At 66.9% G+C, this 109,237-nt stretch carries 116 protein-coding genes, 5 tRNA genes and 2 pseudogenes (2 of these 123 only partly in view); 55 read left to right on the top strand and 68 right to left on the bottom strand.

Annotated features, from left to right (window positions below):
• A protein-coding gene (locus tag ACNQVK_RS09575; RefSeq protein ID WP_418029325.1) for a phytoene desaturase family protein crosses the window boundary here: on the bottom strand, positions 1-862 show its 5' portion. It extends 695 nt beyond the left edge of the window; only the first 862 of its 1,557 coding nucleotides appear in the window; its start codon is at positions 860-862; the stop codon falls past the left edge of the window.
• 73 nt (positions 863-935) lie between these two features.
• Complete coding sequence (locus tag ACNQVK_RS09570) at positions 936-1,541, bottom strand: TetR/AcrR family transcriptional regulator (protein ID WP_418029324.1); 606 nt, start codon at positions 1,539-1,541, stop codon at positions 936-938.
• Between the two features lie 90 nt (positions 1,542-1,631).
• On the opposite strand from ACNQVK_RS09570, the gene ACNQVK_RS09565 reads away from it, so the two are divergent.
• The gene (locus tag ACNQVK_RS09565) at positions 1,632-2,108 is read left to right on the top strand and encodes a DUF2834 domain-containing protein (RefSeq protein ID WP_418029323.1); all 477 of its coding nucleotides are present in this window, start codon (positions 1,632-1,634) and stop codon (positions 2,106-2,108) included.
• Positions 2,109-2,123: 15 nt separating this feature from the next.
• Here ACNQVK_RS09565 and ACNQVK_RS09560 read toward each other — a convergent pair whose 3' ends face one another.
• The 8 genes from ACNQVK_RS09560 to ACNQVK_RS09525 form a co-directional block, all read right to left on the bottom strand.
• Complete coding sequence (locus ACNQVK_RS09560; protein WP_418029322.1) at positions 2,124-2,978, bottom strand: SDR family NAD(P)-dependent oxidoreductase; 855 nt, start codon at positions 2,976-2,978, stop codon at positions 2,124-2,126.
• Positions 2,975-3,895 (bottom strand): alpha/beta fold hydrolase, encoded by a 921-nt coding sequence (locus tag ACNQVK_RS09555; RefSeq protein WP_418029321.1) that lies wholly within the window; start codon positions 3,893-3,895, stop codon positions 2,975-2,977. Before ACNQVK_RS09555 ends, ACNQVK_RS09560 begins: the two co-directional genes overlap by 4 nt.
• A gap of 84 nt (positions 3,896-3,979) precedes the next feature.
• On the bottom strand, positions 3,980-4,579 hold the full coding sequence (locus ACNQVK_RS09550) for a TetR/AcrR family transcriptional regulator (RefSeq protein ID WP_418029320.1): 600 nt from the start codon (positions 4,577-4,579) through the stop codon (positions 3,980-3,982).
• Positions 4,580-4,603: 24 nt separating this feature from the next.
• Entirely contained in the window at positions 4,604-4,846 is a 243-nt protein-coding gene (locus ACNQVK_RS09545) for a hypothetical protein (RefSeq protein WP_170856285.1), read from the bottom strand.
• 22 nt (positions 4,847-4,868) lie between these two features.
• Complete coding sequence (locus tag ACNQVK_RS09540) at positions 4,869-5,438, bottom strand: YdcF family protein (RefSeq protein WP_418029318.1); 570 nt, start codon at positions 5,436-5,438, stop codon at positions 4,869-4,871.
• 53 nt (positions 5,439-5,491) lie between these two features.
• Complete coding sequence (locus tag ACNQVK_RS09535; protein WP_418029317.1) at positions 5,492-6,193, bottom strand: hypothetical protein; 702 nt, start codon at positions 6,191-6,193, stop codon at positions 5,492-5,494.
• 12 nt (positions 6,194-6,205) lie between these two features.
• The gene (locus ACNQVK_RS09530) at positions 6,206-7,747 is read right to left on the bottom strand and encodes a nicotinate phosphoribosyltransferase (protein ID WP_418029316.1); all 1,542 of its coding nucleotides are present in this window, start codon (positions 7,745-7,747) and stop codon (positions 6,206-6,208) included.
• On the bottom strand, positions 7,744-8,610 hold the full coding sequence (locus tag ACNQVK_RS09525) for a ribose-phosphate pyrophosphokinase (protein ID WP_418029315.1): 867 nt from the start codon (positions 8,608-8,610) through the stop codon (positions 7,744-7,746). The genes ACNQVK_RS09530 and ACNQVK_RS09525 overlap by 4 nt, the downstream gene beginning before the upstream one ends.
• A gap of 246 nt (positions 8,611-8,856) precedes the next feature.
• On the opposite strand from ACNQVK_RS09525, the gene ACNQVK_RS09520 reads away from it, so the two are divergent.
• The 4 genes from ACNQVK_RS09520 to ACNQVK_RS09505 are packed head-to-tail and all read left to right on the top strand — an operon-like array spanning position 8,857 to position 11,691.
• Positions 8,857-9,792 carry a TIGR04222 domain-containing membrane protein gene (locus ACNQVK_RS09520; RefSeq protein ID WP_418029314.1) on the top strand — a complete coding sequence of 312 codons (936 nt, stop codon included), beginning with the start codon at positions 8,857-8,859 and terminating at the stop codon, positions 9,790-9,792.
• The gene (locus ACNQVK_RS09515; RefSeq protein WP_418029313.1) at positions 9,789-10,655 is read left to right on the top strand and encodes a DUF692 domain-containing protein; all 867 of its coding nucleotides are present in this window, start codon (positions 9,789-9,791) and stop codon (positions 10,653-10,655) included. Before ACNQVK_RS09520 ends, ACNQVK_RS09515 begins: the two co-directional genes overlap by 4 nt.
• Positions 10,652-10,873, top strand: a complete 222-nt coding sequence (locus ACNQVK_RS09510; protein WP_418029312.1) for a hypothetical protein — start codon at positions 10,652-10,654, stop codon at positions 10,871-10,873. Before ACNQVK_RS09515 ends, ACNQVK_RS09510 begins: the two co-directional genes overlap by 4 nt.
• Complete coding sequence (locus ACNQVK_RS09505) at positions 10,870-11,691, top strand: L,D-transpeptidase (protein ID WP_418029310.1); 822 nt, start codon at positions 10,870-10,872, stop codon at positions 11,689-11,691. The genes ACNQVK_RS09510 and ACNQVK_RS09505 overlap by 4 nt, the downstream gene beginning before the upstream one ends.
• A 141-nt stretch (positions 11,692-11,832) precedes the next feature.
• Here the strand turns inward: ACNQVK_RS09505 and ACNQVK_RS09500 are convergent.
• The 3 genes from ACNQVK_RS09500 to ACNQVK_RS09490 form a co-directional block, all read right to left on the bottom strand.
• Positions 11,833-11,906, bottom strand: a tRNA-Phe gene (locus ACNQVK_RS09500).
• Between the two features lie 41 nt (positions 11,907-11,947).
• Positions 11,948-12,024: transfer RNA gene (locus ACNQVK_RS09495), tRNA-Asp, on the bottom strand.
• A gap of 46 nt (positions 12,025-12,070) precedes the next feature.
• Positions 12,071-12,143 (bottom strand) — tRNA-Glu (locus tag ACNQVK_RS09490).
• 133 nt (positions 12,144-12,276) lie between these two features.
• On the opposite strand from ACNQVK_RS09490, the gene ACNQVK_RS09485 reads away from it, so the two are divergent.
• Positions 12,277-12,352 (top strand) — tRNA-Lys (locus tag ACNQVK_RS09485).
• 56 nt (positions 12,353-12,408) lie between these two features.
• Here the strand turns inward: ACNQVK_RS09485 and ACNQVK_RS09480 are convergent.
• Positions 12,409-12,774, bottom strand: coding sequence for a group I truncated hemoglobin (locus tag ACNQVK_RS09480; RefSeq protein ID WP_418029309.1), 366 nt, complete (start codon positions 12,772-12,774; stop codon positions 12,409-12,411).
• Positions 12,775-13,001: 227 nt separating this feature from the next.
• Here ACNQVK_RS09480 and ACNQVK_RS09475 point away from each other — a divergent pair, with 227 nt between their 5' ends.
• A complete protein-coding gene (locus ACNQVK_RS09475) occupies positions 13,002-13,328 on the top strand; it encodes a DUF732 domain-containing protein (protein WP_409548434.1) in 327 nt (108 codons plus the stop codon).
• A gap of 5 nt (positions 13,329-13,333) precedes the next feature.
• Here ACNQVK_RS09475 and ACNQVK_RS09470 read toward each other — a convergent pair whose 3' ends face one another.
• Positions 13,334-14,344: an oxygenase MpaB family protein gene (locus ACNQVK_RS09470; RefSeq protein WP_418029308.1), complete on the bottom strand. Its 1,011-nt coding sequence runs from the start codon at positions 14,342-14,344 to the stop codon at positions 13,334-13,336.
• A gap of 80 nt (positions 14,345-14,424) precedes the next feature.
• On the opposite strand from ACNQVK_RS09470, the gene ACNQVK_RS09465 reads away from it, so the two are divergent.
• Positions 14,425-15,009, top strand: coding sequence for a TetR/AcrR family transcriptional regulator (locus ACNQVK_RS09465; RefSeq protein WP_418029307.1), 585 nt, complete (start codon positions 14,425-14,427; stop codon positions 15,007-15,009).
• A 16-nt stretch (positions 15,010-15,025) separates the two neighbouring features.
• On the opposite strand, the gene ACNQVK_RS09460 is transcribed toward ACNQVK_RS09465, so the two are convergent.
• The gene (locus tag ACNQVK_RS09460) at positions 15,026-15,466 is read right to left on the bottom strand and encodes a hypothetical protein (RefSeq protein ID WP_409548431.1); all 441 of its coding nucleotides are present in this window, start codon (positions 15,464-15,466) and stop codon (positions 15,026-15,028) included.
• A 180-nt stretch (positions 15,467-15,646) separates the two neighbouring features.
• Positions 15,647-16,102 (bottom strand): hypothetical protein, encoded by a 456-nt coding sequence (locus ACNQVK_RS09455; RefSeq protein WP_418029306.1) that lies wholly within the window; start codon positions 16,100-16,102, stop codon positions 15,647-15,649.
• 192 nt (positions 16,103-16,294) lie between these two features.
• Here ACNQVK_RS09455 and ACNQVK_RS09450 point away from each other — a divergent pair, with 192 nt between their 5' ends.
• The 4 genes from ACNQVK_RS09450 (at position 16,295) to phoU (ending at position 21,889) form a co-directional block, all read left to right on the top strand.
• On the top strand, positions 16,295-17,296 hold the full coding sequence (locus ACNQVK_RS09450; protein ID WP_044520435.1) for an acyl-ACP desaturase: 1,002 nt from the start codon (positions 16,295-16,297) through the stop codon (positions 17,294-17,296).
• Positions 17,293-18,459 carry a tRNA dihydrouridine synthase DusB gene (dusB, locus tag ACNQVK_RS09445; protein WP_418029304.1) on the top strand — a complete coding sequence of 389 codons (1,167 nt, stop codon included), beginning with the start codon at positions 17,293-17,295 and terminating at the stop codon, positions 18,457-18,459. The genes ACNQVK_RS09450 and dusB overlap by 4 nt, the downstream gene beginning before the upstream one ends.
• A 237-nt stretch (positions 18,460-18,696) precedes the next feature.
• Positions 18,697-21,135: an LCP family protein gene (locus tag ACNQVK_RS09440; protein WP_418029303.1), complete on the top strand. Its 2,439-nt coding sequence runs from the start codon at positions 18,697-18,699 to the stop codon at positions 21,133-21,135.
• 85 nt (positions 21,136-21,220) lie between these two features.
• Positions 21,221-21,889 carry a phosphate signaling complex protein PhoU gene (gene phoU / locus ACNQVK_RS09435; RefSeq protein ID WP_409548428.1) on the top strand — a complete coding sequence of 223 codons (669 nt, stop codon included), beginning with the start codon at positions 21,221-21,223 and terminating at the stop codon, positions 21,887-21,889.
• Here phoU and ACNQVK_RS09430 read toward each other — a convergent pair whose 3' ends face one another.
• Complete coding sequence (locus tag ACNQVK_RS09430; RefSeq protein WP_418029302.1) at positions 21,890-22,408, bottom strand: MarR family winged helix-turn-helix transcriptional regulator; 519 nt, start codon at positions 22,406-22,408, stop codon at positions 21,890-21,892.
• An 87-nt stretch (positions 22,409-22,495) separates the two neighbouring features.
• On the opposite strand from ACNQVK_RS09430, the gene ACNQVK_RS09425 reads away from it, so the two are divergent.
• Complete coding sequence (locus tag ACNQVK_RS09425) at positions 22,496-23,470, top strand: quinone oxidoreductase family protein (protein WP_418029301.1); 975 nt, start codon at positions 22,496-22,498, stop codon at positions 23,468-23,470.
• Between the two features lie 80 nt (positions 23,471-23,550).
• Here the strand turns inward: ACNQVK_RS09425 and pstB are convergent, their stop codons facing one another.
• The 6 genes from pstB to ACNQVK_RS09395 all read right to left on the bottom strand — a co-directional run bounded on the left by pstB (position 23,551) and on the right by ACNQVK_RS09395 (position 29,302).
• A complete protein-coding gene (gene pstB / locus ACNQVK_RS09420; RefSeq protein WP_418029300.1) occupies positions 23,551-24,327 on the bottom strand; it encodes a phosphate ABC transporter ATP-binding protein PstB in 777 nt (258 codons plus the stop codon).
• A 9-nt stretch (positions 24,328-24,336) separates the two neighbouring features.
• Positions 24,337-25,251 (bottom strand): phosphate ABC transporter permease PstA, encoded by a 915-nt coding sequence (gene pstA / locus ACNQVK_RS09415; RefSeq protein WP_418029299.1) that lies wholly within the window; start codon positions 25,249-25,251, stop codon positions 24,337-24,339.
• Positions 25,248-26,303 (bottom strand): phosphate ABC transporter permease subunit PstC, encoded by a 1,056-nt coding sequence (pstC, locus tag ACNQVK_RS09410; protein WP_418029298.1) that lies wholly within the window; start codon positions 26,301-26,303, stop codon positions 25,248-25,250. The genes pstA and pstC overlap by 4 nt, the downstream gene beginning before the upstream one ends.
• Before the next feature lie 8 nt (positions 26,304-26,311).
• Complete coding sequence (pstS, locus tag ACNQVK_RS09405) at positions 26,312-27,487, bottom strand: phosphate ABC transporter substrate-binding protein PstS (protein WP_418029297.1); 1,176 nt, start codon at positions 27,485-27,487, stop codon at positions 26,312-26,314.
• 121 nt (positions 27,488-27,608) lie between these two features.
• Complete coding sequence (mshD, locus tag ACNQVK_RS09400) at positions 27,609-28,511, bottom strand: mycothiol synthase (protein ID WP_418029296.1); 903 nt, start codon at positions 28,509-28,511, stop codon at positions 27,609-27,611.
• The gene (locus ACNQVK_RS09395) at positions 28,508-29,302 is read right to left on the bottom strand and encodes a winged helix-turn-helix transcriptional regulator (protein ID WP_418034074.1); all 795 of its coding nucleotides are present in this window, start codon (positions 29,300-29,302) and stop codon (positions 28,508-28,510) included. Before ACNQVK_RS09395 ends, mshD begins: the two co-directional genes overlap by 4 nt.
• A 160-nt stretch (positions 29,303-29,462) precedes the next feature.
• Between ACNQVK_RS09395 and lmeA the strand changes: the two genes are divergently transcribed.
• The 9 genes from lmeA to ACNQVK_RS09350 all read left to right on the top strand — a co-directional run bounded on the left by lmeA (position 29,463) and on the right by ACNQVK_RS09350 (position 34,478).
• Positions 29,463-30,278 (top strand): mannan chain length control protein LmeA, encoded by an 816-nt coding sequence (gene lmeA / locus ACNQVK_RS09390; RefSeq protein ID WP_418029295.1) that lies wholly within the window; start codon positions 29,463-29,465, stop codon positions 30,276-30,278.
• Positions 30,275-30,697 (top strand): thioredoxin family protein, encoded by a 423-nt coding sequence (locus tag ACNQVK_RS09385; RefSeq protein WP_418029294.1) that lies wholly within the window; start codon positions 30,275-30,277, stop codon positions 30,695-30,697. The genes lmeA and ACNQVK_RS09385 overlap by 4 nt, the downstream gene beginning before the upstream one ends.
• 29 nt (positions 30,698-30,726) lie before the next feature.
• Complete coding sequence (locus ACNQVK_RS09380) at positions 30,727-30,816, top strand: Ms5788A family Cys-rich leader peptide (RefSeq protein ID WP_350222965.1); 90 nt, start codon at positions 30,727-30,729, stop codon at positions 30,814-30,816.
• Between the two features lie 90 nt (positions 30,817-30,906).
• Positions 30,907-31,389, top strand: a complete 483-nt coding sequence (locus ACNQVK_RS09375) for a DUF4395 domain-containing protein (RefSeq protein ID WP_418029293.1) — start codon at positions 30,907-30,909, stop codon at positions 31,387-31,389.
• A 50-nt stretch (positions 31,390-31,439) separates the two neighbouring features.
• Positions 31,440-32,276, top strand: coding sequence for a sulfurtransferase (locus tag ACNQVK_RS09370; protein WP_418029292.1), 837 nt, complete (start codon positions 31,440-31,442; stop codon positions 32,274-32,276).
• Position 32,277: 1 nt separating this feature from the next.
• Positions 32,278-32,580: a DUF1416 domain-containing protein gene (locus ACNQVK_RS09365; protein WP_044520476.1), complete on the top strand. Its 303-nt coding sequence runs from the start codon at positions 32,278-32,280 to the stop codon at positions 32,578-32,580.
• Between the two features lie 286 nt (positions 32,581-32,866).
• On the top strand, positions 32,867-33,550 hold the full coding sequence (locus ACNQVK_RS09360) for an FABP family protein (protein ID WP_418029291.1): 684 nt from the start codon (positions 32,867-32,869) through the stop codon (positions 33,548-33,550).
• A complete protein-coding gene (locus ACNQVK_RS09355; protein WP_276129022.1) occupies positions 33,550-33,801 on the top strand; it encodes a hypothetical protein in 252 nt (83 codons plus the stop codon). Before ACNQVK_RS09360 ends, ACNQVK_RS09355 begins: the two co-directional genes overlap by 1 nt.
• Positions 33,802-34,022: 221 nt before the next feature.
• Positions 34,023-34,478 carry a hypothetical protein gene (locus ACNQVK_RS09350; RefSeq protein ID WP_418029290.1) on the top strand — a complete coding sequence of 152 codons (456 nt, stop codon included), beginning with the start codon at positions 34,023-34,025 and terminating at the stop codon, positions 34,476-34,478.
• 245 nt (positions 34,479-34,723) lie between these two features.
• Here ACNQVK_RS09350 and ACNQVK_RS09345 read toward each other — a convergent pair whose 3' ends face one another.
• Entirely contained in the window at positions 34,724-35,602 is an 879-nt protein-coding gene (locus ACNQVK_RS09345; RefSeq protein WP_418029289.1) for an aminodeoxychorismate lyase, read from the bottom strand.
• A gap of 67 nt (positions 35,603-35,669) precedes the next feature.
• Here ACNQVK_RS09345 and ACNQVK_RS09340 point away from each other — a divergent pair, with 67 nt between their 5' ends.
• Entirely contained in the window at positions 35,670-36,764 is a 1,095-nt protein-coding gene (locus tag ACNQVK_RS09340) for a YgfZ/GcvT domain-containing protein (protein ID WP_418029288.1), read from the top strand.
• Between the two features lie 264 nt (positions 36,765-37,028).
• The gene (locus ACNQVK_RS09335; RefSeq protein WP_082940115.1) at positions 37,029-37,202 is read left to right on the top strand and encodes a DUF3073 domain-containing protein; all 174 of its coding nucleotides are present in this window, start codon (positions 37,029-37,031) and stop codon (positions 37,200-37,202) included.
• A gap of 82 nt (positions 37,203-37,284) precedes the next feature.
• Here the strand turns inward: ACNQVK_RS09335 and purM are convergent, their stop codons facing one another.
• Together purM and purF are read right to left on the bottom strand one after the other, a co-directional pair.
• A complete protein-coding gene (gene purM / locus ACNQVK_RS09330; RefSeq protein WP_418029287.1) occupies positions 37,285-38,376 on the bottom strand; it encodes a phosphoribosylformylglycinamidine cyclo-ligase in 1,092 nt (363 codons plus the stop codon).
• Positions 38,377-38,460: 84 nt separating this feature from the next.
• Complete coding sequence (gene purF, locus ACNQVK_RS09325) at positions 38,461-39,993, bottom strand: amidophosphoribosyltransferase (RefSeq protein ID WP_409543370.1); 1,533 nt, start codon at positions 39,991-39,993, stop codon at positions 38,461-38,463.
• A 211-nt stretch (positions 39,994-40,204) separates the two neighbouring features.
• On the opposite strand from purF, the gene ACNQVK_RS09320 reads away from it, so the two are divergent.
• Complete coding sequence (locus ACNQVK_RS09320; RefSeq protein ID WP_418034072.1) at positions 40,205-41,557, top strand: DoxX family protein; 1,353 nt, start codon at positions 40,205-40,207, stop codon at positions 41,555-41,557.
• 25 nt (positions 41,558-41,582) lie between these two features.
• Here the strand turns inward: ACNQVK_RS09320 and ACNQVK_RS09315 are convergent, their stop codons facing one another.
• Entirely contained in the window at positions 41,583-41,972 is a 390-nt protein-coding gene (locus ACNQVK_RS09315; RefSeq protein ID WP_418029286.1) for a sterol carrier family protein, read from the bottom strand.
• A 51-nt stretch (positions 41,973-42,023) separates the two neighbouring features.
• Between ACNQVK_RS09315 and ACNQVK_RS09310 the strand changes: the two genes are divergently transcribed.
• Together ACNQVK_RS09310 and ACNQVK_RS09305 are read left to right on the top strand one after the other, a co-directional pair.
• A complete protein-coding gene (locus ACNQVK_RS09310) occupies positions 42,024-43,196 on the top strand; it encodes an MCE family protein (RefSeq protein WP_418034070.1) in 1,173 nt (390 codons plus the stop codon).
• Between the two features lie 85 nt (positions 43,197-43,281).
• Positions 43,282-44,550, top strand: coding sequence for a hypothetical protein (locus ACNQVK_RS09305; protein ID WP_418029285.1), 1,269 nt, complete (start codon positions 43,282-43,284; stop codon positions 44,548-44,550).
• On the opposite strand, the gene ACNQVK_RS09300 is transcribed toward ACNQVK_RS09305, so the two are convergent.
• The 5 genes from ACNQVK_RS09300 to ACNQVK_RS09280 form a co-directional block, all read right to left on the bottom strand.
• Positions 44,471-45,121: a CPBP family intramembrane glutamic endopeptidase gene (locus tag ACNQVK_RS09300; protein ID WP_418029284.1), complete on the bottom strand. Its 651-nt coding sequence runs from the start codon at positions 45,119-45,121 to the stop codon at positions 44,471-44,473. The two genes, ACNQVK_RS09305 and ACNQVK_RS09300, sit on opposite strands and share 80 nt — an antisense overlap.
• Positions 45,121-46,848 carry an alpha/beta hydrolase gene (locus ACNQVK_RS09295; protein ID WP_418029283.1) on the bottom strand — a complete coding sequence of 576 codons (1,728 nt, stop codon included), beginning with the start codon at positions 46,846-46,848 and terminating at the stop codon, positions 45,121-45,123. The genes ACNQVK_RS09300 and ACNQVK_RS09295 overlap by 1 nt, the downstream gene beginning before the upstream one ends.
• Positions 46,845-49,175, bottom strand: a complete 2,331-nt coding sequence (gene purL / locus ACNQVK_RS09290; RefSeq protein WP_418029282.1) for a phosphoribosylformylglycinamidine synthase subunit PurL — start codon at positions 49,173-49,175, stop codon at positions 46,845-46,847. The genes ACNQVK_RS09295 and purL overlap by 4 nt, the downstream gene beginning before the upstream one ends.
• 120 nt (positions 49,176-49,295) lie before the next feature.
• A complete protein-coding gene (locus ACNQVK_RS09285; protein WP_418029281.1) occupies positions 49,296-49,643 on the bottom strand; it encodes a VOC family protein in 348 nt (115 codons plus the stop codon).
• Between the two features lie 15 nt (positions 49,644-49,658).
• On the bottom strand, positions 49,659-50,921 hold the full coding sequence (locus ACNQVK_RS09280; RefSeq protein WP_418029280.1) for a M18 family aminopeptidase: 1,263 nt from the start codon (positions 50,919-50,921) through the stop codon (positions 49,659-49,661).
• Positions 50,922-50,971: 50 nt separating this feature from the next.
• Between ACNQVK_RS09280 and ACNQVK_RS09275 the strand changes: the two genes are divergently transcribed.
• Both ACNQVK_RS09275 and ACNQVK_RS09270 read left to right on the top strand, forming a co-directional pair.
• Positions 50,972-51,982, top strand: a complete 1,011-nt coding sequence (locus tag ACNQVK_RS09275; protein ID WP_418029279.1) for a Dyp-type peroxidase — start codon at positions 50,972-50,974, stop codon at positions 51,980-51,982.
• Positions 51,979-52,776: a family 1 encapsulin nanocompartment shell protein gene (locus ACNQVK_RS09270; RefSeq protein WP_044520506.1), complete on the top strand. Its 798-nt coding sequence runs from the start codon at positions 51,979-51,981 to the stop codon at positions 52,774-52,776. The genes ACNQVK_RS09275 and ACNQVK_RS09270 overlap by 4 nt, the downstream gene beginning before the upstream one ends.
• A 96-nt stretch (positions 52,777-52,872) precedes the next feature.
• On the opposite strand, the gene purQ is transcribed toward ACNQVK_RS09270, so the two are convergent.
• Genes purQ through ACNQVK_RS09255 form a run of 3 tightly spaced genes read right to left on the bottom strand, consistent with a single transcriptional unit; the run spans position 52,873 to position 54,429 of the window.
• Positions 52,873-53,547 (bottom strand): phosphoribosylformylglycinamidine synthase subunit PurQ, encoded by a 675-nt coding sequence (gene purQ, locus ACNQVK_RS09265; protein ID WP_044520507.1) that lies wholly within the window; start codon positions 53,545-53,547, stop codon positions 52,873-52,875.
• Positions 53,544-53,783: a phosphoribosylformylglycinamidine synthase subunit PurS gene (gene purS, locus ACNQVK_RS09260; protein WP_044521864.1), complete on the bottom strand. Its 240-nt coding sequence runs from the start codon at positions 53,781-53,783 to the stop codon at positions 53,544-53,546. The genes purQ and purS overlap by 4 nt, the downstream gene beginning before the upstream one ends.
• Before the next feature lie 10 nt (positions 53,784-53,793).
• Entirely contained in the window at positions 53,794-54,429 is a 636-nt protein-coding gene (locus ACNQVK_RS09255) for an ATPase (protein ID WP_418034068.1), read from the bottom strand.
• Between the two features lie 46 nt (positions 54,430-54,475).
• On the opposite strand from ACNQVK_RS09255, the gene ACNQVK_RS09250 reads away from it, so the two are divergent.
• Positions 54,476-55,114, top strand: coding sequence for an MBL fold metallo-hydrolase (locus ACNQVK_RS09250; protein WP_418029278.1), 639 nt, complete (start codon positions 54,476-54,478; stop codon positions 55,112-55,114).
• Between the two features lie 90 nt (positions 55,115-55,204).
• Here the strand turns inward: ACNQVK_RS09250 and ACNQVK_RS09245 are convergent.
• The 4 genes and pseudogenes from ACNQVK_RS09245 to ACNQVK_RS09230 form a co-directional block, all read right to left on the bottom strand.
• Positions 55,205-56,847: pseudogene (locus ACNQVK_RS09245) on the bottom strand (FAD-binding dehydrogenase).
• Between the two features lie 21 nt (positions 56,848-56,868).
• Positions 56,869-57,573 carry a DUF2334 domain-containing protein gene (locus ACNQVK_RS09240; RefSeq protein ID WP_418029277.1) on the bottom strand — a complete coding sequence of 235 codons (705 nt, stop codon included), beginning with the start codon at positions 57,571-57,573 and terminating at the stop codon, positions 56,869-56,871.
• A gap of 78 nt (positions 57,574-57,651) precedes the next feature.
• Complete coding sequence (locus tag ACNQVK_RS09235) at positions 57,652-58,140, bottom strand: glutathione peroxidase (protein WP_418029276.1); 489 nt, start codon at positions 58,138-58,140, stop codon at positions 57,652-57,654.
• Between the two features lie 19 nt (positions 58,141-58,159).
• A complete protein-coding gene (locus tag ACNQVK_RS09230; protein WP_418029275.1) occupies positions 58,160-58,705 on the bottom strand; it encodes a TetR/AcrR family transcriptional regulator in 546 nt (181 codons plus the stop codon).
• A gap of 84 nt (positions 58,706-58,789) precedes the next feature.
• Between ACNQVK_RS09230 and ACNQVK_RS09225 the strand changes: the two genes are divergently transcribed.
• Positions 58,790-59,236, top strand: a complete 447-nt coding sequence (locus tag ACNQVK_RS09225; protein ID WP_418029274.1) for a DoxX family protein — start codon at positions 58,790-58,792, stop codon at positions 59,234-59,236.
• On the opposite strand, the gene ACNQVK_RS09220 is transcribed toward ACNQVK_RS09225, so the two are convergent.
• Positions 59,165-61,312 carry a S9 family peptidase gene (locus ACNQVK_RS09220; protein WP_418029273.1) on the bottom strand — a complete coding sequence of 716 codons (2,148 nt, stop codon included), beginning with the start codon at positions 61,310-61,312 and terminating at the stop codon, positions 59,165-59,167. The genes ACNQVK_RS09225 and ACNQVK_RS09220 overlap by 72 nt on opposite strands.
• The gene (locus ACNQVK_RS09215; protein ID WP_418029272.1) at positions 61,309-62,196 is read right to left on the bottom strand and encodes a phosphoribosylaminoimidazolesuccinocarboxamide synthase; all 888 of its coding nucleotides are present in this window, start codon (positions 62,194-62,196) and stop codon (positions 61,309-61,311) included. The genes ACNQVK_RS09220 and ACNQVK_RS09215 overlap by 4 nt, the downstream gene beginning before the upstream one ends.
• A gap of 30 nt (positions 62,197-62,226) precedes the next feature.
• Between ACNQVK_RS09215 and ACNQVK_RS09210 the strand changes: the two genes are divergently transcribed.
• Positions 62,227-62,850, top strand: a complete 624-nt coding sequence (locus ACNQVK_RS09210; RefSeq protein ID WP_418029271.1) for a hypothetical protein — start codon at positions 62,227-62,229, stop codon at positions 62,848-62,850.
• 104 nt (positions 62,851-62,954) lie between these two features.
• Here ACNQVK_RS09210 and ACNQVK_RS09205 read toward each other — a convergent pair whose 3' ends face one another.
• The 3 genes from ACNQVK_RS09205 to purB are packed head-to-tail and all read right to left on the bottom strand — an operon-like array spanning position 62,955 to position 66,199.
• Positions 62,955-63,554 carry a DUF1707 SHOCT-like domain-containing protein gene (locus tag ACNQVK_RS09205; protein ID WP_418029270.1) on the bottom strand — a complete coding sequence of 200 codons (600 nt, stop codon included), beginning with the start codon at positions 63,552-63,554 and terminating at the stop codon, positions 62,955-62,957.
• Between the two features lie 9 nt (positions 63,555-63,563).
• Positions 63,564-64,784, bottom strand: coding sequence for a cytochrome P450 (locus tag ACNQVK_RS09200; RefSeq protein WP_418029269.1), 1,221 nt, complete (start codon positions 64,782-64,784; stop codon positions 63,564-63,566).
• Entirely contained in the window at positions 64,781-66,199 is a 1,419-nt protein-coding gene (gene purB, locus ACNQVK_RS09195; protein WP_276128998.1) for an adenylosuccinate lyase, read from the bottom strand. Before purB ends, ACNQVK_RS09200 begins: the two co-directional genes overlap by 4 nt.
• A 50-nt stretch (positions 66,200-66,249) precedes the next feature.
• Between purB and relZ the strand changes: the two genes are divergently transcribed.
• Positions 66,250-67,971: a bifunctional ribonuclease/(p)ppGpp synthase gene (gene relZ / locus ACNQVK_RS09190; protein ID WP_418029268.1), complete on the top strand. Its 1,722-nt coding sequence runs from the start codon at positions 66,250-66,252 to the stop codon at positions 67,969-67,971.
• Here the strand turns inward: relZ and ACNQVK_RS09185 are convergent.
• Complete coding sequence (locus ACNQVK_RS09185) at positions 67,968-69,422, bottom strand: APC family permease (protein ID WP_418029267.1); 1,455 nt, start codon at positions 69,420-69,422, stop codon at positions 67,968-67,970. The genes relZ and ACNQVK_RS09185 overlap by 4 nt on opposite strands.
• Before the next feature lie 10 nt (positions 69,423-69,432).
• Entirely contained in the window at positions 69,433-70,071 is a 639-nt protein-coding gene (locus ACNQVK_RS09180; protein ID WP_418029266.1) for a TetR/AcrR family transcriptional regulator, read from the bottom strand.
• A 125-nt stretch (positions 70,072-70,196) separates the two neighbouring features.
• Between ACNQVK_RS09180 and ACNQVK_RS09175 the strand changes: the two genes are divergently transcribed.
• Positions 70,197-71,030 (top strand): alpha/beta hydrolase, encoded by an 834-nt coding sequence (locus ACNQVK_RS09175; protein ID WP_418034066.1) that lies wholly within the window; start codon positions 70,197-70,199, stop codon positions 71,028-71,030.
• 33 nt (positions 71,031-71,063) lie between these two features.
• Here ACNQVK_RS09175 and purD read toward each other — a convergent pair whose 3' ends face one another.
• Entirely contained in the window at positions 71,064-72,332 is a 1,269-nt protein-coding gene (gene purD / locus ACNQVK_RS09170) for a phosphoribosylamine--glycine ligase (protein WP_418029265.1), read from the bottom strand.
• A 109-nt stretch (positions 72,333-72,441) separates the two neighbouring features.
• On the opposite strand from purD, the gene ACNQVK_RS09165 reads away from it, so the two are divergent.
• Both ACNQVK_RS09165 and ACNQVK_RS09160 read left to right on the top strand, forming a co-directional pair.
• The gene (locus ACNQVK_RS09165; protein WP_418034064.1) at positions 72,442-73,668 is read left to right on the top strand and encodes a cytochrome P450; all 1,227 of its coding nucleotides are present in this window, start codon (positions 72,442-72,444) and stop codon (positions 73,666-73,668) included.
• 38 nt (positions 73,669-73,706) lie between these two features.
• Positions 73,707-74,336 (top strand): TetR/AcrR family transcriptional regulator, encoded by a 630-nt coding sequence (locus ACNQVK_RS09160; protein WP_418029264.1) that lies wholly within the window; start codon positions 73,707-73,709, stop codon positions 74,334-74,336.
• A 15-nt stretch (positions 74,337-74,351) separates the two neighbouring features.
• Here the strand turns inward: ACNQVK_RS09160 and ACNQVK_RS09155 are convergent, their stop codons facing one another.
• The 6 genes from ACNQVK_RS09155 to ACNQVK_RS09130 form a co-directional block, all read right to left on the bottom strand.
• Positions 74,352-74,987 carry a M15 family metallopeptidase gene (locus tag ACNQVK_RS09155; protein WP_418034062.1) on the bottom strand — a complete coding sequence of 212 codons (636 nt, stop codon included), beginning with the start codon at positions 74,985-74,987 and terminating at the stop codon, positions 74,352-74,354.
• A gap of 708 nt (positions 74,988-75,695) precedes the next feature.
• Positions 75,696-76,922 carry a hypothetical protein gene (locus ACNQVK_RS09150; protein ID WP_418029263.1) on the bottom strand — a complete coding sequence of 409 codons (1,227 nt, stop codon included), beginning with the start codon at positions 76,920-76,922 and terminating at the stop codon, positions 75,696-75,698.
• On the bottom strand, positions 76,912-77,355 hold the full coding sequence (locus ACNQVK_RS09145) for a carboxymuconolactone decarboxylase family protein (RefSeq protein WP_418029262.1): 444 nt from the start codon (positions 77,353-77,355) through the stop codon (positions 76,912-76,914). Before ACNQVK_RS09145 ends, ACNQVK_RS09150 begins: the two co-directional genes overlap by 11 nt.
• 10 nt (positions 77,356-77,365) lie before the next feature.
• Entirely contained in the window at positions 77,366-78,211 is an 846-nt protein-coding gene (locus ACNQVK_RS09140; RefSeq protein WP_418029260.1) for an NAD(P)-dependent oxidoreductase, read from the bottom strand.
• Between the two features lie 31 nt (positions 78,212-78,242).
• On the bottom strand, positions 78,243-78,992 hold the full coding sequence (locus tag ACNQVK_RS09135; protein ID WP_418029259.1) for an SDR family oxidoreductase: 750 nt from the start codon (positions 78,990-78,992) through the stop codon (positions 78,243-78,245).
• A gap of 19 nt (positions 78,993-79,011) precedes the next feature.
• Positions 79,012-80,481 carry an aldehyde dehydrogenase gene (locus ACNQVK_RS09130; RefSeq protein WP_418029258.1) on the bottom strand — a complete coding sequence of 490 codons (1,470 nt, stop codon included), beginning with the start codon at positions 80,479-80,481 and terminating at the stop codon, positions 79,012-79,014.
• 188 nt (positions 80,482-80,669) lie between these two features.
• Here ACNQVK_RS09130 and ACNQVK_RS09125 point away from each other — a divergent pair, with 188 nt between their 5' ends.
• The 9 genes from ACNQVK_RS09125 to ACNQVK_RS09085 all read left to right on the top strand — a co-directional run bounded on the left by ACNQVK_RS09125 (position 80,670) and on the right by ACNQVK_RS09085 (position 88,043).
• Positions 80,670-81,281, top strand: coding sequence for a TetR family transcriptional regulator (locus tag ACNQVK_RS09125; RefSeq protein WP_276128984.1), 612 nt, complete (start codon positions 80,670-80,672; stop codon positions 81,279-81,281).
• Between the two features lie 16 nt (positions 81,282-81,297).
• Positions 81,298-82,500: a cytochrome P450 gene (locus ACNQVK_RS09120; protein ID WP_418029257.1), complete on the top strand. Its 1,203-nt coding sequence runs from the start codon at positions 81,298-81,300 to the stop codon at positions 82,498-82,500.
• Between the two features lie 11 nt (positions 82,501-82,511).
• Positions 82,512-83,339: an SDR family oxidoreductase gene (locus ACNQVK_RS09115; protein ID WP_418029256.1), complete on the top strand. Its 828-nt coding sequence runs from the start codon at positions 82,512-82,514 to the stop codon at positions 83,337-83,339.
• A 5-nt stretch (positions 83,340-83,344) separates the two neighbouring features.
• Positions 83,345-84,694 (top strand): cytochrome P450, encoded by a 1,350-nt coding sequence (locus ACNQVK_RS09110; protein ID WP_418034060.1) that lies wholly within the window; start codon positions 83,345-83,347, stop codon positions 84,692-84,694.
• 5 nt (positions 84,695-84,699) lie between these two features.
• Entirely contained in the window at positions 84,700-84,906 is a 207-nt protein-coding gene (locus ACNQVK_RS09105) for a ferredoxin (protein ID WP_044520550.1), read from the top strand.
• A 2-nt stretch (positions 84,907-84,908) separates the two neighbouring features.
• Entirely contained in the window at positions 84,909-85,448 is a 540-nt protein-coding gene (locus ACNQVK_RS09100) for a nuclear transport factor 2 family protein (RefSeq protein WP_418029255.1), read from the top strand.
• Positions 85,449-85,540: 92 nt separating this feature from the next.
• Complete coding sequence (locus tag ACNQVK_RS09095; protein WP_418029254.1) at positions 85,541-86,674, top strand: NDMA-dependent alcohol dehydrogenase; 1,134 nt, start codon at positions 85,541-85,543, stop codon at positions 86,672-86,674.
• 90 nt (positions 86,675-86,764) lie between these two features.
• Positions 86,765-87,190, top strand: a complete 426-nt coding sequence (locus ACNQVK_RS09090) for a nuclear transport factor 2 family protein (protein ID WP_418029253.1) — start codon at positions 86,765-86,767, stop codon at positions 87,188-87,190.
• A gap of 25 nt (positions 87,191-87,215) precedes the next feature.
• Positions 87,216-88,043: an SDR family NAD(P)-dependent oxidoreductase gene (locus tag ACNQVK_RS09085; protein ID WP_418034058.1), complete on the top strand. Its 828-nt coding sequence runs from the start codon at positions 87,216-87,218 to the stop codon at positions 88,041-88,043.
• A gap of 6 nt (positions 88,044-88,049) precedes the next feature.
• On the opposite strand, the gene ACNQVK_RS09080 is transcribed toward ACNQVK_RS09085, so the two are convergent.
• A complete protein-coding gene (locus tag ACNQVK_RS09080; RefSeq protein ID WP_418029252.1) occupies positions 88,050-89,018 on the bottom strand; it encodes an acyl-ACP desaturase in 969 nt (322 codons plus the stop codon).
• A 155-nt stretch (positions 89,019-89,173) separates the two neighbouring features.
• Here ACNQVK_RS09080 and ACNQVK_RS09075 point away from each other — a divergent pair, with 155 nt between their 5' ends.
• Positions 89,174-89,590, top strand: coding sequence for an HIT family protein (locus ACNQVK_RS09075; protein ID WP_164480943.1), 417 nt, complete (start codon positions 89,174-89,176; stop codon positions 89,588-89,590).
• On the opposite strand, the gene ACNQVK_RS09070 is transcribed toward ACNQVK_RS09075, so the two are convergent.
• Together ACNQVK_RS09070 and ACNQVK_RS09065 are read right to left on the bottom strand one after the other, a co-directional pair.
• A complete protein-coding gene (locus ACNQVK_RS09070) occupies positions 89,550-90,983 on the bottom strand; it encodes a sensor histidine kinase (RefSeq protein ID WP_090426504.1) in 1,434 nt (477 codons plus the stop codon). The two genes, ACNQVK_RS09075 and ACNQVK_RS09070, sit on opposite strands and share 41 nt — an antisense overlap.
• Positions 90,984-91,012: 29 nt before the next feature.
• Positions 91,013-91,732 (bottom strand): response regulator transcription factor, encoded by a 720-nt coding sequence (locus ACNQVK_RS09065; RefSeq protein WP_044520559.1) that lies wholly within the window; start codon positions 91,730-91,732, stop codon positions 91,013-91,015.
• A gap of 96 nt (positions 91,733-91,828) precedes the next feature.
• Between ACNQVK_RS09065 and ACNQVK_RS09060 the strand changes: the two genes are divergently transcribed.
• From ACNQVK_RS09060 to ACNQVK_RS09050, 3 genes and pseudogenes are all read left to right on the top strand, one after another.
• Positions 91,829-92,644 (top strand): hypothetical protein, encoded by an 816-nt coding sequence (locus ACNQVK_RS09060; protein ID WP_418029251.1) that lies wholly within the window; start codon positions 91,829-91,831, stop codon positions 92,642-92,644.
• A gap of 27 nt (positions 92,645-92,671) precedes the next feature.
• Positions 92,672-92,746 (top strand) — tRNA-Thr (locus ACNQVK_RS09055).
• A 47-nt stretch (positions 92,747-92,793) separates the two neighbouring features.
• Positions 92,794-93,196, top strand: a pseudogene (locus ACNQVK_RS09050) (HNH endonuclease).
• Positions 93,197-93,199: 3 nt separating this feature from the next.
• Here ACNQVK_RS09050 and ACNQVK_RS09045 read toward each other — a convergent pair.
• From ACNQVK_RS09045 to ACNQVK_RS09025, 5 genes are all read right to left on the bottom strand, one after another.
• Complete coding sequence (locus tag ACNQVK_RS09045; RefSeq protein ID WP_409548378.1) at positions 93,200-93,355, bottom strand: hypothetical protein; 156 nt, start codon at positions 93,353-93,355, stop codon at positions 93,200-93,202.
• Between the two features lie 38 nt (positions 93,356-93,393).
• Positions 93,394-94,539 (bottom strand): 1,4-beta-xylanase, encoded by a 1,146-nt coding sequence (locus tag ACNQVK_RS09040; protein ID WP_418029250.1) that lies wholly within the window; start codon positions 94,537-94,539, stop codon positions 93,394-93,396.
• A 91-nt stretch (positions 94,540-94,630) separates the two neighbouring features.
• Positions 94,631-95,332, bottom strand: coding sequence for a cutinase family protein (locus tag ACNQVK_RS09035; protein WP_418029249.1), 702 nt, complete (start codon positions 95,330-95,332; stop codon positions 94,631-94,633).
• 98 nt (positions 95,333-95,430) lie between these two features.
• Positions 95,431-96,006 (bottom strand): M15 family metallopeptidase, encoded by a 576-nt coding sequence (locus tag ACNQVK_RS09030; RefSeq protein WP_418034056.1) that lies wholly within the window; start codon positions 96,004-96,006, stop codon positions 95,431-95,433.
• Positions 96,007-96,041: 35 nt separating this feature from the next.
• Complete coding sequence (locus tag ACNQVK_RS09025; RefSeq protein ID WP_418029248.1) at positions 96,042-97,187, bottom strand: acyltransferase family protein; 1,146 nt, start codon at positions 97,185-97,187, stop codon at positions 96,042-96,044.
• A gap of 256 nt (positions 97,188-97,443) precedes the next feature.
• Between ACNQVK_RS09025 and ACNQVK_RS09020 the strand changes: the two genes are divergently transcribed.
• The 4 genes from ACNQVK_RS09020 to ACNQVK_RS09005 are packed head-to-tail and all read left to right on the top strand — an operon-like array spanning position 97,444 to position 101,894.
• The gene (locus ACNQVK_RS09020; RefSeq protein WP_418029247.1) at positions 97,444-99,807 is read left to right on the top strand and encodes a xanthine dehydrogenase family protein molybdopterin-binding subunit; all 2,364 of its coding nucleotides are present in this window, start codon (positions 97,444-97,446) and stop codon (positions 99,805-99,807) included.
• A 2-nt stretch (positions 99,808-99,809) separates the two neighbouring features.
• Positions 99,810-100,514, top strand: a complete 705-nt coding sequence (locus ACNQVK_RS09015) for an SRPBCC family protein (protein ID WP_418029246.1) — start codon at positions 99,810-99,812, stop codon at positions 100,512-100,514.
• On the top strand, positions 100,511-101,395 hold the full coding sequence (locus ACNQVK_RS09010; protein WP_418029245.1) for an FAD binding domain-containing protein: 885 nt from the start codon (positions 100,511-100,513) through the stop codon (positions 101,393-101,395). Before ACNQVK_RS09015 ends, ACNQVK_RS09010 begins: the two co-directional genes overlap by 4 nt.
• Positions 101,388-101,894: a (2Fe-2S)-binding protein gene (locus tag ACNQVK_RS09005; protein WP_418029244.1), complete on the top strand. Its 507-nt coding sequence runs from the start codon at positions 101,388-101,390 to the stop codon at positions 101,892-101,894. Before ACNQVK_RS09010 ends, ACNQVK_RS09005 begins: the two co-directional genes overlap by 8 nt.
• Here ACNQVK_RS09005 and ACNQVK_RS09000 read toward each other — a convergent pair.
• The 4 genes from ACNQVK_RS09000 to ACNQVK_RS08985 are packed head-to-tail and all read right to left on the bottom strand — an operon-like array spanning position 101,872 to position 106,095.
• On the bottom strand, positions 101,872-102,306 hold the full coding sequence (locus tag ACNQVK_RS09000; protein ID WP_418029243.1) for a YdeI/OmpD-associated family protein: 435 nt from the start codon (positions 102,304-102,306) through the stop codon (positions 101,872-101,874). The genes ACNQVK_RS09005 and ACNQVK_RS09000 overlap by 23 nt on opposite strands.
• Positions 102,307-102,317: 11 nt before the next feature.
• Complete coding sequence (locus ACNQVK_RS08995; RefSeq protein WP_418029242.1) at positions 102,318-102,761, bottom strand: hypothetical protein; 444 nt, start codon at positions 102,759-102,761, stop codon at positions 102,318-102,320.
• The gene (locus tag ACNQVK_RS08990) at positions 102,758-105,616 is read right to left on the bottom strand and encodes an RND family transporter (RefSeq protein ID WP_418029241.1); all 2,859 of its coding nucleotides are present in this window, start codon (positions 105,614-105,616) and stop codon (positions 102,758-102,760) included. Before ACNQVK_RS08990 ends, ACNQVK_RS08995 begins: the two co-directional genes overlap by 4 nt.
• Positions 105,613-106,095 carry an MmpS family transport accessory protein gene (locus ACNQVK_RS08985; protein WP_418029239.1) on the bottom strand — a complete coding sequence of 161 codons (483 nt, stop codon included), beginning with the start codon at positions 106,093-106,095 and terminating at the stop codon, positions 105,613-105,615. The genes ACNQVK_RS08990 and ACNQVK_RS08985 overlap by 4 nt, the downstream gene beginning before the upstream one ends.
• A 204-nt stretch (positions 106,096-106,299) precedes the next feature.
• Here ACNQVK_RS08985 and ACNQVK_RS08980 point away from each other — a divergent pair, with 204 nt between their 5' ends.
• A complete protein-coding gene (locus ACNQVK_RS08980; protein WP_418029238.1) occupies positions 106,300-106,779 on the top strand; it encodes a MarR family winged helix-turn-helix transcriptional regulator in 480 nt (159 codons plus the stop codon).
• Between the two features lie 64 nt (positions 106,780-106,843).
• Positions 106,844-107,731 (top strand): NAD(P)-dependent oxidoreductase, encoded by an 888-nt coding sequence (locus tag ACNQVK_RS08975; protein ID WP_418029237.1) that lies wholly within the window; start codon positions 106,844-106,846, stop codon positions 107,729-107,731.
• A gap of 67 nt (positions 107,732-107,798) precedes the next feature.
• On the opposite strand, the gene ACNQVK_RS08970 is transcribed toward ACNQVK_RS08975, so the two are convergent.
• Positions 107,799-108,635 (bottom strand): SDR family oxidoreductase, encoded by an 837-nt coding sequence (locus tag ACNQVK_RS08970; protein WP_409548367.1) that lies wholly within the window; start codon positions 108,633-108,635, stop codon positions 107,799-107,801.
• 11 nt (positions 108,636-108,646) lie between these two features.
• A protein-coding gene (locus tag ACNQVK_RS08965) for an enoyl-CoA hydratase (protein WP_418029236.1) crosses the window boundary here: on the bottom strand, positions 108,647-109,237 show its 3' portion. It continues 318 nt past the right edge of the window; only the last 591 of its 909 coding nucleotides appear in the window; its start codon lies beyond the right edge, outside the window; the stop codon is at positions 108,647-108,649.

Raw genomic sequence — 109,237 nt, 5'->3', positions numbered from 1 at the left:
TCGCCGACACCACGACGGGCGCGGTGATGGTCGTGCCGTCCTCCAGTCGCACTCCGGTGATCCGGCCACCGTCGACCGATATGCGATCGACACCGCTGCGCAGCCGCAGCTCACCACCGGCGTCGGTGAGCATGGTGTGCAGGTGTTCGGTCAGGGCGCCGATCCCGCCTACCAGCTTCTTCATCAGCATGGCGTTCTCGTCGGGCACCGCCAGTCCATAGGCGAGGGCCGCAGCGCTACCGGGCGTCTCGGGCCCGCGGTAGGTGGTGTTGACCGCGAGGAAGGCCAGCATGCCGCGCAAGGCACCGTGCTTGTCCCGGTCCGGCAGGTACCGGTCCAAGACATCGCTGACCGATCCGAACAGCAGGTCATCGATCGCTGCGCGCTCGGATTCCGTTGTGGCGCAGGCATACATCTCGTCGAGTGTGCGGGGCGGGCGCCCCGCGTCGAATCGGCCCAGCGCCCGGGTGGGCGCCAGGCTCCAGGCCATCAAACCGGCCATCCCGGCCACCGCGTCGGCGCCGTGGACCTCACTGAGGTGGCCGAGCATCTTCATCGGGTCGGCGTAGTAGACGACCGGCGGGTCACCGATTCCGCGCAGTGACACCGACATGACCTCCAGGTCCACCGTCGGCAAGGTGTCCAGCCCGAGTTCGGTGCTGACCACCGCCGAGGTGGGGAACTGCAGCGACCCGGCGATCTCGAACCGGTAGCCGTCGAACAGTTCGACCGTGGAGGCCATGCCCCCGGCATACCGCTTGGCTTCCAGGCACAGGGTGCGCATTCCCGCCCGCGCCAACAGGGCCGCTGCGGCCAGCCCGTTGTGCCCGGCCCCGATCACGATTGCGTCGTAGTCCGCCATCGATCGAGGCTGACATCGCACCCGATGTTTTGTCAATAATGACAAAACATCGGAGGCCGGTCGGCGCAGGTCGTCAATCCAGACCGGTTCGCAGCGCTTCCAGCCCGGTCCGGCACATCCTCGCCAGTTCGGGCAGTGAACGCTCCCCGGCCTCGTCGCCGACCATCCACAACTCCATCGCACCGAACACCGCGGCCGCGACAGCTCGGGCCGTCACCACGATCCGCAGCCGGTCGTCCCCCTGCGGCACCCGACCCCGGCGTACCACCAGCAGCTCGGCCACCGCGTCGGCGAAGTCGGATTCCACCTGGCGGATGTGCCGCACGATCCGGTCGGGGTCGAGTTCGACCGCGCGCATGCTGGCGATCTTGGTCACCGCGTCGACGTCGTACGGGAACGCCAGGACCGCGGACTGCACCGAGTCGAGGATCGATTCGCTGGCCGGACGCTCGGCCAGCGCGGCCCGGAACCAGTGCAGACCCGCGTCGTAATCGGCGAACAACAGATCATGTTTGGACGTGAAGTGCCGGTAGAACGTCCGCAGGGACACACCGGCGTCCGCCGCGATCTGCTCGGCCGAGGTGTCCTCGACGCCCTGGGCGAGGAACCGGACCAGGGCGGCCTGGCGCAGCGCCTCGCGCGTGCGCTCACTGCGCGCGGTCTGCGCGGGCCTGGCCATGACAGTGAAATTACCGCACGGACGATCGATCCTCGGGACGCGCGGAATGTCAATATTGACAAAACTTGAGAACGCGAGTGTGCTCACGCCATGGTGTCGATCATCGTTCATGCGGTTCTGGGCGTGGCCGTCGTCGCGCTCGTCATCCGACTCAACCCACACGTCTTCTCACGCCCACCCGGGCCGGCACTGTCGGCCGTCGAGCTGGCGTACTACCTCGTCGGGCTCGCCTCGATCCCGATCTGCTGGTACTTCAACATGCAGTTCGTCGCGCAGTACGCCCAACCGGACGGCAACCCGATCTGGGGCCCGGGAAGTTGGCAGGAGTTCATCGCGCTCGGGTACACCAACCCCGCGGCCGGCTCGGCCAGCGCCGACTACACGATCGCCAATGTCATTCTGCTGCCGCTGTTCACGATCATCGACGGACTGCGCCGCGGCATCCGCCACCCCTGGTTGTTCTTCGTGGCGAGCCTGTTCACCAGCTTCGCGTTCGCATTCGCCTTCTACTTCGCCACCATCGAACGGCAGCGCCGCCACCAGCAGGCCGAGGTCGCGGTCAGCTGAAGCGGCGGGTTGCGGTTACCGCGCCGCCTGAGCCTCGGCGCGGCCACGCAACCGGGATTGGGCCCACCCCAGCACGTCGTAGTAGCGGGTGGGCGCGATGCGGGCCAGCATGTCGAACGCGTACGCGTCCGGGCCGATCAGAATCCGGGCCTTACCCGCCTCGACCCCGCGGTGGATGATCTCGGCTGCCTTGTCGGGTTGGGTCATGGTGATCGCGGCGAACTCCTCGGCCATCTGGTCGTGGGTACGGCCGCGACCTTCGGGATCCTTGCGGAACCGGGCATTGCGCACGATGTTGGTGTTGATGCCGCCGGGGTGGACATTGACCGCCGTCACCCCGGTTCCGCGCAACTCTTGGCGCAGCGAGTCGGTGAACCCGCGCACCGCGAACTTGGCTGAACAGTAGGCACTTTGGTTCGGCATGCCGACCAATCCGAACACACTGGAGGTGTTCACGATGACACCTTCGTCCTGCTCCACCAGGGTCGGCAGGAATGCCCGGGTGCCGTTGACCACACCGTGAAAGTTGATGTCCCACAACCAATTGTCATCCTCAGGTACGGCATCGAGCACGCTGGAGGACACCGCGACACCGGCATTGTTGAAGACTGCGCCGATCGGCTGCGGAGTCCAGGCCCGGACCTCACCGGCGAAAGCGCGCTGGTCTTCGGCATCGCGTACGTCCAGCACTCGGGTCAGTACCGGCCCGGACAGGCCTGCCGCGGTTTCCTTCAAGCCGGTCTCGTCGACATCGGCGATGGCCACTGGGCAGGAATGCGACGACAACCGCTGCGCCAGAGCACGACCGATGCCCGACCCCGCACCGGTGATGACCACGGTGCGGCCGCTGATGGTACGGCGCCTACTCATTGCTGCTCCTTCAGTTCGGTGTCGATGACACGGGTCGAGGCCATGTGCCGGGTGATCAGGTCCAGCAGTACGTCCCATGCTCCGGCGGGCAGATCGTGCCCCATGCCGGCGATGGTCTCCAGCCGGGCGCCGGGGATCGCGCGCGCGGTGGCGGCACCGCCGCTGGGGTTGACCATGCGGTCGCGGTCACCGTGGATCACCAGGGTCGGCACGTCGATCTGACCCAGTTCGACGGTGCGGTCCCCCGAGGCGAAGATCCCTGCCAGCTGTCGCGCCACCCCGGTCGGCCTGGGATCGCGATCCCAGGCGACCCCGGATTTCTCCCGGACCCAGGCCTCGTCGAACGGGTGTCCGTGAGAGCCGATATGACGGAACATCTTCACGTCGGCGTCCATCGCCTCGGCACGCGACCTCGGTGGCTTCGCGGTGGCCATCCGCCACCACGTCGACGGGGCCGGCCTGCCGATCCGCGGCGCACCCGTGTTGGACATGATCGAGGTCAGCGTCGCGACGCGGCCAGGATGGTGGGCGGTGACAGTCTGGGCGATCATGCCGCCCATCGACACCCCGACCAGGTGCGCCCGGTCATAGCCGAGCGCGTCCAGCAGCCCCACGGTGTCACGCGCCATGTCCCCGAGGTGGTACTGGTCGGCGTGGCTGCCGCCCCGCAGGATCGCGAGCGGGCCCGGCGGCGGGAACGGCATGTGGGTGGACCGCCCCACATCGCGGTTGTCGAACCGGGTGACTCGGTAGCCACGGTCGGCCAGGCCGGTGACGAGCCCGTCCGGCCAGGAGTGCAGCTGCTGCCCGAGACCGGCGATCAGCACGACCGGCGGATCGCCGGGATCACCGAACTGCTCGTAGCACAACCGGATTCCACGGCCGACGTCCACCACATTCTGTTTGGCCTGTGCCATATCAACCCCCAAACTGGTACCCAGCGGTACCGATTACGGTACTGTGCGGTACCAGCCAGGGCAAGTAGGAGGGCCCGGCAGGTGTCAGATCCGAGGCTCCAGTAGTGCGGTGCAGGCCAGCACCGCGTCCTCGGTGACCTCCCCCACCTGATCGCCGCTCTCCACGGTGATCGCGATGAGTTCGCGCAACCCGCCGAGCAGCATGATGCTGCGACGCCGCGAGATCGACACCCCGGCCGAGCGGAACACTTCGCTTTGTGTCAGGGCCTGCACCATCGCGATGAAGTTCTCCATCGACTCACGCTGAAGCGCCCGCGCCGCGGTACCCAGCGTCGGGAGATCGCGAATCCAGGCCAGCATCAACTCGGGGTGGGCCTCATAGGAGGCGATCCACGCCTCGACCGCTTGACGGACCTGATCCCGCCAGGGAACACTCCGGTCGACGCCGCGGGCAATCTCACGTACATGTTTGGTATTCACACTGGTCAGCAGCGCGACAAAGCAATCCTCGCGGCTCGCGAAGTGTTCGTAGAAGGTGCGGCGGGACGTCTTGGCCCGCCGCACGATGTCGGCGACCGTGGTGTTCTGATAGCCGTCTTCGACGATCGATTTGTTCATGGCGTCGAGCAGACGCGAACGGAACGCGCTCTTGTCGGCCTCAACCGACGTCGTGGGACTGTTCATCTCGGGCTGTCATCGTAATGCCGATCAGCGGCGCACGGTTGGGCTGTGCCCGACCACCGATCGAGCGCCCGGACTGGCCGCCGGGGGACGGTTCTGCCGGAAGCTCAAGCAGACGCCGAGGTTGCCGCCCACGCACGGCACCCCGTTGACCGTGGGAACCGGACCGCCGGACCGATTCCCGGTCGGGTCGAGGGCTGCCGGCTCGGCGTTCACCGACGGTGCGAACACCACCGCCAATGCGCAGAGACCAATCACCATCCGGCGCATACCGGCAGCGTAACGCCGGCGGTCAGCCGATCGGCGTCAATGGGCTGAGCACATCACGCACGAATTGGGCGATGTTCACCGACGGATTGCCGTCGGGGAAGCTCACCGTGGCCAGCACGGTGCCACCGGCATCGGCGAAGTTCTGGTCGGCGCGGCCCTGATGAGTCGAGGACGTCACCACGATGATGCCCGTGGCACCCGCCTTCTTCGCCAGCGGAACCGAGAACTGCGCGTTCTGCACGGTGCTGTTGGCCCGGTCCTCCACGATGATGCGGCTGGCCGGAAGGCCAAGCATGACAAGCAGATTGCGCATCTGGGCGGCCTCGGTCTGACCGTTCTGCGGGTTGCCGCCGGTGACGATGACGGGAGCTTGTGGAAACGCCTGTGCGATCGCCAGGCCGGTGAGGGTGCGGTGATACAGGATTGCGCGCATCGAGCCGTCGGGCTTCAGCCCGTAGCCGAGGATGACGATGGCCGGTTTGGTGAAATCCTTGCCCGCCACCGGTGGGACGGCGTGTGCGGTCACCGGGCCGACGGTCAGGACCAGTGCGCATCCGAGCGCAATGACGAGAATCCTCAGCCAATTGCGCATTTCACCCCTAACGACTGCGACGCTTGTGAAGGTCGTGGCCAATGGGGTCGATGTTACCGATCTGGCGGATGTGGCGTCGGCGCCGAACTCACGTAGACCGTCTCCGGCCTGGTCACCGCCGCCACCTTGCCACCCGGCACCAGCACGGTCGTCCGCGACCGACGGCGGCGCACCGCCTCGGCAGTGGGCGCTTGCTCGGGGTCCCGCCCGGACAGGTGGTGCAACAGCCGCAACGTAGACCACAGCCCAGCCCCCGTGATCCCCTGCGCGGAGTCGGCCGACACCAGCGCACGAGCCACCGCGCTGTCGGTGAACAGCCCGTCGAACGCCCGCCCCGCGGCTGCGGCCAGCATCGGACCGTGGCCGAACGGCATCGTCGCCGGGATGTTGTCTTCGGCCCGAACCAGCACCGCGCCCGCATCGGGCTCAGGGGTGTGCACCCTGGCCAGACACACCAGTGACACGGTGTGACCACGCTCGTCGCGGCCCGGATCGGAAACGACGGTGATCGGGAAAGGCTCAGTGCCGCTGAGCACCTGGGCATGCGCCCGCTCGGCGGCGATCCACGTAGCCGTCTGCGCGACCGTCTGTCCCCGGGCCGGATCCATCACCGCGCCGGGCAGCGACAGCTGCCCGGCGTGAGGGTCACGTTCACGGCGGTAGAGCACCAGAGCCGGCTCGTCCGGGTCGTCGGTGATCGCCACGAGGTCCACCGACAGCCACATGCGCTGATCGTCTGCGGGTTCGGCGGGCACGATCCAACTCTGTCACGCCGCGTCCTCTCGTCGAGCCTTCGCCGCCAGGAACCGCGCCCAGCTGGCGCGGAGCTCGGCGCGCACTCCGGCGAATGTCGCGGCACCGACGAACCTGCCGTCCTCGAAGACCGTCCGCAGCCGTGAGTTGGCCTCCTGGTCGGTGGTGGCCTGCTGCATCAGCGCCAGTGAGCCGTCCATGCCGCCCAGCACCGCGAGCCGCCCGCGCGCCGAACGCTTGGTGCCCGAGTCGGTGACCGGGTCCTTGAAGATGTCGCGGCCCCGCCCGTCGACCTGCACCCACGTCGCCTTGACCGCCAGCGAAAAAGTATCCCGGGTGACGAATTGATAGGTGTACGAACCGAATCCGAATACCGGAACCGTGGACACGTAACCCTGCCGCATCAGGTTCTTCGTGATCGCGTCAGCCCGCTCGAAGTTGATCGAGTCCCCGTAGATCACGCCGACGTGCGGGTCCAGCTCGCGATAGCCGGCGGCGTTCTCGGTGGTTCCGAACGTCTCGGCCAGCAGGTTCACCACACCCTTGTGCTGCGGCGTGCCGGCCGGGGCCTGCGGGTCGCCGCACAGGATCAGCTCGGGATCACCAGAGTCGGGGCGGATCACCAGCTTTCCGTCACGCGCCATGATCGTGTCATTGAGCGCGGGCAGGAACTCCGTCATCACCTGCCATAGATCCCAGCTGTCGCTGACCACCGAGACGATCCCCGACGGGTACAGATCCAGCAGCCGCTCGAACGTGGCCAGCTCTCCCTCGGGCCCGTTCGCCGTCATCACCGAGTGCTCGGTGGCGGGGACAGAACCGCCCAGCACGGTCGCTTCCGGCGATCCGGGGTAGAACCGGTCGATCCAGCCCAGCGATGACAGCGAGTCGGTTCCGGTGGAACTCAACAGGTGCGCGGCACCGCTGACCGACGCCGCACCCATGCCCGCCATGCCACGGGCCGAGAAATCGTGACCCTGCCAGTTGACCGCAGCCGGGTCGGCGCCGGAGGCTTCGGCACGCTCGTCGAGCAGGCACCGGTTGCGCCAAGCCGTGGTGGCCGAGGTGATGGGCTGCCACAACGCGGCCGACAGATCGGTCTCGATGTAGTTGGTCAGCCAGAAAAACCGAGGGTCGGTGTTCTCCACCGTCAGGTACGGGATCCCCAGCGGGGTGACCGTCCCCTCCGGCAGCGCCCGGAACCGCAGCGGCAGCCGGCCGTAGCCGTGCAGCTGCCGGATGTGTTCGGAGCCAACGCCGTTCGGCCCCAGAATGTCGGCAACCCGCTCCTCGTACGCTCGGCACACCTCGTCGATGTCAGCGTCGAAAAATGCCTGCCAGCGGACCGCCAGATCGGCCAGGTATGCCTGCAGCCCGAAGAACACCGTCCAGTCGACATCCGCCACCCGGCTGCCGCGCGCGGTCAGGTTGGAGTACACGACCTCGGTGCGGTCCGGGTACTGCCTGCGGTGATCGAGCTTGTACGCGTCGGTCTCCATCAGCACGGTCAGCGCGTCCAACGCCGTGCGGGTGTAGTCGCGGGGGTTGAAGCTCATGACCAGTTCTCCTTTTCGGTCAGCACGGACAGGACGTGCCCGATCAGCGGCACCTGACGGACTTCCGTCGGCAGTGCATCGGGATCGACGCCGGGGCCGGTGTTCGCGGCGGTGATCGACACGAAGTGAGGCAACAGGTTCTCGCGCCACCGCCCGGTGAACAGCCCGTGCGTCACCCACAGGTGCAGTTCGGCCGCGGGCTCTTTCGCGCCGATCGCTTGGGCGAGACCGGCGAAAGTGCCTCCGCCGTCGCAGATGTCGTCCACCAGTAGGAACCGGCCCGCCCCCAGCCCGTCGGGCGCGGTGAACCCCGACAGGGCCCCCGTCTTCGGGTCACGCATCTTGCCGGCGGTCAGCAACGCCACCCCGAGCAGATCGTCGACCGCGCCGGCGCGGTCGACGGCACCCTTGTCGGGCGCGATCACACCGTCCCAGGCGATCTCCGCGAGAGGCGAGGCCTTGATGAGCTCGGTGGCGCTGATGGAGTGGACCGCCGCTCCGTGAGCCGAGGCAGCCGCGGCCCAGGCGCCGGAGTGCGGATCAGCCGCGATTACCTCGCGAATCCCGGTCGCCGCGGTCAGCCGAGCGACACCCTGCGCGTCGTAAGTCGCATCGTGATCACCACGCGCCGACGGCAGATACGGCATCACCAGGACCGGCTCCGCGTCCCGGTGAAAGGCGACCCATTGGGCCAACGCGGCGAAATCCAGTGCGCCACCGGTGTTCCAGGCGATCGGACGCCGAGCGGAAACCGATTCGAGGTGCCGGACGGCGACGTCACCGCCGGGGTAGGCCTCGACGGTTCCGGGTGCGGCATCCAACCGCCGGGTGACGGGGTCGTAGGTGTGGAAGCTCAGGCTCATGACCGAAGCGTACCAGAGATACGGGCATATTTGCCCATATCTTTCCCTTGGCGCTGTTGAGCCCCGCCGACGCCGCGAAATTTCCTCAGACAACAGCCATCAAGTCCTCACCGGCTCCTGTCCCTTGCCGTGCACGCTGGCTGGTTCAGCGGGGCCGCGAGCCTGCGGTTTCGCCCGAAAGTTGGGACCGGTAAGGAGCTTTAGGCACGCAGGGTGATCTGAACCGAACACCAGGAGGTGGATGTGATGTCGATTGACAAGCTGATCGATAGGTACGCCGAGGCGATCACCGCAGAGGGGTACGGATATCTGGCCGCACTGGCAACGACGGTGGTCTTCGCGGTGCTCTGGCGGATCGCGACGACTCCGCGGCGCCCCGCGGTGACCGAGCCGATCAGCGCGACCGAGCTGGCGTTCCTGCGGTCGGACATCGCCGCGGTGGTGACCTCGCTGGCGGGTCTGCGCGCCAGTGGACGGATCACCGCCGACGGACGGGTGGACCACGCCGTCCGCAGCCCGGAGATCGACCGGTTCACCGGCCAGGTGCTGGAGCGGGCCGGCGCCGACCCAGGGCACACCGTGCCGGGTCTGTACACCACATCCCGGGACGAGCTCGCGGCCCTGGAGGACGAGCTGAGCCGGCGCGGCCTGGCACGGACCCGGGCCGAACGCGCCCGCATGCGCTGGGGCACAGCGCCATCGATCGTGGTGATGGCGGTCGGCATCGGCTACGGCATCTATCTGCTGACGTCGTTGTCGGACCACCCCATCCACGCGGTCACGTTCACCGCGGTGGTGCTCGCCACGGTCCTGTACGGGGTCTTCGTGCTCCCCCACCTGCTCGGTGTGAATCGCCTGACCCGCGCAGGCCGTCGCCTGCTCGCCGCCCGGCAGAAGGAACTGGCTTATCTGGAGCCCGCGAGACAGCCCGCCTTCGACACCTACGGCCCCGCTGCGGTGGCGCTGTCGGTGGCGCTGTTCGGAACCGGCGCGCTCTGGGCGATCGACCGCGACTACTCGTCCTCTGTGGAACTCGCCGGAGGCGACTCCGGTGGTGGCGCCGACGGTGCCAGTTGCGGGGGTGCCTCCTGCGGGGGTGCCTCCTGCGGGGGCGACGGCGGCGGAGGAGGTGGCTGCGGGAGCGGTTGCGGAGGTGGCTGTGGCGGAGGTTGCGGCGGATGAGCACCACGACCCGTACCGTGCCCGCCCTGGGCGATGTGGGTATCGGCTGGCGACGTGAGATCGCCGGGGTGGTCGCCGATCTGCGGCCCGGGTTCTGCGAGGTGATCGCCGAGTCGATCCCGATCCGCCGCCGTCAGGCCCGACCGGACCCCGCCCTGGCGGATCTGGCCGCCCGCGGCGTTCCGGTGGTCCCGCACGGCGTCGCACTCTCTCTGGGCGGTGCGGAACCCGTGCAGCCCAAGCGAGTCCGGCGGCTGGCCGCCTGCGCACAAGCACTCGGCGCTCCGGTGGTCAGCGAGCACATCGCCTTTGTCCGGGCCGGCGGGATCGAGGCAGGGCATCTACTGCCGGTGCCCCGCACCCGGGAGGCCCTCGACGTGTTGGCGGCCAACATCGACCGCACCCGACCAGAACTGCCGGCGCCGCTGGCTCTGGAGAACATCGCCGCCTTCGTCGAGTGGCCGGAGTCTGATCTCACCGAATCGGAGTTCCTCACCGAACTGGTGGAACGCACCGGCGTGCTGCTGGTCCTCGACGTGGCGAACGTGTACGCCAACGCCCGCAACCGCGAGCGCGATCCGCTGCGGGAGCTGGCCCGGCTGCCGGTGGAACAGGTGGCCTACAGCCACGTCGCCGGCGGCCGGGAGGGCGCGGATTTCTACCACGACACCCACACCGATCGGACTCCGCTGGAGGTGCTGGACCTGGTCACCGCGCTGCGGGAGCGGGTCGACACCCCGTTCATGCTGGAGCGCGACGGCCGGTTCCCGCCCGCGGCCGAACTTTTCGACGAGCTGGATGCGATCTCCGCGGCGGCGGGGGCCGCTCCGATCACCTGCCGTGCGCGAAAGGTGTGGGCATGAGAGACACGTTGGCGCAGCGTCAGGAAGCCTTGGTGCGGGCATTGGTGGCCGGCGGTCCGGTGCCGCCGGGCTTCGATCCGGCGGCAGTAGCCGCCGCCGGCGAGGTGTGCCGCCACAAACGCGACGCGCACGCGGGTACCACCACCCGCCGCTCGTGGTGGCCGTTGCGCCGCCGAAACACGGACAGGTCTGAGCGGCGTGACACGATGGTCAGATGAGTGACTGGACGAAGGGAAGACTTTTCGGCGCTTTGAAAGCGGCCGGAGCGGCTTCGATGGTGAGCAGTGCGTTGATGCTGGGTGCCGGTGCCGCGCAGGCGGATCCGGCGCCGTTCGAGCCGCCGAGGCTCGTGCCCGCCGACGGCGCGACCGTCGGTGTGGCCCAGCCGATCATCATCAACTTCCCGGGCCCTGTCGAAGATGCCGGCGCCACCGAAAACGCCATCCATGTCTCGTCGGTCCCAGAGGTTCCCGGCAAGTTCTACTGGATCACCCCCACCCAGCTGCGCTGGCGTCCGCTGAGCTTCTGGCCCGCCCACACCGCAGTCACCGTCGACGCCGGAGGCACGGTGTCCAACTTCACGACCGGGGACACCCTGGTGGCCACCGCCAACGACACCACGCACCAACTGACCGTCACCCGCAACGGGGCCGTGGAGAAAACCATCCCGATGTCGATGGGCATGTCCTCCGGGGGCCACCAGACTCCCAACGGCACCTTCTACGTTCAGGAGAAGATGCCCTCGGTGGTGATGGATTCGTCGACCTACGGCGTCCCGGTCAACTCGCCGAACGGATACAAGCTGACCGTCGATCTGGCGGTCCGCTTCGACGACAGCGGCGACTTCGTCCACAGCGCCCCATGGTCTGTGTCAGATCAGGGCAAGCGCAACGTCAGTCACGGCTGCATCAACATCAGCCCCACCAACGCGAGGTGGTTCTTCGACACCTTCGGCCCCGGCGATCCCATCATCGTGCAGAACTCCACCGGCGGCACCTACACCCGGCACGACGGCTCCAACGATTGGCAGATCTAGTCGAGAAGGGCCGCAACGTTCCGACGATCGACTTGAGCAGTCGATCTGACGTTCGTTGCGGCACCCCCGGCGTTTCTCCGGCCGGACGCGCGAACTCCCCCAGAAACAGAAAAACCCGCTACGGGTAGCGGGTTCTCTCAGTGGCCAGGGCCGGGATCGAACCGGCGACCTTCCGCTTTTCAGGCGGACGCTCGTACCAACTGAGCTACCTGGCCGGAAGGCACCGGCTCTCGCAAACCGAACTGCCTCGCCGTGATGGCGACCCTGACGGGACTCGAACCCGCGACCTCCGCCGTGACAGGGCGGCGCGCTAACCAACTGCGCCACAGGGCCTTGCTTTCCTGCGTACTACCTATGTTCCAACGTTACCGTTGTCACGTACCCCCAACGGGATTCGAACCCGTGCTACCGCCGTGAAAGGGCGGCGTCCTAGGCCACTAGACGATGGGGGCCTAATCCGAATCTCTCCGGGGTGTTCACAACGTGTCCGTTGGGAGCTTCGATAGCTTAGGGTACGGATGCCCAAATCTTCAAACCCGGTGGTCGCAACACCAATTTGCACCATCTTGTACCCTGTCTTCTCGCGCCCCTATAGCTCAGTTGGTAGAGCTACGGACTTTTAATCCGCAGGTCGTAGGTTCGAGCCCTACTGGGGGCACCACACACCCGCCGCAAGGCGGGTCACGGTGCGGCCGAAATACTCCGCACACCGCCCGTTCAGGCGCTCCGCGCGGTCGCAATCTCGTCGGCCAGCGGTGCGATCGCGGCGATGATCTGACCGACGGTCGACTCAGGCACCCCAGCCTCGGCGAGGCTGTCGCCCAGGTGGCCGGCCACGAGGTTGAAATGGTGCATGGTGATGCCGCGCCCCTGATGGACCTGCCGCATCGGCGCACCGGTGTAGGGCTGCGGGCCGCCCAGCGCGGCGGCGAAGAATTCCACCTGCCTGCCCTTGAGCCTGGCCATGCTGGTTCCGGTGAAGAACCCGGACAGCTGGTCGTCCGCCAGCACCCGCCGGTAGAAGTCTTCGACGACGGTCTCAAGTGCCTCGGCCCCGCCGATCTGGTCATAGATGGTCGTCATGGCGTCAGCATCGACGAACGCCGTTGCCCTGCAATTACCGCCGCGTAGCCGCTCAGCTACAGCGGCCTCACAGGTACGGGGTATGCGTGAGCGCGGCGGGCCTCTCCCGTTTATCGTTATGGCCGGGGGTCGGAAGAGATACCCGACGTGAAGCCGTCACGTTGGGGTGTCAGCAGTTGGATCGAAGGAGTCACCGAATGTTGTCCCGGCGCCCGCGCACTCGAGTCATGGCCACCACGATCGGTGCCGCCGCGCTGGCCGCAAGCGCCGCATTCGGGGCCGCACCGGCCCACGCGGACGCTCAGGATGACCAGTTCTTCACCATCGTCAACGACCTGAAAATCCCCACGACTTCGCCCGAGGAGGCCGGCCAGGTCGGTCGCGGAGTCTGTGACGCGCTCACGAAGGGCAAGATCGAGCCCGCACGCACGGTGCGGGGAGTCATCAGCCAGCTGATGAACCAGGCAGGCATCGACAAGCACCAGGCCGCCAACCTGGTGCGGGGCGCGGTCAAGGTCTACTGCCCGCAGAACGCGCCGTTCGTCGGGCGCTGAGGCCCTCAGACCTCGGGGCAGTAGTGCATCCCGTTGTCGCGGTGACCGATTGGCGGCAGGTTGCGGGCCGGGGTGTGCACCAGCGGAGCGTCGGCCGGAATTCGCCCCTTGACGCGGTCCCACGCGCTGCGCGCCCGGGGATGCATGCGGTGCCGGACGGGCACCAGTTTGAAAATCTTGCCGATCACCTTGCCCAGCAGTCGATGGATCTTCTCGTCGCGCTCAGACCAGGTGTATCCCATCAGCTCTCGCACCGCCGGGTGGTACAGGCCGACGGTGAACCATACGAACAACGGGTGCACCACGTGCTTGCGCTGCAGCGCCCACATCCAGTCAGGCATCTTCGACGCGAACGGCGGCTTCGGCAGCTCACTGAGGTCCAGCACGTCGCGGGCCGCCTCGTTGTTCTCTAACACGTTGCGGCACATGTGTTCCCAATAGACCTGGAAGTCCTCCCAGGTTTCCGGCACGGGCCGCATGCTCATCCCGTACATCGAGTACCACTGCTTGTGCTCCTCGAACAGCTGCCGCTTGTCGGCCTCGGAGATCCCGCCCGCGAGCCGATCCGCCACGATGATCGTGCCGACGAAGAACGTCGAATGCGCCCAGTAGAAAACCTCGGGATTCAGCGCGTGATAGCGGCGCCCCTGAGCGTCGGTCCCTTTGATGTTGACGTGGTAGTCGCGCACCTCGGCGCCGGTCTGCGGGGCGCGGTCCCCGTCGAACACCACGCCACCGATCGGGTACAGCGAGCGCAGCAGGCGGGGCCAGCGTTCCTGGAAGAAGATCGAGTGCTCCGTGACCGCCGCGCCGAGCTGCGGGTGCATGTTCTGCATCGAGCCGGCCCACGGCCCCTGGAGCATGCCCCGCCAGTCGCCGAAGTACTTCCACGTCAGCGAATCCGGTCCGAGCGGGATCGGCGGCGCCTCATAGCCGCCCGGGGCGGCCGGGCAGCCTGACGCCACGGCAGCGGATCCGCTGGTCACGGGGCATGTCTCAGAAGTATCTTGTGTCACAGGTGCGCTTTCTGCCGGCAAGACGATGGTCCTGTTTCAAAAGTGACTACATACGTTGTCATCAAAGCTTAGGAGTAGATGTGCCATCCGGTCAACGACGCGGCCGATGGTCGGGTGTTCCGCTTCAGGAACGCGCGGCTCGCCGGCGCGACGAACTGATCGCCGCAGGCGTCACCTTGCTGGGCAAAGCCGACGGCCCGGCCCTCACGGTCCGTGCGGTGTGCCGCGCGGCCGAACTCACCGAACGGTACTTCTACGAGAGCTTCACCGACCGCGACACCTTCGTCCGGGCCGTCTACGACGACGTCTGCGCCCGGGCGATGTCAGCGCTGACCACCGCCGTCACTCCCCGCGACGCGGTGGAACGATTCGTCGCAATCATGGTCGACGACCCCACCCGCGGCCGCGTGCTGCTGCTGGCACCCGAATCCGAACCGGTGCTGACCCGCTCGGGCGCGGAGTGGATGCCCGACTTCATCGGCCTGCTGCAACGCAAACTGACCCGCATCGCCGACCCGGTCCGTCAGGCGATGGTCGCCACCAGCCTGATCGGCGCGCTCACCGCGCTGTTCACCGCGTACCTCGACGACAGGCTGCCGGCCAGCCGCGAGCAGTTCATCGACTACTGCGTCGACATGCTGCTCGGCCGGGCAGGCAGCTTCTGAGAAAATCCCGGGAGCCCTACTCGTCAGGCGTGCTGGCCTCGGCGATCGGCTCCTGCTCCGCGGCGGCCGCCTCATCTTCAGCGGCCTTGGCCTCCCGGCCCGCCGGGCTGGCTATCGACGCGCCCGGATGTTCCTCGGTGGCATGGTCGCCGTCGCAGTTGAGCGACACCTCTGTCACGTCCTCGCGGTATTCGTAGTACGTGTCGGAGGTCTGCGGCACCAACTGCCGCACGGTCCAGGCGTTGGTGACGATGCACTCGTCACGCGGCAAGCGGCTGCCCACGGTGACCGCGACATGCGCAGTGCCTCCGCCGTCCTCGATAGCCGTGACAGCGTCGCTGTAGGTTTGCCCCACCACGTCCGGTGCGGCTTGGGCCGCCCCCGCGCCCACGACCGCGAACGCAAAACCCGCCGCGGATACACCGATGACACTTCCGAACCCGATCGCGATCTTCATCTAGCCCGACCTTCCCCGTCCGGTGATCTCTCCCGGAGAGGTGGGGTGCCGGTGTTTACGCCCGCGCTTGTCAGCCGCCCCTCGTTCCGCGGCAAGGTGCCACAGAAGACTCTTTGGGAGCTGACCTGAAGTTTAGTCGGCGATGAGGCTCACATCGAGTAATTAACGGCCACTTAACCGCTACTCGTCGGGGGTGCTGACCTCTTCGAGCTGCTCCTGCTGGGCAGCGGCGGCCTCCGCCTCAGCCTTCGCCTCTTCCTGGTCGGATGCCGCCTTGGCCTCTCGGCCTGCCGGGCTGGCCACCGATGCGCCGCCGTGGGTGGCGGTCGCATGGTCACCGTCGCAGTTCAACGCGACCATGACCTCGCTGTCGGCATGCCCGAAGGAGCCGCCGCTGTCGCGCACGAACGGGGCGTCCCACGCGTTGGTGACGATGCAATCGCCCTGGGACAGCTTGCTTCCCACGGTGACCGCCACCTTGGCGCTGCCGCCGCCGTCCTCGATCGCGCTCGAAGCGTCCGAGTAGGTTTGGCCGACCACGTCAGGTGCGGCAGCCGCTACACCGGCACCGAACAACAGGGATACGGCCGCACCGGTGGCAATTGCAGCTCCGGCACCAAAGACAACCTTTTTCACGTGTGCCCAACCTCCGAGCGTGGGTATCCGACAGATGTTCGTGCGGATATTACAGTCGCCGCGGACGTGACGCATGGCTCGCGAACGCACCCGCGGGGCAACTTGATGTCACCGGTTTACACAGATATATTGACTGCTACCAACAGGTACAGATAACTGAGCGTCCCAAGGACGCGAGGAGGGTGAGCGCACATGACGCAGGAATACACAGACCTGCAGCTCCTGCACGAACTCGAGCCTGTCGTTGAGACCAGCATCAACCGCCACATGCGGATGCGTAAGGACTGGAACCCCCACGACTTCATCCCGTGGTCGGACGGCAAGAACTACTACGCACTCGGCGGCCAGGACTGGGATCCCGAGCAGTCGAAGCTGTCCGAGGTCGCCAGGACCGCGATGATTCAGAACCTGCTCACCGAGGACAACCTGCCCTCCTATCACCGCGAGATCGCGATGAACATGGGCATGGATGGCGCTTGGGGCAACTGGGTCAACCGCTGGACCGCCGAGGAGAACCGCCACGGCATCGCCCTGCGCGACTACCTCGTCGTCACCCGCGCCGTCGACCCCGTAGAGCTGGAAGAACTCCGCGTCGAGCAGGTCACCCGCGGCTTCTCCCCCGGCCAGAACCAGCAGGGCGATCTCTTCGCCGAGAGCCTCTTCGACTCGGTGATGTACGTGTCGTTCCAGGAACTCGCGACCCGCGTCAGCCACCGCAACACCGGCAAGGCCTGCGATGACCCGATCGCCGATCAGCTGCTGCAGCGCATCTCCGCCGATGAGAACCTGCACATGATCTTCTACCGCGACGTTTCGGCAGCCGGCCTGGACATCTCCCCCAACCAGGGCATGGCGTCGCTGCACCGCGTGCTGGACAACTTCAAGATGCCCGGATACACGGTGCCCGACTTCCGCCGTAAGGCTGTCATCATCGCCGTCGGCGGCGTCTACGACCCGCGCATCCACCTGGACGACGTGGTGATGCCGGTGCTGCGCAAGTGGCGCATCTTCGAGCGTGAGGACTTCAGCGGCGAGGGCGCGCGGCTGCGCGACGACCTCGGCCGCATCGTCGAAGAGCTCGAGGACGCCTGCGACAAGTTCGAGGTCGCCAAGGAGCGCCGCCTGGAGCGCGAGCGCAAGGTGGCCGAGAAGAAGGCCATGAAGAACCTGTTGGTGTCGTCATCGTCCTCGTGAGTTCCACTGTCGAATCGGCCCGATCCCAACTTCGGATCGGGCCGTTCGCGTTGCCCAGCCCAGTTGTCCTGGCCCCGATGGCCGGGGTGACCAATGTGGCGTTCCGCACACTGTGCCGCGAGCTCGAGAGCGCCCGCGCCGGAACCGTCAGCGGGCTCTACGTGTGCGAGATGGTCACCGCCCGGGCCCTGGTCGAGCGCCATCCGGTCACCATGCACATGACGACGTTCGCGCCCGACGAATCGCCGCGGTCGCTGCAGCTGTACACCGTGGACCCGGAAACCACCTACCGGGCGGCCAAGATGATCGCCGACGAAGGCATGGCCGACCACATCGACATGAACTTCGGCTGCCCCGTGCCCAAGGTCACCAAGCGCGGCGGCGGATCGGCACTGCCCTACAAGCGGCGGCTGTTCGGCCAGATCGTGGCCGCAGCGGTTCGCGGCGTCGAGGGCACCGATATCCCGGTGACGGTCAAGTTCCGGATCGGCATCGACGATGCCCACCACACCCACCTGGATGCCGGGCGGATCGCCCAGGAGGAAGGCGCGGCTGCCGTCGCGTTGCACGCCCGCACCGCGGCCCAGCGCTACTCCGGCACCGCCGACTGGGACCAGATCGCAGCGCTCAAAGCCCACGTCACCAGCATTCCGGTGCTGGGCAACGGCGACATCTTCGAGGCCGACGACGCATTGGCGATGATGGCCGCGACCGGCTGCGACGGCGTGGTCATCGGCCGGGGCTGCCTCGGCCGGCCCTGGCTGTTCGCCGAACTCTCGGCGGCCTTCACCGGGCGCCAGGCCGCCACCCCGCCGAACCTGGGCGAGGTGGCCGACATCGTGCGCCGCCACGGCGAGTTGCTCAGCGAGCATTTCGGCGAGGACAAAGGCATGCGCGACATCCGCAAGCACGTGGCCTGGTACCTGCACGGTTTCCCGGCCGGCGCGGATCTGCGGCGCGGGCTGGCCTTGGTCAAGACCCTCCGGGAGCTCGACGACCTGCTCGACCAACTCGACGGCGACGCCCCGTTCCCGCCTGCAGCCACCGGTCCGCGCGGCCGGCAGGGCTCGGCCGCCTCGGTGTCACTGCCCGAGGGATGGCTCGACGATCCCGATGACTGCGCGGTGCCGGTCGGGGCCGACGTGATGCATTCCGGAGGCTGACCTGCAGTCCCGCCGAGACGACTTCGAGACAGCTCTGTCACCGGGTTGGGTCTAGCTCAGCCTCAGGATGTCTCAGTACGATGAAAACCCCGCCGCGGCTGGCTCAAGTAGCCAGTCCGGCACAGTGCTGCTAGAAGAGATGAGGAGAAAAACCTCAGCAGCACCCAAGTCACACCGCGGGAACGATGCGCACCGACGCGCACGCGCGAGTTCGAAGAGTCGGAGGCCGGTAAGGACATGAGTGACGGTGATAACGCCACTCCCGGCCGTCGGCACCGCGCGCCGGAGGATTCGTCGGACAACAAATGGATTACCCGATCCCGGCAGCCTTTGCCAGGCGCCGCGCCGTGGGAACGCCAAGATGCGCCGCTACCCGATGATTCACCGGTCGACGAGGCCTCCGGCAGTCACGCCGACGGGGTAACTGTCGCCGATCTGATCGCCAAGGTCGCCGGGACCGGGTTCACCCCCACGCGGCACCGACTGGAGCCCGACGAGCCGGAAGACGTCGAACCGGAAGACGTCGAACCAGAACCGGAGCCCGAACCCGAACCCGAACCCGAACCGGCGTACGTGTTCGAATCCGAGCCGGAACCGTATGTCTACGAACCGGAGCCCGAACCGGAGTTCATCCACGAGGCGGAGCCGGAGCCGGCTTACCTCGAAGAAGAACCAGAAGTCGAGCCGGTCTATGTCCGGCCGCACGTGCCCGATCCCACCGACGTCATCGAAGCGGTGCGGATCGACCCCGAAGACGACGAAGCCCAGGATTTCCCCGTAGCCGAGGATTACCCCGAGCACTTCGACGACCCTTTCGACGAGCCCTTCCACGAGTCGTTCGACCACGAACCGCGCGAGGACTCGTTCGCGGAGCCGATCGACGCGCCCGCACAGGAATCGCTGGAGCACGACGAGGCCGAGACCGACAACACCGACACCGACGTGCTCCCGGTCCTGCCCGCGGTCTACGAATACGAGGCACCCCAGGAGCGCCCGGCATGGCGTGCGGGCCGGGTGCCCGCGGACGAGCACGATCCCGACGAGACCACCGTGATCGAGGCAGTGCGGCCGCCGCTCAACCGCCGGGTGATTCTGGCCGGGCGCGCCGCCGCCGCGATGCTCGCGGTCCTCACCCTGGTGCTCACCGGCGGGGCCTGGCAGTGGCAGTCCTCGAAGAACAACAGCCTCAACAAGGTCGCAGCGCTGGATCTCAACTCGCGCGACATCCTCGACCCCAACGCCCAGTTCGGCGACGAGAACTTCCTGATCATCGGAACTGACAGCCGGTTCGGTGACAACGGGGGCATGGGTGCCGGCGGCACGGAGGACGCCGGGGGCGCCCGATCCGACACCATCATGCTGGTGAACATCCCGGCCAACCGGGAACGTGTCGTCGCCGTGTCGTTCCCCCGCGACCTGTCGATCACCCCGATGAAGTGCGAACCCTGGAACGCCGAGACGGCGACCTACGGTCCGCTGTACGACGAGGAAACCGAGACCTACGGCCCCGACGAGGTCTACACCGAGACCAAGCTGAACTCGGCCTTCGCCTTCGGCGGGCCGAAGTGCCTGGTGAAGGTGATCCAGAAGCTGTCCGGGTTGTCCATCAACCGGTTCATGGCTGTTGATTTCTCCGGCTTCTCGAAGATGGTCGATGCGCTCGGCGGGGTCGAGGTGTGCAGCACCACCCCACTCGAGGACTACGAACTGGGCTCGGTCCTGCCCAATGCCGGACGCCAGATGATCGACGGCCATACCGCCCTGAACTATGTGCGGGCCCGTCAGGTGACCACCGAATACAACGGGGACTACGGGCGGATCAAACGCCAGCAGCTGTTCTTGTCCTCGCTCCTGCGCGCGCTGATCTCGCGAGACACATTTTTCTCCCTGAACAAGCTGAACAACGTGGTCAACATGTTCATCAGCGACAGCTTCGTCGACAACATCAAGACCAAGGACCTGGTCGATCTCGGGCAGTCCGTCCAGGGCGTGAACGCCGGCCGGATCACCTTTATCACCGTGCCGACCGTCGGATACGCCGACGAGTACGGCAACGAGGTCCCGCGCACCGACGATATGCGGGCTCTGTTCGACGCGATCATCAACGACGACCCGCTGCCCGGTGAGAAGAACCCGGACAACACCCCGGTGCCGGGCACCCCCGAATCGGCGACGTCGTCGGTCCAGGCTGCCGCGCCGTCGGAGACACCCCAGTCGACCGCGCCGGCACCCGCGCCGGTCACGACCGAAGGGGGTGAGATGGTCAACGCCGTCACCACCGAACCGCAGCAGGTCACCGTGCAGGTGTCCAACTCGACCGGAGAGAGCGGCCTGGCCTCCACGGCGGCCACCGAGCTGCAGGAACACGGCTTCAACGTCAACACCCCGGACGACTATCCGAGCACACTTCCGGCGACCACGGTCTTCTTCTCCCCCGGTAACGAGGAGGCAGCCGCGACGGTCGCCAGCTCGTTCACCAACCCGACCATCGAACGCGTATCGGGCATGGGTGACGTGGTGCAGGTGGTGCTGGGCTCCGACTTCAACTCGGTCGGCGCACCAACCCCGAGCGGGTCGGAGGTACAGGTGCACGTGCTGAAAGGCACCGCAGCCAGTCCCACGCACCTTCCCGAGGACCTGAACGTCACCAACGCAGCCGACACCACCTGCGAATAGACCGCCGACCGGCGCGGACGGCCATTCACCGTTCGTTCACCGTTGCATCGTGACTACAGGCAGGCTGACCGCCTAATCTTGCAGCATGCGTACCCAATACCATGAGCAGTTGCATTCCTTGACGGACCAACTCGGCCAGATGTGCGAGTTGGCGGGTACCGCGATGGAGCTGGCCACCCAGTCGCTCTTGCAGGCCGATCTCGCACTCGCCGAGCAGGTCATCAGTGACCACGAGAAGATGACCGCGCTGAGCACCCAGGCTGAGGAGTCTGCGTTCGTGTTGCTCGCGCTGCAGGCACCCGTGGCCGGCGATCTGCGCTCGGTGGTGGGATCCATCCAGATCGTCGCCGACGTGGACCGGATGGGTGCCCTGGCGCTGCATGTGGCCAAGATCGCGCGCCGGCGCCACCCCCAGCACGTGCTGCCGGAGGAAGTGAACGGTTACTTCGCCGAAATGGGCCGGGTCGCCGTCGAACTGGGGCACGCCGCGCGCGAGGTGCTGCTCACCCGGGATCCGGAGAAGGCCGCCCGGATCCAGGAGGAAGACGATGCGATGGACGATCTGCATCGCCACCTGTTCTCGGTGCTGATGGACCGGGAGTGGAAGCACGGGGTGACCGCGGCCGTCGATGTGACTTTGTTGAGCCGCTTCTACGAGCGTTTCGCCGACCATGCCGTCGAGGTGGCGCGGCGGGTCATCTTCCAGGTCACCGGCACGTACCCGGACGGGGAATCGGTTACTTCGACGCAGTAGTCAAGGGCGGTCGGTGGGCGGCACCAGACGGACCCCGTCCTTGTGCGCGCCCGCCAGGTCCCCCAGCACCTTGACCAGCACTTGTAGGTCCGTGCCGCTGTAGCGCAGCAGGAAATCGCGGGTTCCGCGGTCCATCTCCTCGTGCAGCTTCCGGTGCAGGTCGGCGACGAGTTCTCCGTCGGCGGTCAGGCCGAGTTCGATCTCCTTGCGGTTGCCGGGCACGGGTGTGCGGGCCACCAGGCCGGCCTCGACCAGCCGCTGCACATGCTTGGAGACGGTCCCCTTGAGCCGGCCCGACCGCGCCGCCAGCCCGACCACACTGACTGGGCCTTCGGCGATCTCCGCCAGCAGGTGCATCGACGACGTCGGCAGCGTCCGCACCAGCGACTCCAACCGCTGAGGGCATCCGGCTGCCATGAAATCGCGCTCGGCGTCGCCCTCCCCGTCATTCCCGAGCCGGTCGCCCACCGTGGCCATCAGGCCGGTGATGGCGTCGATCAGCTCAAGTTTGGTTTTCACGGAAACCATCTTGCCACCCACAGCGGTGCCGAGTAGATTGTTTCCACAGAAACAATATCTGGGGAAACCAACTACAAAGGAGTCACCATGAAGGCCGCACTGGTCACCGAATGGGGCCGGGACCCCGTCTACACCGATGTATCCGGCCCCGAGCCGCGTGACGGCGCCGAGGTGGCCACCGTCGAAGCATCGGCCCTGACCAACCTCGCCCGGGCTTTGGTGTCCGGAAAGCACTACGCCAGCAAGGAGATTCAGCTGCCGGCCGTACCCGGCGTCGACGGAGTGGTCCGGCTGGGCGACGGGAGGCGGGTCTACGCCAACGCAGTAGCGCCCTACGGCATGTTGGCGGAGCGCACGTTGGTACACCCGCTCGGCGGTATCGACGTTCCCGACCACGTGGACTCGGTGACGGCGGCGGCAATCCCGAACCCCGGTCTCTCGGGCTGGTTGGCCCTGTCCTACGCCGCGGCGGTCAAACCCGGTGACCACGTTCTGGTGCTCGGCGCAACGGGCGTCACCGGCTCGGTCGCCGTGCAGCTGGCCAAGTCGGAGTTCAAAGCCGGCCGGGTGGTGGTGGCCGGGCGTGACAAGGGCCGCCTGGACTGGTTGCGGTCGGTCGGAGCCGACGACGCGATCGCCCTGGGCGCAGACGACTTGCCCGCGCGGGTCGCAGAACTTCACGCCGAGAAACCGTTCGACGCTGTGCTCGACTACCTCTGGGCCGAGCCCGCCACGCAGGTTCTCACCGCACTGGCGGGCAGTCACCCGGCTGCGCACTACCACGCCACCCGGTTCGTCCAGATCGGGTCGATGGCCGGGCCGACACTGAACCTCGATGCCGGCGTGTTGCGGGGAACCGGTATCACGGTGTGCGGCGTCGGCATCGGCAGCGTTCCGCTCGACGTCCTGATCTCGGCCAGAACCGAGGCGCTGCCACGGTTGTTCGCCATGGCCGCGGCGGGTGAGATCGAATTGCGCACCCAGGCAAGAGAATTAGCAGACATCGAACAGGTGTGGGAGCGGGCCGAGCCGTCAGGCACCCGCGTGGTGCTCACGCCTTAGCGCGAGTTTCGCGAGCAGACGCAGAGTCGCCGAACTCCCTGTGGAAACAGGCGATTCTGCGTCTGCTCGCCGGAGAAAACTCAGCCGAAGCGGCCCGAGATGTAGTCCTCGGTCGCCTTCTGGGTGGGGTTGGAGAAGATCTTCTCGGTGTCATCGATCTCGATCAGCCTGCCGGGCTTTCCGGTGGCCTCGAGGTTGAAGAACGCGGTCTGATCACTCACCCGGGCGGCCTGTTGCATGTTGTGCGTGACGATGACGATCGTGAAATCCTGCTTGAGCGTGGAGATCAGATCCTCGATGGCCAGCGTCGAGATCGGGTCGAGCGCCGAGCAGGGCTCGTCCATCAACAGCACATCGGGCTGCACCGCGATCGCACGGGCGATACACAACCGCTGCTGCTGACCGCCCGACAGACCACCGCCGGGCTTGTCCAGACGGTCCTTGACCTCGTTCCAGAGATTGGCACCGCGCAGCGACCGCTCGGCTACCTCGTCGAGGGTCTTCTTGTTGCGTACGCCTTGCAGCTTCAGCCCGGCCACCACGTTGTCGCGAATCGACATGGTGGGGAACGGGTTCGGACGCTGGAACACCATGCCGATGGTCTTGCGCACGCCCACCGGGTCCACTCCGGCGCCGTAGATGTCCTCACCGTCGAGCAGCACCGAACCCTCGACACGGGCACCGGGGATCACCTCGTGCATGCGGTTCAGCGTGCGCAGCACGGTCGACTTGCCGCAGCCCGACGGGCCGATGAAGGCCATCACACTGCGCGGCTGCACCGACAGCGAAACCTCGGCAACGGCGTGGAACGCGCCGTAGTAGATGTTGACGTCCTTGAGATCCAGCCGCTTGGCCATGGATAGCTCCTACACCTTCTTGGGGGAAAAGAGTCTGGCGACCGCACGCGCGCCGACATTGAGCAGGGCGACCAGCAGGATCAGCGTCAGCGCCGCACCCCAGAGGCGGTCGGTGGGCACCGGGTTGGCACCTGCCCCCGCCGAGATCTGGTCGTACATCATGCCCGGCAGCGATCCCATGAACCCGCCGAACATGTCGAAGTTCATCGCCTGGGCGTAACCGACCAGGATCAGCAGCGGCGCGGTCTCACCCATCACACGGGCCAGTGCCAGCATGATGCCGGTGACGATGCCCGACAGCGCCGTCGGGATCACGATTCGCACGATGGTCTTCCACTTGGGCACGCCCAGTGCGTAACTCGCTTCGCGAAGGTCCATCGGCACGATGCGCAACATCTCCTCGGTGGCCCGCACGATCACCGGAATCATCAACAGCACCAATGCCAGTGACACCGCGAACCCGGACCGGCCGAACCCGAGCGTGGCCACCCACAGCGCGTAGATGAACAGCGCGGCGACGATCGAGGGCACGCCGGTGAGGATGTCCACCATGAATGTGGTGACCTTGCCCAGGCGCGTACCACCGCCGTACTCGACCAGGTACACGCCCACCATCACGCCGATGGGAATGGAGATCAGCGAGCACACGAGGCCTTGCAGCAGGGTGCCGACGATCGCGTGGTAGGCACCGCCACCCGCGCTGAACGTCGTCATCCCGGCCTGGGAATTGGTGAACCACGTGGGTGAGCTCAATGCGGCCCAACCCCGGACGATCACCGAGTACAGCACCCACACCAGAGGTACCAGGGCGACCAGCAACGACGAGGTCACCAGCACCGTGGCGAAGTGGTTGGTCAGCTTGCGGCGCAGGCTCACGCCCTGGAACGCGGGCGCCTTGACCGGCCGCTCAAGAGTCGACGTCATGAGCGTCCCTTTCCTGCGACCGCGGCACGGGCCAGCGAGTTCACCACGAAGGTGAGGATGAACAGCACCAGGCCGGCGGCAATGTAGGCGCCCGCCTTGTACTGGTCGTTGAATTCGCTTGCGGTGGCGGCGATCTTGCTGGCGAAGGTGTAGCCGCCGTCGAACAGCGTCCAACTGAACGCGGTCTGGGTGCCGCGCAAGATGATCAGCAACGCGATGGTCTCTCCGAGCGCGCGGCCCAGACCGAGCATCGCGCCGCTGATATAGCCGGACAGCCCGAAGGGCAGCACCGTCGTGCGCACCACTTCCCAGCGGGTGGCGCCCAGCGCCAGCGCGGCCTCGATCTGGCCGCGCGGGGTCTGGGTGAACACCTCGCGGGTCACCGCGGTGATGATCGGCAGGATCATCACCGCCAGCACGATGCCTGCGGTGAAGATGGTGCCGCCGCCGGCCACCGACGCGTTGCCGGTCTTGAACAGGAACAACCAGTCCAAGTTCGTATTGAGCCACACCGCAAAGGGTTTGATCGCCGGCGCCAACACGTACAGGCCCCAGACGCCGTACACGATCGACGGCACGGCGGCCAGCAGGTCCACCAGGTAGGCCAGCGGGCCGGCCAATCGCCGCGATGAGTACTGGGTGAGATAGATCGCGATGCCCAACGCCACCGGCATCGCCAAGAACAGAGCGAATACCGAGACGAACACGGTCACCTGCAGCAGCTCGAAGATGCCGAAGTGCATCGCCGAGGTGTCGGTGGTGATCCAGTTGCCGCCGTAGAGGAAGAAGTTCTCCTCGTTCCGGGTCAGCGCCGGGACCGCGCGCCAGAGCAGGAACACCCCGATCGCCGCGATGAGCGCGACGATCAGGATGCCCGAGCCTTCGGCAAGGCCACGGAAGATCCGGTCGCCGAGGCGGACCTTGGCTCCCTTGGACGGATTGGTCGAGATGGGTTCTGGTTCGGGGTGGGGGGACGCGAGCGTCTCCCCCGACCCCGAATCAGCTGGATTCGGCGTTGTCACTGTCGTCCCGTCGGGGCCCCTGGTCGTCATATGGTCGGTTAAATCCATCCTCGCCCAAATCCGTCCTCAAATGCCAGCCGGGCTACTGAAGCGATGGCCTCGACCGAGGTCAGCAGGCGCTGCTTGAACTCGTCGGGGAGCGCGATGTATCCGGCCTGCGACAGGCTGGCCTGGCCCTCGTTGGCGGCCACGGTCAGGAAGGACTTGACGGCCGCGGCGGTCTCGGCGTCGTAGCCCTTGGAGCAAACAATCTCGTAGGTGGCCAGCACCAGCGGGTAGACGCCGGCTTCCTTCGAGGCGTACAGCGCGTTCAGGTCGAGCACGAGGTCCTTGCCGTCACCCTTGACCTTGGCGGCGCCGACGGCCTTGGTGGTCGACTGGTCGTCCAGCGCGACCGCGCCGGCGCCGCTGTCGATCTGGGCGTAGGGCAGGCCGGCTGCGGCGGCCGGGCTCTTCTCGACGTAGCCGATCGAGCCGGGGGTGGCCTGCACGGCCTGAACGACACCGGAGGACTTCTGTGCGCCCTCACCGGCGCCGCCCTGGAACTCCTTGCCCGCACCCTTGGTCCAGGTCTGCGGCGCGGCCGCGGCCAGGTACTTCTGGAAGTTGTCGGTAGTGCCCGAGGAATCCGACCGGTAGATCGGCTTGATGTCCAGGTCCGGCAGGGTGGCGCCGGCGTTGAGCGCGGCGATCGCCGGATCGTTCCACTTGGTGATCTGGCCCTGGAAGATCTTTGCCAGCACATCCGGGCTCACGACGAGCTTGTCGACGCCCTCGACGTTGTAGGCCAGCGCGACGGGGCCGAACACCAGCGGCAGGTTCCAGGCCTCGTTGCCGCCGCAACGCGCGGCGGCCTTGGCGACCTGGTCGTCCTTGAGCGGGGAGTCGGAACCGGCGAAATCGACCTGCTTGGCGATGAACTGGTCCACGCCCGCGCCCGAACCGGTCGGGTTGTAGGACAGGTTCTTGCCCGAGCAGACCTGACCCCACGTCTTGTTGAACTCGGCAATGGCATTCTGCTGCGCGGTCGAGCCCTCTGCCGTCACAGCGCTCTTGCCGCTGCACTCAGCCGATGCGGCCGAGTTGGTGCCCGCGGCCGACGAGCCGGTGCTGCCGGCGTTGTTGTCGCTACCACAGGCGGTCAGCGTGAGGGCCGCGATCGCCGTCGCGGACAGCGCGACACCGAACGGCTTGCCAATGCTGATGAGCTTCACAGGTCCCACTTTCAGTTGACGGCTTCGAACTCTCCGGCAACGTATTCGGCCCCAGTGGACGGCTCGCGGACGGCAGGTGAATCAGCAGTGAATAGGTTCAGCGTGTTCACAGCTAAACGGGTTAACCGGCGGCGTACGCCACGTCGACGCCGAACACCTCAAAACCCAAGTTTCGGTAGGTCGCCACGGCCGCCGAGTTATCTGCCTCGACGTAAAGTAACACCGTCGGCAGGGACCTGCCCGCCAGGTGATGCAGACCGACCAACGTGAGCACCGAACCCAGCCCTCGCCCCTGTGCGTCGGGGTCGACGCCGACGATGTAGACCTCGCCGAGCGCAGGCTCGTGGACTTCGCCGCGGGACGCGGCATGCACTTTCGTCCAGTGGAAGCCGAGCAGCGTCCCGGTGCGCTCGTCGAACGCCTCGAAAAGCCCTTCCGGGTCGAACCACGGCTCGCTGCGCCGCTCTTCGATGTCCTGTTCGGTCCAGCCGCCCTGTTCCGGGTGCCAGGAGAACGCTGCGTTGTTGACCCGCAGGATCTCGGCATCGTCTTGAGGTCCGGCGTAGGTGCTGATCCGCACCCCGTCGGCGGTGCGCAGCGGCGGCAGGTCGGTCAGCGGGCGGCGCATCTGAAGCAGTTCGCGGACGGCTTTGAGGTCCAGTGAGGCCGCCAGCGCCCGGGCTGCCTCGAGATTGCCGTGCGCCCAGATCCGCGTGCCCGCCGGCCCCTCGGCGAGCCCGGCGCGGGCCAGCGCCGCGCCGACACCGCGCCGTCGGGCCTGCGGATGCACCACCAGTTCGGCCATCGCCGGGTCGGCATCGGCTGCCGGGGCCAGGTTCAGGTACCCGACGAGGTCTGCACCGTCGGTGGCAAGGAGGTGGCGGGTGCGGTCATGGCCGAGCTCACGCAGCACCTGATCGCCGACCGGGGCGACGCCGTCGACCGCGGTCGCCGCGGCAATGAGTGCCCGGATCCCGGTCTGCTCGGCTTCTGAGAGTCCGGTCCGCCAGTCCAGGTCGGTCACTGGCTGGGCAACCGCCCGGCCAGCGACTCGTCCACGTCGTCGGTCGCCGGGTCGAAGTCTTCGTCGTCGTCGTGCGTGGCTTCGGCGGCGCCGCTCGCCTCGGGGGCAGGGCTGCGGCCACGTGACGGGCGTACCGCCTTGTATCCGACGTTGCGGACGGTGCCGATCAGCGATTCGTACTCGGGGCCGAGCTTGGCGCGCAGACGACGGACGTGGACGTCGACCGTGCGGGTTCCGCCGAAGAAGTCGTAGCCCCACACCTCCTGCAGCAGTTGCGCCCGGGTGAAGACCCGTCCGGCGTGCTGCGCGAGGTACTTGAGCAGCTCGAATTCCTTGTAGGTGAGATCGAGGGGACGCCCGCGCAGGCGTGCGGTGTAGGTGCCTTCGTCGATCGCGAGCTCACCCAGGGTGATCTTGCCGACGTTCTCCTGATTGGCGCCGCCTCCGCGCCGGCCCACCAGCAGTCGCAGCCGGGCGTCGATCTCGGCAGGTCCGGTGCTGGGCAGCAGGATCTCGTCCAGACCCCACTCGTGGTTGACCGCTACCAACCCGCCCTCGTTGATCACCGCGACGACCGGGACGGAGGTACCCGTCGTTCCCAGCAGTCGGCACAGGCCGCGAGCGGCGGCGAGATCGGTACGCGCGTCGACGATCGCCACATCGGCACTGCCCGCTTCCAGCAGCGAGGACACCTCTGTCGGTGCCGTGCGCACGGTGTGGGCCAGCAGCGTCAGCGAGGGCAGGACCGACTCGGGGTGCGGGTCGACGGTGAGTAGCAGCAGATCCAACAGGTCCTCCGGCGCGCCGGCAATCACTTCCCGCGACCGCCCGGACCCCGATGTCCACACAGTCGGATTCATGACTGACATGTAGCCGTTACCGGCCTTTAGTGATCTAACGATAACGCCTCACCTGCTGATTAGCCGCGCCGAGCGCTTGGATCCGCCGGCCGTGGGCGACAATGTGGCGGTGCGCAAACTGCTGATCGGGCTCACCGCAACCGTCACCGCGCTCGTCGTCGGGGTTGTCGGCACCGATTTCGGCTCGGCGATCTACGCCGAATACCGGCTGGCCCGCAACGTACGCACCGCGGCCGGGCTCAACTGGGACCCGTGGGTGGCCATCCTGGGCTTTCCCTTCCTCACCCAGGTCCGCAACCACCGCTACAAGGAGATCGAGATCCGCGCCGCCGGCGTCGACCACCCGGTGGTCGGCAAAGCCTCGCTGGAGGCCACCCTGCACGGAATCGACCTCACCGACTCGTCGTGGCTGATCCGGCCCGACGCGAAGCTGCCCGTCAGGAAGGCCGAGAGTCGCATCATCATCGACTCCACCCATATCGGCAGGTTCATGGGCATCGATGACCTGTTGGTGGAGGCTCCCTCGCGGGAAACCAACGACGCCACCGGGGGCACCACCGAGTCCGGCATCTCCAGCAGCCAGGGGTTGGTGTTCACCGGAACCCCCAAGCAATCCGGACTCGACAAGCGCGTGAGCGTCGCGGTCGACCTGTCCTTCGCCGACGGCAACGAAACCACCCTGGTGCTGACCGCGACCGGGATCCTGACCGGCCCCGGAACCGCCGACGAGCCCGTGCCCGACGACAAGATCGCGGCGGTGCTGTCGGAGTTCAGCCACACGATCACCGGCCAGAAGCTTCCGTTCGGCATCGCCCCCACCACCGCAGGCGCCCGTGGCTCCGACGTGATCATCGAGGGGATCGCCTCGGGAGTAACCATCGACCTGGCGGGGTTCAGACAGTCATGAGCTCTTCGATGGTGCTGGCGATCGTGGTGGTGATCGCCGCGCTCGGGGTCGCCTACGTGATCGGTCGCCTGATCACGCTGCGCGCCGGCATGATCAGGGCAGGTGAGGAGGCCGCCAGCGTCGACACCAGCGATCTGGGGTTGTCCCACACCGGCCCGACCGTGCTTCATTTCTCGGCCGAATGGTGCGGGCCCTGCGCGGGAGTGCGACGAGTCGTCGACCAGGTCTGCGCCGAGCTACCCGAGGTTGGCCACGTCGAGATCGACATGGACGCCAATCCCGAAGCCGCCAGGCGGCTTTCGGTCCTGTCGCTGCCCACCACCATCATCTTCGACCGGGACGGGCGGCCCCGATACCGCACCAGCGGGGTGCCGAAGGCCGCTGACCTGCGCTCGGCGCTGGAACCACTGTTGGCCTGACCCGGCGGTTATTGGGTAAGCTGTCGCTCGTGTCAGCCCGCCTTGAGCTTGTGCTCACCAAGCGCCGCGCAGTCGATCTGTGCCGCGTCGCGGGTTGCTGCTGTTGTTGTTGCTGTTGAGGGCAGCCGCGCGCTTTTGCGCGCCCGCTCAGGCCTCGCGCCTGAGCCTGCACACCATCAGACCTTCTACAACAACAGGAGTTCGTTCTCATGTCATCGACATCAACCCAGCCCGTCGCTGATGGTCGGCCCGCCCAGGTCGACGTGCGGGGCCCTCGGTTCGCGGCCTGGGTCACCACCGCGGTACTGATCGCCACGCTGCTGGTCGCCGGGGTGAGTGAGCTCACGGCCGCGGTGCTGCTCGGCGCCCAGGCCGTGGTGTTCGCCATCGGTGCGGTCGGCGGTCCACGCAAGCATCCGTATGGCCGGCTGTTCGCCACTTTCGTCGCGCCGCGCCTGGCACCGGTCACCGAGCGCGAGCCGGTGCCACCGCTGAAGTTCGCCCAGCTGGTCGGCTTCGTGTTCGCGATCGCGGGCACCGCGGGGTTCGCCTTCGGCATCACCGCGCTCGGCCTGACCGCCACCGCTTTCGCGCTGGTGGCGGCCTTCCTCAACGCCGCCTTCGGCATTTGCCTGGGTTGCCAGATCTACCCGCTGGTGGCACGGCTACGTCGCGTCCCCAGTCCCGCATGACAAACCAAACCTGACAAACCAAATCTGAAGCAACCGAAAGGAATTCGTACATGGCACGTTCCGACGTCCTGGTCTCGACCGAATGGGCCGGGAACAACCTCGACACCCCCGGCGTGGTGTTTGTCGAGGTCGACGAGAACACCAGCGCCTACGACGACGAGGGGCACATCCCCGGCGCCGTCAAACTGGACTGGAGAGACGATCTGCAGGACGCCGTCAAGCGTGACTTCGTCGACCAGCAGCAGTTCTCGAAGCTGTTGTCCGACAAGGGCATCAGCAACGACGACACGGTGATCCTGTACGGCGGCAACAACAACTGGTTCGCGGCCTACGCCTACTGGTACTTCAAGCTGTACGGCCACGCCGACGTGAAGCTGCTCGACGGCGGCCGTAAGCGCTGGGAGCTCGACGCACGCCCGCTGGTCAAGGACGCCGTCAGCCGCCCCGCCACGTCGTACACGGCGCAGCCGCTCGACAACAGCATCCGGGCGTACCGCGACGAGGTCATCTCCGCGATCGGTGCGAAGAACCTGGTCGACGTGCGTTCGCCTGACGAGTTCTCCGGCAAGATCCTGGCGCCGGCGCACCTGCCGCAGGAGCAGAGCCAGCGGCCCGGGCATATCCCCGGCGCCATCAACGTTCCGTGGAGCAAGGCAGCCAACGAGGACGGCACCTTCAAGTCCGACGAGGACCTGGCCACGCTGTACGCCGCGGCCGGCCTCGACGGCGAGAAGGAGACCATCGCCTACTGCCGGATCGGTGAGCGTTCCTCGCACACCTGGTTCGTGCTGCAGGAGCTGCTGGGACACGAGAACGTCAAGAACTACGACGGTAGTTGGACGGAATACGGCTCCCTGGTGGGCGCCCCGATCGAGTTGGGAAGTTGATATGTGCTCTGCACCCAAGCAAGGACTGACGTTGCCGGCCGGCGTCGACCTGGAGAAGGAAACCGTCATCACCGGTCGCGTGGTGGACGGCTCCGGCCAGGCTGTCGGCGGTGCCTTCGTGCGCCTGCTGGACTCCAGCGACGAGTTCACGGCTGAGGTCGTGGCCTCGGCGACCGGCGATTTCCGGTTCTTCGCCGCCCCGGGCACCTGGACGCTGCGCGCCCTGTCCCCCGCGGGCAACGGCGACGCCAGCGTGGCCCCGGCCGGTGCGGGCATCCACGAGGTCGACGTCAAGGTCGCCTAGTGACGATCAAGGCGAGGCACGAGCCGATGAGGAGCTAGGGCCATCGGCATCGCTTGATCGCCTGATCCCGCTCGAACGTGGGCTTGTGTACGAGGATTCGCACTATCTCGCACACAGGCCCACGTTCGGCGTGTATAGGGCGCCCCGACCCGGGGCGCCGACACCCTCGACTAGGAACTAGACTCACTCCCGTGGTGCTCTTCTTCGAGATAATGCTCGTCGCGGCCGTCGTGGTCATCACGTGGTTCGCGTTGTACGCGCTGTACCGCCTCGTCACCGACGAGTCGTGACCTCCGACCGGGACATTCCAGCCGAGGCCTCCGTTCCGGAGCCGGGCTCCGGTGACCGAGCCGTAGCGGCAGCCGCCGAGCGGGCCAAGGCAACGGCCGCCCGCAACATTCCGGTCTTCGAGGACCTCCCGGTGCCTGCCGACACCGCCAACCTGCGCGACGGCGTCGAACTCAACGATGCGCTGCTGGCGCTGTTGCCGTTGGTCGGCGTCTGGCGCGGTGAGGGCGAAGGCCGCGACACCCATGGCGACTACCGGTTCGGTCAGCAGATCGTGGTCTCCCATGACGGCGGCGACTACCTGAACTGGGACTCGCGGTCCTGGCGGCTGAACGAATCGGGTGAATACGAATCCCCCGGCCTGCGCGAAACCGGATTCTGGCGATTCGTGACCGATCCCGATGATCCGACCGGCCGAGACGAATCGCAGGCCATCGAACTGCTGCTGGCCCATTCGGCCGGCTATGTCGAACTTTTCTACGGCAAGCCCCTCACCCAGGCGTCCTGGGAGCTGGTGACCGATGCGCTGGCCCGCAGCAAGTCCGGGTTGCTGGTCGGGGGCGCCAAGCGCCTCTACGGCATCGTCGACGGCGGCGATCTGGGCTACGTCGAGGAACGTGTGGACGCCGACGGCGGTCTGGTACCGCATCTGTCGGCCCGGCTGTCACGGTTTGTCGGCTGATGCGCCGGCCGATCATCGCGGCAGGTCTGCTTGCCGCAGCAGCGTTCCTCGGCGCGTGTTCGTCGGAGGGCCCGCAACCGGCTCCGACCTCACCGCCGCCGGAGCACGGGACCTATGCGCACTGCCTGTCCCAGCACGGCGTCCCCTCCGCGCCCGGCCCGGTCGCCGGTCCGCCGTCCGGGGTCGACGATCAGACCTGGCAGCAGGCCACCAAGGCGTGCTCGACGCTGGCGCCGGGTCCGAGCAGCTAGGGCTCGCCTCCGCGCCCTGACTGGCGCGGCCCAATCATGGATCGCCGCAACCGATCTCGGTGATGTCGACTGACTGCCCCGGCAGCTGCCTGGGAGCTTTGCGAAGCATCGTCTGACACCGTTTCGCAACCAATCACACAGCCGGCTCCAAGGGTGCTGATAACCCAGGCCCATTCAGCCGAAATAGCGTCGGTCGCGCACCAACCATCCAGGAGGTAAATGTGTCCTTGTCATCGCTGCGCGCCGCCGTTTTCGGCGTCACCGGTGCAGCACTCGTCACCGGCATGGTGGCGTGTTCGTCCGGTTCGAGCACAGAATCGCCCGATACCTCGGGGGCTACATCGGCTTCGGAGTCGACGTCGGCCGCACCGGCAGCCGCGCCCCATGGCGCGTTCACCGCTTGCCTGACCGAGCACGGCATCCCGGCGCCACCGGAGGGTGCGCCACCAGGTCCGCCGCCGGCGGGCGCGACCCCGCCTCCTGGCGCCCCGACGCCGCCCCTGGGTCCGGACGGGAAGCCTCTGCCGCCCCCGACCGACGCGAATGGTGAGCCACTGCCACCGCCGCCGATGGGCGAGGACGGCAAGCCATTGCCTCCGCCCGGTGTCGACCAGGCTCAGTGGGACGACGCCATGCAGGCCTGCCAGTCACTGGCGCCACAGCCGCCACCGCAGTAACAGCTCGGCCTACCCCAGACATGGGGCGGCCCCCGAGCCGTGGTTCTTGGTTGGACAGACCGAGGGGCTCGGGGGCCGGGTGGCTGCGGGGAATTCGCCAGCGCGCGCAGGCAATACCCCGGCGCTGCTAGCGGGCAGCCACCTCACATGTCCATAAGTCACTCAATTTGACGGACCACCTCCTTCCCTGTGTGCACACGAAGCTACCCCCGTCCGTGCACCCCGACAAGCGATTTATCCGCAGCTCAGCGATCGCTGACGATCGCCGCGTCGACTAGGCCCGAAATATCGGGTGCCAGCGGCGCATGAGGCAGCGGCCGCCCGTCCAGGGTGTGTACCCGGGCAGCGAGTGTGATGCTGGAAATCAGCCAAACCCCCTGCGCGGTAAGCAGATCCGCCGGCTTGAGGGCCCGGAAATCGCAGTCATAGCCCTTGTTGCGAGCCACCTCGAAGAGTGCCTGTTGGGTGGTGCCGCGCAGGATCGGGTACCAGGGCGGCGGGGTGAGCAGAAGCGGCCGGCCGTCGTCGCCTTCGGCCGCGATGACCACGGTGGAACGCGGCCCCTCCAGCAGGTAGCCGTCGGAGCTGACGAAGATCACGTCACCGGCACCCTGGCGCTCGGCGTGCCGCAGCGCGGCCATGTTGACCGCGTAGGACAGGGTCTTGGCACCGGCGACCAACCACGGCATGTCGCTGGCATTCAGGGGCAGCCCGCGGTCGAGGGTGATCGCCGCCAGCCCGTCACGCCGCACCCCGGCCACCCGGTCGGCCAGCGCGCCGATCGTGGCGAACGCCGTCGCCGGTCCCCCGCTCTCCCGCCCGCGGCTGTAGACCAGGCGCAGCACACCGTCGCCGTCGTTCTCGGCGGTCCAGCGCGCGGCCCCCAACGCTACCGCCGCCCGCCAGGCGTCCAGATCCGGCTCGGGCAGATCCAGCATCTTGGCGGATTGGGTCAGCCGCCCCAGGTGCGCCTCCAGCAGGCAGGGTCTGCCGTCGCGCACCAGCAGCGTCTCGAAAACCCCGTCGCCGCGTACCGCGGCCAGATCGTCGGCGTGCAGCAGCGGAGCGTTGGGGTCGTGGATCTGGCTGTCAAGGGTGACCAGCACGGCTGGTTGGCTCGCCATGGGGCCAAAGCGTAGCTGCGCGCCCATGAGCCGCCGGCGCGGAGAGCGACAAACGTAGAGTTGGCCTATGACTGCACCACCGCCAGCAGTGCCCACGCCCGAAGGCAGCCCCGACGCCGGGGCCGTGTGGCATTACGGCGATCCGCTCGGCGAACAACAGGCCGCAGCGGGTGCCGCGGTTCTGGTCGACCGGTCGCACCGTGCAGTCCTGACCCTGACCGGCAAGGACCGTCAGACGTGGCTGCACAGCATCTCCAGCCAGCACGTCAGCGCATTGCCGGAGGGCGTGGTCACCGAGAACCTGAGCCTGGATCTGCAGGGCCGTGTTGAAGATCACTGGATTCAGACCGACCTCGGCGGCACCACGTACCTGGACACCGAACCGTGGCGGGGCGAACCGCTGCTGGCCTACCTGCGCAAGATGGTGTTCTGGTCCGACGTGCAGATCGAACCCGCGGACCTGGCGGTGCTGTCTCTGCTCGGGCCCGGGCTTGCCGATGAGCAGGTCATCAAGGCCCTGGGCTGCGCGGAGTTGCCGGAGGAGACGACGGCGGTCGCACTGCCCGGCGGCGGGTTCCTGCGCCGGCTGCCCGCCCCCGGAATCGAACTGGACCTGGTGGTGCCGCGAGAGGCAGTCGCCGAGTACACCCGTCGGCTGACCGAGGCCGGGGTGCGGCCGGCCGGGATCTGGGCCTACGAGGCGCACCGCGTGGCCTCCGGGCGCCCGAGGTTGGGCGTGGACACCGACGAGCGCACCATCCCGCACGAGGTCGGCTGGATCGGCGGCCCCGGTGTCGGAGCGGTCCACCTGGACAAGGGCTGCTACCGCGGTCAGGAGACCGTCGCACGGGTGCACAACCTGGGCAAACCGCCCCGGATGCTGGTGATCCTGCAGCTCGACGGCTCCTCCGACCGGCCCGCGACGGGCGATGTGGTGACCGCGGGCGGACGCAACGTCGGCCGGATCGGCACCGTCGTCGAGCACGTCGACGACGGCCCGATCGCGTTGGCCCTGGTCAAACGAGGTCTGCCGGCCGATACCGAGCTGGTTGCCGGCGCCGAGGCGCAGGCGCCCGCCGTGATCGACCCCGATTCCCTGCCGGAGGCGGATGCCACCGCCGGCGCCGGCCGGGCGGCAGTGGATCGACTCCGGGGGCGTTAAGCCGTGGAACAGGTCGTCAGCACGTAAGCTCACTCGGTCACCGACGACGTGACGACCGTCTCTGCGCGGATCCTCGCGATCTTGGTGACGGTCGTGCCGCTGTGCAACGACGCACGGTAGCCGGGCCCGCAGCCACTCGATGTGAGGTAGGGCCTGACAGCACTTCTCGGACGGGCACGGTAAAGTGTTGGCAGGAAATAAAGACACACAGATCGGAGCCGCCTAGCTATTGGGCCGCTCCGTTATTGCGCGAGGGGGTCCCCCATGGGCCGCGGCCGGGCTAAGGCAAAGCAGACCAAGGTTGCACGTGACCTTAAGTACAGCTCGCCGAATACCGACTTCAGTCAGCTCCAACGTGAGCTGTCGGGATCTCCCGATTCCGGTGACGTCAATGACGATGCCGAAGACTGGTCGGGCGAGGACGACTGGCGGCGCTGAGCCGCCTGCATTCTGTCGTAGAACTTAGATACAGGTCGCGCTGATCGCGCACGTCGCTTACCAGCGCGACCTGTCTATCTGTCTAGAACCGCGGATGCTGGCCGACGAGTTGGGCGCGCGCACTGTCCTTGCCGCCCTTCTTCACGGTTCCCAGCGTCCAGCAGTCCAGGTGGCGTGCGGTCAGGATGGCGAGCGCGCGATCGGTGTCCTCCGGGGCGACGACCGCGACCATCCCGACGCCCATGTTGAACGTCTTCTCCATCTCGGCACGCTCGATGCGTCCGCGCTGGCCGATCATCTGGAACACGGGTGCCGGCGTCCACGTACCGCGATCCAGCTCTGCGGTCAGGCCGTGGGGCACCACGCGCTCCAGGTTGCCCGCCAGGCCACCGCCGGTGACGTGGCAGAACGTACGCACCTGCGTCTCGGCGGCCAGCGCCAGGCAGTCCTTGGCATAGATGCGGGTCGGTTCCAGCAACTCCTCGCCGAGGGTGCGGCCGAATTCCTCGACGTGGCCGGCCAGGTTCATCCGGTCGATCTCCAGCAGCACCTTGCGGGCCAGCGAGTAGCCGTTGGAGTGCAGCCCGCTGGACTTCATGGCGATGATCACGTCGCCGGGGCGGACGCGATCGGGTCCGAGCACGTTGTCGGCCTCGACGATGCCGACGCCGGTCGCGGAGATGTCGTAGTGGTCGGGTTCCATCAGTCCGGGATGTTCGGCCGTCTCGCCGCCCAGCAGCGCGCAGCCGGCCTGGACACAGCCTTCGGCAATGCCCGAGACGATCGCACTGACCCGCTCGGGGACCGTACGGCCGACGGCGATGTAGTCCTGCAGGAACAGCGGCTCGGCGCCGCACACCACGAGGTCGTCGACCACCATGGCGACCAGGTCCAGCCCGACGGTGTCGTGCTTGTCCATGGCCTGGGCGACGGCGAGCTTGGTGCCCACACCGTCGGTCGAGGCGGCCAGCACCGGCTCGCGGTATCCGCCCCGTAAGGCGAACAGTCCGGCAAACCCGCCCAGACCGCCCCTGACCTCAGGTCGGGTCGCCTTGGCGGCGAGGGGTTTGAAGAGTTCAACAGCGCGGTCACCGGCTTCGATATCCACTCCGGCCGACGCGTACGAAATGCTGTTGTGTTCGGCGATGCCGTGCTGTTCGGCGCCCTTAGTCATCGCAAGCAAGGCTACCGCCCCGCTGTTACGGGGGTACAGCGCAGGAGGTGTTAAGGACACCTCAAGGACGTCGCGACCGCGACGTCAGGGCCTGCGCAGCGCCGATGCGTTGTCGTTGTCGGGCTGCAGCGGAATGCCGGTGCGGGCCGCGGTGGCCAGCATCTGCTCGATGACGTTCTTGCCCAGTGCGGTCTCGCCGGGCAGTTCGATCGGGTAGTTCCCGTCGAAACAGGCCGAGCACAGCCGGGTGGGCGGCTGCTCGGTGGCCGCGATCATGCCCTGCTTGGAGATGTAGCCCAGGCTGTCGGCACCGATGGCGTGCCGCACCGCCTCCAGCATCTCGCCCGGATGCTCGGCGGATGCCGCGTTGGCGATGAGCTCGGCCGGGGTGGCGAAGTCGATGCCGTAGAAGCAGGGCCATTTCACGGGCGGCGAGGCGATCCGGACGTGCACCTCCAGCGCCCCTGCCTCACGCAACATCCGGACCAGGGCGCGCTGGGTGTTGCCGCGCACGATCGAATCGTCGACGACGATGAGCCGCTTGCCGCGGATGACCTCCCGCAGCGGGTTGAGCTTGAGCCGGATACCCAGCTGCCGGATGGTCTGCGAAGGCTGGATGAAGGTACGGCCCACGTAGGCGTTCTTCATCAGGCCCTGCCCGAACGGGATCCCGGATTCCTGCGCGTAGCCGACGGCAGCCGGCGTTCCCGACTCCGGGACGCCGATCACCAGGTCGGCGTCGATCGGGTGCTCGCGGGCCAGCCGCCGGCCGATGTCGACGCGCGTGGCGTGCACCGAGCGGCCCACCAGCGTGCTGTCGGGCCGGGCCAGGTAGACGTACTCGAAGACGCAGCCCTTGGGCTCGGGGTTGGCGAACCGGGTGGAGCGGACGCCGTCGGCATCGATGGCCAGGAGTTCACCGGGTTCGATGTCGCGGACGAACGAAGCGCCGACGATGTCGAGCGCGGCGGTTTCGGAGGCGACCACCCAGCCGCGGTCGAGCCGGCCGAGCGCCAGCGGGCGCACGCCGTGCGGGTCGCGGGCGGCGTAGAGGGTGTTCTCGTCCATGAAGGTCAGGCAGAACGCGCCGCGCACCGTGGGCAGCAGGTCCAGGGCGGCCTGCTCCAGTGTGGCGTCGGCGGCGCCGTGCGCCAGGAGCGCCCCGAGGATGTCGGAATCGGTGGTGGCGGCCGGGGCGCCCTTCATGTCGATCAGTCCGGCTTCACGGGCCCGGGTCGCCAGCTCCGCGGTGTTGACCAGGTTGCCGTTGTGCCCGAGGGCCACGCCGGTCCCGGCGGCGGTGTTGCGGAACACCGGCTGGGCGTTCTCCCACGTGGTGGATCCGGTGGTGGAGTAGCGACAGTGTCCGACGGCGACGTGGCCCGGCATGGCGGCCAGGGTCTGCTCGTCGAATACCTGACTGACCAGCCCGAGGTCTTTGAACACCAGGATCTGGGAGCCGTCGGAAACGGCGATGCCCGCTGCTTCCTGGCCACGGTGCTGCAGCGCGTACAGGCCGTAGTAGGTGAGCTTGGCAACGTCTTCACCCGGGGCCCAGACCCCGAATACGCCGCACTCTTCGCGCGGTTCGTTTTCGTCGAGTTGCTGCACAGTCACGATAGGGCTGCTCCCGGGGCGGCGGTTGGTGACATAACCGAGTCTACGGTCCAGGTGGGCCAACAAAAGAATCGAATGGCCGGTCTGGCACCGGCTTTTCCAACAGCGGGCGACACGATCGTCATTCCCGCTCCCATCTGCCGGGGTGTGGCCACCCCTACCCGGATCCGTCGGGATAACCCCATCGACCCACTACATGGCAACGGCAAGGATGGATTTCGTGACGCGCCAACTCTCCGAGAAGCCGGCAACCGATCCCCTCGATTCCGACGCGGAGGCCCGGCCGCAAGCCTGGCCAGGGGTGACGAAGATCGCATTCCGGTTCTGCTTCCTGTACTTCGGCCTGTTCTGTCTGTTGTTCGCGCAGATCACGTTCGCGTTCCTGGGGATCGTCGGCCACTGGCTGCCGGATCGGGCGGTGATGTGGCAGATGACCGTCTTCGGCCCGCTGGTGAGCTGGGTCGGCAGTCATGTCTTCGGTGTCGAGGCGGTTCTGCATCAGGACTCGGGTAGCGGGGACCAGGCCGCGATCTGGGTGATGATCTTCTGCCTGCTGGTATTGGCGGTCGTCGGCACAGCGGTGTGGTCGTGGGTGGACCGGCAGCGACACGACTACTCGAGGCTGTGGGCCTGGTTCCTGACGTTTGTGCGGCTGTGCGTGGGCGGCCAGATGCTGTTCTACGGATTCGCCAAGCTGGTGCCGACGCAGATGCCCACGCCGCCGCTGGCCGCGTTGCTGCGCCCGTACGGCGAGTTCAGCCCGGCGTCGGTGCTGTGGCTGCAGGTCGGCAGCTCCTATCCGTACGAGATGGCGCTGGGCGCGGTGGAGGTCGTCGCCGGGTTGTTGCTGTTCCTGCCGCGGACCGGGACGCTGGGCGCCCTGCTCGGTGTGGCCAGCATGGCGCAGGTGTTCCTGCTGAACATGACCTTCGATGTGCCGGTGAAGATTCTCTCCGGACATCTCCTGCTGATGGGTCTGGTGCTGCTCGCCCCGCAATACCGCCGGCTGGCCGACTTCCTGGTGCTGCAGCGCAACACCGAACCGGCCGTCCAACCCGAACTGTTCGGCGGCGCTCGGGCCAACACCATCGCGGCGCGGATACAGGCCGTACTCGGCATCTGGATCGTGGCCGGTTGTGTCCTGACCAGTTGGCAGAGCTGGAGCGAGTACGGCGGCGGCCGCGTCAAACCCGAGCTGTACGGGATCTGGACGGTGAGCCGCTTCGACGTCGACGGCGCAGCGGCACCGCCGCTGACCACCGATCAGTACCGTTGGCAGCGCGTCGTTTTCGACCTGCCCGGGCTACTCACCTACCAACGGATGAGCGGCGAACTGGTGGACGCACCGGTCAAGATCGACGGCAACAACCTCACGGTGTCGGGACCGGACGGCACACCGCTGGCCACGCTCACCGCATCCCGGCCGACACCCGAGCAGCTACGGCTGACCGGCGAGTTGTCCGGCCGCGACGTCGCGATCTGGCTGGATCGGCTGGATCTGAACCAGTTCACCCTGCGGAACCGGGGCTTTCACTGGGTGCAGGAGTATCCCTACTTCCGGTGAGCCGGGTAGCCACGGGCGAATGGAGCTAGGCGCTCCCCAACGGCACCAGGGGTAGCCAGTGGGCCACCTCGCCGGCCCGCGATCCCGACATCTGCACCGCGACCCCGGCGTCGTCCAGGTCGAGCAGCCCGGTGGCCAGCAGCAGCCAGGTACGGGGATCGGTTTCCACGACGTTGGGCGGGTTGCCCCGGGTGTGGCGGGGCCCTTCGATGCACTGCACGGCGACGAACGGCGGCACCCTCACCTCGACGCTGGCGCCCGGTGCCACCGCCGCCAGGGTGCGGGCGGTCAGCCGGACGGCTTCGGCCAGCTCGGCGCGGGCGGGTTCGGCACCGGTGGGTTCGTGTAGCCAGTCGGCCACGGCGGCGACCGCCGCCCTGGTCTTTTGTGGATCTACACTGCCTCGCGCGGCCATGCCATAGAGTCTCGCAAAGTGTTTGCCGATCACCGTAATCCGCCGTATCGCATGGCCGGTGCAGCGCTCTTGGTGATCCTCGCGCTCGCATTCGGGTTGATCGTGGCGCAGTTCCGGGGCGCTTTCGAACCCAAGACACCGCTGACTCTGATGGCCTCGCGGGCGGGCCTGGTTCTCGATCCTGGTTCGAAGGTGACCTACAACGGGGTTCCGATCGGCCGGGTGGCCACGGTGAGCGCCGAAGGTAACCCGGTCCGGGCCCGGGTGCGGCTCGACATCAACCCGAAGTACATGGGCCTCCTGCCGGCCAACGTCCAGACCTCGATTCAGGCGACCACGGTGTTCGGTAACAAATACGTCGCCTTCACCTCGCCGGAACATCCGAGCCCGCAACGGGTTTCGAGCTCCACCCCGCTCGACGTCACGGCAGTCACCACCGAGTTCAACAGTTTGTTCGAGACCATCACCGCCATCACCGAACAGGTCGACCCGATCAAGCTGAACCAGACCTTGTCGGCCACCGCCCAGGCGTTGACCGGGCTGGGCAGTGCGTTCGGGCAATCGCTGGCCGACGGCAACACGATCCTCGGCGATGTGAACCCGCGCATGCCCGCGCTGCGCCACGACATCGCCGCCCTGGCCGATCTCGGCGAACGCTATGCGGCGGCCGGACCCGACCTGTTCGACGGCCTGGCCGACGCCGCGCGCAGTGCTGCCACCTTCAACTCCCAGCGCGGCCAACTCGACGCCGCGCTGATCGCGGCGATCGGCTTCGCCGGCACCGGTTCCGACATCCTCGAGCGCGGCGGTCCGTATCTGCAGCGCGGCGCGCAGGATCTGATCCCGACGTCGAAACTGTTCGACGAGTACCAGGGGCAGCTGTTCTGCACCATCCGCAACTACCACGACGTCGCACCCGCCTTCTATGCGACGTTCGGTGGCGACAACGGATATTCGTTCGACAGCACGGGGACCTTGTCGAGCATCGGCGTCGGCAACGCCTACGTGTATCCGGACAACCTGCCGCGGGTCAATGCCAAGGGCGGGCCCGAGGGCAAGCCCGGCTGCTGGAAGCCGATCACCAAGGACCTGTGGCCTGCGCCGTACCTGGTGATGGACACCGGCCTGTCGATCGCGCCGTACAACCATGTCGAACTCGGCTCGCCGATCTTCACCGACTACGTCTGGGGACGGCAGATCGGTGAGCCCACGATCAATCCGTGACCGCGCTCTACGATCTTGTCCGAGGTCGTTGCGCGAAACGAAAAGGGGATTTGTGAACGCGTCGCCGATACAAGAAGTCTGATCGATGCCTAAACGCGCAGTACCGGCGAGCCCTGAGCAGCCCGCAGCCTGGCCTCCCGCACTTCCCGCGTGGCGCGCCGTCGGCCTGTCCCTCGCACCGATCGGAGCCGCGGCCTTCAACGGGGTGGCCGGCCTGTGTGCCGCGGCCATCGCCGCTGTGTTGGTCTTCGCGTTCGCCCGCCTGCACCGGAATGCGCCGCAGTCGGTGTCGACGGGCGATCTGGTCGCCTCCACCGTGGGTCCGGCCGCCGGGCGGTTCACCAGCCTCATCCAGCTGGCGGCCTATGTGCTGCTGGGTGTGGGCGCCGCGCTCACACTCGCGCTACAGCCGTTGACCGGGGCACCGGATCTGGAGACCGCGCTGGCCGGCTGGTGGTGGCCCGGCTGGTCGGTGGCTGTGGTGGTCATCGCCGGCGCGGTGGTGGCCTACCTGCCGACGCGGGCGGTGGGTGCGACGGCTGCCGCGCTGGCCGGTGTGGGCCTGCTGGTTTTCCTCTACCTGGCGCTGGCGATCATCGCCCGGGTGGGCTCGGGCACACCTCCGGTTCAGTTCGGCGGGCCCACGCCGGTCAATTCGGTCCTGCTGGTGACGGCGGCAGCCATTCCGCTCGGCCTGGGGCTGGTGGGATTCGAGGCCGCGACCGTGGTCAGTGGCCGCCTCGAATCGGTGGCGCGCCCCGTGGGCGCCGCGGTGGGGATCACGGCGCTGGTCGCGGTCGTCCTGCTGCTGGCCGCCAACATCGGCGCGACCGGCGGGTTCCACCCCACCGCCGCGAACCTCTCGCTGATCGTCTCCCAGTTCTACTCGGATGCCGGGTTCTATTGGTTCACCACCGGGGCGTTGTGCCTGGCATCGGCAGCGGTGCTGGCCCTGATGTGGGCGGCCACCCGGGTCGCGGGACGATTGTTCGGTTCCGGTCCGGAGGTGGCGATCCTGGTTCCCGCGGCGATGTGTGTGCTGGCCGTGGCATTCAGCCGGTTCCAGGAGTACATCGGCAGACTGCAGATAACGGTCCCGGCCCTGCTCCTCTTGGTGGTCTATGTGCTTGTCACCGAGGCTAATTCGCGTATCGAAGGGTCCGCGGCAGCCCAGCAGGCGCCGCGGGTGATCCTGACCGTGGTGGTGGTCTGCGTGGTGTTGATCCCGCTGCGGGTCACCAGTTTCGCGATACCGGCGTTGTGGCCGCTGGCCGCTACGGCCGCGATCCTCGCGCTGGCAGGGGTGTTGGCGCGGCTTGGTAGGCCAACGCAGCCAGCGCCCCCGCCTCATTGATCGCCAGGTGAGCCAGCATCGGCGCGGCCAGGCTTGCCGAGCGCTGCGCAAGCCATCCGAACGCCCACCCGGCGACCCCGGTGACCAGGACAGTCGGGAGCACCGGTTGACCGGCGGCACGGGCGTCGGGGATGTGCGACAGCCCGAAAGCGGCGGCCTGCAACGCCTGACCGCCCACCGGACCGAACGCTTCGGCACCGACCTTGCCCAGCGCACCGCGGAAGGCGGCCTCCTCCGGCCAGACGGTCCCGAGCGGGATCCGCAGCGCCAGCCAGCGGCCGGGCGCTGCGGGCAGAACCTTGCGGCGCATCCCGGTGCGGACCACCGGCACCGCCGAGGTTGCCGCCACGCCTGCGCTCACCGCGGTCGCGGCAGCCGCCCCCAGTCGCAGTCCCGACCACAGCGCCGGGGGCAGGAGCCCCGGCCGGGCACTGGTACCGACCATCAGCCCGCTGCCGAGCGCCGCCCGCACCAGCGGCTGCCACCGGGCCGGCAACCGGGGGTCGACCAGACCGTTCCACGCGACCAGGCCCACCGCCAGCGCCACCGCGCGAATCCGGCCGGTGGACATCAGTATTCGGGTCCGTTGTCGGCCTCGTTCTTCTCCAGCGCCACCCGGATTCGCTCCGTGTCCTCCGGTGTCCACCCCTCCGGTGGCGCCACCGCCGCCCAGCCGTCGAGCACCGATTCGCCGTAGTTGTGCCCGTGTCCGGCCGGGACGCTCGACGCGTTGGTGATGTCGGCGGCCACCTGCCAGAACGTGATGATCGGGTACCAGCGCATCGAGGCGGTGCGGTCCGTCCCCGGCGGTTCGACCAGCCAATCCGGTTCGGAGAACAGCAGATCCGTCGACCACCAGATGATCGGGTCCGACGGGTGCTGCAGGAACAGGACCCGGGTGCCCTCCCACGGAGCTGCGGTGTCCTCGGCGATCTCGGCGGCGTTCGCGGCCTCGGAGAACCGCACGGTGCGGCCGTTGTCATAGCTGGGTCGCGCTTGCGGTGTGCCCGGGTCGCGGCGCGCGGTCAGGCCGCGCCACAGCGGGCTGGCATTGGGCGGGCCCACCCACAGCACCGAGGAGAAGCCCATCCGCGAGATGTCGGGGAGCCAGCTGAATGCGCCCTGCCCACCCATCGATCCCAGGCTCTCCCCGTAGAGCACCAGTTGGGGGCGATGGTCGGGGGGCAGCTGCGCCCAGCGCGCTTGGATCGCGTCGATCATCAGCCGTCCGGTCTTCATGGACTTCTCTCGGTCACCCATGAACGAAATCCAGCTCGGCAGATAGGAGTACTGCATACCGACCATCGCAGTGTCGCCGTTGTACATCAGCTCCAGGGCGCGGGCGGCGACCGGATTCACCCAGCCGGTGCCGGTGGTGGGGACGATGACCAGCAGCTTGCGATCGAAGGCGTGGGTGCGCTCAAGCTCGCTGAGCAGCACCGCTACCCGCTGATCGTCGGAGTCGGCGGTGTGCAGCCCGGCATACACCCGGATCGGTTCCATGGCCGGCGCACCGTTGAGCTTTTCGAGCTCGGCGGGACGCGGGCCGCTCGCCACGAAGTTGCGGCCCTGGAAGCCCAGCGTGTCCCATGCCGCGAATGAGGCTGGGCTGCCTGACCTTTCAGGTTCGGTGGGCTGGCTGACGCCCTCACGGGTGGTGGAGTTCTGCGGCTGGAAGACCCGGCTCGCCCCGGCCAGGAAGCCGCGGTAGGCCACGCCGTTGACGAGCATGACGACCAGCACCACCACGATGGCGGTCCCGATGAACTGGGCCACCTCCCGGTGCAGATGCCAGCGCCGGATGAACCACCTGGCCAGCAGTCGCACGATATCGCGGAGCAACCGTGCCGTGGCGATCAGCGCGGCGCCCACCGCGACCGCGATGATCAGGGTGCGCAGATAGCCCAGCGTGGCGGGGCCTTCCATGCCCATCAACGCCGAGACCTGCCGCTGCCAGGCCGCGGCGGGGATCAGCATCAGCACGCACGCCACGATGGCGCCGGTCACGACGAGTGCCTTCAGCCAGTACAACGACCGCTTCGACGGAGGCCACCAGGTGCGGTTGCGTAACCCGAAGCGGTACAGCGCCTTTCCGAGCAGGAGACCGATGCCGTAGCCGATGGCGGCGTTGATGCCGCCGATCAGCCCGGCGAACAGCCAGTCGCGCGGCAGCAGCGACGGGGTCAGCGAGAGACAGAAGAACAGGGCTCCGACGGCGATGCCGGCGAAGTCCAGTCGCACCAGGCTCCAGGCCCAGCGCAGCAGAGGATGACGTTCGTTGGAGGCTTTCGCCGTCACCCGAACAGCCCGGGCAGCACGCCCTCCGACGTACTCCGTAGCTCCGCGAGGGTGATGCTGAACTGCCCCTGGACCTCGATCGAGGGTTCTCCGCCTTCTGGCCCCTGGTCGACGACGCCGACCCGGGTGACCGGCAGGTCCCTTGCCTCACACATCGACCGGAACCGGCTCTCCTCGGTGCGCGGCACGGCCACCAGCACCCGGCCCGCGGACTCCGAGAACAGGAAGACAAACGGGTCGACGCCTTCCGGCAGATCCTCCGGAAGGATGACCCGGCAACCGGTTTCACCGGCCAGCGCGGCCTCCACCACGGCCTGGATCAGACCGCCCTCGGACAGGTCGTGGGCCGCGGAGATCAGTCCGTCGCGCGAGGCCGCGGTCAGCACCTCGGCCAGCAGCTTCTCGCGGTCCAGGTCGACCTTCGGCGGAACCCCACCCAGGTGATCGCCGGTGACCTGGGCCCAGACCGACCCGTCGAACTCGTCGTGGGTGTCCCCGAGCAGCAGCAGCGTCTCACCCGGTTCGGTGCCCAGCCCGGTGGGGATGCGTCGCTTCACGTCGTCGATCACGCCGAGCACGCCCACCACCGGCGTCGGCAGGATCGCCGTGGAGCCGGTCTGGTTGTAGAAGCTGACGTTGCCTCCGGTCACCGGAATGCCCAGGGCAGCACAGCCATCGGCGAGTCCGCGGACGGCCTGGCTGAATTGCCACATCACACCCGGGTCTTCGGGCGACCCGAAGTTGAGGCAGTTGGTCACCGCGACCGGGGTTGCCCCGGTGACCGCGACGTTGCGGTAGGCCTCGGCCAGCGCCAGCTGCGCGCCCGTGTAGGGGTCGAGCTGGGTGTAGCGGCCCGAGGCGTCGGTGGAGACCGCGATGCCGCGGCCGGTGCTCTCGTCGATGCGCAGGACACCGCCGTCGGCATGCTCGGCCAGCACGGTGTTGCCGCGCACGTAGCGGTCGTACTGCTCGGTGATGAACGCCCGGCTGCACAGGTGCGGGCTGCCGATCAGTGCCAGCAGGGTGGCCTTGAGCTCGTCGCCGGTCTTCGGCCGGGGCAGTTTGGCCGAGGTGTCGGCGATCAGGGCGTCCTGGCTGTCGGGGCGGGCCACCGGGCGCTGGTAGACCGGGCCCTCGTGGGCCACGGTGCGCGGCGGCACGTCGACGACGGTCTCGCCGTGCCAGGTGATCTGCAGCCGGTCCCCGTCGGTGACCTCACCGATGACCGTGGCCAGCACCTCCCACTTGCGGCAGACCGCCATGAACGCCTCGACGTTCTCCGGCGTGACCACGGCGCACATGCGTTCCTGGGACTCGCTGGAGAGCACCTCGGCGGGGGTCATGTCCTTGGCGCGCAGCGGCACCTGGTCCAGCTCGATGTGCATGCCGCCGTCGCCGGCCGACGCGAGTTCGGATGTGGCACAGGACAGTCCGGCACCGCCGAGGTCCTGGATGCCGACCACCAGGCCGGCCGAGTACAGCTCGAGACAACACTCGATGAGTACCTTCTCGGTGAACGGGTCGCCCACCTGAACGCTCGGCAGCTTCTTGCGGCCCGCGCCGCTCTCGTCGCCGCTGAAGGTGTCCGATGCCAGCACCGAGACACCGCCGATGCCGTCCAGGCCGGTGCGCGCACCGAACAGGATGATCTTGTTGCCGGTGCCCGAGGCGAACGCCAGATGCAGGTCTTCCTTGCGCAGGGCACCCACGCACAACGCATTGACCAGCGGATTGCCGGCATAGGACGGGTCGAAGATCGTCTCGCCGCCGATGTTGGGCAGGCCCAGCGAGTTGCCGTAGCCGCCGACACCGCGCACCACGCCGTCGAGCACGCGGCGGGTGTCGGGCGCGTCGGCCGCGCCGAAGCGCAGCTGGTCCATGACCGCGACCGGGCGGGCGCCCATCGCCATGATGTCGCGGACGATGCCGCCGACGCCGGTGGCCGCACCCTGGTAGGGCTCGACATAGGACGGGTGGTTGTGGGACTCGACCTTGAAGGTGACGGCCCAGCCGTCGCCGATGTCGACGACGCCGGCGTTCTCACCGATGCCGGCCAGCATGCCGGCGCGCATCTCGTCGGTGGTGGTCTCACCGAAGTAGCGCAGGTGCACCTTCGAAGACTTGTAGGAGCAGTGTTCGCTCCACATCACCGAGTACATGGCCAGCTCGGCGTCGGTGGGGCGGCGGCCCAGAATCTCGCGAATCCGCTGGTACTCGTCGTCCTTGAGACCGAGTTCGCGGTAGGGCTGCGGCTGATCAGGGGTGGCGGCTGCCCGCTCCACAGTGTCTTGGGTCGATGTACGGCCGTGGGTGAGCTCAGACGTCACGGTGTCAGTTTAGTTGCTGCTCGCGAGTGGGCGCGGGCAGCCGCTGATGTGCCTCACCAGCACGTGGGCCACTGTGGGCGCGGCCACACCGTTGGCGGCGTCGAAACCCGCCCGCCCGGGCTATCCGCCGGCGATACAGAAGGCGTTGCCGGCCGGGTCGGCCAGCACCACCCAGTTGAACTCCGGACCGAAGTTGTGCCGCCCGGTCTCGCTGGCCCCCAGCCCCACCAGGCGCGCCACCTCGGCCTCCATGTCGGCCGCGTGGAAGTCGAGGTGCACGCGATTCTTGCCCGGCGTCGGATCGTCGACATGCTGGAAACCGAGGTTGGGCCCGTCGGGCAGGTCGACGAGGACGAATTCGCCTGGGACGACGGCATTTACCGTGCCGTTGACGGCCTGCGCCCACCATTGGGCCAGCGTGTCGGGATCGGTGCAGTCGACTGTGATCATCTCCACGGAGAGTGCCATGGCGCCGACCCTAGATCAGGCCGGTGACAAGAACCCCCGCAATGCCGCCGAGTAGGCGGCGACGTCCCGGGCGCCCATGAACTCCCTGGCGGAATGCATGGCGAGCTGCGCCGCGCCGACGTCGACGGTCGGGATCCCGGTCCGCGCCGACGTCATCGGCCCGATGGTGGACCCGCACGGCAGATCGGCGCGGTGCTCATAGCGTTGCAGCGGCACCCCGGCCTGGTCGCAGGCCAGGGCGAACGCCGCCGCGGTGCGGCCGTCGGTGGCATAGCGCAGGTTGGGCTGCACCTTCAGCACGGGCCCGGCGTTGACCTCGATCAGGTGTCCGGGCTCATGACGGTCCGGGTAGTTCGGATGCGTCGCGTGCGCCATGTCCCCGGAGGCCACCATCGATCCGGCTGCCCTGCGCAGGAAGTCCTCCCGGGTACCGCCCGCGGCGAGCACGATGCGCTCGAGCACGGTCGGCAACAGTTCGGACTGGGCGCCGTGGTCCGAGGTCGAGCCGACCTCCTCGTGGTCGAACAGCGCCAGCACCGGCACATGTGTGCCGGCACCCGCGGCCAGGAACGCCTCCAGCCCCGCGTAGCAGGTGGCCTGGTTGTCCAGTCTGGGCGCGCTGACGAACTCCCCCTCGGCGCCGGTGATCGCCGACGGCGTCAGGTCGTGGGTCATCAGATCAAAACCGAGCAGCCCGTCCGGTTGGACACCGGCCCGCTCGGCGACGTACCCGAGGAAGGACCGCGGCCGCTCCCCCAGGCCCCACACCGCGTTGACATGGCGCTGCGGGTCGGGGCTCACGCCCTTGCGGTCCTCGGACAGGTGGATGGCGAGTTGGGGCACGCGCAGGATCGGATCGTCGATCCGGATCAGCCGGTGTTCGATCCGGTTGCCGTCGCGGACCGAGAGCCGGCCGCTGATCCCGAGGTCGCGGTCCAACCACGAGTTCAGCCAGGCCCCGCCGTAGGGCTGCAGTGCGACCACCTGCCATCCGGCGACGACGCGATCGGGGTGCTGTTTGACCCGGAGGTTGGGGCTGTCGGTGTGGCCGCCGACGACCCGGAACGGTGCAGCCGGGTCTGTTCCCTCGGTGTTCCAGGCCACCAGTGAGCCCGCCCGCACCGTGAAGTACTTGCCCGCGGTGGCCGGCCAGCCGTCGGTTTCGGCCAGCTCGGTGAATCCCGCGTCGCGCAGGCGTTGCGCGGCGGTGGCGCACACGTGGAACGGAGACGGAGAGGCATCGATGAACTCGCACAGGCCCTGAGCGCTCGCTGGCATCTTTTCATCTTGACCGGCGAACCGGCCGCCGGTGTCGGTAGGGTCGGTTTGTGCCCGATCCAATCCCGCAGCCGGTGCTGAACCTTCTGACGCGGGCGGCCATCTTTCTGGTACTGACGATCGAGGACGACGGCGAACAAGCCGTTCACGACGTGCTCCCCGACATTTCGGGCATCGTCCGCTCGATCTGGTTCCGCGATACCACCAAGGAGCTGTCGCTGGTGGCCGGGATCGGTTCGGCGGCCTGGGATCGCCTGTTCGCCGGGCCGCGTCCGGCCAGTCTGCATCCGTTCATCGCTCTCGACGGCGGACGACATCAGGCACCGTCCACCCCCGGTGATGTGTTGTTGCACATTCGCGCCGACACCATGGATGTGTGTTTCGAGTTGGCCGACCGCATGCTGCAGGAGTTCGGCAGTGCCGTCACGGTTGTCGATGAGGTGCACGGGTTCCAGTACTTCGACAACCGGGACCTCCTCGGCTTCGTAGACGGCACCGAGAACCCGAACGGGTCCACTGCGGCGGCCGCCGTTCAGATCGGCGCCGAGGATCCCGATTTCGCCGGGGCCAGCTACGTGCACATCCAGAAGTACGTGCATGACATGACGGACTGGCGCTCGCTTTCGGTCGAGGAACAGCAGCGCGTGATCGGCCGCACCAAGCTCGACGACATCGAGATGTCCGATGACGTCAAACCTTCCAACTCTCATATCGCGCTGAACGTCATCACCGACGAAGACGGCAACGAGCTGAAGATCGTGCGGCGCAACATGCCGTTCGGCGAACTCGGCAGCGGCGAGTTCGGCACGTACTACATCGGATACTGCGCCGATCCGGCCATCACCGAACGCATGCTGACCAATATGTTCATCGGCGATCCACCCGGCAACACCGACCGGATCCTGGATTTCTCCACCGCTGTGACCGGCGGCATGTTCTTCGTCCCCACGATCGATTTCCTCGATGATCCACCGCCGCTTCCGGTTCCGGTCGAAGAACCCGCGACGGCCAAGCAAGACACCTCCCTGGCGATCGGCAGCCTGAAAGGAATCCCGCAATGAACAACCTGTACCGCGAGCTTGCCCCGATCACCGAGTCCGCCTGGGCCGAGATCGAACTCGAGGCCAGCCGGACCTTCAAGCGGCACATCGCCGGACGGCGCGTGGTCGACGTCAGCGAGCCCGGCGGCCCGGTTACCGCGGCGATCAGCACGGGCCATCTGCTCGATGTGAACTCGCCCGGTGACGGCGTGGTCGCCCACCTGCGCGACGCCAAGCCGCTGGTGCGCCTGCGGGTGCCGTTCACGGTGTCGCGCACCGCGATCGACGACGTCGAGCGCGGCGCCCAGGACTCCGACTGGGATCCGGTGAAGGACGCCGCCAAGAAGCTGGCGTTCGTCGAGGACCGGGCGATCTTCGAGGGCTACCCGGCGGCCTCGATCGAGGGCATCCGCAGCTCCAGCTCCAACCCGGCGCTGGCCCTGCCCGACGACGCCCGTGAGATCCCCGACGTGATCGCCCAGGCACTGTCCGAGCTGCGGCTGGCCGGTGTCGACGGACCGTATTCGGTGCTGCTCTCGGCGGCGACCTACACCAAGGTCAGCGAGACCACGGCGCACGGTTACCCGATCCGCGAGCACCTGAGCCGGCTGGTCGACGGCGAGATCATCTGGGCGCCGGCGATCGACGGTGCGTTCGTACTGTCCACCCGCGGTGGCGATTTCGATCTGCAGCTGGGCACCGACGTCTCGATCGGCTACCTGTCCCACGATGCGGAGAGCGTGCAGCTTTACCTGCAGGAGACGCTGACGTTCCTGGCCTACACCGCCGAGGCCTCGGTCGCCCTCACTGCCTGAGCCCCCTCTTGCCCCGCGAGCGACCGTGTCTGTACGCCGACACGCCGCAAAGTGCGTACCTCAGCGGTCGCTCGCGGTGCCGAGTGCGGCAGAACGTTAAACCGAGAGAACCGCGTCGAGCGCGGAGTAGAACAAGCCGAGCCCGTCGTCGGACGGACCGGTCAACGCCTCGGTGGCGTGTTCGGGATGCGGCATCAGGCCGACGACGCGACGGTTGGCCGAGCACACGCCCGCGATGCCGCGCATCGAACCGTTGAGGTTCTCGCGGTAGCGGAAGACCACGCGGTCCTCGCCCTCGAGCTCGTCGAGCACGGCGTCGGAGGCGACGTAACGGCCTTCGCCCGACTTGAGCGGGATCAGCAGGTCGGCACCGGCGTCATACCGGGTCGTCCAGGCCGTGGTGTTGGAGGCGACCTCCAGCCACACGTCGCGGCAGATGAAATGCAGTCCGGCGTTGCGGGTCAGCGCTCCGGGCAGCAGCCCGGCCTCGCACAGCACCTGGAAGCCGTTGCAGATGCCGAGCACGGGCATGCCCTTGCCGGCAGCCTCGACGACCGAACCCATCACCGGGGCGAACTTCGCGATGGCCCCGCAGCGCAGGTAGTCCCCGTAGGAGAAGCCGCCGGGCACGACGACCGCGTCGACGCCCTTCAGGTCCGCGTCGGCGTGCCACAGGCTGACCGCCTCGGCCCCGGCCAGACGGACGGCTCGGGCCGCGTCGACGTCGTCGAGCGTCCCGGGGAAGGTGATCACCCCGACACGGGTGGTCACGCGCCCTCCCGGCTCACCGAGAAGTCCTCGATAACGGTATTGGCCAGCAGAGATTCGGCGATCTCGGCCAGGGTTTCGTCAGCTACGGAGTCGTCGACTTCGAGCTCGAAACGCTTGCCCTGACGGACGTCCGAGATACCACCATGTCCAAGCCGACCAAGTGCCCCGACGATCGCCTGACCCTGGGGGTCGAGGATCTCCGCCTTGGGCATGACGTGCACAACCACCTTTGCCACGGCGCACACTCTACCGGCACGACCCTATGTAAGCCGTGCACAGTGGGTCGGCCAGCGCATCGAGCACCTGACGGTCCGCCGGAGCCGACCACGCGACCTGTGGTGGCGTGCTCGTCCACATGGCCAGCTCGACCAGGGTGCTGTTGTACGGATCGGCGAGCAGGTACTGGTGCAGGACCGTCCCATCGTCGAGGTTGACCGCCGCTGCCAGCCGCCCGGTCCGCTCTGTGGTGATCGACGCCGCGTTCCCCGGGCAGGCGCGCAGTGCCGCAGTGGCTCCTTGCAGCACCGCCAGCGCCGTCTGCCCGCCTTGCCACGTCTCCCCGCGCCAATGGATGACCTGCACGCGCAGCTGCCAGTGCCCCGCGGGCCGGGTCACCTCCGACCGCGCCGCCACTGCATAGCCGCGCGGATCCCCGGGCACCGGCGCCGACGCACATTCCTCCTCGAAGCGGAAGCGTGGTGCGACGGCGGTCACGGCCAGTCCGGCCAGCCCGGGCCAGCCGTACTCACGGTCCAACGGGAGTTTCGAGGTGTCCACCCACGCCGAGTCCGGAATGCGGTCACACAGCGGCGGGCAGTCGGGGCTGGGCTCCGACCAGGCCGAAGGGGGCGCTGCGGCCAGCCCGCAGAGCACGATCGACATCGCCACGATGACCCGCCATATCCCCACCGAGCGCCACAATATAGGTATGCAACTCACGCATTTCGGACATTCGTGCCTACTGGCCAGCATTTCGAACACCACCGTGCTGTTCGACCCGGGCAACTTCTCGCACGGTTTCGAAGGCATCACCGGTTTGTCGGCCATCCTGATCACCCATCAGCATCCCGACCATGCCGATACCGCCCGGTTGCCCGCGCTGATCGATGCCAATCCGCAGGCCGCGCTTTATGCCGATCCGCAGACCGCCGCCCAGCTGGGTGAGCCGTGGCAGGCGGTGCACCCCGGCGACGCATTCCGGGTCGGCTCGCTCGATGTGCGCGGGACCGGTGGCAAACATGCCGTGATCCACCCGGAAATCCCTGTGATCGACAACATTTCGTACCTGCTGGGCGACGACGAGCATCCCGCCCGGCTCATGCATCCCGGTGACGCCCTGTTCGTCCCCGGCGAACCGGTCGACGTGCTGGCCACCCCCGCGGCCGCCCCGTGGATGAAAATCTCAGAGGCTGTGGACTTCCTGCGCGCGGTGGCTCCGGCGCGGGCGGTGCCGATCCATCAGGGCATCATCGAGCCGGGTGCGCGCGGCATCTACTACGGGCGGCTGACGGAGATGACGAACACCGAATTCCGGGTTCTCACCGAGGAAAACGGCACCGAGTTCTGATTCACGGCTCAGCCGTGGTGTTCTGATTCACGGCTCAGCCGTGGTGTTCTGATTCACGGCTCAGCCGTGGTGTTCTGAACGCGAGCCGGCCTAGGCGATATCGGCGGCCGCACCGCGCCCGCCGCCCGGCCGGAGAAGATGCACCCACCGAGGAAGGTGCCTTCCAGGGACCGGTAGCCGTGTACCCCGCCACCGCCGAATCCTGCCGCCTCCCCCGCGGCGTACAGGCCGGCGAACGCGGCGCCGTCTTCTTTGAGTACCCGGGAGTCGAGGTCGGTTTCCAACCCGCCCAGGGACTTTCGGGTCAGGATGTGCAGTTTGACGGCGATCAGCGGACCCGCCTTCGGGTCGGTGAGCCGGTGCGGGGCGACGACGCGACTGAACCGGTCACCGAGGTAGCTGCGGGCCGCCCGGATCGCGGTGATCTGCCCGTCCTTGGTGAACTTGTTGACCACCTCGCGGTCCCGTGCGGTCACCTCGGCCGCCACCGTGGCGTAGTCGACTTCCAGCACATCCGGTACGTCGTTCATCGCGGCCACCAGTTCGCGCAGGGAGCGCGCGCTGACGAAGTCGACACCACGATCGACGAACGCCTGCACGGGGGCCGGCGCACCGGGTTTCACCCGCGCCAGGACGTCACGCACGCTGCGGGACGTGAGATCGGGATTCTGTTCCTGGCCGGACAACGCGAACTCCTTGGCGATGATCCGCGCGTCGAGGATGAACCAGGTGTAGTCCTGCCCGGTGCGGCAGATGTGTTCGAGCGTGCCCAGGGTGTCGAAGCCCGGATACAGCGGCCCGGGCAGCCGTTTTCCGTTGGCGTCCAACCACAGTGACGACGGCCCCGGGAGAATGCGGATCCCGTGGTCGGGCCAGATCGGATCGTAGTTGGTGATGCCTTCGGTGTAGTGCCACATCCGGTCGCTGTTGATGACATGCGCACCGACGGCCTCGGAGATGCCGATCATCCGGCCGTCGACGTGTGCGGGGACGCCGCTGAGCAATTGCTCGGGCACCCGGCCCATACGCGCGGGCCAGTTCTTGCGCACGAGGTCGTGGTTGCCGCCGATCCCGCCGCTGGCCACGATCACAGCAGATGCGCGGAACTCGAAGTCGCCGATCACGTTTCGCGACGACGGCGCCCCGCGAGGCGCGTCGGAGGGCTCGAGCACCGCACCCCGGACCCCGACGACGGCGCCCTCGGAGACGATGAGTTCGTCGACGCGGTGACGGTGGGCGAACCGCACCCGCGGCTCTCCCACCAGCCGGCGGGCGAAGACGTCGACGATCGCCGGCCCGGTTCCCCAGGTGATGTGGAATCGCGGCACCGAATTGCCGTGTCCCAGCGCCCCGTAACCGCCCCGCTCGGCCCACCCGACCAGGGGGAAGGTCTGCAGGCCTCGGGACCGCAGCCAGCTACGTTTCTCCCCGGCGGCGAAATCGACGTAGGCGTGTGCCCACTCCCGCGGCCAGTGATCCTCGGGCCGATCGAACCCCGCGGTGCCCAGCCAGTCCTGCAGGGCCAACTCCTGGCTGTCGCGGATCCCGAGCCTGCGCTGTTCGGGGCTGTCGACGAAGAACAGTCCGCCGAACGACCAGAATGCCTGCCCACCGAGGTTGGCGGCGTTCTCCTGATCCAGGATGAGCACGCGGTGCCCGCGCTCGACGAGTTCGCATGCGGCGACCAAGCCGGCGAGACCTGCCCCCACGACAATGACATCGGCGTCTGCCATGAGACGCAAGACTAGCCCTAGTCAGGCAGCCTCGGTCAGGACCGAGAATCCTCGCCACTGGTAGATGGTGGGCACGCACCGGTGCAGCAAAGCCAGGTCGATCGCGTCCAGCATGGCCTGCCGGGGACCGGGCCTGCGCAGGTGCCGCGCGGCAACCGCGACACGCACCGTGCCTTCGCGGCGCGCGGTGCGTTCTGCCGAGAGCACCACGGTGCGGCACCACCACGGCTCGGACAGAAAACCTTCTCCGATGCCGACCACCCGGGCGCGCGTCGTGGTCTCCCGGACCAGGTCGGTGATGCCGTTCAGATCGGCCAGCAGACGAAAACCGTTGCGCGGCAGAGCGGTCACCGTGCCCTGCGACACGGTCCAGCCGGGGGCGGCGAACAACCGGGTACGCAGTCCCAGGTGCTCGAGCACCCGGTCGGCGCCCATCAACCTCAGGTTGGCCTCATGGGCGGGCAACGAGGCGAACTCACCGCGCCGCTTCTTGGTCGCGGCCTCGTCGTAGCCGTGCAGGACGACGGCGTCACCGCCGCTGCGCCGACGGGCCAGCCACTCCACGGTGCCGGCATCGCGGTCCAACCGGTATCCGCCCTTGAGCCGCGGCGCCACCAACATGGACACCGGTACCCCACGGGCATCGAGCTCGGCGCAGAATGACGCGACATCGCCCAGCGTGCGATCGCTGATCTGCGATATCGAGACGATGAGTTGTCCGGTCACGCTGCCAGTGTGGCAACGTCACATGTCGGGACGGTGTCGAACACTCTGACGCCGAATGTCCATTCGGCTAGAGCCTGATCAGGCCGGCAGGACCGCTTCGATGGCCTCGATGACCTCGGGCGCGTCGGGTTCGGTGCGGGGACGGAACCGGTTGGCCACCGTGCCACCGGGGGCGAGCAGGAACTTCTCGAAGTTCCACTGGATGTCCCCGGCCTCACCCGCCGCGTCGGCGGCCTGGGTCAGCTCTGCGTAGAGCGGGTGACGATCAGCGCCGTTGACGTCGGCCTTGGCCAGCAACGGGAACGTCACGCCGTAGTTGGTCGAGCAGAACGTCTGGATCTCCTCGGCACTGCCCGGCTCCTGGCCCATGAACTGGTTGCACGGCACCCCGACCACGGTGAGCCCGCGCGCGGCGTAATCCTGGGCGAGTTTCTCCAGCGCGGTGTACTGCGGCGTCAGGCCGCATTTGGAGGCCACGTTGACCACCAGGGTGGCGCCCGTGGCCAACTCGGCCAACGTCGTCTGCCTGCCGTCGAGGGTGGTCAGCGGAATGTCGTTGAGGCTCATCCGCGCGACGCTACCCGACCTACTTGTCGAACAGGATCGCGGCCAGACTCTCCACCTTGGCGATCGGATCTCCCGCGGTGTCGATCGCGTCGTTGAGCCACAGCATCGAAAAGCCGTGCACCAGAGACCAAGCGGCCAGTGCGGCACCGTCGGGGTCGGCGGCGGCCTTCGGATCGGCCAGGGTGCCGACGCCGCGGTTCAGCTCCGCTCCGGCTGCCGACGAGGCTGCGACCAGCTCGGCATCGGTGTCGTCGTAGAGCGATTTGTCGAACATCACCTCGTAGTGGCCGGGGTGGTCGAGAGCGAAGCGCACGTAGGCCTTGGCGGCGTCGATGAACTGCGGCCTGGCCTCGGTAAGGGCCGCGGCCAGAAGCTCAAACCCTTCGGTGGCCAGTGCGGTGAACAGCCCGCGGCGGTCGGTGAAGTGGTGCGCGGGCGCCGCGTGTGAGACGCCCGCGGCGCGTGCGAGTTCGCGCAGCGAGATGCCGTCGGCGCCGCGCTCGGCCACCAGATCGGCGGCCTGAGCGAGGATCACGGCCCTGAGGTCGCCGTGGTGATAGCCCATGCGGGTCATCCTAACCCCACATCTTGACAGCGCCTAGATTAGGCGTAGCGTGGCGATCTAGACACCGACAAGATCGGAGCTTCGATGGCCGTCTTCCTGACCCTGGTTCTGGGTAGCGTGGCCGCCCGGGTGATCGGCATGCTGGATGTGGACTATCTCGACAGTTGGCCCGAGGCAATAGCGGTCGGGCTGGCCGCGATGTTCGTCATGACCGGCGTCGCGCACTTCGTCAATCCGCTGCGGCGCGACATGATCGCCATCGTGCCGCCATCGCTGCCCGCCCCGGCCGCCCTGGTGACGGTCACCGGCGTGCTGGAGTTGGCCGGCGCCGCGGGCCTGCTCTACCCGCCCACCCGGGTCGCCGCGGCGGTGTGCCTGTTCCTGCTCATGCTGGCCATGTTCCCGGCCAATGTGTATGCGGCCAGGATGCCCAACCCGCCGAAGTCGATGACCTCGCGGTTAGGCGTCCGGACCGCCGAAGAGGCTGTCTACCTGGCCGCTGCCGTAGTTGTCGCCGTCGGCGGCAGCTAGCAGCCAGGCGTACTGGAACGCCGCTTCCTTCCACCGCTCGTAGCGTCCGGACAGGCCGCCGTGACCGGCCACCATCTCGGTCTTGAGCAGCACGGGATGACCGTCGGTCTTGGTATGACGGAGCGCGGCAACCCATTTGGCCGGCTCCACGTAGTACACCCGGGTGTCGTTGAGCGAGGTCATCGCCAGAATCGCCGGATAGTCCTGCGCCGCCACATTCTCGTAGGGCGTGTAGGATTTCATGTAGCGGTAGACCTCGGGGTCCTCCAACGGATTTCCCCACTCGTCCCACTCGGTCACGGTCAACGGCAACGACGGATCCAGGATGGTCGTCAGCGCATCGACGAACGGCACCTGGGCCAGAATCCCGGCGAACAGTTCGGGGGCCATGTTGGCGACCGCGCCCATCAGCAATCCGCCGGCACTACCTCCGAGAGCCACCAGATTCTGCGGGCGAGTCACCCCGCCATCGACGAGATGGCGTGCGGCCGCGATGAAGTCGGTGAACGTGTTCGTCTTCTCCAGCAGCTTGCCGTGCTCGTACCACGGCCGTCCCAGCTCGCCGCCGCCACGCACATGCGCGATCACGAACACCATTCCGCGATCCAACAACGACAACCGGGCGATCGAGAATCGCGGATCCTCACACGACTCGTAGGCACCGTAGCCGTACAGCAACGCCGGCGCCGGGAACTGCAACCCGGCCCGGTGAATGATCGAGATCGGAACCCGAGCCCCATCGGGTGCCGTCGCCCAATCCCGGCGCTCCACATAGTCTTCCGGCCGGTAACCACCCAGCACCGGCTGCTCGCGCAGCAGCGTGCGCTCACCGGTGGCGAGGTCCAGGTCGTAGATCCGCGCCGGTGTGATGAACGAGGTCGCACCGATCCGCAACTTCGGTGTGGACCAGTTCGGGTTTCCGCCCATCCCCGCGGCGGTCAGCTCGGAATCGAAGGTCAGTTCCTCACGCGTGCCGTATCCGTCCGCGGTGAGCGGCCACAGTGCCATCTTCGGCAATGCCTCACTGCGGTAACTGATCACCAGGAACCCGTCGAACGCGTCGACACCGTCCAGACGCACGTCAGACCGATGCTCGATCAGGGTGCGGAAATCGCTCGGGTTGCTGACCGGGGCCTCCACCAACATGAAGTTCTCGGCACCGTCGTTGTGCAGGATCAGGAACCGGTCCTCGCCCCCGACCACGGCGTGCTCGACGGAGTACTCCACCAGGTCGCGACGCTCCCACACCGTGGTGAACTCCGCCGTCGGGTCGTTGGCGTCGACGTAGCGGACCTCGGTGGTGACGGCGCTGCCCGATGCGACGAACAGGTACTTGTCGCTGCGGCTGCGCCCGATCGCGACCCAGAACCGTTCGTCGGGTTCGTGATACACCTTCTCGGAGGGCAGGCCGGAAGCCAACCGGTGCCGCCACACGGTGTCGGGCCGCCAGGCATCGTCGACCGTCGTGTAGTACAGCGTGCGGCTGTCAGCAGCCCAGGTGCCGCCGGCGCCGATCCCGGCGATCGTGTCGTCGTAGTGCTCGCCGGTGCGTAAATCCTTGAACTTCAAGGTGTATCGCTCGTCGCCCTTGACGTCGACGGAGTACGCCAGGATGTTGCCGTCCAGGCTCACCGTGGCCGCGCCGAGCGAGAAGTACTCGTGACCGTCGGCCTCGACGTTCTCGTCGAGCAGAATCTGCTCGCCGGGGATATCGGCGCCCTCGTCGAGCGCGGGTGGCGTCCAGTCGTCGGGATCGCCGATCGGGCACCGGCAGTGCACCGCGTACTGCTTGCCCTCGAAGCTGCGCGCGTAGTACCACCAGCCATTGCGGCGCATAGGCACCGAAAGGTCGGTTTCCTTGGTGCGCGCCTTGATCTCGTCGAAGATCTTCTGCCGCAACGGCTCCAGATGGGCGGTGGCGACCTCGGCGTAGGCGTTCTCGGCCTCCAGGTGCGCGATCACCTCGGGGTTTTCCTTGTCGCGCAACCACTCGTAGGGGTCGATGAACACGTCACCGTGATGCTCACGGCGGTGATTGCCACGCTTGGCGACCGGTGGCTGTACGGACTGTGTCATGCGCCGATCCAATCGTCGAACCGCAGGCCCGAAATCCGTTCGTATGCCTCGATGTACCGGTCCCGGGTGGCTGCCACGATCTCCTCGGGCAACGGTGGCGGCGGGGTGTCGCCGTGCCGGTCCCAGCCGGAGTCGGGCCCGGTCAGCCAGTTCCGGACGAACTGCTTGTCGAAGCTGTCCTGGACCTCACCCTGCTGGTAGGTCTCGGCGCGCCAGTACCGGGAAGAGTCCGGGGTGAACACCTCATCGGCCAGCACCACGTTGCCGTGCTCGTCGACACCGAACTCGAACTTCGTGTCGGCGATGATGATGCCCTTGGTCAGCGCGTGGTCCGCACCCTGCACGTAGGTCTGCAGCGTGCGCTCCTTCAGCTGGCTGGCCAGCACCGGCCCGACCAGTTCGATCACGGTGCCATACGAGATGTTCTCGTCGTGCTCGCCGATGTCTGCTTTGGTGGCCGGGGTGAACAGCGGCTCGTCGAACTTGCTCGCCTCCCCCAGACCCGGGGGCAGCGGGATACCGCACACCGAACCCGACGCCTGGTAGTCGAGCAGCCCCGAGCCGGTCAGGTAGCCGCGGGCCACACACTCCACCGGCAGCATCTTCAGTTGCTTCACCACCAGCGCGCGGCCCAACACCTCTTCGGGGATGCGCTCGTCATCCGGCGGTCCGGCCAGATGGTTGGGCGCGCTGATCAGGTCGAAGAAGAACACGCTCATCGCCGTCAGGATCCGGCCCTTGTCCGGGATCTGCGAGTCGAGGACGTAGTCGTAGGCCGAGATGCGGTCGGTCGCCACGAACAGCAGGTGCTGGTCGTCGATGCGGTACAACTCGCGGACTTTCCCGCTGGCCAGGTGCTGGTAGTCGGACAGAGCAGGGCGCATTGGGCCAGCCTATGTGTTGGGATCGGTCTCATGAGATCGCGGTACCTGCCTTATGCCAGCAGACCCGGCCGCTTGTTGGCCCAGTTGTTCAGCGATGCGGCCGTGATCGCCTGGACCGCGGTGTGGATATTGGTGGGATTGGCCGTGCATTCGGCGGTGGCGACCATCGCCGAGGTCGGCAGGCAGGTCCAGAGCGGCGCGAACGGGGTTGCTGACAACCTGGGATCCGCTGGTGACAGCACCGACAGCGTTCCCTTGATCGGTGACACGCTGAGCAAGCCGCTGCGCGCTGCCAGTGAAGCGGCCCTCGACATCGCCGGCGCGGGCGCCAACCTGGACAGCACCGCGAGCTGGCTGGCCTGGGTGCTGGCCCTGGCGGTGGCCGCCGCGCCGATCCTGTTCGTGGCGATGCCCTGGCTGTATCTGCGGGTCCGGTTCTTCCGGCGCAAGTGGACCGCGATCACCCTGGCCTCGACCGTGGCCGGGGAACAGCTGCTGGCGCTGCGGGCACTGGCCAATCGGCCGCTGGCCAAGCTGACCGCGGTCTCCGATGACCCTGTCGGTGCCTGGCGCAGTCAAGACCAGCGCGCCATTCGCGGCCTGGCCGCCCTGGAGCTGCGTTCTGCCGGCATGCGCCTGCGCCGCATCGAGTGATTTTTCCGGTGAGTCGTGGAGTCTTACCCGCTCGGGGATCGTCAAAAAGTTTGACGAAGTTCCCAACGACATGTCACACCGAGAGGCGGCCACAGCGGTCCGCGCTATCGAGTGCCGCTCAGGCGCTTCAGCCAGCTTCCGAACGGGTGCCGCACGGTGACCGAACCCATCCGCACGCGGCCACGCACGACGAGGTGCAGCTGATCCGACGGCGGGCTGGTGCGGACCTTGACCGTGGCGCTTCCGGCGATGGCGTTGACCGCATTCAGATCGGCAGTGGCCGAAGGGGGCACGATGAGCTCCGTCGAGCTGCAGTAGTCGTCGATGACGATCTCCACCACGGGCCCCGGCAACACCGCGGAGCTGAAGTCGAGGGTCGTGCTGCACAGCCGGGTGTTGAGGTGCAGGGCAGGAGCCACCCGCCACTGTCCGCGCCGCACGATCGAGGACATCCAGCCACGCAGCTCCTCTGGTGCCGTCGCCGGCAGGTGCGATGCCGGGACCATCGGCGGTGATGCGATCGGCAGGTCCGCCACCACCGCGCCTAACTCGCCGCGGGTGCGAGCAGCCAGTGCGGCGTCGTAGCGCTCACTGAACTCGTCGAGCGTGATCATGCCCTCGGCTACCGCACGCTCGAGCAGTTGTCCCACCTTCGCGCGTTCGGCATCTGAGACTCGGAGATGGTCATTCGGGCCTGAGTCCATGCTCCGAGGTTAGGCGAGCTCCACCACCAGATGTCGGATGCCGGTGTGCCGGTTGCTGCGGGTCCATTCGACAGGCTTGACCAGACGAGCCGACGAGAACCTCGCAAGCACTTCCTCGAACAGCACCCGCAACTCCAGCCGGGCCAGGTTGGCGCCCAGGCAGTAGTGGATCCCGTAGCCGAAACCCAAGTGCGGATTGGGCTTACGCGTGATGTCAAAGGTGTCGGGAGAGGAGAACACGAGCGGGTCCCGGTTCGCCGACCCTTCCCAGACCTGCACCTTCTGCCCGGCTTCGATGTCACAGCCGCCCAACGTCACGGCTCTGGTCGCGGTACGGCGTTTGGACGGTGACGGCGAGGTCCAGCGCACCATCTCCTCGATCGCCGTGGGCAGCTCGCCGAGATCGTCACGCAACAACGCCATCTGCGAAGGGTTTTCGATCAGGGCCAGCAGCCCACCCGCCACCGAGTTGCGCGTGGTCTCGGCACCGGCGCTGAACAGCAGGCTGAAGAACAGGTACAGCTCCACTTCAGAGAGGGGAGCCAGCGAGTCGTCCAGCGATGCGTTGGCCACCACCGACAGCATGTCGTCAGTCGGTTCGGCACGTTTGGCGGCGATGAGTTCCTGGCCGTAGGTGTACATCCGCGAGCCGGCCTCTTCGGCCGACATCTGCGCCATGGCCGCAGAACGCGAACCTCCGAAGTCGAACTGCGGCTCGATCGCGTGGAACAGCCAATGCCGTTCGGATTCCGGCACTCCCAGCAGGATGCAGATCATCTGCATCGGCAGCTCCGCGGCCACGTCCACCAGGAAGTCGAACGGTTCTCCGGGCACCACCCCGTCGAGCAACCGACGTGTCCGGGCCCGCAGATCGTCTTCGACCCGCCGGATCATCCGTGGCGTCAGCCCGGAGCTGACCAGCCTGCGGATCTCGGAGTGCCGGGGGTCGTCCATCATGTTGAGCACCTGCCCGGCGATGGCCAGATCCTGCAGCAGCGTGCCGCCGTAGGGCCGGGTGCCGCCGGTCACCGAGGAGTAGGTCTCCGCATCACGCAGCACCGCAAGGGTTTCGGCGTGGGTGGCCACCGACCAGAACCCTTCGCCATCCGGCGTGTGTTCGGTCGCCGAGTGCCAGTACACCGGCGCTTCGCGGCGGTGCGCGGCGAACAATTCGTGCGGGAAACCGGCAGCGAAGTTGTCCAGGTCGGTGAGGTCGGCCGCCAAACTCACAAGATGGCGCCCGAGGTGTACTTGGCGGCTTCGGGGTATCGGCTGACCAGTTCATCGACGGCCGCGACGACCCCGTCGACCTGGGCGCCGGCGGCGCCGGTGAAGGCCTGCTTGTCGGCCAGCGCGGCTTCCAGGGCCGCCCGGTCCAGCGGCAGCCGCGGGTCGGCGGCCAGCCGGTCCAGCAGGTCGGGCTCCAAACCGCGCTCGCGCATGTCCAGTGCGACGGCGACGGCGTGCTCCTTGATCACCTCGTGCGCGGTTTCGCGGCCCACGCCGGCGCGCACCGCGGCGATCAGGATGCGGGTGGTGGCCAGGAACGGCAGGTAGCGATCCAGCTCGCGCTGGATCACCGCTGGGTAGGCGCCGAACTCGTCGAGCACGGTCAGGAAGGTCTCGGTCTGCCCGTCGACGGCGAAGAACCCGTCCGGCAGCGCCACGCGGCGCACCACCGAGCAGAACACGTCGCCCTCGTTCCACTGCGCACCGGCCAGCTCGGCGGCCATCGAGGCGTAGCCGCGCAGCACCACCTGCAGGCCGTTGACCCGTTCACACGATCGGGTGTTCATCTTGTGCGGCATGGCCGAGGAGCCGACCTGACCGGGCGCGAAGCCTTCGGTGACCAGCTCGTGGCCGGCCATCAGCCGGATGGTGTGCGCCAGCGAGGACGGCCCGGCACCCACCTGCACCAGCGCCGAGAGCACATCGTGGTCCAGCGAGCGCGGGTACACCTGCCCGACGCTGGTGAAAACCTCTGTGAATCCCAGGAATTGGGCGACACGCCGTTCCAGCTCGGCGAGCTTGGAGGTGTCCCCGTCGAACAGGTCGAGCATGTCCTGGGCGGTGCCCATCGGGCCCTTGATGCCGCGCAGCGGGTAGCGGTCGATCAGCTCGCGCAACCGGGTCAGCGCCAGCAGCGTCTCTTCGGCGGCCGAGGCGAACCGTTTGCCCAGCGTGGTGGCCTGGGCCGCCACATTGTGCGATCGGCCGGCCATCACCAGATCGCGGTAGACGACGGAGCGCTCGGCCAGCCGGGCCACCACCGCGACGCCGTGGGCGAACACCAGCTCAAGCGAGCTGCGGATCTGCAGCTGTTCGACATTCTCGGTGAGGTCGCGGCTGGTCATGCCCTTGTGGACGTGCTCGTGGCCGGCCAGCGCGTTGAACTCCTCGATGCGCGCCTTGACGTCGTGGCGGGTGACGCGCTCGCGCGCCGCGATCGAGGCGAGGTCTACGTTCTCCAGGACCCGCTCGTAGTCGTCGATCACGCCGTCGGGCACCGCGACGCCCAGCTCGGCCTGCGCACGCAGCACGGCGAGCCAGAGTCGGCGTTCGGCGACGATCTTGGCCTCCGGCGACCAGATCGCGACCATTTCGTCGCTGGCGTAGCGGTTGGCCAGAACATTCGGGATCGTCACGAACACACAGCTTACGGCCCAGGCCGCAGTACCAATGAGACAGTGGACGGATGTACTTCGTCGGACTCGACCTCGCGTGGGGCGAGAAGAACCAGACGGGCGTGGCCGCCATCGACTCAGGTGGGCGGGTCCTCCACGTCGGTGTGGCGCAGGACGACGACGATATCGCCGCGGCCATAGAGCCTTACGTCAGCGGCGACTGCCTGGTTGCCATCGATGCGCCGCTGATCGTGAAGAACCCGACGGGCCACCGGCCGTGCGAACGGGATCTCAACCGGGACTTCCAGCGGTTCGACGCCGGGGCACGCCCGGCGTTCACCGAGCGACCCGAGTTCAAGCATCCGCGCGGCGCGCGTATCGCGTCGGCCCTGGGCCTCGACATGGATCCGTCGTCGCTGTCCAACCGTCGCGCGATCGAGGTCTATCCGCACCCGGCGAGCGTCGTGCTCTTCGGGCTCGACAAGACCCTGAAATACAAGCGCGGCGCGTTCGGCGACCGGCAGCGCGAACTGCTGAGGCTGATGACGTTCATCGAGGAGCTCGACGGGGCGACGCCGCGGCTGCGGGCGAACCGCAATGTCAGCTGGGTGGAACTTCGCAAGCGGATCGAGGCTGCCACCCGGCCGGGGCAACTCGATCGCGACGAGGACCCCGTCGACGCCCTGCTCTGCGCCTACATCGCGCTGTACTGGTATCACCGGCCCGAGGATGTGACGATCTACGGCGATTACGACTCGGGCTACATCGTCACGCCGTCCCTGCCCGCATCTCGCCTGCCGCGGCCTCGACCTGCACCGCTCCGCGAAGCGGCGCCGTCGACGGCTGTCGCCGAATACGCCGCTCGGCGCCCGGACCTGGTGGCCGCCACCGAGCAGTACCTCAAGCTGGTCACCAGCCTGCTCGACGAGGCAGGCATCAACTACCTCAGCATCACGGCCCGCACCAAGAGCGTCGATTCGTTCGCCATGAAAGCCAACCGCCGTGCGGCCGACGGCACTCCGATGTACACCGATCCGCTGGTGGAGATCACCGATCAGGTGGGCCTGCGCGTCATCACCTATCTGCGTGAGGATGTCGACGCGGTGGCCAATCTGCTGGCCGAGGAGATGCGGCTGCTCGACGACCAGGACATGGGTCTGCAGACCGCACGTCAGGGCCGGTGGGGCTACGCGAGCCGGCACCTGCTGTTCGGGGTCGAGGGCGAACAGTATCCGGCGTCCATCCAGGTGCGTACCGTACTGCAGCACGCGTGGGCCGAGTTCGAGCATGACGTGCGGTACAAGGGTTCGATACCGGCCGAGCACGTCAGCGAACTGGACCGCCGATTCACACTGGCCGCCGGGCTGCTGGAGCTGGCCGACCGCGAGTTCACCGAGATCCGGGAACGCCTGCGACTCACCATGACCGAAGAGGAGGACGTGCCCCCTGGGTTCTTGAGGGACGCGCGCATCGCCACCCCGGTGCTGGCCACCTACCTGGGCAATCGCTTCCCTGACGCCGGTTGGTCACGCACGGACCACTATGGCTGGATCTCGGGGTTGCTGCTCGAGCTCGGCATCACCTCACTGGATGCGCTGACGACCGTGCTGGATTCGGTGGACACCGACGAGATCAACCGGCTGATGGACTACCGGTACCCGCCGGGCGCGGTGCGTCGCCTGGACGACGCATTGCTGGCCGTGTTCGATGACCGCTATATCGAGCTGGACGGAAACGCGCACCGGATCGCGCTGCTGCAGAACCGGATTGAAAAGCTGCGGAAAGAGTCCTAGGGCGCCTCGGCGAGATGGGTCGGGTCGGTGATCCCGGGCCCAGTGATACCGAGTTGCTTGTTGATCATCTTGGTGATCAAGAAAAGCACCACGCCGGTGGCGACCAACGCCAGCGCCAGCACATACTGCACGCCCGGGCGCCCCGACGTCGGCAGCACCAGATACAGCGAGGCGATGAAGCCGATGACGGGCAGCACGGTCGGAGTCTTGAAGTGCCCGCCTCCTTTCCGGACATCGCGACGCAGTACCAGCACTGCGACATTCACGACTGAAAAGACTGCTAGCAGCAGCAGTGAGGTCGTGCCGCCGAGGATCGCGACGGTGTCTCCACTTGCGAACGCCGACACGTAGAAAATCAACCCGAATGCGATGAGCGTGGTGAAAACGATTGCCACCCAGGGCGTGTGCCGCTTCGGGTGCACCGTGCCGAGCACCGGGGGCAACACATGCTGGCGGGCCATGCCGTAGATCAGGCGACTGGCCATCAACATGTTGATCAAGGCGGTGTTCGATACGGCGAACATCGAGATGACGGGCAGGATGTTCGAGAACGGGAGCCCCGGTGCGGCGGCCTCCATCACCTTCACCAGCGGGGAGGAGTCGGACTCGGCGAGCGTTCCGACCGGCACCAGCGCGACCGCGATGACGGCAACTACGACGTAGACCAGGCCGGCGATGCCCAGACCGGACAACAAGACCTTCGGGAAGATCCGCACCGGATCCTTGGTCTCCTCCGCCATGTTGACCGAGTCCTCGAACCCGACCATCGCGAAGAAGGCCAGCGACGTCGCCGCGGTGACCGCGACGAAAGCGTTCCTCTCCCCGGAGGTGTCGAATGCGACGACGCGGGAGAAGTCGACGTCCACCCCGCTGACGATCGCCCACAGTCCCACGGCGACCACGAGCACCAGACCGGTGATCTCGATGAACGTCAGAACTACGTTCAGCTTGACGCTTTCACTGACGCCGCGCAGATTCACCGCGGCGATCAAAGCCATGAACAGAAGTGCGAGGAGGATGACGCCGACCACCTTCAGGTGGGCGACGTGATCGGTGAAGAACTGCCCGAAGTTGACTTCTATCGCGTCGAAGAAGCTGATCGCGAAGAACCGCGAAGCCGTTGAGGCCGAGGTGATTCCGGAGCACATCACGATGAACGCCACCAGGAACGTGACGAAGTGGACGCCAAATGCCTTGTGCGCGTACAGGGCTGCGCCCGCTGCCTGGGGATACTTGGTGACCAGCTCGAGGTAGCTGAACGCGGTGATGGTGGCGATCAGGAACGCCGCGAGGAATGGTACCCATGCGGCGCCGCCGACCTCCTTGGCAACCTGCCCGGTCAGCGCATAGACACCCGTGCCGAGGATGTCGCCGACGACGAACAGCAGTAATAATCCGGGCCCCATCACCCGCTTGAGCTGTGGCTCCTCCGCGGTTGCGGGTTGCGACATTCCCCCTCCTTCAGCCGGTCAGACGCGTACCCGCCCGTTCGTCGACGGGCGCCAGCACGTCGATGACGTCGATCAACGTGGCGCGGGCACTGGCTCTGGGCCCCTCCCCTTCGTCGACCAACGATGCCACGACTGCCCCATCAACCGCACGCACCAACGCCGTGACCAGTTCGCCGCGCACCGAGCGGCCCGAGCGTTCCACCACCTCGACCACAGCGTCGGTGCGCTGTTGCAGTATGCGGCGCTGGACATCGCGCAGCCCCGGCTGGCGCGCGCAGGCGATGTAGCGCTCGTAGCGCGAGATCAACTCCTCGGTTCCATGCAGCTCCGGAGATTCCCCGAGCAACAAATCGACGAGGACGTCGGCGGTCGACTCGGCACCGCGGCGCCGCCGCGAGAGTGCCGCCACGCCTGCGCTGAGTTGTTCGGCTTCTCGGGTTCCGATGTACTCGACAGCCTTCGCGATGAGGTCGTCCAGTGAGGAGAAGTAGTACGTCGTGGAGGCCAGCGGGAGACCGGCGCGGCGCGCCACGGCACGATGCCGGACGGCGTCGAAACCGCCCTCGCAAAGCAACTCAGCGGCCGCCCTGACGAGGGCGTACCGCCTCCGCTCCCCTTTGGGAGTGACCGCTGCCGTCACCTTCCACATGCTGCCAGCCGGGCCTCTTCCACATCGGGCTTTCGGTCAATCATCAGGCTTTACTCAGGTTTTTCCGGCGGTCGGCAATGCCACGAGAATGCCACTGGCCGATGCCATTGTCGGGCGATGGCAAGATGGCCCGCATGCCCAACTTGACCCGTCGCGCGGTCCTGCGCCTCGGCGTCGGTGCGGCTGCCGGCGCCGCCGGTGCTGTAGCCCTCGCCTCCGCCCCTGTCTCGCCGGCCAGCCCTGTGGTCGCCCCGACGTTCACCAGTGGCTCGTTCGTATCGGCCGCGCGTGGCGGGACGAACACCAACTGGGCGATCGCGCGCCCACCGGGCCAGACTGGCAAACTCCGCCCGGTGATCGCCCTGCACGGCAAAGGCCAGGATGCGGCAGGCGTGATGGCCGGCGGAGTGGAACAGGGTCTCGCCGAGGCGGTGGCGGCCGGGCTGCCGCCGTTCGCGGTGGTCGCGGTCGACGGCGGCGGAAGTTATTGGCACAAACGCGCATCCGGTGAGGACTCGGGCGCCATGGTGCTCGACGAGCTGATTCCGATGCTCGGCGATCAGGGCCTGGACACCTCACGGGTGGGGTTCCTGGGTTGGTCGATGGGCGGCTACGGCGCGCTGTTGCTGGGCTCGCGGCTCGGGCCTGGGCGCACCGCGGCGATCTGTGCGGTCAGCCCGGCGCTCTGGACATCCTCGGGGGCCGCAGCACCCGGGGCCTTCGACAGCGCGGCGGACTATGCCGCCAACAGCGTCTGGAGCCAGCCAGCGCTGGGGTCGATCCCGATCCGGATCGATTGCGGCAACAGCGATCCGTTCTATTCGGCCACCAAGCAGTTCATCGCCGAGCTGCCCAATCCCCCGGCCGGCGGCTTCTCCCCCGGCGGGCATGACGGCAGCTTCTGGAGTTCGCAGCTGCCCGCCGAGATCACCTGGATGGCACCGCTTCTCGTCGCTTGACAGGTCCCCCGGTCGCTTCGCTCCTGCCCGCCGCTAAAGGGTGATGCGCCCTTCGGCGGCAGCCAGTCCGATGTCGCTGCGGAAGTGGCTACCCGGCAACCGGATCGACTTGGTGAGCGTGTAGGCCGCGTCGCGCGCGGCAGCAAGGTCCGGCCCGGTGCCGACCACCGAGAGCACCCGGCCGCCGGAGGACACCACCTCGCCGTCCTCACGCCGGGCGGTGCCTGCGTGCAGCACACCATCGGCTTCCGATCCGTGAATGACGTCGCCGACGCGTGGCCGGCCCGGGTAGTTCTCCGCGGCCACCACGACCGTAACGGCGTAGCCGTCCTGCCACTGCAGGTCGCCGAATGAGGCGAGCTCACCGGTGGCCGCGGCGTTCAGCAGTTGCCCCAGCGGCGAATCAAGCAGGGCCAGAACCGATTGCGTTTCCGGGTCACCGAAGCGGCAGTTGAACTCCACCACCGACGGACCGTTCGAGGTGATCGCCAGACCGGCGTAGAGCAGGCCCGAGAACGAGCTGCCACGCGCAACGAGTTCCGCTGCAACGGGTTTGACCACCTCGTCGACGATCTGGTTCTTCACCGAGTCCGGCAGCCAGGGCAACGGGGCATACGCGCCCATCCCGCCGGTGTTCGGCCCGGTGTCTCCGTCGCCGACACGCTTGAAGTCCTGCGCCGGCAGCAGCGGCACCACCGTGGCGCCGTCGACCACACAGAACAGCGACACCTCGGGGCCGTCCAGGAACGACTCAAGCAGCACCGGATGCCCGGAGTCGAGCAGGCTGGCCGCGTGAGCGCGGGCGGCGTCGCGATCGGCGCTGACCACAACGCCCTTGCCTGCGGCCAGACCGTCGTCCTTCACCACCCACGCGGCCTGGCCCGCGGGCGGACCGAAGCGGTCCAGCGCGGCGTCGAGGTGAGCCGGGTTGTCGACGATCTCGCTGCTCGCGGTACGCACCCCGGCCGCGGCCATGACGTCCTTGGCGAAGGCCTTCGAGCCCTCGATGCGGGCGGCATCCTTGCTCGCACCGAAGCAGGCGATTCCCGCGGCCCGCACGGCGTCGGCCACGCCGAGTACCAGCGGGACCTCGGGACCGATCACCACGAGGTCGCTCTGGAGGCGCTGGGCCAGCTTGACCACGGCCTCACCGGAGGTGATGTCGACGTCGTACTGATCGGCGATGGACTGGGTGCCGGCGTTGCCGGGCGCCACCGCCAACTCCTCCACCTGCGGGTCGCGGCGCAGGGCCAGCAGCAGGGCGTGTTCACGGGCACCGGATCCGATAACGAGGACGCGCACGGTCGTAGCGTAGCGGGAAACCTGCGGGCATACACTTGACGCCACAGTGTATGGTCGAACCAAGGAATGTGCTCGCCGTCACATGAGGAGATGATCCGGCTTGACCACCATGAATGCCTGCCCGTTCGGCGCCGGTTACGACTTCACCGATCCCGACGTCCTGCTCCGCGGAATCCCGGTGCGTGAGTTCGCCGAACTGCGCAAGACCGCACCGGTGTGGTGGAACGAGCAGGACGAATCGATCTTCAACGACGGCGGCTACTGGGTGATCACCCGCCACGAGGACATCAAGACCATCTCCCGCGACGGCGGCGCCGTGTGGTCGACCAACGCCAAGGGTGCCGTCATGCGCCTGCCCGAGGGTGTGACCGCCGACCAACTCGACCTCACCAAGGCCCTGCTGATCAACCACGACGCCCCCGAGCACACCCGGCTGCGCAAGCTGGTGTCGCGACTGTTCACGCCGCGCTCGGTGGCAGCGCTGGAGCAGAAGCTGGCCGTGGCGGCCCGCGAGATCGTGGCCGCGGCGGCCAAGAAGGACAGCGGCAACTTCGTCGACGAAGTGGCGATGCCATTGCCACTGCTGGCGATCGCCGACCTGATCGGCGTTCCCGAGGAGGACCGGGAGAAGCTCTTCCACTGGACCAACGCCATCATGAACACCGACGATCCGGATTTCGACGCCGATCCGACGATGGCCAACGCCGAGCTGATGGGCTACGCCTACACCATGGCCGAGCAGCGGCGTCAGTGTCCGGCCGACGACATCGTGACCCGCCTCGTGCAGGCCGACGTCGACGGAGACTCACTCGGCGAGGTGGAATTCGCGTTCTTCGTGATCCTGCTGGCCGTGGCCGGCAACGAGACCACGCGCAACGCCATGACCCACGGCATGAACGCGTTCCTCGAAAACCCGGACCAGTGGGAGCTTTTCAAGCGCGAACGCCCGGAGACTGCCGTCGACGAGATCATCCGCTGGGCCACCCCCGTGCATTGCTTCCAGCGCACCGCCCTGGTCGACACCCAGATCGGCGATGTCACCGTGAAGGCCGGGCAGCGCGTCGGCCTGTTCTACAGCTCGGCCAACTACGACGAAGACGTCTTCGACTCGCCCTTCACCTTCGACATCCTGCGCAACCCCAACCCGCACCTGGCGTTCGGCGGCAACGGCGCGCACTACTGCATCGGCGCCAACCTGGCGCGGATGGAGATCAAGCTGATGTTCAACGAGATCGCCGACCAGATCCCCGACATCACCAAACTGGCCGAGCCGCAACGACTCCGGTCCGGGTGGATCAACGGCGTCAAGGACCTGCCGGTCTCCTATCACGGTTGACGGGCGGGGCGATTCGCCCGTTGTTCTAAGATTCGCCCATGCGAACGCACGGGTGGGCCGGTTCGGCGCCGGCCACCGACGAAGAGGCGATTGCCCGCATCCTGGCCGCGGCCGGGAAGGCGATCGACGAGCGGGGTGCGGACTTCTCGATCGCTGATGTGGCCCGCACCCTCGGTGTCACCCGCCAGACCGTGTACCGCTACTTCCCGAGCACCGATGCCCTGCTGGTGGCGTCGGCGGTGCATGCGGCCGGCGACTTCCTGGACCGGCTCGCCGCCCATGTCAAAGGGGTGACAGATCCGGTGGAGGCCATCACCGAGTGCATCGCGACCTCCTTGGAGTGGCTGCCGAAGGACAAACACATCGGTTTGCTCGTCGCCCCGGGCCGGCCCAACGCGCACACCGAATCGGTGACCTCGGATGTGGCCGTCGACTTTGCCCGGGAGATGTTGCGCAGGCTGGACGTCGACTGGGCTGAGGTCGGTTACACCGACGCCGAGCTGGACGAACTCGCCGAGCACGTACTTCGGATCATCCAGTCGTTTGTCGTCGACCCGGGCCGCCCTCCGCGCACCGGAGCGGCCCTGCGCAGCTACATGACACGGTGGGTGGGTTCAGCTGTCGTTGGCGGACATCTGGCGTCCGAGAGGCCCTCGGCGGGGATCTAGACCGGTTTGGCCACGTCAGCGTCGTTGGAAATGCTGGTAGTCGACCGGGTCGTGCCAATGCCCGCCCCACCTCCAGCCACGCCCGGCGAAGGTCCGCACCACCACGTCACCGTCGCGGATCATCCCCTGATCGGTGCGAGTGCGGTCCAGGTACGCCCGCGCGGTGGCCGGCTGCAGGTCGCCGGAGGCCGAGATGTACGGGTTGATCAGCGGGTTGATGTCGACCGCGCGGCCATAGGCGTGCAACGACCAGGCTCCACTCGGCAACGGCCGGCAATTGAACGCCGAGGTGTTGTTGTCCCGCATCGACAGCTCGTCCTCGGCGCGCGGATATTTGTCCACCGTGCGCATCTTCTCGATCGGGAATCGTGCCGAATACAACTCCGCGAAGATCGCGATCACATCGCTGATCGCATCACGGTGCACCACCAACTCACCGCGATGAGATCGGCCGTCAAAACCGATATAGGACAGGGTGATTCGACGTAGATCCGCGGGAGGCACCGGGCACCCCGGCCGCCAGCTGGCGCCGAGCGCGGCAGCGTCCACCGGCTGGACCCGGGCAGGTTGCTCTCCTACCGAACCGGGTGGCGGAGTGGCGATCGTCGTCGGTACCTGCGCCGAATCCGGCGCACCACCGGAACACCCCATCACGCACCCGGCAAGCAAGCCAGTCACCAGGGCACATGCGCGGACCGTTGAGATGCCCACCCCGCCACTTTAGATCGCAGGCCGGCACGCCGGCGGTGAGGCTGAGGCAGAAAATTTGGCGCCCGGGCCACCGTTTGCCGGGTTCTAGACTTGAGCCGTCGATTCAGGTGGGGGACGGTGAAGCATGGGGGCACTCGATGCCTTCCACACGACCGGGCGGCCAAGCCGGCGCAGCGATGCGAATGATCCTGGCCAGTAAAGGCCTCGGCCAGGTCAGCGACGCCGTGCAGCGGTCCACTGAGGAAATGGGCGCCATCGGTCAGCAGTGCAGATGCCGACGGGGCACATAGTGCATATCGGCTCACGGGTAGCACGCTGATCAACTCCAGTGCGCTCGGGCTACCCGACAGCAGGCGCGTCGCACTGGAGGTAATCAACAGCCTCGAAGACTCACAGCGTTAGCGCATTCGACTTGAGCGATCACGACCAGGACCACTCAGGGGCGGAGAGCACCGGAGTCACAACAGGTATACGGGTTATGTTGGTCACCCTGTTGCCGGCCCTGTCGTTGACCGGCTGCGGGCTTTCACGAATACACCAGTCGCGAGTTCATCGAAGAGACCGTGAGAATCGCCGAGCGACCTTCCCTGCCGACGTGATTGTCCAGCCTTGGGGCAGCGGGTATCTGATGCTGACTGTTCCCGCGAGCTAGACGACGGTCAACGGCAACGACTTCCGCGGCTCGAACACAAACGACGCACCACCGCTGAACTTCACCACCGCGACCTCACCGAGTTCCTTTGCTGCGGTGTCGGTTTCGATGATCCGCGCAGTCCACTCCTGATCGCTCCCGCCGACCTCCACGTCCAGGTGCGGATCGACCGCCTGCACGATGGCTTGCAGCGGCCGCACTTCGGACGGTGTCACGAGCGACGCCCAGGCGCCGTCCTGGTGTGCCGGCGAGCGGCGCACCGTGATGACATCCGGACCGAACTCGGTGTCCACGTAGGCGACCGGGTTGAACAGCGGATGCAGTTCGGCCACCTTGATCGCACCCTCGATCCCGCCGGGCAGATCCAGTGCCCGGTGGATCCGCTCGGCACCGATCCCGGCCACCCCGATCAGCTGCTTGGTGCAGATGTCGGTGGCCAGCGCGGTATCGGCGCCGGCGCGGGCACCCACCGTGATGACGAACGACAGGTTCAGCAGGTGCATCTGGAGACACACCTCGTCAGCGATCCGGACCAGCGCCGAATGAGAGAACGCGGCGAAGTCGAAGTCTGACACCAGCGGCCCCGAGTAATCGGACGCGCCTTCTTCGGACTCGTCGATCGGGTCGAGTTCGAGCTGAGCCGCCCTGGTCCGCCACATCACCTCCAGCGCCGGCAGATCCGGCACGTCGGGGTAGGACTCGTCGATCTTCACCGTCCACGCGCAGTGCGGATGCCGGTCCGAGGGCACCCGCGGGGGACGGTGGATGGGCCTGATCTGCGCCTTGCGGTTGGTGGCCAGCGCAGTGGCATCGAATGTCGGGTCCTCGATGTCGTGGCACATGCCACGCACGTACTCCTCGCCCATCGGCTCGACATCGAGCAGGGCGCCGCAGTGATCGAGATAGAACTCGCCATTCCAGCGGTCATGGATGATGTAGCGGAAATCCATGAACTGCGGTGGCGCGCCGATGTCGAGCTGAAGACCCTTGAAGATGGTGATGACGTCGACGCCCTCGTACTTCAGTGCCTTCTGCATCCGCTTGGTGTAGATGGGGCTGGCCGCCATCCACTCCTCGATGGCGATCTGAAGCATCGCCTCACGGCCGAAACTGCTGATGCACCAGGCCATTCCGGATCGGTCGATCATCTGGCCCATGAGCAACAGCTCGGGCACCAGCTTGACCAGCTCGTCATGGGTCAGCGAGGCATACCTACTTGTCATCGAGCTCGCTCCCCGTATTCATCTTCACTGCGGCGTTCACGTTGGCGCGCCGGTCCTCGGCCAGCCCCTTCTCGGCGGCCTTGCGCCGCTTGGCCACAACCTTGGAAACGGTTCCGTTGAGGCCGGATCCGAGGGGGAAGCCGAGGTACTGGGTGAGGAAGATGGCGATGTCCTTGAGCTCTTCTTCGGTGAACTCACCGTTGAGCAGCGCGGCATTGACCTGGATCTCGGCGAGGTCCTGCGATCCGACGGCGGTCACCGCGGACAACGTCATCAGACGCTTCTCCCGCATCGACAGTCCGGGCTTGTCCCAGATGGTGCCGAACAGGTGGTCAACGGTGAGATCGAAGTACGGATCGCCCTCGATGTTGGGCATCTCCCAGCCGTAGACCTCGTTCATCTTGGCCAGACCCTTGGCGCGCAACTCGTCCATCGAAGTTCTCCTAATCGTTCTTGTGCGGTACGCCGAGGCCGTCAGCGAGCCGCTGCAAGGCCAGCTGAGCCAACGGAAGATCCACTCCCACAACATCACCGAGGCCGATGGCCAGGCTTAGGTCCTTTTCACCCAGGCCGCGGGTGTGGGTGAACGCGTCGTAGAGCCAGTGGTCCGGGGTCAGCTCGGCCATGTTCTCGCGCACGATGATCGCACCCGGCCCGCTGGTCAGAGCATCGGTATGACGCACCACCCGGCCCAGTGCACCCAGGTCCAGCCCGGCCGCCTCGGCCAGCTTCATCGCCTCGCACGCCGCGGCGTAGGACGTGAAGGTCAGCATGTTGCGGGCCAGCTTCATCCGCGTGCCGGCACCCGGCTCTCCGGCGTGGATCACCATCGAGCCGAACTGCTTGAGCGCCGGCTTGATCCGCTCGTAGACCGGGCGTTCGGCACCGACCATGATGGCCAGCTCACCCTTCTCGGCCGCCGCGCCGCCCCCGCTGACCGGGGCGTCGACGATGTGGATGCCCTGCGACCGGTACTGCTCGGCGAGTTCAGCCGCGGTGGTGTCGCTGATCGTCGAGTGGATCACGATCACGGTGTCCGGCTTGACCTTCGGCGCCAGGTCCGCGATCACCGAACGCACCTGCTCGTCGTTGAGCACCGTGATGCTGATGATGTCCGCATCAGCGACACCTGTGACGTCGTCCGCCAGTGTCGCGCCGAGTTCCGCGAAAGGCTCCATGGATTCGGCACGCACATCGAATACCGTGAACCCGCCCGGCCATTCGGCCAGGCGCTTGGCCATCGGGGCACCCATGTTGCCCAGGCCGATGTAGCCGTATTTGAGGCTCATGAGCCGTGCCCGATGCTCTCCGCGCAAGCGCTCATCGGATGATCTGTCCGCCGTCGACGTTGAAGATCTGGCCGGTGATCCACTTGGCCTGATCGCTCAACAGGAACAGGCACATGCCGACCAGGTCCTCCGGCTGGCCCATGCGGGACAACGGGATTCCCTTGACGATGTCGGCGACCATCTCCTGCGGGGTGGTGGTGCGGTTGGCCTCGGTGTCGATCGGACCGGGCGCGATGGCGTTGATCCGGATGTTCTGTCCGCCCAGCTCCCGCGACAGCTGCTGGGTCAGGCCGTTGATGCCGACCTTGGCCAGGCCGTAGTAGTTGGCGTAGAGCCAGGCTGCGGTCGAGGACTGGTTGACGATCGCGCCGCCGCCACGCTTGGCCATCTTGCGGTACACCGCGCGGGTGCACACCAGCGCGCCATCGAGGTTCACGCTCATGAACTTCTTGTAGTAGTCCCAGTCGACGGTGAGCAGGAAGTCGAGCTTCATGCCACCGAAGATCGCGGCGTTGTTCACCAGGTAGTCGATGCCGCCGAACTCCGAAAGCGTCTGCGCCGCCATGTCCTTGGCCGAGTCGATGTCGGAGACGTCGACTCGCACCGCCAGGGCGGTGCCGCCCTCGCCCTTGATGCCGTCGGCGACCTTCGCCGCACCTTCGGTGTTGATGTCGGCCACCACGACAGCCGCGCCCTCGCGGGCCAGCGCCTCGGCGTAGGCCTGGCCGATACCGCCACCGGCCCCGGTGACGATGGCCACCTTGTTGTCGAACTGTCCCATCGAATATCTCCTCAGTCCTCTAGTTCGCGAGCGTCGCGACGCACTTGATTTCGGTGTATTCCTCGAAGCCGGCCACGCCCATCTCGCGGCCGATTCCGGACTGCTTGTAGCCGCCGAACGGGGCATCGGCCGAGTACCAGATGCCGCCGTTGACGTTGACGGTGCCGACGCGCATCCGCGCCGCCACCGCCTGCGCACGGGCGTCGTCGCCGGAGAACACGGTGCCGGACAGGCCGTACGGCGAGTCGTTGGCGATCCGCACGGCGTCGTCGTCACCGTCGTGGGCGATGACGGTCAGCACGGGCCCGAAGATCTCCTCGCGGGACACCCGGGCGTTGTTGTCCAGGCCGGCGATCACCGTCGGCTCGATGAAGAACCCGGTGTCCAAGTCCGCGGGACGCCCACCACCGCAGGCGAACCGGCCGCCCTCCTGCAGAGCGAGGTCCAGGTAGGACTGCACCCGGTCGCGCTGACGGGCAGAGATCAGCGGGCCGCACACCGTGCGCTTGCTGTTCGGGTCGCCGGGCTTGATGCCACCCAGTGTCGCCGCGGCGGCCTCGACAGCCTCGTCGTAACGGGCCCGCGGCACCACCAAACGGGTGGTGATCGCGCAACCCTGACCGGCGTGCATGGCAACCGTGAAGGCCGCCATCGAGCAGGCCCCGGCCAGATCGGCGTCATCGAGCACCAGGAAGGCCGACTTGCCACCCAACTCGAGGAACACCTTCTTGAGCGTGAGCGCCGCATCGGTCATGACGGCCCGACCGGTCGCGGTCGAACCCGTGAACGAAACCATGTCCACCCGAGGGTCTTTGGACAGCAGCGCGCCCACAGCGTGATCGTTGGAGGTGACGACGTTGATCACGCCGGCCGGGAATTCGGTCTGCTCGGCGATGATCTGGCCGACGGCCGCGGCCACCCACGGGGTGTCCGGGGCCGGCTTGAGGATCAGCGTGTTACCCGCGGCCAGGGCCGGGCCGACCTTGGCCAGGTTGATCTGGTGCGGGAAGTTCCACGGGGTGATCGCGCCGACGACTCCGACCGCCTCACGCGCGATCTTGCGGTTGGTCGGGATGCCCTGCGGGGTGGCGTAACCGAGATCGGTCGTCCACTCGTAGTTCTCGGCGGTGTCAGCCGAGTAGGCCAGATCGTCGATCGGACCTTCCAGCTGCGCGCCGGCGGTGAGCATGCGCGGAGCACCCACCTCGGCGATGGTCAATTCCCGTAATTCCTCGATGTTTTCGCGCAACGCATCGCGCAGCTGCCGCAGGCAGCGCACCCGGAGCGCGGTGTTCGTCGACCAGTCGGTGTCATCAAAGGCCCGACGCGCGGCGTTAATGGCATTGCCCATGTCCTCGGCGTTGGCGTCGGCGGCAACGCCGAGCACCTCCTCGGTGGCGGGGTTGACGGTCTCGAAAACTCCGCCGCCTCCAGCGACGAGCTTGCCGTCGATAAGCAGTTGACTCTGGCGATCGGCCAGTACCGGCATTGGTGAACTCCACTTCACGAATTCTGGACAACTGTCCGGCTGTCTCGTCTCGAACGATAGCCGCAGACGATGGCGAGCCGCAAGGGCGCACCCCATCACTCCTCATCCGGTGCCAGAATCCGCAGTTCATTGCAGCCTTTCACGATCCCTACTTGCCCAACGTCGACATCGTCGGATAACTTGGACATGTGTCCAGCGATGCGGTGTCCGCAGTCACAGAACCAGCTCCGGAGCCAGACAAGGAGGCCCCGCGCAACCGCCGGCAGGAAGAGACCTTCCGAAAGGTCCTGACCGCCGGAACCGAGATGTTGCGGGAGTCCTCCTACGCCGATCTGACGGTGCGTGCGGTCGCCGCACGCGCCGGGGTCGCACCTGCAACGGCCTACACGTACTTCTCGTCGAAGAACCACCTGATCGCCGAGATGTACCTGGATCTGGTCAGCCGATGCCCGTATTTCACCGACGTGAACGACTCCAGGACCACCCGCGTCGACAAGGCGCTCCGCGCGCTGACCCTGGTTGTCGCCGACGAACCCGAGGTGGCGGCCGCCTGCACCACAGCCCTGCTCGGCGGCGGCACCGACCCGGCGGTGCGCAAAGTGCGTGACCGCATCGGCGCCGAGATCCACAAGCGCATCCGATCGGCCGTCGGGCCGGATGCCGATTCCCGCATCGTCTCCGCCCTCGAGATGACGTTCTTCGGCGCGCTGGTCAATGCCGGCAGCGGCGCCTTCACCTACCACCAGATCGCCGACCGATTGACCTACGTGGTCGGACTCGTCCTCGGCGAGGACAAATGAGCCTGGGAGAGGACAAATGACCTTGAATGCAGTCGAGCTGATCTTCGACCCGTACGACTACGACTTCCACGAGGACCCGTACCCGTACTACAAGCGGTTGCGGGACGAGGCCCCGATCTATCACAACGAAGACCTCAAGTTCTGGGCGCTGTCCCGGCACAAGGACGTGGTCGCCGGCTTCCGCAACAGCGTCACACTGTCCAACAAGCACGGCGTGTCCCTCGACCCGATCTCGCGCAACGACGAAGCGCACCGCGTCATGTCGTTCCTGGCCCTCGACGATCCAGGCCACCTGCGGCTGCGCACACTGGTGTCCAAGGGCTTCACCCCGCGGCGCATCCGCGAACTGGAGGGCCGGGTCACCGAGATCGCCCACCAGCATCTGGACGCAGCCCTGCAGAGCACCACTTTCGACTATGTCGACGACTTCGCGGGCAAGCTGCCGATGGACGTCATCTCCGAGCTGATGGGTGTACCCGAGGAGGACCGGGTCCGGATCCGCGCGCTGGCCGACGGTGTCATGCACCGCGAGGACGGCGTCGCCGACGTGCCCGAATCGGCCATCGCGGCCTCGGGTGAGCTGCTGGTCTACTACGCCGACATGGTCAAACAGCGGCGCAAGCGGCTCACCGACGATCTGACCTCGGCACTTGTCGAGGCCGAGATCGACGGCGACAGGCTCACCGACGACGAGATCATGGCGTTCCTGTTCCTGATGGTGGTCGCAGGCAACGAGACCACCACCAAACTGCTTGCCAACGCTGCCTATTGGGGCCACAAGAACCCGGGCCAGCTGGCACCGGTCTTCGACAACCACGACCTGGTCGTGCCATGGGTCGAGGAGACCCTGCGCTACGACGCCTCCAGCCAGATCCTGGCCCGGCTGGTCACCGAGGACCTGACGTACTACGACACCACGGTCCCGGCAGGGGACGTGCTGGTGCTGCTGATCGGCTCGGCGAATCGCGACGAACGCGTCTTCGAGAATCCCGACGAGTACCGGATCGATCGCGAGATCGGTCCCAAACTGGTGAGTTTCGGCAGTGGTGCCCACTTCTGCCTCGGCGCGCACCTGGCGCGCATGGAGGCCCGGGTGGCACTGACCGAGTTGTTCAAGCGAATCCGCGGATACGAGGTGGACGAGGCCAACGCCGTCCGCGTCCACTCCAGCAGTGTCCGTGGATTCGCTCACCTTCCGATTACCGTCCAGCTCCGCTGAAAGGCCGCTGCATGCCTCGTTTTGCCCCCCTACCCGACCGTCGTCCCGCCCTGGTCGCCGGTGCCTCCTCAGGCATCGGTGAGGCCACCGCGATCAGGCTCGCCGCCAACGGGTTTCCCGTCGCACTCGGCGCCCGCCGGGTGGAGAAGCTCCAGGAGATCGTGGAGAAGATCCGCGCCAACGGCGGCGAGGCCATCGCGGTGCACCTGGACGTGACCGACCCCGACTCGGTCAAGGCCGCTGTCGAGCAGACCACCTCCGAACTCGGCGAGATCGAGGTGCTGGTCGCCGGTGCCGGTGACACGTACTTCGGCAAGCTCGACTCGATCAGCACCGAGCAGTTCGAGTCCCAGATCCAGATCCACCTGGTCGGCGCCAACCGGGTGGCCACCGCCGTGCTACCCGGGATGATCGAACGGCAACGCGGCGACCTGATCTTCGTCGGATCCGATGTGGCACTGCGTCAGCGGCCGCACATGGGCGCCTACGGCGCCGCCAAGGCCGCCCTGGTGGCGATGGTGACCAACTACCAGATGGAGCTGGAAGGCACCGGAGTGCGCGCGTCGATCGTGCATCCCGGTCCGACCAAGACCTCGATGGGCTGGAGCCTGCCGGCCGAGCTGATCGGCCCGGCACTCGAGGACTGGGCCAAGTGGGGCCAGGCGCGTCACGACTACTTCCTGCGCGCGGACGATCTCGCGCGGGCCATCACCTTTGTCGCCGAGACACCCCGCGGCGGCTTCATCGCAAACATGGAACTCCAGCCCGAGGCTCCGCTGGCCGATGTCACGGACCGCCAGAAGCTTGCGCTGGGCGAAGAAGGGATGCCTGAAAAGTGAGCGATTTGAAAGAAGTGCAGCGCGTCTCCGGTGGCGAGGAGGAGCACGGTCACCTCGAGGAGTTCCGCACCGATCCGATCGGGTTGATGTGGCGAATCCGCAACGAATGCGGTGACGCCGGCTGGTTCCAGCTCGCGGACAAGCAGGTGATCCTGCTGTCGGGCGCGGAGGCCAACGAATTCTTCTTCCGTTCCACCGACAGCGAACTCAACCAGGCCGAGGCCTACCCCTTCATGACGCCGATCTTCGGTGAGGGCGTGGTGTTCGATGCCGACCCGGAGCGACGGGCCGAGATGCTGCACAACACCGCGTTGCGCGGTGAGCAGATGAAGGGCCACGCGGCGACCATCGAGAACGAGGTCCGCCGGATGATCGAAAACTGGGGCGACAGCGGAGAGATCGACCTGCTGGAGTTCTTCGCCGAGCTGACCATCTACACCTCGACGGCCTGCCTGATCGGGCTCAAGTTCCGCAACCAGCTCGACTCCCGGTTCGCGAACTACTACCACCTGCTCGAGCGCGGGACCGATCCGCTCTGCTACGTCGACCCCTACCTGCCGATCGAGAGCTTCCGCATCCGCGACGAGGCCCGGGCCAACCTGGTCGAGTTGGTGCAGGAGGTCATGGACGGCCGGATCGCCAACCCGCCCACCGACAAGAGCGATCGTGACCTGCTCGACGTCCTGGTGTCGATCAAGGATGAGGAGGGCAATCCGCGCTTCTCGGCCAACGAGGTGACCGGCATGTTCATCTCGTTGATGTTCGCCGGCCACCACACCAGCTCGGGCACCTCCAGCTGGACGCTGATCGAGCTGCTGCGCAACCCCGATTTCTACGCCAAGGTCCAGAACGAGCTCGACGAGCTCTATGCCGACGGCCAGGAGGTGAGTTTCCATGCGCTGCGCCAGATTCCGAACATCGACAACGCGCTCAAGGAGACCCTGCGCCTGCACCCGCCGCTGATCATCCTGATGCGCGTGGCCCAGGATGAGTTCGAGGTCGCCGGCTACCCGATCCACAAGGGCCAGATGGTGGCGGCCTCGCCGGCGATCTCCAACCGCATCCCCGAGGACTTTCCCAACCCGGACGCCTTCGACCCCGACCGCTATGTCAAGCCGCGCCAGGAGGACCTGGTCAACCGGTGGACCTGGATTCCGTTCGGCGCGGGCCGGCACCGCTGTGTCGGTGCGGCGTTCGCCCAGATGCAGATCAAGGCGATCTTCTCGGTGCTGTTGCGCGAGTACGAGTTCGAGATGGCACAGCCGCCCGAGACATACCAGAACGACCACTCCAAGATGGTCGTCCAGTTGGCCCGGCCCGCCAAGGTCCGCTACCGCAAGCGTGTGAAGGACTGACCCAAATGGGTTGCTACCGTGTCGAACTGGACGAGGACCTCTGCCAGGGCCACGCCATGTGCGAGCTGGAGGCACCCGACGTCTTCCGGGTGCCCAAGCGCGGCGTCGTCGAGATCCTCGATTCTGAACCCCCCGACGAACTCCGCGATGCCGTGGAGATGGCCGTCGATATGTGTCCCACCCGCGCTCTATCCATCACAGAGAAGGAATGACAATGGCGTCACGAGAAGAACTGGAAGCCTGGTCGGATCGCTGGCTGAAGGCCAACCAGGAGGCAGAGAAGGCCGGTGACTGGAAGCCGCTGGCCGACTTCTACACCGAAGATGCCACCTACGGCTGGAACATCGGCCCCAAGGAAGACGTGATGTGCGTCGGCCGCGACGAGATCCGCGACGTGGCACTCGGCCTGGAGATGGAAGGCCTGGAGAACTGGGTCTACGAGTACCAGCGGGTCCTGATCGACGAGAAGCAGAACGAGATCGTCGGGTTCTGGAAGCAGATCGCCAACAAGAGCGACGGCACCACAAGCGAGATCTACGGTATCGGCGGTAGCTGGTTCCGGCTCAACGATGAGCTGCTCATCGAGTGGCAGCGGGACTTCTTCGACTTCGGCCACGTCCAGAAGGCGTTCATGGACCTGATCACCTCTGGTGATCTCACCCCGACCATGCAGAAGCGCATCGAGCGTTCGCTGGCCGGCGAGAAACTGCCGGGCTACTACCCGCTCGGTGAGGCCCCGGTCAAGATCTGGTAGTTCCCGGCCAAGCAGTTGCTTGGGGGTGGGTGTGACCCACGCAACTAATGGCTCTAGTCTGTGGTCAACGGCTCTAGTGGAAGGCACACGCGATGAAGACCAAAGGCGCTCTCATCTGGGAGTTCAACCAACCGTGGACGATCGAGGAGATCGAAATCGGTGACCCCGTCAAGGACGAGGTCAAGATTCAGATGGAAGCCTCGGGCATGTGCCATTCCGATCACCACCTGGTGACCGGCGACATCCCGATGGCAGGTTTCCCGGTGCTCGGCGGCCACGAAGGCGCCGGCATCGTGACCGAGGTGGGCCCGGGTGTCGACCACATCCAGCCCGGCGATCACGTCGTGCTGTCGTTCATCCCGTCGTGTGGTGAATGTCCGGCGTGTCAAGAAGGTCTGCGTAACCTGTGCGACCTGGGCGCACTCCTCCTGACCGGGACGTCGGTGTCCGACGGCACGCATCGCATCCACTCCGTCAAGAACGGTCAGCCCGTCATCCCGATGACCCTGCTGGGCACGTTCAGCCCGTACATGGTGGTGCACAAGAGCTCGGTCGTGAAGATCGATCCGTCGATCCCGTTCGAGGTGGCCTGCCTCGTGGGTTGCGGTGTCACCACCGGGTACGGCTCGGCCGTGCGCAGTGGTGACGTCCGCCCGGGCGAAGACGTCGTCATCGTCGGCGTCGGCGGTGTCGGCACCGGTGCGCTCCAAGGTGCGCTGGCCGCCGGTGCACGCAACGTCTTCGCGGTGGATCCCGTTGAGTTCAAACGGGACAACGCGCTCAAGTTCGGCGCCACCCACGCCTACCCGGACATCTTCTCCGCGATGGCCGGCGTCGCCGAGGTCACCCAGGGCCGCATGGCGCACAAGACGATCGTCACCGTCGGCGAGCTCAAGGGTGAGGACATCGACCACTACATGAACATCACCGCCAAGGGCGGCACCGTGGTGGCCACCGCGGTCGCCAACATGGCCAGCAACGACGTGAAGCTCAACCTGTCGATGCTGACGCTGCTGCAGAAGCGCCTGCAGGGCACCATCTTCGGTGGCGGCAACCCGCACCACGACATCCCGCAGCTGCTGAGCATGTACAAGGCCGGCCGGCTGAACCTGGACGACATGGTGACCCGGCAATACAAGCTCGAGCAGATCAACGACGGCTACGCCGACATGCTCGAGGGCCGCAACATCCGCGGCGTCATCCGCTACACGGACGCCGATCGGTAACTAGTTGCCCCGCGAAACGGTATTCCAGCAGAAAAAGGTCGAGTAGCCACCTGCTGGAATACCGTTTCGGCATATCTAGGAAGGAAATACATGACCGAGACATCCACTGAGACACCCGTCGTCGTCGCGTCGCGGTCGTCGTGGAAATGCGTGCAATCCGGTGACCGCGAGGGCTGGCTGGCCCTCATGGCCGATGACATCCTGGTCGAGGACCCGATCGGTGAGGCCGTCACCAACCCCGACGGCACCGGGGTTCGCGGCAAGGAGGCCCTCGGCGCCTTCTACGACGCCAACATCGGGCCCAACGAGCTGACCGTCACGTGCGAGGAGACGTTCCCGTCCAGCTCGCCGAACGAGATCGCCTACATCCTGGTGCTGCGCACCAAGTTTCCCAACGGGTTCACCGCCACCGTGCGTGGCGTCTTCACCTACAAGGTGAACGACGAAGGGCTGATCACCAACCTGCGCGGCTACTGGAACCTGGAAGCCATGAATTTCGAAGAGGCTGCGGATTAGCGGAGCGCTTGCCGGCCGCGGCGCGATCGTGGTCGGCGGCACCCGCGGCATCGGCCTGGCGGTTGCCGAACTCCTGTCCGCCCAGGGTGCGGGCGTGGTGGTGAACGGACGCGACCTCGGGGCCGCACACGCTGCCGCACAGCGGATTTCCGGTGTCCCCCACGCCGGTTCACCCGCCGACCCGAAGGTGGCCGACGCGCTCGTCGACACCTGTGTGGCCGAGTACGGCCGCGTCGACATCCTGGTCAACTGTGCCGGTACCGCCGAACCGGCGGGGTCGTCCATCCTGAACGTCACCAGTGCCGAATTTCACGAGCTGCTCGACGCGCATCTGGGCACGGTGTTCGAGACCTGCCGTGCGGTCGCACCGAAGATGGTGGCCCAAGGGGGCGGCACCATCGTCAACACCAGTTCCTTCGCCTTCCTCGGCGACTACGGCGGCAGCGGCTATCCGGCCGGCAAGGGTGCGGTCAACGGGTTGACCCTGGCCATCGCCGCCGAGCTCAAGGAGCACGGAGTGCGGGCCAACGTGGTGTGCCCGGGTGCGCGCACCCGGCTGTCAACCGGGTCGGATTACGAGCAACACATCGCCGAACTCAATCGCCGCGGCCTGCTCGACGACGTCAGCATGCAGGGCGCCCTGGACGCCGCGCCGCCGGCGTACGTCGCCCCGACGTACGCCTACCTGGTCAGCGACGAGGCCAAGGACGTGACCGGCCGCATTTTCATCGCCGCGGGCGGGTTCATCGGCGAATTCGCCCGGCCCTCAACTGGTTTCATCGGATACCGCGACCACAACAGCACGCCGCCGTGGACGGTCGACGAACTGCACGAGGTCATCTCCGGGGCATAGCCCGGGTCAGGACGCCGCGCGCTCGCGTTTGGCGGCCTCGCGGGCCAGCAGCCGATCACGCTGCTCCTCGAACTTGACCACCTTCGTCTGCAGGTCTTCCAGGAACGCCGCCAGCTGGTCGCGCCGGGCCTCCCCGACTGCACTGAAGTCGTTGCGCTCGAAGATCCGCCACTTGCGCAGGTTCGGCATGACCACCTCTTCGAGGTGCTGGCGCAAGTCGTAGATCCCGTGCTTGGCCATCAGCACACCGTTGCGGCGGAAGTCCGGCATCCCCTGACCCGGCATCCGGAAGTTCTCGACAACGGCGCCGACAGCGTCCAGGGCTTGGTCGGGCGAGAGATCGAGGGCGGCCTCGCACATGTTCCGGTAGAAGATCATGTGCAGGTTCTCGTCCGCGGCGATGCGTTGCAGGAGCCGGTCGGCGATCGGATCGTCGCAGACCTTGCCGGTGTTGCGGTGACTGACGCGGGTGGCCAACTCCTGGAAGGTCACGTACGCGACCGACATGAGAAATTCGGAGTTGTGCATCGCCCGCTCTTCGTCGGTGGACGTGAAGCCGTTGGTCACATGCTCCATGCGGGCCTGCTCCAGCGCGACGAGATCGACACCGCGGGTGACCACCAGATAGTCCCGGATCGCGATGCCGTGCCGGTTCTCCTCGGCGGTCCAGCGATTGACCCAGGCTCCCCAGGGACCGTCCTGGGAGAAGCTCCCGGCGGCTTCACGGTGATACGACGGCAGGTTGTCCTCGGTGAGCAGGTTGGTGATCATCGCCGCCCGGGCCACGTCGCTGAGCTGCGATTGCTCAGGATCCCAGTCCTGGCCCCCGGCGGCGGCGAAGTTGCTGCCGGAGTCCCACGGGATGTAGTCGTGTGGATACCAGTCCTTGGTGGTGGCCAGATGCCGGTTGAGGTTTTGCTCGGCTATCTGCTCCAGTTCAGCCTGCAAAACCGCATCGGTCAGCTCCTGCTGCATGAATCCCCTTAAAGCCGATGTACAACCACATCGGACTGGCTAAAATCCCCCACCCCGCCCAGCAAAGATAGAGCACGATGGGCCGTCCCGACGACTCCACAGGCCGCGTCGAACTCTCAACCGGCCCGAGTCGGCCGCTCACTATGCTTGCGACCATGGCGTCCGTCTTCACAAAGATCATCAACGGAGAACTGCCCGGACGATTCGTCTACGAAGACGATGAGATCGTCGCGTTCCTGACCATCGCACCGATGACACAGGGCCACACGCTGGTCGTTCCCCGGGCTGAGATCGACAACTGGCAGGACGTCGAACCCGCGGTTTTCGGCCGGGTGATGGAGGTGTCACAGCTGATCGGCAAGGCTGTGTGCCAGGCCTTCGGCGCGCAACGCGCCGGCGTGATCATCGCCGGCCTCGAGGTGCCGCACCTGCACGTGCACGTGTTCCCCGCCTACAACCTGGCCGACTTCGGTTTCGCCCACGTCGATCACAACCCGTCGGCCGAATCTCTCGACGCCGCACAGGCGAAGATCAAAGCCGCGCTGGCAGATCTGCAATCCTCGGCAAGCTGACGGTGAACCGGCAGCCCTGACCGGGCGCAGTGGTGACCCTGACCGTGCCCCCGTGGGCCAGCACCAAGGAATGCACGATCGACAGGCCCAGTCCGGTGCCGCCGCTCGCGCGGGTTCGTGAGGTATCCGCGCGGTAGAACCGTTCGAACACCCGTCGCGCGTCGTCCTGGCTCATGCCGGGACCTTCGTCACACACCTCGATGATGGCGTGGTCGTCGTCGGTGCCGACCCGCACCGTGATCCCGGCGGTTTCCGGGGTGTGCTGCACCGCGTTGGCGACCAGGTTGCTCAGCACCTGACGCAACCGGGCCTCGTCGCCGAGCACCTCCGGGGTCCCGGGCCCGTCGAACACCTCCATCCGCACCCGTCGGCTCGGGGCGATCGACTGCGTGTCGTGCACGGCGTCGGTGGCCAGGGTCAGCAGATCGACCCGATGCTGGTCCAGCGGCCGCTGCGCATCGAGACGGGCCAGCAACAGCAGATCCTCGACCAGCAGGCCCATCCGCCGGGACTCGCTTTCGATCCGGCCCATCAGCATCTCGACGTCGCGGGCGGCTCCCTGGCGGTACAGCTCGGCGAATCCACGAATCGTGGTGAGCGGGGTGCGCAGCTCGTGGCTGGCGTCGGTGATGAAGCGGCGCATCCGTTCCTCCGAGGTACGCGCCTGCTCTGCGGAGGCGTCCGACGACGCCACCGCCCGCTGGATCTGGGCGAGCATGCCATTGAGCGCCGACGACAGCCGTCCCACCTCGGTGCGCGGATCCCGTTCTGGGACACGGCGATCCAACTGGCCGGCCGCGATGGCCGCGGCCGTGCGTTCCACTTCGACCAGCGGACGCAGGCTGCGGTGCACCACCGCGTAGCCGACGATGCCGAGGACCACCAGCACCACCGTGCCGATGCCCACCTGCGACCAGATCAACGCGCGTACCGAGGACTGCACGTCGGACAGGTCGATCGCGACGGTGGTGAGTTCACCGTTGGGCCCCTCGACCGTCATGGCCCGCCACTGCACATCGGAATCGCCGACGGATTTGACGGTCACCGGCACCGGACCGACATTGTTGTCGTCGGGCAGTGCGGGTTCGGCCTCGCGGTCGTTGATCGCGATCCAGGTCCGGCCGTCCTGATCGACGCCGCGGACATAGAAGTTCGACGGCGGGCGTGCCGGGTTCGGCCCCTCCAGGGGCGTGGAGGGCAGTTGGCGCGGTTCCTGCGCCCAGCTGTCCGAGGCGTCGAGCAGCGTCTGATCGATGCGGCTGATCTCCGTGTGCCGCATGATCGAGGTCACCGCGACACCGGAGGCGAGCAACCCGCACGCCACCAGAACCAGCGCGGCGGCCACCAGGCCCACGCGCAGCGGCACACCGCGCCGCTCTACCCGGTCAAACACTCCAAAAGTATGCCGCCGACGGACAAGCCTCAGCGTGGCTCACGCAAAACGTAGCCAACGCCGCGCAGCGTGTGCAGCAGGCGTTTGTCCCCGGTGTCGATCTTGCGGCGCAGGTAGGACACGTAGGACTCGACGACGTTGACGTCGCCGCCGAAGTCGTAGCGCCAGACATGGTCGAGGATCTTGGGCTTCGACAGCACCGTGCCCGCGTTGATGATGAAGTAGCGCAGCAGGGTGAACTCGGTCGGTGACAGCGAGACCGGTTCACCCGCCTTCCACACCTCGTGCGTGTCCTCGTCGAGCTCGATGTCGGCGAAGCACAGCTTGGCGCTGCGCGGTTCCTCGACGCCTCGGCCGGACCGGCGCAGGATGACCCGCAGCCGGGCCACCACCTCTTCGAGGCTGAACGGCTTGGTCACGTAGTCGTCGCCGCCCAGGGTGAGCCCGGCGATCTTGTCCTGAAGGCTGTCGCGCGCGGTGAGGAACAGTGCGGGCGCGTCGATGCCGTCGGCGCGCAGCCGGCGCAGCAGTCCGAAGCCGTCCATGCCGGGCATCATCACGTCGAGGATCACGGCGTCGGGCCGGACTTCCCTGGCCTTGTCCAGGGCACCGGCGCCGTTCGACGCGGTGTGAACCTCGAAACCCTGGAACTTCAAGCTGACAGACAGCAGCTCCACGATGTTGGCCTCGTCGTCGACGACGAGGATCCGGGCTTCGGGGACGCTCTCAGGAACTGCAGGCATGGCCATTCCCTGATGTTGATGGTGCCTCTTGAACTCAACCTGCATGCACGCTGTGCACTTCCTGTGAGTTTAGCTGTGACGCGGGTAACTACACTGACGCCCATGAACCTCGGCAAGACGCTGATCCAGGTTGCTACCGCGCCCGTACGAATCGGGCTGGCCGTGGCCGACGCCGGACTCGGCATCGCCAATGAGACGCTCAACGCGGTGCAGCGCGGCATCACCGACTCCAACCCGCTCAACGGCAGGTCATCGATGGCCTCGCTGTTCGGCATCGACGACGCGGTGGAGCGCGCGAACCGGTTGGCGCGACTGCTGGACGACGACGCGCCGCTGGGGCGGGCGCTGGCTCCCGACGGCCCGATCAACCGTTTGCTGCGGCCGGGCGGTCTTGTCGATCAGCTGACCGCAGAAGGCGGCATGTTGGACCGGCTGACGGCTGACAACGGCGCTGTCGCCCGGGCGGTGGCACCCGGCGGACTGGTGGACCAGGTCACCATGGAGGGCGGCCTGCTGGACCGGCTGACCACCGAGGACGGCGCGTTGTCCCGGGTGATCGCGCCCGGCGGCCTGGCCGATCAACTGCTGGCCAACGACGGCCTGTTCGAGCGGGTGCTGCGGGAGGACGGCGTGGCCGATCGCCTGCTCGCCGAAGGCGGCCTGCTCGACACCCTGACCGATCCCGACGGCCCGCTGCTCAAGCTCGCCGATGTCGCCGACACCCTGAATCGCCTGGCGCCCGGGCTGGAGGCCCTGGCACCCACCATCGACGCGCTGCACGACGCGGTCATCACGCTGAGCCAGGTGGTCAATCCGCTCAGCAACATCGCCGACCGCATCCCGCTGCCGCGCCGTTCGTCCCGGCGGAGCTCCCCGCGGCCGGTCAGTTCCCAGCGAGTTATCGACGCCGACGAGTGACCCGCTAAACTAGGCGGCGTTCGACCCGCCTCCGTAGCTCAGTGGTAGAGCAACGCTCTTGTAAAGCGTAGGCCGTCAGTTCAATCCTGACCGGGGGCTCCAACATTGGCAGCCGCTGCTTTGTCGGTGCCTCCTCGTAGCTTCGATCCATGTGGCTCTGTCGCGGTTGCGGTGCACCACTTTCGAAGCGCAGCCAGAAACTCTACTGCGGTAATGCGTGTCAAGCCGCGTCGCGTCGAGGCGCCATGACGAAGCGCTGGCTCGAATCAGGCGACGCCCGAGTCCGCGGCGAACAAGGCAACTACATCCGGCTTTACCTCATCGAGGCACAGTCGGGCTGTTGCCATCTGCGGCGCGGCCAGCGTCTGGCAGGCGCTCCCCCTGACCTTGATCATGGATCACATCGACGGGAACCCGACGAACAGCCGACGCGAGAATCTCAGACTGGTCTGCCCGAATTGCGATTCGCAGCTGCCGACGTACAAGAGCCGCAACCGTGGCAACGGACACCACTCTCGCCGCGAGCGCTATGCCAACGGCCAGTCGTTCTAGCGTTCACGTCTCGTCGGCGATGTTCTCGTGACTCTCGTGCAGTCCCGGACCCTCGGGATCCTCACCCCGACGGTCGAATTCGTCCTGCAGCTCCTCTTGCCCCTCAGTCACCTTGCGGGCGTCTTCGGGAATCGGCCGGCCACCGTCACGTTGATCCATAGCCCGTTGAGTCACCCGGATCGGCCGCGGCTAAACACCTAGACCCGGGTGGTCAGCTTTCGCAGGGTTTGGTACTCGGCATCGCGATAGGGTCGACCATCGGGTTGCAGCAGATCGCTGAACCACACGTTCGGAACCTTGGTATAGGGCTTGTCCCACGAATCCCATGGGAAATAGGTCTGGGTCTTGCCTGCCACCAGACCCCAGCTGTAAGCACCGACGTTGTGCCGCTTGGCAACCGGGAGCACGCCTTCGACCGTGCTGCCCTGATCGCGGGCCAGGTACTCGGTGCACAGCATCGGCCGGCCCAGCGGGGCGAGTTCGGCGATGCGGGCCTCGAATTCGTCGGGGCCCGCGTAGGAATGGAAGGAGATGACGTCGGAGTTGTCGAGCTGGAAGCTGTCCATCGCACTCCGGCTGCCGCGGTCCCAGCTGCCCTGCCACACACCACTGGTCAACGGCTGCACGGCATTGACCGAACGCGCCCAGGCGAATACCTGGGGCAGCAATCCCCCGACGGCGTCGATCTTGTCCTTGCGCTCGACCTTGCGATATTGCTTGGCGGGGTTGTCCGGCTCGTTCCACAGGTCCCACCCCAGGACCCGGTTGTCGTTGCGGAACTGGCTCATCACCCCGACCACGTAGTCGCGCAGCACAGGGCGGTACCGCGGGTCGTCGATGCGTTGCGCCCCGGGACTCTGCACCCAGCCCGAGTTGTGCACGCCCGGCGTCGGTGCCCGCTGCGCGCCCAGCTGCGGGTTCGGATCCCAGCACGAATCGAAGAACACGAACAGCGGCTTGATGCCCTGACGCGCCGCGATCCCGACGAAATTCGCGAGCCTGCTTTGGAATCCGGCGCGGTCCTGCGCCCACAGCAGATCGTGCAGGAACACCCGGACGGTGTTGAACCCGAGTAGGCGGCACGCCTGCAGCTCACTGTCGATGCGCCGCGCGTCGTAGGTGCCAGGGGCAAACATCTCGATCTGGTTGATCGCGTTCGAGGAGATGAAGTTGGTGCCGACCAGCCAGCCCTGGGCCTGGTACCACGCGTTGGCGCGCTCGACCGGCCACTGGCCCGCCGCTGCGCTCGCACGCGGGATCACGGGAAGAGGAGCCAGTACCTGAGGTAGAGCCGCTGCTGCTGCCAGTACCAGCGGGATCTTGAGGGCCGTTCGACGGTGCACTTAGTGAACATAGTGGCGGCCGGCAAAGACCCCGTGGTCACGTATCACATTGCAACCATTGAGGTTTCATATCGTTATCTTCTCGGCACCCTCAGAGCCGGCCCACCGTGAAATCGGCGGCCTGGCCCGGCATCCCGTTGAACACATACGCGGTGTGCGCGAAGTTGGGTACCCCGGCGGGTGTTCCGTCGCAGATGGTGTCACCGGGCTCGCACAATTCGATGGTCTTGTCCTTGTATCGCGGGCCGATGACCATCGCCGGTGCGCCGATATCGCGAATGAACTCATCGGACGGCGTGCCGAGCAGCACCACCGCGGCCACGTGGTCGGCGATCTCGGGCGCCATGGGTTCGGGGATGTACTGCTTGTATTCGGGCGGTATCCCGTCCGGGACAGTGGCCGCGGTGGCGTAGGCCGCTACCGCTGCGCCCTGGGAGTAGCCGCCCAGCACCATCTTCGTCTTGGGGCAGTCCTTGGCGGTCGCCTCGATGTGGTCGGTCGCGTTCCGGATGCCGTCGACGACCGTCCTGGCGAACTCGATCCGGTCACCGAAGTTTCCGCTGGCCGGGTAGTTCACCGGGTACACCTCGACCGAACGTTCCCCGGCACGTGTACGCAGCGCGTCGACATAAGACTGTCCCGGTCCACCGACCCCTGGCGGCTCGTAGGTGCCGCGAGCGAACACCACCTCGACATCGGGACACGGTTGCGCGGTCGCGGCCGGCGCCGGTGCGATCGGTACGGCGCAGGCGGCTATCAGCACCGCGCCCTGGGTGAGCTTGAGGACGTTCATATGGACTCCACGTCTGACGGACCGTGTTGAACGTTTTCAGTTCCCCATGCTGACACATCCCAAACCTGGACGACAGTGCCCGCAAATATTGCCTGGACCTATCCCAGCGGTACGTCCAGGTAGGGCCGAGGATCGGCCGCGCCCGGACCGTCGAAGTGCCACCACTCCCCCGAGTACACCGTCAGCCCGCCGGCCTTCATGGCCTCACGCAGCCGAGCCCGGTTGGCCTGGGCGGCAGGGCTGACCCCGTCCGTCGCGTAGGCCAGGCTGCGCGGGGTGAAGTCGTCGAATCCGGTGCCCATGTCAGCCCCGGCGATCGTCACGTCCACCGATCGGCCGGCCTCGTGGCTGCGCGCATACGCGGACGGCCGGGCCACCCAGTTTGGGTTGGACACCACTTCGAACATCTTGACCTGCACCTCGTGCGGGCGGTAGCAGTCCCAGAACACCAGCGTCTGCGGGCGCAGCGCGGCCGCCGCGGCCGCCAACCCGGGGGCCATCGACTCGTGCACCAGGCACGGCGCCCCCGGCGGATAGAGCCGCTGGCCGACGAAGTTGTCGCTGGTCGCGTACCGCAGGTCGATCACCGCGTCGGGGACGACGGAGCGCACGTCGACCAGCCCGGCCTCGGCCGCCGGTCTGGCGGACGCCATGGGCACCGGGGCGCAGACCATCACGAACAACACCAGCAGGCCGGCAAGAGTGCGTGTCATCGCGCGACCATGGCGTTCTCGCCCTTTTGAACAGACCGCTCTGCCGCGCGTCGGTTCGTAAACCGTCCACCGATGCCGATGCACGGCTTCTCGATCCAGCGGTAGGTGACAAAACTGAACGCGGCGGTACCGGCCACCACCAAGGTGTATCGCAGGATCTCAAGTGGGATCGAAAATTGTCCGGGTGTGATCGCGATATCGACTGCTGACCGGACAAGGGGATGCAGGAGATACATCGAGTAAGCCCATGTACCGAGCGCGACGAGCGGCCGGGCGCGAAGAATTCTGCTCACCCAACGCGGACCGACGATAAGGCCCGGCATCAGAAGCACTACCGCGTAGGAGAACGGCACGTCCACAGTGCCTGGGACGTCGACAAGAGCCTTCACCAAGATGGCACCAACCAGGATGCTCAGGAAGACGCCGGGTCTCGCAAGTTGGGCAACCAGGCGATACGACGTCGCCTTGAACATCAGGAGGGCGAGGATGCAGCCCAGGATCAGCGGGATGAACACGACCGAATAGTTCGAGGGCCAGACAACCCACGCTGCTGTCATCACCGCCGCGAGGCTGACTGCGAACCAGAGCCGAGCACGTTCGAAAACCGGAGCGATGAGAGCGAAGGCGACGAGTGGCCACGCCAGATAGAACTTCTCCTGTACCGCAAGGGTCCAGGTGTGGCCGAATGTCGCCCCAGACGCAAACTCATTCTGGAAGGTCAGAAAGTACACAAATCGCTGCCACCAATTACCGGGGTTCTCCGCGAATCCGGCCACTACGAGCCCGCTGAACAACAACAGGGCGAAGAAATAGACGGGGAGCAGGCGGAAGGCGCGGCGGACGTAGAAGCTCTCCCAGTCGATGCGCGAATGCTCACTGTGTTCCCGAAGGAGCAGGAGAGTTATGAGAAAGCCGCTGTTGACGAAGAAGATCGGCACACCCGTACCCGGGACGTTGCCCCACATGGGATCGCGCATATGGCCGGCAATGACGAAGAGGATCGCCACGGCCCGCAGGCCGTCAATCTCCCTGATGCGCCTTTCGGCGCGGAATTGATCGAATGACAGGCGAGGCCCGTGAAGTGCGGCCCGTACCAATCGGAGTGTCGCTGGGCGTCGTTCAGATGTCGTCGCCGATTCCATATATCCCCTCAGTCGACGCTCAAGTCTAGAGGGGCGGGCAGCAGCTCGACTTGTCGCGCGACAACCAGACCGGGGTGGCCAGGCAGCGCTACCGTCGCCCGGTACAAGCCGGCGACCCCCATTTTCATGCGGAAATGGCGCTCTCATCTTCAGGCATATCGACTTCCGATGTACGATAATCACACTCTTGAGGTGGCAATCGCAGCCCTGGTGGCCACCTACTTACGCGCAACACCACACCGACTGGAGCGACCCTATGGCGTCAGCCGTACCGGAGACCGTCGCAACCCGCTACGCCGGCAGGCGGGTCGAGCGGGTCGAGGACACCCGCCTGCTCACCGGACGCGGCACATACGTCGACGACATCAAGCGGCCCGGCATGCTGCACGCCTGCTTCGTCCGCAGCCCCTACGCACGCGCGAAGTTCACCGGTATCGACGCCGCAGCAGCCCGGGCGCTGCCCGGAGTGCACGCCGTGCTCACCGCCGCCGACCTCAACCCCGAAGTCAAAGAGGCGTGGCATGCCGTCGCGGGCAAGGACGTCCCCGACACCCCACGGCCACCACTGGCCGAGGGTGAGGTGAAGTTCGTCGGCGATCCCGTGGCGCTCGTCATCGCCGAGAACCGCTACATCGCCGAGGACGCGGCCGACCTGGTCGACGTCGACTACGAGCCGCTGCCTGCGATCGCCGATTTCCGTCAGGCACTGACCTCCGAGGTGTCGGTCCACGAGGCATTCCCGGACAACAACGCCGGCGGGATGGCCGGCATGCCGCCCGACGAGGAAGTCTTCGGCGCCGCGGCGCACGTAGTCAAGGAACACATCTACCAGCAGATGCATGTGCCGGTGCCGATCGAGACGCGTGGCATGGTCGCGGAATGGGCGGCCACGGGTACCGCCGCGGGCGAGTTGACCATCTGGGCCTCCACCCAGACCCCGCACGAACTCCGGGCGTTCGCGGCCCGCCTGCTCGGAATCCCGGCGCAGCACGTGCGGGTCATCATGCGCGACACCGGCGGCGGATTCGGCCAGAAGGTCGTGCCGATGCGGGAGGACATGTGCATCATGCTGGCCGCCCGCAAAGTGGCGACCGCGCTGAAGTGGATCGAGGACCGCCGCGAGAACCTGATGTCGGCAGGTCAGTCCCGTCACGTCGACGGCGACGTGCGCATGGCATTCGACGACGACGGTGCCATCCTGGCTGCCGACATCGACTTCATCCAGGACGTGGGTTCCTACCCGACCCCGTATCCGGTGCTGACCACCGCGGCCATCGGCATGTTCTTTCCCGGCCCGTACCGGGTGCCCAAGGCGAGCTTCAGCTACAAGACCGTGTTCTCCAACACCGCGGGCCTGCATGCCTACCGCGGACCGTGGCAGTACGAAACCCTCACCCGCGAAATACTTCTCGACATCGCCGCGCGGAAGATGAATATGGATCCCGTCGACCTGCGGCGCAAGAATCTGCTGCGCCGCGACGAGATGCCGTACTTCAACCCCAACGGCATGCCCTATGACCACGTCGCCCCGATCGAGACGTTCGAGCAGGCGGTGAAGATCCTCGACCACGAGGGCTTCCGCAAGGAGCAGGCCGAGGCACTGGCCCAGGGCCGCTATCTCGGACTGGGCTTCTCGGCCTACATCGAGCCGACCGGCGCCGCCACCGGCCACCTGGCCAGCGAGGGCTGCACCATCCGGATGGAGCCGACCGGCAAGATCAACGTGTACGTCAACGGCGGATCCACCGGAAACAGCCTGGAAACCACCGTTATTCAGCTCACCGCCGATGCGCTGGGCGCCGACATCGACGATGTCGCCACCATCCAGGGCGATACCGCGGTGACGCCTTACGGCGCAGGCACCCAGGGCAGCCGCAGTGCCCCGATGACGGCGGGTGCGGTCAACGAGGCCGGCACCATCCTGCGCAACCAGCTCGTCGCGATGGCCGCGGCCCGACTCGGGGTCGAGGAGTCCGAGATCGAGCTCGGCGGATCGAAAGCGCTCGTGCGCAGCGATCCCGAGAAGAGCGTGAGCTTCGCCGATCTGGCCTTCCGCGCTCACTACGAGCCGCAGATGTTGCCGCCGGGCATGTCGGCGAACCTGGAGGCCACCGCCCGCTACACCGCGCCGCCGACCGCCCCGATCCATTGGGCCAACGCCACCCACGCCTGCACGTGCGAGGTCGACGTGGTCACCGGACACGTCACCCTCACCCGCTACATCGTCAGCGAGGATGTCGGCCCGATGATCAACCCCAACGTGGTCGAGGGCCAGATCGCCGGTGGCACCGTCCAGGGCATCGGCGGCGCGCTGCTGGAGAAGCTGTCCTACGACGACGCCGGAAACCCCTTGTCCTCAACATTTGTCGACTATCTGCTGCCCACCGCCACCGAGGTCCCGACGATCGAGTACGGCCACGTCGAGATCCCCGGCCCCGGCGTCGGCGGCTACAAGGGCGCGGGTGAGGGCGGCGCCATCGGCTCGACGCCCGCGGTCATCAACGCCGTCAACGACGCGTTGGCCCCGCTCGGCGTCACCTTGACCACGCTGCCCGCCACCCCGGCGGCCATCGTCGAAGCCATCGAACGCTCGCAGGCGTCAACAGGAAGGGGCCACTGATCGTGGAGCTCAACAACGAATTCCGGGTCGCGGTACCTGCGGCGAAGACCTGGGAGGTGCTCACCGACGTCGCCCGCGTCGCGCCCTGCCTACCCGGTGCCACCCTGCTGAGCGTCGACGGCGACGACTTCACCGGTGCGGTCAAGGTGAAGGTCGGCCCGATCACGGTGTCCTACAAGGGCGACGCGACGTTCCAGGAGAAGGACGCGGCGGCGCAGCGGGTGGTCCTCAAGGCCAACGGCAAGGAGACCCGTGGCAACGGCAGCGCATCGGCCATCGTGACCGCCCAACTGAAAGACGAGGGCGCCGACTCCACACTGGTGGTGGTCACCACCGATCTGGCCATCTCCGGCAAGGCCGCCCAATTCGGCCGCGGCGTGCTGGCAGATGTGGCCGGCAGCCTGATCGACCAGTTCGCCGGCAGCCTGGAGGCCGAACTTCTGGGCGGGAAGGCTCCGGTGGCCGAAACAGGTTCCGCCGCAGGATCACCCGAGCAGGCACCTCAGGAGGCCGCCCCGATCAACGCGCTCGCACTGGCCAAGGTGATGGCGGTGCCGATGGCCAAGCGGTTCGCGCCGGCCATCGGCGCGGTCGCGGCCGCAGGCGTGCTCGGCTTCCTGTTCGGCCGAGCGGGTCGCAACAAGCGCAAGAGCAGCGGGCTGACCACCGAGGATCTGCACGCCGCGCTGCTGCGGTTGGTGTCATGAAGCCCGCACCCTTCGCGTATCACCGGCCCGCCACGGTCACTGAGGCGGTGTCCATGCTCGGCGAGTACGGCGAGGACGCCAAGATCCTGGCCGGCGGGCAGAGCCTGGTGCCGATGCTGGCCATGCGCCTGACCCACTTCGAGAACCTGATCGACATCTCGCGGCTGTCCGAGCTGAACGACATCACGCTGCAGGGCAACGAGGTTCGGATCGGCGCGGCAACCCCCCACGCCATGGTCGGCCTGGACGACGAGGTCGCCGATTCGGTGCCGCTGCTGACCCTGGCCACGCCGCACATCGGGCACTTCCAGATCCGCAGCCGCGGCACCCTGGGCGGCGCCATCGCGCACGCGGATCCGGCAGCCGAGTACGCGGCGGTCGCGTTGGCGCTCGACGCCACGATCGAGGCCACCTCAGCGCGTGGCACCCGCCAGATCCCGGCCGCCGAGTTCTTCACCGGTCTGTGGGAGACCGCACTGGCCTCCGACGAGATCCTGACGGCGGTGCGCTTCCCGGTCGCCTCGGGGCGAAGCAGCTTTGGGATCGCCGAATTCGCCCGACGCCATGGCGATTTCGCGATCGCCGGCGCGGTGGTCGGATTCGAACTCGATGAGGACGACCGGATCAGCCGCTGCGGCATCGGCCTGCTCGGGCTCGGGTCCACACCGCTGCGGGCCGCTCCGGCCGAGACCGCCGTGATCGGCACCCCGATCGGCGGCATCCCCGCCGACGAGATCGGCCGGCTGGCGATGTCCGAGCTCACCGACATTCCTTCCGATCTGCAGGGCTCGGCGTCATACCGGGCCCGGGTCGGGGCCGCCATGGTGTCCAGAGCCTGGACCCAGGCGATCACGCACGCCGAGGAGGCCCTCAATGCATGAACTGCCGGTTGCGGTTTCGGTCAACGGGTGCGGCTACCAGGGTGTGGTCGAGCCGCGGGTGACGCTCGCCGATTTCCTTCGGGACAACTGTGGTCTCACCGGGACCCATCTCGGCTGCGAGCACGGCGCCTGCGGTGCCTGCACGGTCCTGCTGGAAGGGCAGGCGGTCCGGTCCTGTCTGGTGTTCGCGGTTCAGGTGGACGGTCAGGAAGTGACCACGGTCGAAGGTATCGCCGCCCCGGACGGTCAGCTGTCTCCTGTTCAGGCCGCGCTCAAGGAGTGCCACGGCCTTCAGTGCGGCTTCTGCACACCGGGATTCGTCACCTCGATCACCGCGATGCTGCGCGATAACCCGAATCCCAGCGACGAGGAGATCCGCGAGGGCCTTTCGGGCAACTTCTGCCGCTGCACCGGCTACCAGGGCATCGTCAACGCGGTGCACCGGGTCTGTGAGCATGCGGAGACCGACGCCGAGCTCAAGCCTCTAGCTCAGCAATGACTTTCGCGATGCGCCGGGCCCGGGTATCGGCGGCCTTGGCGCCCTGCACCGACGTCACGTGCGCCTTCTGCTTGCTGTAGGAGAGGCTGTCCCACTTCGCCGCAGCGCCCGGTGACTCAGCCAACGCGGCCCGCAGGTCGTCTGGAGCCTCCACGGTGCGTGGTTCGGTGTCGACCGTCAGATCGACGTCGATGGCGTCGCCGCCGCCGATCCCCGACTCGGTGCGACGCTCGGCGCTGAACGGAATCAGAAACCTGCCGCCCATCGGCGCGATCGTCGACCGATATCGGTAGCCGTTCACGTCGACCACCACGGCAGGGCGCTTCCCCGCTCCGAGCGCGTCCACGACCTCGGCGGGAACCTCGATACCGGTGTTGTTGCCGTCCTGGAACATCGTCGTCGAGAACTTCATACTTCCCGAATCTAAGCGGTCGAAGCCACCTCGGCTGCGGGCAGCCGTCGTTTGAGTCGCACGCTCCTGAGTATCTGGACGGCCATGTTGGTGGAGGTCAGCATCGGGAACACGCCTAGGAACGTTCGTTCCGAAGGGGTATGCCCATGCAACTGTTCGAGACTGCCGAAGACGTAGAAGCATCCGATGCAGAACAGAGTGGCCGGAACGGCGAACGCCAGGACGCTGCCACGGACGGAGAGCACTTCACGTGCCAGGCTCAACTCATCGTCCGAGAGCGCGTCTCGGTTGCGGACCTTGCGCAAAGTCTCCGGCAGGACGCCGATGTCGAGCTTCGACGTGACATGCGGTTTGCCCATCGACCGCCTCGTGAACACGAACGCGATGATCGCGAACACCCAGATCAATGAGAAGAAGACGATCGACAGCACGCCGAAGAGAGTCGAGGTCGTCACGTCACACCCCCGCTTCCTGCCGCTGCGGCAGCTGGCCGACCTGCGCGCTGCCGCAGTGGACGCTGCCGGATGAAGGTGGGCCACCAGAACCACGGTCCGAGCATGCGTAACAGGCACGGCACGATGAACGACCGGACGATCAGGGTGTCGAGCAACAGACCTATGCAGACCGTCGAACCCACCTGACCGATGGTGCGCAGATCGCTGATCAGCATCGCCAGCATCGTGAACGCGAACACCAAACCCGCGGAGGTCACCACGCCGCCGGTGCTGCCGAGCGCCCGGATGAGCCCGGTGTTCAACCCGGCGCCGGTTTCCTCCTTGACGCGGGAGATCAACAGCAAGTTGTAGTCCGAACCGACCGCGACCAGGATGATGAAGGTCAGCGGCAGCACCAGCCAGTGCAGATGCAGGCCGATCAGGTGCTGCCACACCAGTATCGACAGCCCGAACGCGCCGGCATAGGAGAACGCCACCGTGCCGGGAATGACGAAGGCCGCCACCAGACTTCGGGTCAGGTAGAGCATGATCAAGAAGATCAGCACGATCGCGGCGATCGCCACGATCAGCAGATCGGAAGCCGCATAGGCCTTGATGTCCTTGTTGTTCGACCCCGCGCCGCCGATGTAGATCTTGGCGCCCGCCAGCGACGTTTCCTTGAGCGCCGCCTTGATCGCGTCCGGGAACTGCTCGACGTGGTCGATCCCTTCCGGCCCCATCGCGTTGCCCTCATGGGTGACGATGAAGCGGGCGGCCCTGCCGTCCGGCGACATCATCAGCTGCATACCGGTCTTGACGTCCTCGTTGTCGAACGCCTCCCTGGGGATGTAGAAGAAGTCGTCGCTTCGGGATTGGTCGAAGTCGTTGCCCACGTTGATCAGATCGAAGAACGTCTGATCGGTCTGCGTGGACTGCAGGTGCGCGGGCCCGTAGTTGTTGGTGATCACGCCCAGCAGGGACCGGCTGTCGGCCATCATCCGCTCCAGCTGCGAGATCATCTGCGGCAGCAGCCGGTCGATGGCCTCGAACGACGTGACGGCGTCGGCGATCTGCGCGTCGAGGCTGTCGATGCCGTCCAGCGAGTCGAACAGTGATCGCATCGCCCAGCACCCTGGGATGTCGAAACAGTGTGGCTCCCAGTAGAAATAGTTCTTCAACGGCCGCAGGAAGTCGTCGAGGTTGGAGATCCCGGCATTCATGTCATCGGTGACCTGCTTGAGGTTCTCCAGCGTGAGTACCGTCGAGTGGAGTTCGTCGGACATCTTCCGGGTCAGCCCGATCACCTGCTGCAGCACCGCGACCGAACGCGCCTGGATCTCGGCCTGCTTGTCGGTGTTCTCGTTCTGCTGCTCGGTGAACGGCAGCTGCTGACCGCTTCCGCTGCCCTGGGTGGTGAACAGGTAGGGAATGGTGGCGTGCTCCAACGGCCGGCCCAAGGGGCGGGTGATGCTCTGCACCATGGCGACACCTGGTAATCGAATGAGGCTCTTCGCCACCCGGTCCAGCGAGATGAAGTCCGCCGAGTTACGCATGTCGTGATCGCTCTCGACCATCAGCATCTCGCTGAACAGCTTGCTCTGTGAGAAGTGCCGGTCAGACGCTTCGAAGCCGAGATTGGCCGAACCATCCGCAGGTTGGTAGGCGCGGTCGTCATAGCTGACCCGGTAGGTGGGGACGAACACCGCTCCGATCATCACGACCGCGGAACTGGCGACGAACACGGGCTTGGGCCACCGCACCACGCTCGTCGCGATCCGTCGGTACAGATGCCCCTTGACCGCCCGCTTCGGGTCGAACAGGCCGAACATGCTGCCGAGAGTGAGTATCGCCGGTGCGAGCGTCAGGGCGGCGGCGATGGTGAACAGCATGCTGATGGCGACGGCCGGGCCCATGGTGTGGAAGTAGTCGAGACGCGCCAGACTCAGGCAGTAGCAGGCGCCGGCGATCGTCAGCCCGGAGCCGATGATGATCGGGGCGACGCTGCGATAGGCCGTGTAGAACGCGGCTTCCCGGCTTTCGCCGGCCTGTCTGGCCTCCTGATAGCGACCCAGTAGAAAGATGCCGTAATCGGTTCCGGCGCCCAGGGTCAGCGCCACCACGATGTTCACCGCGAACGACGACAGCGGAATGATGCCGAAGTGTCCGAGGGTGGCGATGACGCCCTTGGCGACGAGCATCTCGATCAGGACGCTGACGAGCGGTACCAGCAGGGTGGAGACCGAGCGGTAGACCACCAGCAGCATGATCACGATGAGGATGATCGTCAGGATCGTGATGTTGTTGAGGCTGGAGTTGGCGATGGTCAGCGTGTCGGAGGCCAGTGGTGCGGCCCCGCTGACGTAGACCTTCAGCCCAGGCGGCGGAGTGTCGTGGGCGATGAGGTCACGGACGGCGTTCACCGACTCGTTCGCCTGGAGCTGGCCGATGTTGCCCGCGAGCCGCAGCAGGACGAATGTCGCCTTCCCGTCGACGCTTTGGGCCCCGGCCGCAGTGATCGGTTTGCCCCACAGGTCCATGACGTACTGCACGTGCTCGGGATCCTGCTTGAGCCGGTTCATCAGGTCGTCGTAGTAGCGGTGGTCGCCGTCGTCGAGCGGCCGGTCGGCTTCCAGCACCAGCATCGTCAGGCTGGTGGAGGTGGACTCTTGGAACTTCTCACCGATCCGCAGCATCGCGACCTGCGACGGCGCGTAGCTCGGGATCATCGAGCCGGCGAGTTGTTCGGCGACGCGTTCCACCTGCGGGATGAATGTGTTGGTGCTGACGGCGAGAAGAGCCCAGAAGACGATGATCGGCACCGCCAACACGCGTACGGCTCGCGCGACGGCCTGTCCGTCCGCCCGGTGTGCGCTCACGCGGACTTCACCCGGCAGGTGACGTCGGCTTCGGCATGGGTCGACGATTGTTCGTCGCGCACAACGTCGTTCACCAGCATCCGGCACCCCACGTCGCCACCGGCGACCTGTGCCGAGATGCTGCCCGACACCACGGTGAGCGTCGTCGTCTCCGTGTGTGTCCACGGCAGCTCGGTGATGTCGACCTTGTGCGGATGGCCGTTGATGTCGACGTAGCTCAGCATCCCGCCCCTGCCGACGGTCCCGAACAACTCATAGGTGAGGCGCTTGGGGGTGAACTGCTCGGGCGCCTGCGCGGTCAGCACGGACGGGACAGGTCCCGGCTCGGACATCTGATGCACCTTCCAGACGGCCACCGAACCGACACCGAGCGCGATGACGGTGACCAAGGGGAGCCAGCCCTTCTGCAGGAAAGTTCCGCCTCGTGGGCGCCGGGTCGTCCGGTCGCCTGGCCCACTCGCGGGTTGGTCCACGATCATGACGGCTAGATATATCGCATATAGGAACTATCTATCAAGCCCTTCGGCCGTCGATTCAAAACATACGGCGAGTCTGTGACTTCGCTGTATGCCGCTAATTGGCAACAGAGACTGGCAGTTGGCGCTCGAAGGCGCACCAGATGAGGCCGGGCCCACCCTCCTCAGTTCCGTCGTATTACTTCCTACACGTGATATAACTATCTCGTGAGCGATACGCCGAACAGCAGAGTGGAAGCGATCTCGGCCTTGCTCGTCTCGAGCGCTGATCTGATGTGGCGACATCTCGCTGACCGCAAAGGCCTGAGTGCGAGCGCAACACTCGTTCTGGTGCGCCTGAACCGCGAGGGGCCCATGAGGGTCACCGCACTGGCGGAGGCGGAAGGTGCGAGCCAGTCGGGCATGACCCAGCTTGTTCAGCGACTGGAACAGCAGGGGCTGGTGGAGCGGTGCGACGATCCCGACGACGGACGGGCATGCCTGGTCAAGGTCGGAGAAGGGGGCCGGCAGCTGTGGGAGGAGCGCGCCGACATCCGCAAGCGGCGCATCGCCACGCTCCTGGCCGGACTGCCGGATGACGACCAGGTGACACTGTGGCTCGCCGCACAGGTCGCAGCGCGGCTGCTCGACCAGATGCGCGAGATCGCCGATACGCCGGAAGACGCCGAATCCGAGGGCGTTGCCTGACCGGACGGCCGCCGAGACCCTCGTCTTCCGCCGGAGTTCGAACCAACCCGGTAAGAGTGGAGTCATGAAGATCGGATTCATCGGCCTGGGCAACATGGGTGCGGCCATGGCCGCCAACCTGCTCAGGGCCGGTCACGAGGTCACCGCGTACAACCGCTCCCCCGACAAGGTGGCCGCACTGGCCGCCAAGGGAGCACGACCTGCCGCCTCGGTGGCCGACGCCTGCAAGGGCGACGTCGTCGTCACCATGCTCGCCAACGACGACGCGGTGAAGGCGGTGACCTTCGGCGACGACGGCATTCTCGCCTCGCTGCCCGAAGGCGCCATCCACGTCTCGTCGTCGACCGTCAGCACCGCATTGGCCGAACACCTCACCGAAGCGCATGCCACCGCCGGCCAGGGTTTCGTCGCCGCCCCGGTGTTCGGCAGGCCCGAGGCCGCCGCGGCCGCCAAGTTGTTCGTCGTTGCGGCCGGCGCCCCGGCCACCGTCGAGAAGGTGTCGCCGGTTTTCGATGCCATCGGGCAGCGCACATTCGTCCTCGGCGAGGACCCTCAAGCCGCGAACCTGGTCAAGATCAGCGGCAACTTCCTGATCGCCTCGGTGATCGAATCCCTGGGTGAGGCAATGGCGCTCGTGAGCAAGGCGGGGGTGGACAAGCAGCAGTACCTGGAATTGCTGACCTCGACGTTGTTCGACGCCCCTGTGTACCGCACCTACGGCGGGTTGCTGGCCCGCGAGGAGTTCACCCCGGCCGGGTTCGCCGCCACGCTGGGCCTCAAGGACGTCAAGCTGGCGCTGAGTGCGGGCGAGGAGCTACAGGTGCCGCTGCCCGTCGCGAGCCTGCTGCGCGACCGTTTCCTCACGCTGCTGGCCACCGGCGGCGCCGAACTGGACTGGTCGGCGGTCGGTGCGCTCAGCGCGTGGGAGGCCGGAGCGGACCACCCCGCCTAGAAACGCGTCAGCGCCGGGGATTGCGGCCGCGTGGTGACCGCAATCCTCGGCGCAACGGCTTTCCGGTCTAGTCGGCGGCGACCACTCCGCGCAGTCCGTCGACGCCGTAGAGCGGTTCCAGCATTCCCGAGATGTCCGGGCCACGGCGCAGGGCGTGCCCGCCGTCGACACCGATGGCCTGACCGGTGATCCACCCCGCGGCGTCGCTGAGCAGGAACACGGCCAGGTTGGCGATGTCCTCGACCTCACCGAAGCGCGGCATCGGCGTGCAGGCCTCGTAGTCGTCTCGGGCAGCCGGGAGCTCGAAGACGGGACCGACCATCTCGGTGCGGGTCAAGCCGGGCCGAATGCTGTTGAACCGCACCGAGGACGGCCCGAGCTCGTCGGCAGCCAGCTTGAGCAGATGGTCGAACGCCGCCTTGCTCACGCCGTATGCGCCGAACCACCGGTGGGTGTTGCTCGACGCGATCGAGGAGATGCCGACGAACGAGCCGCCACCACCACGGACCATCTCCCGACCCGCGTGCTTGATCAGGTACATCGTGCCGTTGACGTTGAGATCGACGGTCTGGCGCCACAGTTCGGAGTCGATCTGCGTGATCGGTCCGATGGTCAGCGAACCACCGGCACTGTGGACCACACCGTGCAGCCGGCCGTGCCAGGCAGTGGCCGCGTCGACCGCGCGGCGAACCTCGTCCTCGTTGGTCACGTCAGCGGGTTCGTACCGCACCGATCCGGGCCCCTGCGCACCGAGCTCGTCCGCAGCCGCGCTCAGCTTGTCGGCATTGCGCCCGATCAGCAGGGCATTGCCGCCTGCCGCGACGATGCCGGCCGCGGCACCCTTGCCGATGCCGCTACCGCCACCGGTGACCAGGTAGGTGCGATCCTTCAACGACAGTTCCATTTGCGTCATCCTTATGGTGTATCGCGCCGGGCCGGTTTCGGGGCCCCCAGCGTCCGCCAGTCGGGAACATCGGGTGGCATACCTACCGGCCAGCGGTTCTCGTTGGCCGACGCCCAGTGCGCGTGCCCGAGTTCGTGAATGTGGAATGCATGGCGCAGCGCTTCGGTGAAGCCCATCGCGTCGCTGGCCGCGTTGACAGAATCCTTGACCAGCAAGGCCGCCATCGTCGGCCGCTCGGCGATGCGCCGCGCGAATTCCAGTGTCTTGTCTTCGAGTTCGTCGCGCGCGAAGACCTTGGACACCATGCCCAACCGGTACGCCTCATCGGCGTCGATCGAATCACCGGTCAGCAGTAGCTCTTTGGCCTTGCGGGCGCCGAACTCCCACGGGTGGGCGTAGTACTCGACGCCCGGCATCCCCATCCGCACCCCGACCACGTCGCTGAACTTGGCGTCGTCGGCGGCCACGATCAGGTCGCAGGCCCAGATCAGCATCAGGGCCGCCGAGATCGCATTACCCTGCACCTGGGCGATGGTGATCTTGCGCAGATCACGCCAGCGCCGGGTGTTCTCGAAGTAGAAGTGCCATTCCTGCAAGTAGGT

It is taken from the genome of Mycobacterium sp. 134 (assembly GCF_048282715.1).
Classification (GTDB): Bacteria; Actinomycetota; Actinomycetes; order Mycobacteriales; family Mycobacteriaceae; genus Mycobacterium; species Mycobacterium septicum.
The sequence above is the reverse complement of the archived record's forward strand: the minus strand, read 5'-3'. Positions and strand labels throughout refer to the sequence as shown.

Excerpts from the sequence above, each read along its gene's own strand:
- ACNQVK_RS09570 (WP_418029324.1), bottom strand. The coding sequence starts at position 1,541 with ATGGCCAGGCCCGCGCAGACCGCGCGCAGTGAGCGCACGCGCGAGGCG.
- ACNQVK_RS09565 (WP_418029323.1), top strand. The coding sequence starts at position 1,632 with ATGGTGTCGATCATCGTTCATGCGGTTCTGGGCGTGGCCGTCGTCGCG.
- ACNQVK_RS09560 (WP_418029322.1), bottom strand. The coding sequence starts at position 2,978 with ATGAGTAGGCGCCGTACCATCAGCGGCCGCACCGTGGTCATCACCGGT.
- ACNQVK_RS09555 (WP_418029321.1), bottom strand. The coding sequence starts at position 3,895 with ATGGCACAGGCCAAACAGAATGTGGTGGACGTCGGCCGTGGAATCCGG.
- ACNQVK_RS09550 (WP_418029320.1), bottom strand. The coding sequence starts at position 4,579 with ATGAACAGTCCCACGACGTCGGTTGAGGCCGACAAGAGCGCGTTCCGT.
- ACNQVK_RS09545 (WP_170856285.1), bottom strand. The coding sequence starts at position 4,846 with ATGCGCCGGATGGTGATTGGTCTCTGCGCATTGGCGGTGGTGTTCGCA.
- ACNQVK_RS09540 (WP_418029318.1), bottom strand. The coding sequence starts at position 5,438 with ATGCGCAATTGGCTGAGGATTCTCGTCATTGCGCTCGGATGCGCACTG.
- ACNQVK_RS09530 (WP_418029316.1), bottom strand. The coding sequence starts at position 7,747 with ATGAGCTTCAACCCCCGCGACTACACCCGCACGGCGTTGGACGCGCTG.
- ACNQVK_RS09525 (WP_418029315.1), bottom strand. The coding sequence starts at position 8,610 with ATGAGCCTGAGCTTCCACACCTACGACCCCGTCACCCGGCGGTTGGAT.
- ACNQVK_RS09520 (WP_418029314.1), top strand. The coding sequence starts at position 8,857 with ATGTCGATTGACAAGCTGATCGATAGGTACGCCGAGGCGATCACCGCA.
- ACNQVK_RS09515 (WP_418029313.1), top strand. The coding sequence starts at position 9,789 with ATGAGCACCACGACCCGTACCGTGCCCGCCCTGGGCGATGTGGGTATC.
- ACNQVK_RS09510 (WP_418029312.1), top strand. The coding sequence starts at position 10,652 with ATGAGAGACACGTTGGCGCAGCGTCAGGAAGCCTTGGTGCGGGCATTG.
- ACNQVK_RS09505 (WP_418029310.1), top strand. The coding sequence starts at position 10,870 with ATGAGTGACTGGACGAAGGGAAGACTTTTCGGCGCTTTGAAAGCGGCC.
- ACNQVK_RS09480 (WP_418029309.1), bottom strand. The coding sequence starts at position 12,774 with ATGACGACCATCTATGACCAGATCGGCGGGGCCGAGGCACTTGAGACC.
- ACNQVK_RS09475 (WP_409548434.1), top strand. The coding sequence starts at position 13,002 with ATGGCCACCACGATCGGTGCCGCCGCGCTGGCCGCAAGCGCCGCATTC.
- ACNQVK_RS09460 (WP_409548431.1), bottom strand. The coding sequence starts at position 15,466 with ATGAAGATCGCGATCGGGTTCGGAAGTGTCATCGGTGTATCCGCGGCG.
- ACNQVK_RS09450 (WP_044520435.1), top strand. The coding sequence starts at position 16,295 with ATGACGCAGGAATACACAGACCTGCAGCTCCTGCACGAACTCGAGCCT.
- ACNQVK_RS09440 (WP_418029303.1), top strand. The coding sequence starts at position 18,697 with ATGAGTGACGGTGATAACGCCACTCCCGGCCGTCGGCACCGCGCGCCG.
- phoU (WP_409548428.1), top strand. The coding sequence starts at position 21,221 with ATGCGTACCCAATACCATGAGCAGTTGCATTCCTTGACGGACCAACTC.
- ACNQVK_RS09425 (WP_418029301.1), top strand. The coding sequence starts at position 22,496 with ATGAAGGCCGCACTGGTCACCGAATGGGGCCGGGACCCCGTCTACACC.
- pstB (WP_418029300.1), bottom strand. The coding sequence starts at position 24,327 with ATGGCCAAGCGGCTGGATCTCAAGGACGTCAACATCTACTACGGCGCG.
- pstA (WP_418029299.1), bottom strand. The coding sequence starts at position 25,251 with ATGACGTCGACTCTTGAGCGGCCGGTCAAGGCGCCCGCGTTCCAGGGC.
- pstC (WP_418029298.1), bottom strand. The coding sequence starts at position 26,303 with ATGACGACCAGGGGCCCCGACGGGACGACAGTGACAACGCCGAATCCA.
- ACNQVK_RS09385 (WP_418029294.1), top strand. The coding sequence starts at position 30,275 with ATGAGCTCTTCGATGGTGCTGGCGATCGTGGTGGTGATCGCCGCGCTC.
- ACNQVK_RS09375 (WP_418029293.1), top strand. The coding sequence starts at position 30,907 with ATGTCATCGACATCAACCCAGCCCGTCGCTGATGGTCGGCCCGCCCAG.
- ACNQVK_RS09370 (WP_418029292.1), top strand. The coding sequence starts at position 31,440 with ATGGCACGTTCCGACGTCCTGGTCTCGACCGAATGGGCCGGGAACAAC.
- ACNQVK_RS09365 (WP_044520476.1), top strand. The coding sequence starts at position 32,278 with ATGTGCTCTGCACCCAAGCAAGGACTGACGTTGCCGGCCGGCGTCGAC.
- ACNQVK_RS09355 (WP_276129022.1), top strand. The coding sequence starts at position 33,550 with ATGCGCCGGCCGATCATCGCGGCAGGTCTGCTTGCCGCAGCAGCGTTC.
- ACNQVK_RS09345 (WP_418029289.1), bottom strand. The coding sequence starts at position 35,602 with ATGGCGAGCCAACCAGCCGTGCTGGTCACCCTTGACAGCCAGATCCAC.
- ACNQVK_RS09340 (WP_418029288.1), top strand. The coding sequence starts at position 35,670 with ATGACTGCACCACCGCCAGCAGTGCCCACGCCCGAAGGCAGCCCCGAC.
- ACNQVK_RS09335 (WP_082940115.1), top strand. The coding sequence starts at position 37,029 with ATGGGCCGCGGCCGGGCTAAGGCAAAGCAGACCAAGGTTGCACGTGAC.
- purM (WP_418029287.1), bottom strand. The coding sequence starts at position 38,376 with ATGACTAAGGGCGCCGAACAGCACGGCATCGCCGAACACAACAGCATT.
- ACNQVK_RS09320 (WP_418034072.1), top strand. The coding sequence starts at position 40,205 with ATGGATTTCGTGACGCGCCAACTCTCCGAGAAGCCGGCAACCGATCCC.
- ACNQVK_RS09315 (WP_418029286.1), bottom strand. The coding sequence starts at position 41,972 with ATGGCCGCGCGAGGCAGTGTAGATCCACAAAAGACCAGGGCGGCGGTC.
- ACNQVK_RS09310 (WP_418034070.1), top strand. The coding sequence starts at position 42,024 with ATGGCCGGTGCAGCGCTCTTGGTGATCCTCGCGCTCGCATTCGGGTTG.
- ACNQVK_RS09305 (WP_418029285.1), top strand. The coding sequence starts at position 43,282 with ATGCCTAAACGCGCAGTACCGGCGAGCCCTGAGCAGCCCGCAGCCTGG.
- ACNQVK_RS09300 (WP_418029284.1), bottom strand. The coding sequence starts at position 45,121 with ATGTCCACCGGCCGGATTCGCGCGGTGGCGCTGGCGGTGGGCCTGGTC.
- ACNQVK_RS09285 (WP_418029281.1), bottom strand. The coding sequence starts at position 49,643 with ATGGCACTCTCCGTGGAGATGATCACAGTCGACTGCACCGATCCCGAC.
- ACNQVK_RS09280 (WP_418029280.1), bottom strand. The coding sequence starts at position 50,921 with ATGCCAGCGAGCGCTCAGGGCCTGTGCGAGTTCATCGATGCCTCTCCG.
- ACNQVK_RS09270 (WP_044520506.1), top strand. The coding sequence starts at position 51,979 with ATGAACAACCTGTACCGCGAGCTTGCCCCGATCACCGAGTCCGCCTGG.
- ACNQVK_RS09255 (WP_418034068.1), bottom strand. The coding sequence starts at position 54,429 with ATGTCGATCGTGCTCTGCGGGCTGGCCGCAGCGCCCCCTTCGGCCTGG.
- ACNQVK_RS09250 (WP_418029278.1), top strand. The coding sequence starts at position 54,476 with ATGCAACTCACGCATTTCGGACATTCGTGCCTACTGGCCAGCATTTCG.
- ACNQVK_RS09235 (WP_418029276.1), bottom strand. The coding sequence starts at position 58,140 with ATGAGCCTCAACGACATTCCGCTGACCACCCTCGACGGCAGGCAGACG.
- ACNQVK_RS09230 (WP_418029275.1), bottom strand. The coding sequence starts at position 58,705 with ATGGGCTATCACCACGGCGACCTCAGGGCCGTGATCCTCGCTCAGGCC.
- ACNQVK_RS09225 (WP_418029274.1), top strand. The coding sequence starts at position 58,790 with ATGGCCGTCTTCCTGACCCTGGTTCTGGGTAGCGTGGCCGCCCGGGTG.
- ACNQVK_RS09220 (WP_418029273.1), bottom strand. The coding sequence starts at position 61,312 with ATGACACAGTCCGTACAGCCACCGGTCGCCAAGCGTGGCAATCACCGC.
- ACNQVK_RS09215 (WP_418029272.1), bottom strand. The coding sequence starts at position 62,196 with ATGCGCCCTGCTCTGTCCGACTACCAGCACCTGGCCAGCGGGAAAGTC.
- ACNQVK_RS09210 (WP_418029271.1), top strand. The coding sequence starts at position 62,227 with ATGAGATCGCGGTACCTGCCTTATGCCAGCAGACCCGGCCGCTTGTTG.
- ACNQVK_RS09205 (WP_418029270.1), bottom strand. The coding sequence starts at position 63,554 with ATGGACTCAGGCCCGAATGACCATCTCCGAGTCTCAGATGCCGAACGC.
- relZ (WP_418029268.1), top strand. The coding sequence starts at position 66,250 with ATGTACTTCGTCGGACTCGACCTCGCGTGGGGCGAGAAGAACCAGACG.
- ACNQVK_RS09185 (WP_418029267.1), bottom strand. The coding sequence starts at position 69,422 with ATGTCGCAACCCGCAACCGCGGAGGAGCCACAGCTCAAGCGGGTGATG.
- ACNQVK_RS09180 (WP_418029266.1), bottom strand. The coding sequence starts at position 70,071 with ATGTGGAAGGTGACGGCAGCGGTCACTCCCAAAGGGGAGCGGAGGCGG.
- ACNQVK_RS09175 (WP_418034066.1), top strand. The coding sequence starts at position 70,197 with ATGGCCCGCATGCCCAACTTGACCCGTCGCGCGGTCCTGCGCCTCGGC.
- ACNQVK_RS09165 (WP_418034064.1), top strand. The coding sequence starts at position 72,442 with ATGAATGCCTGCCCGTTCGGCGCCGGTTACGACTTCACCGATCCCGAC.
- ACNQVK_RS09160 (WP_418029264.1), top strand. The coding sequence starts at position 73,707 with ATGCGAACGCACGGGTGGGCCGGTTCGGCGCCGGCCACCGACGAAGAG.
- ACNQVK_RS09155 (WP_418034062.1), bottom strand. The coding sequence starts at position 74,987 with ATGGGGTGTTCCGGTGGTGCGCCGGATTCGGCGCAGGTACCGACGACG.
- ACNQVK_RS09150 (WP_418029263.1), bottom strand. The coding sequence starts at position 76,922 with ATGACAAGTAGGTATGCCTCGCTGACCCATGACGAGCTGGTCAAGCTG.
- ACNQVK_RS09145 (WP_418029262.1), bottom strand. The coding sequence starts at position 77,355 with ATGGACGAGTTGCGCGCCAAGGGTCTGGCCAAGATGAACGAGGTCTAC.
- ACNQVK_RS09140 (WP_418029260.1), bottom strand. The coding sequence starts at position 78,211 with ATGAGCCTCAAATACGGCTACATCGGCCTGGGCAACATGGGTGCCCCG.
- ACNQVK_RS09135 (WP_418029259.1), bottom strand. The coding sequence starts at position 78,992 with ATGGGACAGTTCGACAACAAGGTGGCCATCGTCACCGGGGCCGGTGGC.
- ACNQVK_RS09130 (WP_418029258.1), bottom strand. The coding sequence starts at position 80,481 with ATGCCGGTACTGGCCGATCGCCAGAGTCAACTGCTTATCGACGGCAAG.
- ACNQVK_RS09120 (WP_418029257.1), top strand. The coding sequence starts at position 81,298 with ATGACCTTGAATGCAGTCGAGCTGATCTTCGACCCGTACGACTACGAC.
- ACNQVK_RS09115 (WP_418029256.1), top strand. The coding sequence starts at position 82,512 with ATGCCTCGTTTTGCCCCCCTACCCGACCGTCGTCCCGCCCTGGTCGCC.
- ACNQVK_RS09105 (WP_044520550.1), top strand. The coding sequence starts at position 84,700 with ATGGGTTGCTACCGTGTCGAACTGGACGAGGACCTCTGCCAGGGCCAC.
- ACNQVK_RS09100 (WP_418029255.1), top strand. The coding sequence starts at position 84,909 with ATGGCGTCACGAGAAGAACTGGAAGCCTGGTCGGATCGCTGGCTGAAG.
- ACNQVK_RS09095 (WP_418029254.1), top strand. The coding sequence starts at position 85,541 with ATGAAGACCAAAGGCGCTCTCATCTGGGAGTTCAACCAACCGTGGACG.
- ACNQVK_RS09090 (WP_418029253.1), top strand. The coding sequence starts at position 86,765 with ATGACCGAGACATCCACTGAGACACCCGTCGTCGTCGCGTCGCGGTCG.
- ACNQVK_RS09080 (WP_418029252.1), bottom strand. The coding sequence starts at position 89,018 with ATGCAGCAGGAGCTGACCGATGCGGTTTTGCAGGCTGAACTGGAGCAG.
- ACNQVK_RS09075 (WP_164480943.1), top strand. The coding sequence starts at position 89,174 with ATGGCGTCCGTCTTCACAAAGATCATCAACGGAGAACTGCCCGGACGA.
- ACNQVK_RS09065 (WP_044520559.1), bottom strand. The coding sequence starts at position 91,732 with ATGGCCATGCCTGCAGTTCCTGAGAGCGTCCCCGAAGCCCGGATCCTC.
- ACNQVK_RS09060 (WP_418029251.1), top strand. The coding sequence starts at position 91,829 with ATGAACCTCGGCAAGACGCTGATCCAGGTTGCTACCGCGCCCGTACGA.
- ACNQVK_RS09045 (WP_409548378.1), bottom strand. The coding sequence starts at position 93,355 with ATGGATCAACGTGACGGTGGCCGGCCGATTCCCGAAGACGCCCGCAAG.
- ACNQVK_RS09035 (WP_418029249.1), bottom strand. The coding sequence starts at position 95,332 with ATGAACGTCCTCAAGCTCACCCAGGGCGCGGTGCTGATAGCCGCCTGC.
- ACNQVK_RS09030 (WP_418034056.1), bottom strand. The coding sequence starts at position 96,006 with ATGGTCTGCGCCCCGGTGCCCATGGCGTCCGCCAGACCGGCGGCCGAG.
- ACNQVK_RS09025 (WP_418029248.1), bottom strand. The coding sequence starts at position 97,187 with ATGGAATCGGCGACGACATCTGAACGACGCCCAGCGACACTCCGATTG.
- ACNQVK_RS09020 (WP_418029247.1), top strand. The coding sequence starts at position 97,444 with ATGGCGTCAGCCGTACCGGAGACCGTCGCAACCCGCTACGCCGGCAGG.
- ACNQVK_RS09010 (WP_418029245.1), top strand. The coding sequence starts at position 100,511 with ATGAAGCCCGCACCCTTCGCGTATCACCGGCCCGCCACGGTCACTGAG.
- ACNQVK_RS09005 (WP_418029244.1), top strand. The coding sequence starts at position 101,388 with ATGCATGAACTGCCGGTTGCGGTTTCGGTCAACGGGTGCGGCTACCAG.
- ACNQVK_RS09000 (WP_418029243.1), bottom strand. The coding sequence starts at position 102,306 with ATGAAGTTCTCGACGACGATGTTCCAGGACGGCAACAACACCGGTATC.
- ACNQVK_RS08985 (WP_418029239.1), bottom strand. The coding sequence starts at position 106,095 with ATGATCGTGGACCAACCCGCGAGTGGGCCAGGCGACCGGACGACCCGG.
- ACNQVK_RS08975 (WP_418029237.1), top strand. The coding sequence starts at position 106,844 with ATGAAGATCGGATTCATCGGCCTGGGCAACATGGGTGCGGCCATGGCC.
- ACNQVK_RS08970 (WP_409548367.1), bottom strand. The coding sequence starts at position 108,635 with ATGGAACTGTCGTTGAAGGATCGCACCTACCTGGTCACCGGTGGCGGT.